Raw genomic sequence first — 103,022 nt, 5'->3', positions numbered from 1 at the left:
ATCTCAACAGCCGCATCGACGAGCTTCTGCCTCACAACTGGCGACCGGCCTGATCCAGGCGTCCACACACGCCTCACGTCCGCCTTCAAGGTGGGACGGCGAGCCGCTTACCATCTTTATGCAAGATGGCCGCTTCTCGTCACCATATATCGGGAAAGGCGACGAGACTGCTCAACGAGTTATTGAAAGGGCGCTTCTCACCCGCCCGACAGCCAGCCCCAGATCTTCCGCCTCGACTGCGGGCGCAATGAACGCATGCAGGCTCGCATAGCGTCTGTGCACGGCAACGCGCGAGGCACGTGCGTTGAGCGCTTGGCTGAGAGCTAGCTTCTCGGCGACATCGAACCCTCCTCGGACACAGGCACTGAGCGTGGAGAGCCCCAGTCCTGGAAGCGTTTGCTCTTGCTCGGTGCCCTTCTTCATGGCGCGTACAATTTGAAGCGGCAGCCCAAAAGCGAATGCAAGTTCCGGGATGATCCGCAAGACGAAGTCCCGCGCTAAATCGCACTTGCCGAGCTTGGCGGCTTTCGTTCCGAACGCGAGTTCGATCTCCGCAAGCGTTGAGCCGGCCATCCAGCGCTTCAGCGGCTCCGCCGCATAGTTGAGGATATGCTGACCGCGCTCTGCGTCACTGGCCAGTGCCTTGTATGCCTTTCCCAGAACTGCATCGAGCGTCGACGGGCGGATGAGGTGAGGAACGAGGTGAGGGACGACTTTCAGCCACTCAAGGAACCAGTCTCGCCACTGCTCCATGGGACCGGCGTTAGGAAGCTGTATGGCGCTCACTGCTTGGCTGAACTGCGCGATGAAGTCCACCGACACCCCTGTGGCAGCCGCAAGTCGATCGACCCAAGTTGGATTTGCCGGGGCAACGTCGATTCTTCGTGCGGCGAGCGCTGCGCTCACGCGACGGTCGATCCATGCGAGATCATTGGCCACTCTCTTCCTATAGGCTGCGAAGGAATTCTGCAGAAGAGCATTTGCTGCACTGTCCTTGTCGCCATCCTCCCCGACCGGAAGGCGGCTCAGGAGATACTTGAGTGATGCCGACTGGTTCTCCTTCGAGAGCTCCAACTGGTCGAGAAGAGCCGTCATCGGGTCGTCAATCGTGATGCATTGATCGCTTTGCGCGAATATGGTCTGCAGATCGGCCCAGTGCTTGCTTATCTCGTTCTTACCATCCCGGAAGTGAACCACCTTGCTCGGAACTATCAGCACGAATCCGTAGGACGACTCACCCGCACGGCCCGCTCTGCCGGCAGCATTGAGGAGTTCATGCGCTTCAAGCCGTTGAACCCTATCGGCTTCTCGATCAAAGCGGCTATCTCCGCCGATGATGACAACCTCGCTAGGAAGGTTCATCCCCTGTGCGAGCGTCGACGTCGCAACCATGACATTCACGCCGTCGGGGCGTCTGAACAGCGATTCGTGGAGTTGTCGTTCGGCAGGAAGAAGAAGACTGTGATGACAAACGCTTGCAGACTCAATGCGGCCGGAGCCATTCGTCGAAATGTACGAATGGGACACGTCTCCGAGCTCCTCTATAGCTTCAGCAAGCAACGCGCTCTCTGCAGGGGTCAATGCAGTTTCAGAGGCGTTCGCGCCAACGTTGACCGCCTTCGTCGCCGCGTTTGCCAATGGGATGGTTTGAACGAAGACGAGCGTCTTCAAGTTCTGTGCGGCAGTTGCCACAGCTACGGTGCTGGCGAGCTTGTTTCCGTTTGGCGTTAGGTACCAGGTCTTCCCGCTGGGCGTCTTGCCAGTTCCCAGGGCTATCTTTTCGTCCAGTAAGGGCAGTAGCCGGTAGTGCGCTCTGGCGGTCGAGAGCCAAGTCTGCTTTAGTGAGAACAGACCTAAGGGTTGCGCGGTCAAGGTTCGTGCAACCTGGGCCGGCACTCCCTTTGTCGTCGCGATGGCACGAGCCGCACCGAGCTTCTTGTTCAGCGTGTCGATATGGCCCGCTTCGTACACCACACATCCACGCACCTGGCGAGTCGGTTTCCACGTCAGGTCAAGCGCCATGCAGCGCCTGCCCGTCATCGATGTGACCCAGGCAGCAATCTCGTCCGTGTTCTTCATCATGGCGGACAGCAACAGCAAGTCCGCCGTTGGCGCGATGGCCACGAAGTTGAGGACGCAGAGCATGGCATCGACCGCTCTGCGACTAGCTTCAGTCTCACCGGCATGCAGCAGGTGGCACTCGTCGAAGACAAGTAAGCCGACATCTGAGAACGCTTCAGGCTCGTAGCCAAGCAACGCGAGGCATCGTTCGGTCGTCATGACCGAGACCGACGGAAGGTTGCCCACAAAATCGTCGAGAGCGAAGGCGTCCCCCCGCTCTTGCTGGACCGTTGCCTCGGGAAACGTTACTTTCAGCGCCCTAGCAGTCTGCTCGACCAACGCCAAGGTGGGAGCCAGAAAGACTACCTTCCTCCCTTGCAACAGTATCGCCGCGATTTTTAACTCCGAAAGCGTCGACTTGCCCGCACCAGTTGGAAAACTCACGGCCGAGGAAGTGCCGGTCTCAAGATAGCACGCGTCCACGGCTGTCCGGTGATTGCGCCAGAGGTATGGTCGGCGCCTGGCGATCTTTCGCATCATGGTGGCCCATCGATCCTTTTCGACTCCTCCGGGAGGTTCGATGTTGACGATCGCTGCCGGCGCTAAATTGTCAGCGACGGACATCAGGAGGGACGCCAGATGGTGCGGGCCGGGGAATGTGCTGAATGCGGCGGTCGCCTGCTCGCTAAATTCGATCTGCTCGACGCACAAGTTCTTGATGCTTCTGAACATGGAGGCGGCGCTCTCCAGCGAGTCGTCGCTTTGTGCAATGCCAAGAAGCTCCTGAGCAAGCTTGCGTACTCCCCGGAGAAGAAGATAGAGGAGCCCTGCGAGACCCCGATCGCCCGGGTCGCCAGACCGAAGCGACTCGACGCTCGGCAAATCAAGGCCGGATACGCTGATCAACTCGCCTTTTGAAAGGTTGACGATTGCATTGAGGAGACGGCCTTCAATGACGCTGTCCGTCGGTATGACAATCTCTTTAGCCATTTCGGCAGAGTCAGCTGTCGCTTCTGCAATCATAAAAAGCAAGGTGGCGGAGACCTCCGGGGCAACCGCGTCGAACGTCAATCTCGTTTGTGGCTTCTCGGCTCGCCCAATCCGAGCGGCCATCAGCGAAACGTGATGAGCGGCGCCGGCAACAAACGCGGCGGATGCCCGGTTGTCTCTAGTCGGATGCGCAGAAACAAAGGCTTCATTCGTGAAAGCAATCCTTCGCATCTGCGTGGCAACTGCTCCGATTTCGTCCGGAAGCGGTGTACCGGCCGCAAGTTCCCGCAGGCGCACGCGTGCGGTCACGATCGATGCATAGGCCTCCGTCAGTGCTTCGGGCAACATGGGAAGGTCCAACCCCTCGAGTTCGGGTGCACTTGCAATCAAGGCAGACGTGTCGGCATCAAACATGGGCGGCTTTCAATGCTGCGATGTGCGACAGTACTTTGCCCGCGATGCTGTCCATCCACGCACGCAGGTCATTGACATAAAACGTCTCGCCACGCCGGCGCTTGACATCGCCTGGGACCTTTGTGTCGTAGTCCTTGAAGAGACGACCACGTCCTGAGTCTGTCGTGTGGGTGTCGCCCACGGTAATGCTGACTCTGAAATGGCGAGCATCCTTCCAAATGACCCTGCGAACTACATCGTCCACGTCGATACCCTGTCGCTTCTCAAGCAGACCAGTAACCTCTGCTACCAGAACGTTGGCGTCGCCCCCGCTTTCGTACTCCTCGAACTCCGGCCAAACGTCATCGCGAATGGTTGCGCGAGGGTTATCGGTTGCCTTGTCCTCGAATATGACCACGGCGCTAATGTTGCCCATAGCGTCGAAGTCCAACTGAATCCCGTCGAACCCCTTCTGCGCAAAGATCATTTGGGGCGTGTTGATCAGCGAGTCTGGTCCCGCTTTGTACGCCGACAACCAGGACATGACCTGAAACATCCATCCGTCCCGATGCCAAGGATCTGTGCCCGGCGGAACTGTCAGCATCTTCACTGCGGCAGCCCATGCGTCATCGATCGGAACAGGAAGAGCTGCCCCTATGTTTAGCAGAATCTTTGCCACATGACGTGCCTGACCAAGTGCCACGCGGGCGATGTGTTCCGCCAGAAGCTGTTCGTCTATTACCTCCCAGGTGTATCCGTGTACCAGAGACTTGTGGATGATTGGCGTGAGTTGAATCGGCATGCACTCTTACAGAAAACAGAGAGGTGACCCGTCCGCACTGCGTGCCGCAAGACGAACATAGAGGCCGGGTCAAAGTCGTGCCTGCCCTTGCCTCTCCAGTTGATTCAGATCATAGCTTTGGGGGGCTGTTGCCCCTCGCAAGGTGAACGGTGCGAGGGGCTGGCCAGGGATTCGGCGATCGTGCGGGTCGTGGGTGTCGTCGGCGGGAGAGCAGGTCTTGGCATTCCTCTCCGGGCTGATGGACGGACATACCTGGCGATCACCCTAACCGATCCGCGCTTCATTCTTGTCGACTAGGGGCTGATCTGGGGCCTTAAGCAGGCGCAGATCAATGCAATCTCCGGCGAAACCGGGTTGCTGCTCGGAAGTATCCAGATCGAGGAGGGTGCCACCCAGCGGCTGATCCGCAACGTCTGTAAGAAGTCGGTCGCCCCGTTCAAGAACAAGGCACGCGACGCGATGGAAGCTCAAGGCGGGTTCAGCAAATTGGGCGCAATGCCCCCCTGGTCGGCACTTTCGATCACAGCGCACTCTTAGCGTGACTCACGTCGACGGCCGCTGCATCGAGTGGCCCCGTCGGCAACCCAACGCAAAGCGGTCTCGAACGTAGGGCAGCTCGACTGACCGCAACCAGTCTTGAGCACGCCTTCGTGATGCCATCTTGCCTCCCACTTGTGTCGGTCTACGACAGAGCCATCCGCCTTGTGCCAATCAAGGCTTCGGTTGTGAACCCGCCTGTGCAAGAAATTGCGCCAGCGCCGCATTGAACGCCTCAGGCTGCTGTGCGATTGCCAAATGGCGGCCAGGTATGGTTACGAACTCGACGGCAGGAATGCAACCGGCCGCTCCCTCCGCCGCGATGTGATAGTAAGAGCGCGTGTCTCTGCCAACCGTGATCAACACCGGCATCTTGATCTGATGAAGCATGTCGCATGTGATCGGAGGTTGCGGCGGCGCCGCAAGGGCGAGCCTCCAGGTGCGAGCATTGTCGAGGAACATTGTGCGAGTTTCCGGCGTCGTGGTCTCCCAGAAATCAGGCTGATGGTTGACCTCGGTCGGCGTAAGTCGAGCCGCACCTGCGAAATCACCGGCCCTCACTGCCGCGATCGCGGGCCCCAACATGGCCGCGCGATCCTCCCCCGCAATCTTGGCGATGGCGGGGTCGGTAACGTAGGTTAAGGAAGCGGGCTCGTGCATGGTCAGGCTATGCACGAGCTCCGGATGCTGCAACACCACCAACATGACGATTGGACCACTGTATGACCAGCCGACGAGGTCCACCGGGCCGGCGTTCAAACCGCGAATGAAGGCGGCAATATCGTCCGCGTCCGTCTGTTGCGAATATTTCGTTTCATCGTCGGGCCAGGGGGCTGTCCCAAAATAGCGCATGTTGAGACCGATGAAGCGATAGTGCGGCGCGATGGCTTGACGTTGCGCATCCCAGGCGCGGTAGTCTGTGCAGCAGCCGTGAATGAAAACCACGGGCGCGCCATCCCCCTGTTCCTGGTAGACGAGCGTGACACCGTTGACGCTCGCCTGTTTGAGTTGCGGAGAATCACGTGCTCCCGCCGACCAAGTCTGGCCGTTTGGCGCCATCTCAGCTGACTGGCATCCCCACAGGAGGCCGATCGAAGAGACCAGGAACCACTTCAGACGGCAAAGTCTCGTGTTCATAAGGCGCTCCGGATGTTGGCGCTCCATCGCGCCCTCTTTGGATTGCGAATTCTTATCGGCGGTCGCCGGCCCTGGGCGGTCAACCATACGCTTCGCGAGCTGACTGCAGGATGACCTTCCCCAGCGGTCGCTTGCGAGCGAAGACTCCTGGCCGATCTGAGCCATTGATGAGCACGCCGCGCGAGAGACAGGACCGGGCCCTTCTTGAACTTGCGACTTTGCAAACTGAACTCGGCTTCGCAGCGTGAGCCGTCCTTTGCTGCAGCTTGGCCAACTCACGCTGTGAACCCGCGACCTGTCTTCCAGGTGGCACGGAGACCCCGGCATCGACGACCGGTTCGAAGGTTAGTGCCGACATAGCCTGCCGCCGTGGCCCAAGCGGCCGCGCAATCCTGGCGTCCGAGTCTGATCGATCGGCAGCAATCAGATGGGCCGGAATGGAACTCGGGGCCCATTGCTGTACTTCGCCATCGTCAAGCCGACAACAGGTATGAGGCTGCGGTCATTCGCAGGGCATTCATGAGCGATCGTCAATTGCCTGGAGTTGGGGCGTCGAGCGAGCAACTACCGGCCCCCCGAAATTCGTCCGACCGTCAGTTCCAGCGCTGATCGCTTCATAGCCGTTGCGCTGTCAGTGAGCGCAGTTCCTCCAGAAGCTTGATCGAAGGACCTGGCAGCATGCCTGCCCTTCGACGAAAAGCGGTCAGCGTTCTCTTGTCACTGGCGCCAGGTATCTCCAAGGCGTCGATGAGCCCTGCCTTGCGCTCGGCGTCGTACATGGGCTCAGGCATCCACCCAAGAAAACCCGATCGGCCAATCAGGCTCTTGAGTGCGGTGACGGAGCGAGTCTCGACCACGACGTTGGGCAAGGTCAGGTTCTCTCGCGCGAACACCTTCTTCATGTGCTCGAAAGGCCCCGTTCCCTTTGGCAGGATGGCCCAACGCTCTTGCAGCGTATCTGCAAGCTTGAGCTTCGCCTTTTTGCGCAGCGGATGGCGCCGGCCGGCTACTACGTAGCTGGTGTCCTCCCAACGACAGTCCTTGACCGCCACGATCTCGTCGGTGTCCTCGATGTCGACCCCGAGCGCCAGATCGATTTCGTGCGAGACAAGCGCATCGGCAAGACGATCCCACACCCCTTCGATGATCTGGACCTGAAGATTTGGCCATTTCTTGCAGGCGCTCCCAATGGCCAGCGGCAGCACCAGGCAGGCAATGCTGCCGACCGCGCCAACACGAATGGTGCCTTTCGCCAGTCCCAGCATCGCCTTGATGTCTTCCTTTGCATGCTCCGACTCGCGTTGCAAGAGGAGCGCGTGCGGCTGCAACGCTCGGCCCACATCCGTCAACTGCATCCCCTTCGAGTGACGCTCGAACAAGGGCGCGCCCGCCTGCTCCTCGAGCCTGCGAATCGTGCGACTCAGCGCCGGTTGCGTCACGTTCAGAGCATCGGCCGCTCGACCAAGACTTCCTGACGAGACGATGGCGTTGAAGGCGACGAGGTATTGGAGATCGAAAGTCATGCGCCACGCTAATGACTTTCTCTCCAAAAAGCAATTTTCAGGAAGGCCTCGAAATCCCACACTTGCGCCATCGAGACAAGCGCTGCGGTTCCCCGGGCGCGTAACAGAACAGAAGGAAAGCACGGAATGACCGGACCTGTACCGCTCGCCGTCGTCGAAACGGCCAGGCAACCCGCCACCATCACCGTTCGCGATGCCGTCGTCGACCTCATGCGCCGCTTCGGCATGACGTCCGTGTTCGCCAATCCAGGTTCGACGGAGCTCCCGATGTTCCGCGACTTCCCCGCGGACTTCCGGTATGTGCTGGGCTTGCAGGAAGCCACCGTGGTCGGCATGGCCGATGGCTACGCACAGGCGACGCGCAACGCCGCCTTCGTGAACCTGCATTCGGCAGCGGGCGTGGGCAACGCGATGGGCAACATCTTTACCGCTCACAAGAATCGCACGCCCATGGTCATCACCGCCGGCCAGCAGGCGCGCTCGATCCTCCCTTTCGACCCGTTCCTGTCTTCGGCGCAGGCCACCGAGCTTCCCAAGCCCTATGTGAAATGGAGCATCGAGCCAGCGCGTGCGCAAGACGTGCCCCTGGCCATTGCCCGGGCGTACTACATCGCGATGATGCCGCCGTGCGGCCCTGTGCTGGTGTCGGTGCCCGTCGACGACTGGGACCAACCGGCCGAACTCGTGCCGGCAAGGGTTGTCAGCACAGAGCTTCGTCCGCAGCCTGCCGTTCTCGCGCAGATCGGGGACGCGCTGGATGCAAGCGATCGTCCGGCGATCGTCGTGGGTGCAGCGGTCGACCGGGACAACGCGTGGAACGAGGTTGTTGCGCTGGCCGAGGCGCACAACGCCCGTGTGTGGGCGGCGCCGATGTCGGGCCGGTGCAGCTTCCCGGAAGACCACCGGCTGTTCGCCGGCTTCCTGCCTGCCATGCGCGAGCGGATCGTTGCACTGCTCGGCGAGCATGACCTGATCCTGGCCATTGGCGCCCCCGCATTCGCTTACCACGTCGAAGGCGCGGGACCTCACATCCCGGCGGGCGCCACCTTGTGCCAGTTGACCGAGGACCCGGATACAGCGGCCTGGACACCGGTCGGGATTTCGGCGGTCGGCAGCATCCGCCTGGGAGTTCTTGATCTGCTCGCTCGCCCGGCCCCGAATGTCCGGGCCATGCCGCCGGCCAAGGTCGAAGCGCCGAAGGCAGAGCCTTCGCCGTTGATGTCGGTCGCCTATGTGCTCCAGACCCTGGCGGAAGTCAAAGCGGCCGAGGACATCGTGGTGGAGGAAGCACCCAGCGCGCGCCCGGTGATGCAGGCTTACCTGCCGATCACCCGCAGCGAGACCTTCTACACGATGGAGAGCGGCGGGCTCGGGTACGGAATGCCCGCAGCAGTCGGTGTCGCGCTCGGCAAGCCGGGCAGCCGCGTCATCTGCCTGATGGGCGACGGCTCCAGCATGTATTCAATCCAGGCGCTGTGGAGTGCAGCGCAACTCAAGCTGCCGATCACCTTCGTGATCCTGAACAACCGCCGCTACGCCGCATTACAGGATTTCGCGCCCGTGTTCGGTTTCTCTGCGACCGATGTCGTGCAGGGAACCGAACTGCCCGACATCGACTTCCTGTCGCTGGCAAAGGGCATGGGATGCGCTGCCACCCTCGTCAGCGATTCCGGCGATTTGCGGGCAGTGCTTGACCGCGCGCTTGCCAGCAGTTCGCCCAACGTCGTGGAGGTTCAGGTCGCCTGATCACACCGCGCCTTCCGATTTTCCGATTCCATTCAAAACCTTCCAGAGACAAACCCAATGAAGATTTCAATGTTGATCAATGGCGAGCAAGTCCAGGCTCGCAACGGCGCCACCTTCGAGCGGCGCAACCCGCTCGACGGCAGCGTGGCCACGATCGCACCCGCAGCCACCGCGGAAGACGCCGTCGCGGCCGTAGAGGCTGCCGCTGAAGCTTTCAAGACCTGGTCGCGCACCGGCCCGAGTGAACGCCGCATGATGCTGATGAAGGCGTCTCAAGCGCTAGAAGCGAAAGGCGAGGCATTCGCGGCTGCCGTGGCATCAGAAACGGGTGCGTCGGCGATCTGGGCGGGTTTCAACGTTCACCTCGCGGCGGGCATGCTGCTCGAGGCCGCATCGCTGACCACGCAGATCAGCGGCGAGATCATTCCCTCCGACGTGCCGGGCAACCTCGCGATGGGTGTGCGACAGCCTGCGGGCGTCGTTCTGGGGATTGCACCCTGGAACGCGCCCGTGATCCTGGCGGAGGCGCTGCAAGAGGCCGGACTGCCCAAGGGCGTGGTGAATTTCGTCACCAATGCGCCTGCCGATGCGGCAGCTGTGGTCGAAGCCATGATTGCGCATCCCGCCGTGCGACGGGTGAACTTCACGGGGTCGACTCATGTCGGCAAGCTCATTGCCGCGACCTGTGCCAAGTACCTGAAACCCGTGGTGCTCGAACTCGGTGGCAAGGCGCCCCTGGTCGTCCTCGACGACGCCGATGTCGATGCCGCCGTCAACGCGGCCGTGTTCGGAGCGTTCGCCAATTCGGGACAGATCTGCATGTCGACAGAGCGGATCGTCGTGGATTCGGCCATCGCCGATGATTTCGTTGCCAAGCTGAGTGCACGTGCATCGAGTCTTCCGCTCGGCGACCCGCGCCTGGGCCCGGTGGTCCTCGGCTCCGTCGTCGACATGAGCTCGGCGAAACGCTGCAACGAACTGATCGACGATGCGCTCGCCAAAGGCGCGAAGCTCGTGGCGGGTGGCAAGGCGAACGACACGCTGATGCCTGCGACCCTGCTCGACCACGTGACGTCGGACATGCGCATCTTCCGCGAGGAGGCGTTTGGCCCCGTGAAGGGCATCGTGCGGGTCAGTGGCGTCGAAGAGGCCGTGGCTTGCGCCAACGACAACGAGTACGGCCTCGCGGCCGCGGTCTTCGGCCGCGACGTGGCGCGCGCCATCCAGGTGGCGGGACGCATCGAGTCCGGCATCTGCCACGTGAACGGGCCCACGGTGCACGACGAAGCGCAGATGCCGTTTGGCGGCGTCAAGGGCAGCGGCATCGGGCACTTCGGCGGCAAGGCCGGCGTAGACGCATTCACCGAACTGAGGTGGATGACCGTTCAAACGACGCCGCGTCACTACCCCTTCTAAGAGAGACATCACCATGAAAACTCAAGTAGCCATCATCGGTGCTGGCCCGGCCGGGCTGATGCTGTCCCACATCCTGCATCTGCAAGGAATCGAGTCGATCGTTCTCGAGACCCGCAGCCGCGAGGCCATCGAGGCCACGATCCGCGCCGGTGTGCTCGAACAGGGCACGGTCGATCTGATGAAGGAGATCGGCGTCGGCGCGCGAATGGAGCGCGAAGGCTTTCGTCACGAAGGAACGATCCTGCGTTTCGATGGCATTGACCGCCGCATCGATTTTCCTGAACTCACTGGCGGCAAAGCCGTGATGGTCTACGCGCAGCATGAGGTCATCAAGGACTTGGTGGAAGCGCGCTTGGCCACGGGCGGCGACATCCGGTTTGAAGTGACCGATGTCAGCGTCCATGACCTCGACTCGACGGCGCCCAGGGTGCGGTGTCTGCCCTGCCCGGCGCGCTTGAGAGCGCAAGCCGGTCCCTGGCCTGGCACCTAGCCACTCACGTCACCCGAACAGCGCCGCCTTCGACACGATAGGCGCGCGGCGACATTTCGAACCTTTGGCGAAATGCGCGGCTGAAGTGACTCAGGTCATTGAAGCCGTGGACGCGTGTGCGCGACGTCGCACCTGGTGGACAGGCGCTCCGTCGTGCAATAGATTCGCCACTTGCAAACGTCCCTGATGCCGGGGCTCGACTTGTTCGATGGCTCGACCGCGATGCAGTGCCGCGCGAAGGGTCTGGAGTCGCATCGAAGAGGGATGCGAGCGAACGACTTTGGGGTGCCGTGCGAACATGGAGATCATCGTGCCGACGACCGTGGAAGATCATCCATACCGTGAATTCGAACGTGTCGGATGGGAGCGCGCGGCGTCATCCTATGCGGCCTCGTTCGAGGCCATCACGAACCTCTTTGCCAAGCAGCTTCTGGCGGCCGTCGGTGCCGGGCCGCGGATCAAGCTGCTCGACGTGGCATGTGGAAGTGGATACATGGCGGCAATGGCTGCGGATTCTGGCGCGCAGGTGGAGGCAGTCGATTTCTCACCGAACATGGTCGAAGTGGCGACGAGGCGTTATCCGAGGTTGCCCTTCCGGATGGCTGACGCGGAAGCGCTCCCGTTCGCGGACAACACATTCGACGCCGTAGTCATCGGCTTCGGCGTTCACCATTTTCCGTTTCCCCTGCGGGCGCTGGCAGCGGCTCGCAGGGTGTTGCGGATCGGAGGTCGCGTGGCGTTCACCGTGTGGGCACCTGTTGAGGAGCACCTGTTTCAGAAAGTGGTGGTCGATGCCGTTCGAGAGATCGGCAATCCGACGGCCTCCCTTCCGACGGCGCCCGCGGGCGCCATCTGCGAAATCGAGACGTGCCTGGGTCTGCTCCGCGACTCGGGGTTTGTCTTGCCCCCGCCTCGCGCGGAGACGCTCACCGCGTTCGTGCCGATTGAATCAGCACTCCAGTTGATCCAGCTACTGACCGATGGCACGGTACGGATGTCTTCCCTTATCCGCTCGCTGCCGCAGGAAAAGAGGGCCTTGCTTCCCATGGCGGTCGAGCGCGAAATGGAACGTTTCCGGCAGGGTGACGTGTTCAAGGTCCCGGCCGCAGCGATATTGGCCGTTGGCGTGAAGGCATGACGCGCATGCTGTCCGCGTTGCGCTCGGCACCCTGATCGGGGATAGGCACATAGGCGCCCCGGGCATCGGTCTTCAGCGTAGCCATCAACGCTCGTGAAAGACAAAATAGGGGCCGAGCGGACGGTGAGTGCCACCGGGCTGTCATCGAAGGCTTGATCGCAGTAAGCGGTAAGCAGGCGGCGTTACTGCCTGTTTGTCTGGGTTGATGCATGAGTGCCCTGCGGGCCGTGACGGTACACGCCGGCGCCGCCGCTGACGGACCCACCGAGCGATCATGGCGCCTCCAAAAGGAAGACAACGGTGAACCGGGCAAGATACCCCGCCTGAACCGGCTGTCAAGCCGCCGCTCTGCGCGAAGTGAACGACAGAAGTGCAGCGCTTGTTGTCTTGTTGGCCGGCCGGCGAACTCACGCAGGTGAAGCCGATCGCAGGCCAGATCGAATGGCTGCTTGGCGAACTGCCGGAGTGGAAGTGCGGGCCCACTGCTGCCCTTCTGCTCGGAGCGACCCAACAGCGGCTTCCAAAGTAGACAAGCCGGTCGCGAAGGAAAGCGCGAAAGTCAGGTATCCGCGGCCTCCGCCATTCGCCAGCGAAATTCGACAGGCTGCAACCAGTCTTCTTGCCACGATCGAGGCGTTCTACGCACAGCACAGGCCGCCCGCGGGCGTGCCTGGCTTGTGTTCCAGAGCCGACCCCCGCGGCGCGGAGCAGAATGGGGAGGTCTCGTCGAAACCAAGGGGGCTCAAGGCGCCGTTGGCGGGCCGGCGGGTCTTCTTGATCGAACCGGGGGACCACCATGCATGACAGCGACCCTGAGGGCAAGCGCCTTCCCATCAAGCTCGACAGCACCTCGAATGGCGAGTTCGCACCGGTGTCGCTGTGGCCGGCGAACATCGAAGCCAACCGCCTCGCACACGAGGCCGCGGCAATCAACGCGAAGCGGCTGGGATGCTCGAAGCGAGCGTTCCTGACCTCGTCATGTGGCGCAGCCAGCACGCTGCTGGCCTTCAACGCGGCCAACGCCGCGGCCGGAAGGACCGGCGGCTTCTTCGAACTGCCCCGCGACGCCGTGCTGGATATGCAGCTCGCGCGCGCGCAGGTCGGCCCCGCCAGGCAGGAGTTCATCCTCGACGTCCAGGGTCACTTCATCGACACTCCGAAAGGCAATTCGAAGAGTGCGGAGGTCTTCCTCAAGGACGTGTTCATGGACAGCGACACCGACGTGATGGTGCTGTCCTTCGTGCCCTCCGCCCGGGACGCCGAACCGGTCACGATCCAGGCCGCCGACGAGGTCCGCAGGCTGGTCGACAAGCTCGAGGGAACGCACCGGCTGCTGCTGCATGGACGCGTCAACCCGAACCAGCCCGGAGACCTCGAGGGCATGGACGAGTTGCACGAGAAGTGGGGCATCAGCGCCTGGAAGACCTACACGCAGTATGGACCGGACGGCAAGGGCTACTTCCTGCACGACGACGTCGGCATCCGGTTCATCGAGAGGGCTCGCGCACTGGGCGTCAAGAACATCTGCATCCACAAGGGGCTGCCGTTCGGAGCACGCTCCTACGAGCACAGCCAGTGCAGCGACATCGGCGTCGTCGCCAGGCGTTACCCGGACGTGAACTTCCTGATCTATCACTCGGGCTTCGTCAGCACGGTGACCGAAAAGGCCTACGACGCGAGCGGCACGAGCGACGGCATCGACACGCTGATCACGTCCTTGCGCAAACACCAGGTCAAGCCGAACAGCAACGTCTATGCGGAGCTGGGCAGCACGTGGCGCTTCCTGATGCGTGACCCCGAACAGGCGGCTCACGCCCTGGGGAAACTGATCGTCGCGTGCGGCGAGAACAACGTGCTGTGGGGCACGGATTCGATCTGGTACGGCTCACCGCAGGACCAGATCCAAGCCTTCCGCACGTTCCAGATCTCGGCGGAGCTGCGCGAACGGCATGGCTATCCCGAGATGACGCCTACGCTGCGGGCCAAGATATTCGGTCTCAACGCCGCGAACGTGTACGGCTTGACGCCGGCGGAAGTGAAGCGACACACCGCCCGCGACTCGGTCGCCCGAAAGCGCATGGCCTACCTGGAGAAACCCGATCCTCACTTCAGGACCTACGGGCCGAAGACGCGACGCGAGTTCCTCAGGGTGGTCGATCCCACTGGCTGAGCAACGCAGGGGAGACTGTTGGCGGAAGACACTCTCACCCGGTACGTCTCAACGACTGGTTTCCGCACCGAACCGTCGTTCGACCCGCGCGAGTGGCCGCAATCAGTCTGATCCGTACCTGGATCGGCTGACGACGTCCTGGGCCGATTCGGACTGGCTGTTGATGTGAGCGCCGAAACGCGATGACGAAGTTCGCGGTAAGGGTCTTCTCGCGAAACGCGAAGTCATGGCGAGAGCGGCGGCTTGTTCGCTGGGTAAACCCCTGCACGCCAAACCTGCAGAAATGGCGTCATGACCCTACTGACCTCAGTCTGTTTCCTTCAGGATCTAATTGATAACCGCCTTGGAGGAACGAATATGTCCGGATCGAGCACGCCCAGCGCGCTTGGCATATCGAGCGGCTTTGCTGGGCTGGGCCTGGCCCCGCTGACTGTCTTGGGGGTGGTTTTCTGGGCTTTGTCAGGCGGCGACTTTCGCCGTCGGGTAGGTGCTGTATTGATGGGCGCGGGCGTGGCGTGCTCGATGGGCTGCACCGTGGCGAATGGCCTGTATGCCCTTTCAGCCGTGAGTGCCATCGAGTTGCGACAAAGGGTCTCCAATTCCCAGCAGCGCGTCGCAGATGACCTGAAAAAAGCCAATGAGGACAATGTCGAGCTTCGTCGCAGCATGCTCGATCTTTCCAACCAGATGGAGGAGTTGCGCAACGAAGTGGCGATCGTGCGCGGACAAAACGAGGGGCTGCCCCATGGCATGGCCGATATGCAGCGAAGCCAGACGGGCACGGAACAGAGCGCTGGCGAGCGCAATGCTGAATCGACCATGGTCTTGGTGGATGGCCAGCGGTTTGTCGTCGGGCCAGCCGAGAAGCATGAGTTTGAAGCGGCGCTTGCCACCCTTCGCGAAGGCGACATTGCTCAAGCACAAGATGGCCTTGTGGCTTTCGTCAAGCATTACCCGCAAAGCAGATACAAGCCTTCTGCGCTGTTTTGGCTGGGTAGTGTCCAGTACGCCCTGCACAACTACCTGGATGCTGAAGTCAATTTCCGGGCGCTGGTGACGACCGAGCCCAGCCATCTGCGCGCACCCGACGCGCTGTTGTCCGTGGCCGATTGCCAAGTAGAACTCATGAATGTCAAAGCGGCCCGCCGGACGCTTCAAGACGTCGTAAAGGCGTATCCAGAATCCGAAGCGGCGGACGTGGCCGAGGAGCGCCTTACCAAGCTCCAATGAGCCGGGTATGGGAAGAGCCAAGGGCGAACGAGCGCCCGGGGCGGGCATCGCAAGGCAGCTATCGTGAAGACGTCCGGCCGTGATGGAACTCCGCTGTGCGCCTTGGCCTTCTGTACGTGGATGTCCGACTGGCGTTTCGCGACGTTCCCCAAGGACATTGATCGCGAACAACGGGCGCGAGTTACGGCGGGCCTGCAGCGGTTGCTGCCGGTCAGCACGCCTGCGCCAAACTTCGCCCCGATGGACGCCGCTTTCTGCATCTATTGATGGCGCTGAGTGCCGGCCTGCCGGGCGGATTTTCTTTGCCACACAAGCCTTGTCGTGAATTGCGCCGACCTGGTTAAGCAACAGTCGGCGGAGTTATGCGGCACAACGTGCTGGATAAACTAGCAGTTAGGCGACACAGGGTGAGCACCTCGCCAATTGGGCTCGTGCTCTTTGAGCCAGACGGCGAGCGGCTCGTCGCGTATCTCGATCGGAGGACACCATGGGTCTCTTGACCTTCAGTATCAACGTCACCCTGGACGGCTGCGTCGACCACCAGGAAGGAATCGCCGACGACGAGACGCACGCCTTCTTCACCCGCCTCATGGACGAGGGTGGGGCGATGCTGTGGGGCCGCGTCACCTACGAGATGATGGAGAGCTACTGGCCAGCGGTCGCCCGCGGCGACGCGGAGGCACCGCCGGCGATGCGCGAGTGGGCGGTCAAGCTGGAGGCCAAGCCGAAGTACGTGGTGTCCTCGACGCGAAAGGACTTCCCGTGGACCAACAGCCACCACATCGCCGGCGACCTGCGCACGGGCGTACAGAAGCTCAAGGACGCGACCCCGGACGGCGTGCTCCTCGGTAGTGGCAAGCTCGCGACCGAGCTGGACCGGCTGGATCTGATCGACGAGTACAAGTTACTCGTCCACCCCAGGATTGCCGGCCACGGCCCGACCCTGTACGAGAGCGGGCTGTCCAGCACTCGACGGCTCGAGTTGATCTCGGCGAAGGCGCTCCGCAGCGGCGCGGTCGCCATGCACTACCGGCGCGCGCGCTGACTCGGAGGTGGGTCACTTCGCCTGACAACGCGCTGCACTCGGAAGAGTCTCGCGTTGCTCGGCCCGCCGGCGAGTAGTCCTCCTCGGTGTTCAAACGAGTCAGGTCTTCAATCCCCATACGGTCACTTTCGCCTCGATGTGCTCGCCGCGCAGACGAAGTTGTCGGCACTGTTCGCATCACCCCGACCCGAGTACTTCGCGATGGCTGGATACGGGCACAGTGGCCGCGTGAACTCCACGGGCTGGTCGGGCTTGTTATTCACATGCTTGGTCGCAAGGATCCGTTCTGGAGCTCTCCCGGTCTCCACCCAATCGACCATCGGCCAGAACATGTCGACCACGTTGGCGCCGTCTCCGCCGCCGCAGTGGTCCATACCCGGCGCCATGTAGAGCCGTGCGAAGAGGGTTCCCTCCGCGGCACCCGCGCGGGCGTCCGATCTGCCTGTTCGCGAACCCCCCGAGATCTGCTTGTAGTACAGGACGGCATTCTCCTGGGACCACAGAGGATCGTTCCAGCCGGCCCAGAGCAGGAGCTTGCCTCCATGCCGCTTGAACTTGGAGATATTCGTTTCTGTGACCTGCGCGCCATAGCGACGCGTCATTTCCAGCGCCTTGGTCACGTCACGCTCGAAGTCGAAGGTCGCTAGATCGAAGGTCAAGGAGTTGTGCAGCAGCATCCCGTACCACGGTTGAGATGTTCCATTCGCCTGTGATTGAGAGACCGGCCAGACGAGTTCGCTCCCGCGGGGCATGCCGGGTGCGTATTGTTCTCCGGTCTTTTTCCCCGTGCGTGGATTCACCGGGCCTTCGTAGATCCGTCGCACAGCTTCCACCTGGTCTTGCGTCAGGCAAGCTGCCTGGTCGCCCGACTTGCACGTCAACACGACCGGATCGAACCGGCAGTGCTCCGGGTCACCGATCACCCCGTCCTTGACGCCGTCCGCTGTCGCGTCGCACGCAGCCAGCGCCGCATCATGGATGAGCTTGAGCATGCCTGAGACTTTCTGGTAGTTCTGATAGGTCCAGATGGCCTGTGTGAAGAGAGCGGCCGAATTGTTCGCCGGGCAGCCGGCCAGGACCCCATCGAACTGGTCCCCGGTTCGCTGCACGACTGCCAGGGCCTCAAACCCTCCGGTGGAGTAGCCGACAAAATACGAGTGCACAGGGGTGCTGCCGTAGAAGCTGCTGTAGAGCGACTTGGCAACCGGTGTTGTCAGCGTCACCGCACGCCCCTTGAAGTCGTGGAGGCGTTCCATGTCGCGCAGCAGTTTGAGACGTTCTTCTTGCGGCACGCCGGGAGGAGCGCTCGTACCGTCGTCCGTACTCGCGGTTGCGTAGCCTTCGCGAAGACGCGTCGCCATTTGCTCGTACTGGATCACGCCCGCGTATCCGGTGTTCCCGACCTGTACGAAGCGGTGATTCGAAGTGCGCGTCGGCAACCAGACTTCGAACATGATCCTCGAGGTCGGATGGTTCTCGATCCGACCGGTCACGCGACAGAACTCGGGCAGGTTTTCGAGGGTAGGTTCCGTTGGCGGCTGAAAGGAGCCCGCCGGAACCAGTTGCGCCGACTGGGCGACGACGCCCCTGGGCAGCGCTGACGATGCGAGCGCCTCGCACGACATCGCCGCACGGGCCGCTGGCCCGGAAAGAAAAGCAAGGCCTGCTGCGGCTGAAAGCGCCGCCTTCAGAGTGGTCTGTCTCACGTTTCTTCTTCCTTCTTCTGTGTGAATGATACTGACGTCAGGCCATGCTCGAGAGGCGGTGCTCGACAGCGAAACCGGGAGCAGAAGCACCTCGATGCGCCGTACCACTTGCACAGCACCATGAACAAGGCGCTGGGACGGGCCGAGCGTTCGGCGACGATCGACGAGGTGCCGCTGGAGTGGTGCTTCCAGCCCGGCGTGAAGTTGGACTTTCGAGGCGTCGAAGACGGCTACGTGGTGACGGCGATGGATGTCGAGCAGGAACTCGCGCGCATCGGTCACCAACTGCAGCCGTTGGAGACCGTGGTGGTGAACACCCGCGCCGGCGCGCGCTATGGGCACGACGACTTCGTCTCGGCCGGATGCGGCATGGGCTACGAGGCCACCATGTACCTGCTCGAGCGCGGCGTGCGCCTGACGGGCACTGACGCCTGGAGCTGGGACGCGCCCTTCGTCCATACGGCCACCAAGTACGCCCAGACCCGGGAGGCTTCGCTGATCTGGGAGGGGCACAAGGCCGGCCGCGACATCGGCTACTGCCACCTGGAGAAGCTGCACAACCTGGAGGCGCTCCCGCCGACCGGCTTCTACATCAGCTGCTTTCCGCACAAGATCCGTGGCGCCTCAGCAGGGTGGACGCGCGCGGTGGCGATCTTCGATGACACGCTTTGGCAGTCAAGGGACTGATGCCCGCCGAAGTGCATCGGTATCGAAGTGGGAGTCCGGGCCCGGTCCCGCCTGTCGTCTTTCGAGCCTCGTCATCGACGCGGTGGCCGAGAAACCGATGCCGAAGCGATGGACAGGCGAGACAGCGACCGGCGCAGCAACTGCGGTCGCAGGGTCCGCGCAACCTCAGCCTTGTCCCGGTTCAAGCGATGCTTCGCCCCTGGCCTTCCCAGTAGGGCTTGCGCAACTCGTTCTTGAGGATCTTGCCGGCCGCCGACAGCGGCAGCGGGTCCTTGCGGAAGTTGAACGAGCGCGGCCGCTTGTAGCCCGCGATCAGCTCGCCGCAATGGGCCAAGAGCGCTTCTTCGTCAACCTCGAACCCATCGCGCAGGCGCAGTTCAGCGTGCACGGCTTCGCCCCATTTCTCGTGCGGAACGCCGATCACCGCGCATTCGAGCACAGCAGGGTGGCGCGACAGCGCGTTCTCGACCTCGGCCGAGTACACGTTCTCGCCGCCCGAGACGATCATGTCCTTCATGCGGTCGACGATGAAGACGAAGCCGTCTTCGTCCATGTAGCCCGCGTCGCCGCTGCGCAGCCAGCCGTCGACGATGGCCGCGCGGGTCTGCTCCGGCTTGTTCCAGTAGCCCAGCATCACTGTCGAGCCGCGAGCCGCGATCTCGCCGACGGTGCCGCGCGGCACCTCGTTCATCTCCTCATCGACGATGCGGACGTCGACGCCAATGCCGGCACGGCCGGCGGAGCGCAGCAGGCGCGCATCGGGGCCTTCGACGGCATGGAATTCCGGGCGCAGGACAACCACGCCGCCGGACATCTCGGTCTGGCCGTAGCCCTGGTAGAACTGGACGTTCGGCAGGCTCTTCATCACGCGGCGCAGCAAGCCTTCGGAGATCGGCGCGGCGCCGTAGATCAGCTTGCGCAGCGAGCTCACGTCGGTCGGCACGGCCTGCAGGTAGCGGTCGATGAAGTCGATCATCGTCGGCACCATCAACGTCATGTTGATCTTTTCCTCGGCGATCATGTTGCAGATGAGCGCCGGGTCGAAGCGCGGCGCGACGATCTGCGTGGCGCCGGCCGAGGTGTAGCTGAACATCGAGCTCAGCGCGGCCAGGTGGAACATCGGCGCGACGTGCAGGAACACAGTGTCCTGCTCGTAGGGGCATTCGAGCGCGAAGCTCATCGGCGCCAGCGCCAGGTTGTCGTGCGACAGCATCACGCCCTTGGGGAAGCCGGTGGTGCCGCCGGTATACATGATGCAGGCCATGACGTCGCCCTCGCTGGCGCGGTCGGGCAGGGGCGCGTTGTCGGCGATCAGCGCTTCGTAGGACACGAGCTCGGCCTGAGCGTCATCGCCCATGTAGATGGTGCGGCGCGCGTCCACGCCGGGCAGCTTGCGCGCCATGTCGACGAAGTCCTGGTCGACCATGAAGAGTGCCGGAACGCTGTCCTGCAAAGCATAGGCGTGCTCGGCAGGCGCCCAGCGGGTGTTGGCGGGCACCACCACGCAGCCAGCCCAGAGCACGGCGTAGACGGTCTCGATGTAGCGGTCGCTGTTCGAGGCAAGCACCATGACGCGTTCGCCGGGCTGCACGCCCATCGCGGCGATGCCGCCGGCCAGGCGCGCGACACGATTGGCGGTCTCGGACCAGGTGCGGCGGCGTTCGCCGTTCACGGTGGAGGTGCGGCGTGGGAAGAGTTGCGCCGACCGGCGCAGGGATTGAGTGAGTTGCATGATTTGTCTCCGTTGTGCTTTCTCGAGAAGGCTCAGGGCTCGATCCGCTTCATCTTCGAGGTGTCCATGCGGACCATGCCAAAGGCCATGCCATAGAGCAGGTGCCCTTCGGAATCGACCTTGACCGGCGCATACATGCCGTTGAAGATCGGATTCGTGCCACCGCGGATGCTCATCACTGTCTTGCCGGTGTCCAGGTCCATGCCGATGTGGTGGCGGTCGCCCCAGCGGCCTGCGAAGTAGCCGTCGACGATGGCCATGTTGCTGCCGCCGCTGATCATCGGCACCACCGAGATGGACGACACGTCATTGCGCGCCCATTGCTGGCTCCACGCGTGCTTGCCGTTGTCCCACTTGAACCCGGCCGCGCCGAGGGGGCCGGGGCGCATGGCACCGTTGACCAGGTTGACGTAGTAGCTGTCGCGGCTGAGCATCGGCTCTTCCTTGGTCAGGATGTTGTTGACCACGAAGGCCTTGTCGCCATGGATGGATACCGATTGCTCCGACTGCACGATGTCCTGGCCGGGGCCCATGTCGACCTCGATCTGGTCGGCGACGCGCGGCGACAGCGTGCCGGGCTTCTGCTTCCAGCCCGCGGGAATGCCGTCGCGCCAGAACGACACCAGCCGCATCTTCTTCGCGCCGTCGGTGATCACGACCAGCTTGTCTTCATTGGGCCCGAAGCCCATCAGTGTCGGCGTGGAGCCGGTGCCGTCGCCGATCTTCGGAGGCGGCATCTGGACGCCACGGTCGTATTTCGCGGCCCAGGCGCCGCTGGCCTCGTCGTCGTGGATCTTGCCCTTGGCATCGACCACCAGGCGGTACATGGTGGTGTTGGAGGCCACATACACCGCGCCGCCGTTGGCCTCGGGGCCGGTAGCGAAACTGTTCATGAACGACTCGTCGGCGCCTGCGGTGGTGTAGACGTCGACGATCTCGAGCGTGTCGCGGTTAAGGGTGATGACCTTGCCGCCCAGCGTGTTGATGACGATGTAGCCGTTGAAACTCATGCCCATGCCGAAGGACATGTCGCCGGGCAGGTGGGTCTTGGCGCGGGCGCGTTCGTTGTCGAACAGCGACGCTGGAAGGGTCACGGCGCGCGCCGGCTTCATCCCGGACGCGGGGTCCTTCGGGTCTTGCTGGTCGATGCGGAACACCTGGCGGCCATTGCAGCCGATGAAGGCATCGTCACGCGTCAGCACCGCGTATACGGCGCCGTTGGCGACCTGGTCGGCCGATGCGGTCGAAACGCGGTTGGGCTGCGACTTCACGTAGTCGAGCAGGCCCTTTTCGTCCTTTGCCTCGATGAACTTCTGCACCGCCGCGGCCTGGGCGCGGCGCTCCTCGGCGCTCACGGGCGCAAAGTTGGGCAGCTTCACCGGGATGTCGCTGCGCGTGATCTCGACCAGCTTTCCACCTTCGGTCTTCATCTTGCGAAGGCCAAAGCCCGACCACCAGAACTGGATCTCCTGGCCGGCGACGGTGTCGCTCATCGAGGGCAGGCCGACCGATTCGTTCGGAATCAGCTGCACCGACTCGGGCGTGACCTCGAAGAAGCCGCGCGGCACGGCGATGTCGGTGCTGTCGGAGGCAGCGTCGTCCCAGTGCGTCTGGTTGTTGTACGACTGCGCCAGGTAGGGGTTGTGCTGCTGAGCGAGCGGCTTGGCGGCGTAGGCCGACACGGCGGCAAGTGCTGCGACGGCAACGGCCGATGCAAGACGGAAATGCTTGTTCACGTGGAATCCTTGGTTCATGGATGGTTTGCGGTTTGGGGTTACGCAACCACGTCTCGATGCCGTTTGTCTCCAGCCCGGCGAAGTCTGCGTATGGGGATCGATGGTCGGGCAAGGCGCGCCGCGACCGCCCACCCTGCTCGGGTGGCGGGGGCGGCAGGGGCATAAGTCTTTCCCCCGTCCCCAAGCAAGGCAGGCGGCTGCGTTGGCCTTCCTGTTGCACGGCGCCCCAACGCGCGCCTCCAGCGTCCGAATTCCGCTGGGGGAGACCACCCCACCAGCCAACTACCCGGCCCGGCACTCACGCAAATCCAGCGACGACCCGGACGGCCTGCCTTGAGGGTTCATGTCTCTTGTGGGCCCCAAAACACTTTTTCGGCTTCGTCAATAACGCACAGGCGCGGGAGACTGCTTCGATCGGCCGGCAAACCCGCAGCCGACCTTGTTGAAGACGAGGAGTGGTGCGGCCGCACCATCAAGAACCAGCGCGACGCGCCTCCTCACGCTCGGGTCACGTCAGGCAACCGCAAAGCAAATTCGAGGCGGTCTGGACCGCCCTGCGGTGGCCGAGGGCGGATGCTGCGGCATGACCAAGCTCCGGTGAACTATCCGGCAAGAACTCCAGGATCGCGCATATCAGATTCGACGGCTTGCATTGCGTGCCGGCGAGCACCATTTCCGGCAGCAGCGTGCCGACCTCGCGTTGGACCTACCTGAAACGCGCCAGCGGGAGCACTACGCCAGCGAACAGCGACGTTGCAGCAGGTCGCGGCCGTAGCGTGCGAGAAAGTCCCATGTCGAAGGTCAAGACCTTGCTCGGACTGAAGGTCAAGGCGCAAAGCAACTGAGTGGCGCTATCGGCGCCAGCGCGGTGCGTGCCGGAGAGTTCACCAATCATGCCCCAGCGACCGGGCAAGTTCACCGTAAACGCGCTCGCCCAGCCGAGCTGCGTGCGTGAGGTGCCGGTATCGACCAGGCCCAATCGCGTGAGATTCAGGTTGGCGTCCATGTGAACCGGACCGAGGTCCTGGCTGTAGATCGTGTTGACATCGTAGTCGGCCTTGCCGCTACCGAGAGAATCCTTGGCCGTCGGGAGCTTGACGTTGACCTCCACGCCGAAAGCAGTGGCGTCGTCGACGACCCAGGCACGCTTGAGCGTGACATTCGTGTCGCCGACGCCTTCGAATCGACCATCCTCGCCTCGCGACCAGACGTGAGCATCCCCGCCGACGAGCAGGCCCCATTCGCTGCTGAACGCAAACTTGAAAAGGTATGGCAGGCTGCCGCGTCGCGACGCGCCGCTCATGCCTAGACCCCCCAACTCGAACTCCAGCTGGCCCGGGAACGGCAACTGCGCCGGGGTCGAGACCGAGGGCCGGTACGGGGTGATCGGCTCGTATTCGACGCTTTCGGCTGCGTGCCCGGTGCCGGAGAGCGTCGTCACCGAGAACGCGATCAGCATGAAGCCGGCAACCGAACGTGGGCGTGGGATGTCGCGTGTCATGGATGGCAGCACAGGGTTAGCTCACCGTCACTCCGCCGCGCATTCCAAAGCAAACACTTGCGCGTCTGAGCGTCGGCTGATCCATACGCCGCCACCAAGCTCCCTGAACTGCCGAGACAACCCGCGACGGTACACCTCGGCGCGGTGGCGAAAGAGGTGCGGGTCGGTCCGGTCTTCATCCACCATGTCGCGTTCGTAGTCCTCGCGCGCCACGACCTCCATGTAGAGGGCCCCTTCGCTCAGGGTTCCGAGATTGGCCAACGCGCGTTTCAAGTCTGGCGGGCTGAGGTAGGCCAGCACGCCTTGGCAAATCACGAAATCGAACGGCCTGCTGGCCTGGTAGTCCACCACCGAACCGCGCTCCCATCCGTAGCGCTCGCACAGGTATTCGCTGAACTCGACACCGAGATAGCTGGCCTGCGGGAAATGCTGCGCCACGATGTTGCGCCATACCCCGACCCCGCAGCCTACGTCCAGCACCCGACGCACTGGTACGCGCAGGTATTTGAGATAGGAGCACACAAAGTTGCCCAGGCGTTCGACGTGCCGCGGATCCAGCACCTTGGTCTTCTTGTCGAAGTAATAGCGCTGATAGTAGGACTGGTCGAAAGTGTCGGCGCTGACTGATTCCATGCAAGGATCCCTTTAGCAACCACGGTGCTGAAGATTATGTGGCGACATGCAGGAGCGGCCGGAACCAGCGTGCGCAAGGCTTTTCAACGGGCCTTCAGGCGCGAGATGGCGAGCACGATTCCCGCGGCGGCAAGGTTGCCAAGAATGCTCGCGGCAATTACCAGTGTGTAGCTGTGCGTGAAGTCGAACACGAAGCCGGCCGCGCTGGGCCCCACGAGCGTGCCGAGCGCCACGGCGGTGTAGAGCACGCCGATGATGGCGCCGATGCTCCTGCCGCCAAAGTAGTCCGCCACGAGCGCGGGCAGCAATGCCACGTAGCCGCCATAGAACACGCCGAAGGCCAACGCGAACACGGCGAGCCCTGCCGCGCCGCTCGACATTACCCAGACCAGCATCGAGGCCGCCATGCCGGCATACATGAGCAGCAGGGCCGGCTGGCGCCCCATGCGGTCGGCGAGGTTGCCGAGCATGAAGCGCCCGGCGGTGCTGCCAACCCCGATCGCCCCGAGCAGCAGCCCCGCCGACGCCTGCGCCACGCCATGGTCGAGTGCATAGGGCATCAGGTGTACGAACGGCACGAACAAGCCGAACGATGAGACCAGGCACGCCGCATACAGGCCGGCGAAGCGCGGCGTCTTCAGCGCCTGCATCACCGAGTAGCCCTCCGAGGCAGGCAGCGCGGCATTACCCGACGATGAAGTGGGTGAGAGGTCGCCGTCCGGAAGCAGGCCGCGTGCGCGCGGATCGTCGGCGATCAGCACCGCCATGCCGACGCCGACCACCAGGGCCAGCGCGCCGAGTAGCAGGTAGGCCGTGCGCCAGCCCCATTCCGCGATGAGGAACGAGGCGAGCGGCGGCATCACCAGCGTGCCGACGCCGATGCCGCTCACTGCCAGGCCGGATGCGAAGCCGCGCCGCCGTGCGAACCAGCGCTGGATGGTGCCCAGCGCCGGCACGTAGGCCAACCCGACCCCGAGGCCGACGCCGAGCGCATACGCCGCGTAGACCTGGCCGAGCGTGCGCGCCAGGCCGGCCAGCGCGAGCCCGGCCCCGGTGAGGACCATGCCGGCCATCACCAGGCGGCGCGCGCCCCACCGGTCGGCCAGCGGGCCGCTCAGCACGCCGAGGCCGAAGTACAGGAAACCCGCCAGCGAGAACACCAGCGACACCGAGCCGCGCGACGCGGCGAACTCGGTCTGCAGCGACCCGACGAAAGCGCTGAAGGTGTAGGCGCTTCCGAAGCCGACGAAGGTGGTGGCGAACGCCGCCGCGACGACGACCCACCCGTAGAAGAAGGCCGGCTGCCTGCCCTGCAGGTCCGGCGTTGTCGTGTGTGGGGGCATGCGAGTCCTTTCTGGACATGAACACGCATTGTGCTCACCATTGGCACCTGCACACTTCATCTTCAGGTGAAATATGAATGACGCGCCCGAGATCCCCCGCATTGCCGCGCTGCTGGCCGATCCGGCGCGTGCCAGCATGGTCTGGACGCTGATCGACGGCACCACGCGTCCCGCCGGTGAACTCGCGTTCGCGGCCAACGTGTCGGCCCAGTCGGCGAGCGCCCATCTCGCGAAGCTGGTCGAGGGCGGCCTGCTGGTCGCCGAGTCGCAGGGGCGGCATCGCTACTTCCGCATCGCCGGCGCCGATGCGGCGCACCTGATCGAAAGCCTGGCGTCGTTCAGCGCCAAGGCCGCACGGCGTGTGCCGCCGCAGCCGGCCCTCGTGCGCGCGATGCCAAGCCACTTCCTGCATGCACGTACCTGCTACGACCATCTCGCGGGCGAAGTCGCGGTCGAGATCCTGGAAGCGATGCGCCAGGCCCGTTGGCTGGTCGAGGACGGCCCGCAGTACAAGCTCACCCGTCTCGGCAAGGGCCAACTCGCTGCGTTGGGCGTCGACGCCGGCAGCGAGGGCCGCGGCCGGCGCGCATTCGCGCGAAGCTGTGTCGACCTGACCCAGCGACGCCCGCATTTGGCCGGCGCGCTGGGGGCGGCCTTGCTTGACCTCTACACGCGCGAGGGCTGGATCGTGCGGGCGCCGCGCTCGCGCGTGGTGAGCGTTTCACCAAAAGGCGCAGCTGCGTTCTCGAGAGTTTTTGGTCTCGCCGTTTGATGACCAAGGCGACTCGATGCACCGGTGGTTCGAGCAACAGCGCGCCGACTCACGCAGGGGTCACCGTACTGGCGCTTGCGACAAGTCCCTGAACCAGCCGCAACCTTGCTGACGACCGCAACCACAGAATGCCGAACCGCCGGGCCTCCGAACGAAGCGGCAGCGCGATCTTCGCGATGCGCTGGCCGTCCAGCAGCGGCGACGCGATGTCCGGCACGATCGACACGCCCAGCCCCCGGTCCACCATCATCGCGATGGCCAGCAGCGAACTCAGTTCGAAGCGTTCCTGCGGCACGATGCCGGCGGCGCGCAGGTAGCGATCGGCCTGCTTGCCGCCGCCCAGGTTGCGGTCGTAGCGGATCAGGGGAGAGGTTCGCAGCAGCTCGTGCGGATCGCGCCGCGCGAGCCGGTTCGGGGCCAGCAGGACGAGCGGCTCTTCCCGCAGCAGCGACCAGTCGAAGGTCTTGGGGAGCGCGAAGTGGGGATACAGGCACACCGCCGCATCCAGTTCACCCTGTTGCACTGCCTTGTGCAGCGTCGCGGTGGTGCCCGACTGCAGGAACACCTTGACGCCCGGATGCGTCTTCACGAAGTGCGCCAGGATGTCCGGCAGCACACTGTGCAGCGCAGTGTTGATGGTGCCGATCTGCAGTTCGCCGCCAACCGCGTCGCTGCCCAGCAACGCCTTGATGTCGCTCACCTCGCGCAGCACGCCACGCGCGCGCTGCACAAGTTGGTGACCGCCTTCCGTCGGCTGCACCGTGCGTCCGGCGCGTGCCAGCAGGGGAGCGTTGAGTTCGCGTTCGAGCGTGCGGATCTGCTGCGCCACCGCGGCCGGGGTGAGGTCGAGCCGGCGGGCCGCCTCGGACATCGAGCCGCACTCCACCACCAGAAGGAAGCTCTGCAGGTAGGCTGTTTCCATGAAGATAGATTTTCTATGATCTGATCGTACGAAGCATGTGTTTTTCTTTCTTCATTGGTGGCAGACACTGCCTCCATGAGAAGCAAGCTGTTTGTACCGGGCACCCGCCCCGAGCTGTTCAACAAGGCGCTGGCGAGCGCCGCCGACGGCATCTGCCTCGACCTGGAGGACGCCGTATCCGAGTCGCGCAAGGACGAGGCTCGCGACATGGTGCGGGAACTGCTGCAGGGCATCGCCACCGACACCGGCAAGACCGTGATCGTTCGCGTCAACGCCATGGACACGCCGCACTTCGAGCAGGACGTGATAGCCGTCGTGCAATCCGGCGTGCACCTGCTCAACCTGCCCAAGCCCGAGAGCGCCGCGCATGTACGCACGGCCGTCGCGGCGATCGAACGTGCCGAGAGGGCCAACGGCGTCGACAAGCCGGTGGGCCTGCTGCTCAACATCGAGACCCCTGTGGCGCTGCGCATGGCCGCGGCGCTGGCGCTGGCCGACGCACGCGTGGTCGGCCTGCAACTCGGACTCGGCGACCTGTTCGAGCCGCTGGGCATCGCCCGCCGCGAGCCGGCTGCGATCCAGCAGGCGATGTTCGCGACCCGCATCGCGGCAGGCGAAGCCGGCATCTATGCGTATGACAGCGCGTTTGCGGACATTCGCGACGCCGAGGGCTTCCGCGCCGAGGCGATGCTGTCGCGGCGCATGGGCTTCCTCGGCAAGACCTGCATCCACCCCAGCCAGGTCGCCATCGCCAACGAGGTGTTCCGCCCCACCGACGAAGAGATCGCGCATGCGGTCAAGGTGATCGAGGCCACGCGCGACGCCGACGCCAAGGGCGTGGGGGCCTACGTGGTCGACGGAAAGATGATCGACATCCCCTTCGTTCGCCGCGCACACGCCATCGTCGCCAGCGCGCGCACCCTTGGCCTGCTGGCCGCCTGATCACCTTCTTCACTACTTCAGAGACAAGAATGCCGAAGCTCATTTCATCGCCCCTGCGCAGGATCGCGCTCGCGTGCTGCCTCCTCCCCACGCTTTGCTTCGCGCAGGGCGCCTGGCCGACGAAGCCGATCACCATCGTCGTGCCGTACCCCGCCGGTGGATCGAACGACACCTTCGCCCGCCAGATCGCCAGGGAACTGGGCGAAGAGATGAAGCAGCCGGTGATCATCGACAACCGCCCGGGCGCCAGCGGCAACACCGGCACCGGCCAGGTTGCCAAGGCCGCGCCGGACGGCTACACGCTGGTGGCCGTGTCGTCCAGCATGACGACGAACGCGGCGGTGCAGCCCAGGATTCCCTACGATCCCAGCAAGAGCTTCGCCCCGGTCGCGATGTTCGCCAAGGGCCCGTTCATCGTGGCGGTGAACAACGACTTCCCCGCGAAGACGCCGACCGAGCTGATCGCAGCCATCAAGGCCAAGCCCAACCAGTACAACTACGCCTCGTCGGGTTCCGGCAGCGTGAACCAGTTCGGCACCGAACTGCTGAAGGCGCAGGTCGGCAAGCTCGAGATCACGCACATCCCCTACAAAGGCATGGGTCCGGCCGTGACCGACCTGGTTGGCGGGCAGACGCAGTTGCTGATCTCGAGCGGCCCGTCGCTGCTGCCGATGGTGCGCGCCGGCAAGCTGCGCGCGGTCGGCATCACGAGCCTGAGGCCCAGCGCGATCGCGCCCGACCTCACGCCGATGGCCACGGCCGTGCCGGGCTACGAGTTCGAACTGTGGTGGGGCCTTCTCGCGCCCGCGGGCACCCCGGCCGAGATCGTCGGCAAGCTCAACGGCGCCGTGAACAAGGCGCTGGCCACGCCGGCGCTTGCGGCCAACTTCCTCAAGGAGGGCGCGATCGCCACGCCGCTTTCGCCCGACCAGTTCGGCAAGGTGATCGCCGACGACGTGGTGCGCTGGAAGAAGCTGGCCTTGCAGCAGAACATCACCGCAGATTGAGGACCACATGAACGCCAACGCCAACGCCAACGCCAACGACCTGGTCCTGCCCTCACGCACCGGACCGAAGGGCCCGCTGTCCGGACTGCGAGTGCTCGACCTGAGCGCCTACATCGCGGGGCCCTATGGCTGCTCGCTGCTGGCCGACCAGGGCGCCGAAGTCATCAAGATCGAGCCTCCCACGGGCGACAACCTGCGCAAATACCCGTCGACGCTGGAGGCCGAGAGCCGTGCCTTCATCGGCGTCAATCGCAGCAAGCTGGGCGTGGTGCTCGACCTGAAGGCCCCGGACGACCATGCGGCACTGATGGCCCTGGTGCGCACCGCCGACGTGCTGGTTCACAACTTCCGGCCCACCGTGCCGCCCCGGCTGGGCATCGCCTACGAGCAGCTCAAGGTCGTCAACCCGCGGCTGATCTATTGCAGCGTGACTGGCTACGGCGAGACCGGCCCGATGAAGGACAAGGCTGGCTACGACCAGGTGTTGCAGACCATGACCGGCATGTGCGCCTTGCAGGGCAAGCGCGGCGAACCACCCGAGATCCTCTATGGCTCGGTGGTCGACTACTACGCCGCAGCGCTGGTGGCGGGTGGCGTGGCCTCCGCGCTGTACGAGCGCGAGAAGAGCGGCCAGGGGCAGTTCGTCGGCGTGTCGCTGCTGCGTGCCGCTCTCACGATGCAGTCGGCCCGCATGGTGTGGGCCGAGGGTGAGCCCCGGGAAGTGGGGCGCGACATGCGATCCGGGGGCATCACCGGCATCCATCCGACGAAGGAAGGCCACATCTACATCTCCGCCAACACGCCGCACTTCTGGAAGGCGCTGTGCGACAGGGTGGGACTGCCCGAACTGGCCGTCGACGAGCGTTACGACAGCGTGCGCAAGCGGGCGCAGCACTTCACCGAGATTGTGCCGAAGCTGCACCGCGCGCTGGCCGCACGCACCGCGCTCGAATGGGAAGATCACTTCGGTGAAGCGGTGCCTTGCGCGGCGGCACGCACGGTCGAGGACATGTTCGACAACGAGCAGGTACTGGCGGAGGACATGGTGGCCAGCTTCGACCATCCGACGCTGGGCTCCTACCGTGGCTTCACGCGGCCGATCAAGTTCGGCCGCACCCCTGGGCCTCGGCCTTTCGCGGCTCCGACGCTGGGGCAGCACACGGCCATGGTGGCCGCTTCGCAAGGACAAGGCTGCGACGCGGACGCCTGATGAGCGCCCCATGCCCCTTCCCCAACAGCAGCGGCACCGGCAGTCCGCGCACCGCCGTGCCGTACGGCGCCTGCGATGCGCACATGCACGTCCATGACCGCCGCTTCGCTACCATCGGCGCACCGGACGCCCTCGTCGAGCACGCCACCGTCGACGACTACCGCGCGCTGCAACGACGCATCGGCACCCGGCGCGCGGTCATCGTGCAGCCCCGCGTGCATGGCACCGACAACACGGTCACGCTGGCGGCGATCGCAGCGCTCGGGCTGCAACAGGCGCGCGGCATCGCCGTGGTCCGGCCCGACGTAACGGACCACGAACTCCAACGCCTGCATGCCGGCGGCATCCGCGGCATCCGGTTCACGCTCTACACGGCCACCCATGCCGCCGTCGACTTCTCGATGGTCGAGCCGCTGGCCCAACGGGTGCATGCGCTCGGCTGGCATGTGCAGTTGCACTGGAGCGCGGACCAGATCGCCGAGCACGCGCCGCTGCTGGCGCGCCTGCCCGGCACGGTGGTGTTCGACCACCTGGCCCGCCTGCCGCAGCCCGAACCGCAAGCGCATCCCGCCTTCGCGGTCGTGAGCCGGCTGCTCGACAACGGGCGCACCTGGATCAAGCTGTCGGGCGCCTATCTCAACTCGGCGGTCGGTGCCGAAGCCGGCTATGCCGATACCGATGCGATCGCCCAACGCTGGGTCGATCAAGCTGCCGATCGCCTGGTCTGGGGCAGCGATTGGCCGCACTCGACCGAACCGACCGACAAGCCGGACGATGCCGCGCTGTTCGATCTGCTCGCGCGATGGGTTCCCGACGAATCCATGCGGCACCGCGTGCTGGTCGAGAACCCCGCACAGCTCTACCAATTTTTCTGAAACCAGAAACCGGGACATCCCATGACGAAAAACCTCCTGAAGTCCGTCGCGGCCCTTGCGGCCTGCGTTCCCTTGCTGGCCTCGGCAGCCTGGCCCGACAAGCCCATCCGCATGGTTGTGCCCTATGCGGCAGGCGGCGGCGCGGACAGCACCGCGCGCATCGTCGCGCAACAGATGAGCGTCGCGCTGGGCCAGCAGATCGTCATCGACAACAAGCCCGGCGCCGGTGGCGTGATCGGCGCGGACAATGTGGCCAAGGCGCCCGCCGACGGCTACACCGTGCTGTACGACGCCTCGGCCTTCTCGGTCAATCCGTCGCTGCGCAAGCTGCCCTTCGACGCGGCGAAGGATTTCATCCCCGTCTCGCTGGTGGCCACGGCGCCGCAGATTCTCGTGGTGCCCGCGAGCGCGCCCTACAAGAATGTTGCGGAGTTCCTCGACTTCGCGCGCAGGAATCCGGGCAAGCTGACCTTTGCGTCGGCAGGTGGCGGCACCGGCTCGCACCTCGCGGGCGAGGCGCTGAACGAGCAGGCGAAGATCGGCCTGCTGCATGTGCCGTACAAGGGCGGCGCGCCGGCCCTGACGGACCTCATGGGCCAGCAGGTGTCGACCTATTTCGGCAACGTCGCGTCGACCTTGAGCTACGTCAAGTCAGGCAAGCTGCGTGCGCTGGCCGTCAGCTCGGCCAAGCGCGTGCCCAGCCTGCCCGATACGCCGACCCTCGCGGAGTCGGGCCTGCCCGGCTACAACGTCGTCGAATGGAACGGCGTGTTCCTGCCCAAGGGCACGCCGCCGGACATCGTGCAGAAGCTGGGCAAGGCGGTGCAGGCGTCCGTGAGCGACCCGAAGGTCAACGACAAGCTGCTGCAGCTTGGGCTCGTGCCCGCTGGCACGTCGCCCGAATCGTTCGCGAAGTTCGTGCAGGACGAAAGCGCTCGAGTCAATGCGCTGGTCAAGGCACGAAACATCCAGGTGGATTAGGAGCCCGTTGCAGCCTGGCGTGGCGCCGAGGTCAAGCCGCCGATGAGTCCATTGGCACGACCATCCTGAAAATACTCGCATACTGCGGTACCCACCCATGGAGGTTGAAGATGGCCCAGCACGCAATCACGGCTGTTCACCACAGCGGCGGCAAGATCGATCTCGTCGCCATTCACACGGTGAAGGATCAGGAGTTCGGCTCGAAAGAACTGTCGCTTGGCGCGGCACGGCGCATCAGCGTCGGCGAATGTGCCAATCTTGTTGCTGCCGGCGAGGAAGTTTGCATATTGCGGCGCACCGAGAGCCACAGCTGGGAGATCGTTTGTGACGTCAAGGCCGTGCCGGGTCTGAACGAGATCGTGGGCGTCGATATTGTCGGGCGGCCCAACGATGCCCTGCAGGGCCTGCCAGGCTGGGACTAGTGGTCGCCGGCGATCGCCGTGCCGGGCCGAAGTACATCCACTTCACGGGTCGGGTTGCTCGTTGTCATACTTTGCGGATGTAGCGCATGCGTGTTCTCTCGAGGTCGGGCACCGAGGTGAACACGCCGCGCGCGACAAGGAAGTCGCTCGGCGATGCGATTGCGCGACGCGGTGATAAAGTTGATTCGGCAGCATCAGGAACCTTCTCGCTCGACTTCCAGATACTGGGATGAAGGGCTCGTTCGAGGAAGACCCACCATGCAGACATTCCATTCGAACGTCCTCGTCTCGGCGACGGCGTTGTTCGCGGTGGCCGGCTGTGCTATGAGCCCGGTCACGATCCCGGCAGATCTTCCCGCGCCGCTACGGGCGCCGGCAGGTCAGATCGCATTCGTCGAGGCACTGGCCACGGGCGTGCAGATCTATGAATGCGCGCCCAGGCCCGGTGAATCGTCGGCCTTCGCGTGGACCTTCCGCGCGCCCGAGGCCACACTCAGCGATCGATCGGGCCGCGCGCTCGGCAAGCACTACGCCGGACCGACGTGGGAGTCTGTCGACGGAAGCAAGGTCGTCGGACAGGTGAAGGCGAGCGATCCGGGGCCGGACCCGGCGGCGATCCCCTGGCTGCTGCTGACAGCCAAATCGTCCAGTGGCACGGGGACCTTCGCTCAAGCGGCAAGCATCCAACGGGTGAGGACGGTCGGGGGTATCGCACCCACCGAGCGTTGCGAGGCGGCGAATGCCGCGAAGATCGCGCGCGTGCCCTACACGGCCACGTACTACTTCTATCGCGTGAGTCCGTAAGACGCCGGATTGTTCCGGCGTTGGCGGGCGACGAACTCTCGAGGCGACACCCGAACAAGACTTCAGCCTCGTGCGGGACGGAATCGAGTCTGAACCCGCGGGCCTTCGTGGCGCTGACGATGCGTCCTTGAATTCAGCTCAGGTTGCGCGCATAGGTCGCTGCAACCGGCACGACCAAGCCAAGGCCGGCCAGCACGAGCAGCGCACACACCAGCCCGCGCACGGTCCGCGATGACCAGTCGGGCGGGTGGCGCTTGATGAGCCAGGTCAACACCAGCACCACGGGCATCGCCAGCAGGCTGAGCCCTGCCGCATGGGTGCTGAACTGGCCCGTCGGCACCGTCATCGCCAGCCGCAGCAGTGCGTTGAAGGCGAAGATCATGACGAGCGTCTGCCGCACGGCGAGCGGATTCATGGGCTGCCGATAGAACTGGTAGACCAGCGGGGGACCTGCACTTGAAAAAAGCCCGCTCATCAGCCCCGACGCCAGGCCGAACGCACAAAAACTGGTGCGCGACGAGCGTTCGCGCAAGGGCGCCGAGCGCGCCACAAGTGCTGTGGCGCAGGCGAGGATCGTGATACCGAGCAGCACGCGCAGCAGCAACACGACATTGCCGCTGAGCCAGCCGAGCAGGAAGACGCCGATCACCACGCCGACGCCGCTGCCCAGCGCCGTGTCGCGCAGCGTCGCCAGGTCGATGGACTTTCGCGATCCCCTGAGGACGACCGAAGCCTGCACCAGCGTCAGCACGCTGGCGACGTTGGCCGCGTCGGCCAGCGGCGCGAGGTGAAGCACCCCGACAAGTCCCAGCAGGATCAGCCCGAAGGCAAAGCCCGTGAGCGACTGCGCGCAGGTCGCTATGCCCACGCACGCCAGGAACAACACCACCTGCATCGCGTCCATGTTGCTGCTCCTGTGCGACCGGCTTGGGCCCTACACCTTGCCCTTCCAGGGCACCAGCACCTTTTCGAGATGACGCATCAGCGCGTCGAAGCTGAAGGCGAACAGGCCGATCACGATGATCCCCATGATGACCACATCGCTCGCCAGGAACTCCGCCGCGTTGAGCACCATGAAGCCCAACCCGCGGTTCGAGGCCACCATCTCACCCGCCACCAGCGTGGTCCAGCCCACGCCGATGCCGATGCGCATGCCCGTGAAGATCTCCGGCAGGGCCGACTTCAGGATCACATGCCAGATCACCTGTGAACGCGTCGCGCCCATCGAGTAGGCCGCGTGGATCTGCTCGGTGGACACCGAGCGTACGCCCGAGCGCGCGGCAATCGCCATGGGCGCGAAGATGGCCAGGAAGATCAGGTAGAGCTTGGAGAACTCGCCGATGCCGAACCAGATGATGACCATCGGCAGGTAGGCCAGCGGCGGCAGCGGCCGGTAGAACTCGATCAGTGGATCGAAGATGCCGCGCGCGACCCGGCTCACGCCCATCATCACGCCGATAGGGATCGCGGTGAGGCAGGCCAGCGAGAAGGCACCGAACACGCGGTACAGGCTCGTCCACGTGTGCTCGAACAGGGTGGCGCCCGCAAAGCCCTCGGTCGCTACCTGCATGAACTTCGCGAACACCGCCTGCGGCGACGGCAGGAAGAGCGGCTTGACCCAGCCCATGTTGGTGACGAGCACCCACAGGGCGAGCGTGACGATCACCGTGCCCGTGGCGATGGCGCCGGCCCGACCCTGGCCCGGTGCGCCGAACTGCTCGCCCGGGCGCACCGAGCGCTTGGCAAATGTGCGCGTGATGAAGCTGCCGCCGTGCGGCGCCTTGATGGCAATGTCAGACATGGCTCAACTCCTTTTGTGCTTCGCCGGCACGTTCGTCGCCGTAGATGATGCCGAGCACCGTCTCGCGCATCTGGATGAAATCGGGGCTGGACTTGACGGCTCGCGCGTCTCGCGTTTGCAGGAAGCGCTTGTTGAAGTCGAGTTCGTACCGGTGGGTGATGCGGCCGGGACGGGGCGACATCACGATCAGGTGGCTGGCGAGGAACAGCGCCTCTTCCACGCTGTGCGTGATGAAGAAGAACATCTTTTGCGTCTTCTGCCACACGTCCAGCAGAAGCTCCTGGATGGTCTCGCGTGTCAGCGCGTCGAGCGCAGCCATCGGCTCGTCCATCAGCAGCATGGCCGGATTGCAGGTCAAGGCGCGTGCAATGCCCACGCGTTGCTGCATGCCGCCCGAGAGCTGGTAGATCATGTGCTTGTGGAAGTCCTGCAACCCGACGAGCGCCAGATTTCGGGCCGCCCGGTCGCGCCGCTCGGCCTTGGGCACGCCCTGCAGCTTGAGCCCGAACTCGGTGTTCTCCATCACGCTGAGCCAGGGCAGCAGCGCATGCTTCTGGAAAACGACGCCGCGGTCGGAGCCCGGCCCCTGGATCGCCCGGCCGCCCAGCAGCAGATCGCCGCTCGATGCCGAGATGAAGCCCGCCATGAGGCTGAGCAGCGTGGTCTTGCCGCAGCCCGACGCGCCGAGCGCCACGACGAAATCGCCGCGGTTGATGGTCAGGTCGATGTGATCGAGTGCGTGGACCTGCTCGGTGCGCGTGCGCCCCGGATAGGTGACGCTCACGTCCTTGACCTGGAGTTGTTCCATTGCCATGGGATGTCTCCTTGAGGTGTCCGCTTACTTGAGCTGCAGCGCCGCTTCGGCGTACTTCGCGGTGACGAACTTGCTGTAGTCGCCCGACACCGCGTCGATGCGCTTTTGCTCGAGCAGGAAGTCCGCCGTCGCCTTCAGGGCTTTGGCGGCGCCGCCGGCCTGTCCGCCGCCGAGCCACGCGGGCGACGCCTGCTGTTCCGCGCTCGGATAGGCGTAGAGCTTGAGCGCGTCGGAACTGGCCTTGGCGTCGCCGCCGATCTTGCCGGCGATGGCCTTGGCGGGCGCCGACTCGGGGCCCCATGCGGCCGGATTGGCGCGGTAGGCGGCATCCGCATCGGCCACGGCCTTGACGAACTTCGCCATGAAGTCCGCATTCGCCTCGGCGAAGGGACGGCTCACGGCCATGCCGTCGAAGGTCGCCTTGCCCTTCTTGCTCAGCTCACCCGACGTGATGAGGACCTTGCCGGTCTGCTTGATGCGCGCGAGCGCCGGGTCCCACACGAATGCCGCATCGATGTCGCCGCGCTCCCAGGCCGCCGCGACCTGGTTGGGCTGCATGTTCAGCAACTGCACCTCGCTGGGCTTCAGTCCCCATTGCTCCAGCGCGAACATGGTGTGGAAATGCGTCGTCGATACGAAGGGCACACCCAGCTTCTTGCCCTTGAGGTCGGTGGGCTTGTCGATGCCCGAGCCATTGCGCACCACCAGTGCCTCGGCCTCGTTGATGTCGTCCAGGATCCAGAACAGCTGCAGGTCCAGTCCGCGGCTCACGGCCGCAGCCAGCGGGCTGGAACCGATGACGCCGATTTGCACGTCGCCCGACGCCATGGCGGTGGCCACCTTGGCGCCCGATTCGAATTGCCGCCAGTTGATCTTGTAGCCGGTCGATTTCTCGATCGTGCCGCTGGTCATGGCGACGATCATCGGGCCGGCGATCTGCTGGTAGGCGACGGTCACTTCGCGGGATTGCGCGAGCGCAGGGCCCGCGCCGCTCACGGCCGATACCATGCCGAATGCGAGGGCGCACCGGCTGAAAAGTTGCTTGAGGGTTCGCATCGATGTCTCCGTTGTGGTGAGGGGTCAACGGCAGTGTCTTCACGAGGGCTTGCGGCCAGTGGTGCCAGATGTGCTTAATCGCTGATACCAAGGCACCATGCTGGCTTGAACGAAATAGGGCGACGAATGGCACAACACCTGAAAGACGTGATGTGGAAGCAGCTGCTGCAGCGCTCGGCACGCGAGAACATGAGCCTGCAGGGGCAGATCCGAGAGATGCTGGTGGCGTCGATCCTCGACGGTCAACTGCCGGCCGGCGTGCCGATTCCATCGAGCCGCGAGATGGCCGAGCAGCTTGGCGTCGCGCGCAACACGGTGGTGCTGGCCTACCAGCAACTGGCGGACGAGGGCTACCTGGTGTCGCGCCAGCGCAGCGGCCATTTCGTGAACACCGACATGGTGGCCGCGCGGCTCGGCTTGCGCGCGCGGCCGGCGCAGGACGAGATCCAGGCGACGGACTGGGCTGGGCGCTTCCGGCTGCATCCCTCGCGCCAGCGCAGCATCGTCAAGCCCTCGGACTGGCAGAAGTACCCCCATCCCTTTCTGTACGGCCAGTTCGACGCCGCGCTGTTCCCTACGGCCGATTGGCGCGAGTGCTGCATCAAGAGCTTGAGCGTGCTCGACATTCGCGACTGGGCGCCCGATCAGATCTCGCGCGACGACGAATCGCTGGTGCAGCAGATTCGCACGCGAGTGCTGCCCCGGCGCGGCGTGTGGGCGTCGGCCGACGAGATCGTCATCACGGTCGGCGCGCAGCACGCGCTCTACATGATTGCCGACCTGCTGGTGCGCGAAGGCACGCGCGTGGGCATGGAGGAACCCGGCTACCCCGACGCACGCAACATTTTCGCGAGCCGCACGTCGCAGCTGAGGCCGCTGGCGGTCGATGCGGAAGGCCTGCCGGTGACGCAAGCGCTGCGCGATCTTGATTTCGTCTACGCCACGCCCAACCACCAGTGCCCCAGCACGGTGACGATGCCGCTCGCGCGCCGGGAGGCCTTGCTGAAGATGGCCGATGACGCCGACTTCATCGTCATCGAGGACGACTACGAGAGCGAGAACCGTTTCGACGGCGAGCCGATTCCCGCGCTCAAGAGCCTGGACCGCAGCAACCGCGTCATCTACGTGGGCAGCCTGTCCAAGACGCTGGCACCCGGACTGCGCATGGGCTACGTGGTCGGCCCGGCAGAACTGATCACCGAACTGCGCGCACTGCGCCGATTGATGCTGCGCCATCCTCCCGCCCTGATCCAGCGTGCATTTGCCTTGTTCCTGTCGCTGGGGCACTACGACGCGCTGCAGCGACGGCTTGCCACCGCGCAACGCGAGCGCTCGGACTTGCTGCGCGCGGCGCTGGCGCAGTACATGCCGCAATGCACGGTGATGCCGGCCTCGGGCGGCGGTTCATGCTGGGTTTCCTTGCCGGAGCGTTTCGATGCCAAGGAACTGGCCGCGCAGGCGCGCGACCGCGGGGTGCTGATCGAGCCGGGCGAGGTGTTCTTCATGACCGAGCCGCCGCCGCAGCAGCACTTTCGAATGGGTTACTCGTCCATCGTGCCGGCGGCCATCGAACCGGGGGTCAAGCTGCTCGCCGAGCTGGTGCGCGGCTTCGAGCACAGGCGCTGAAATTCAGCGCCGCGCGATCATGGCGACGATCTCGCTGAACACTTCGTTGCGCAGCGGGGCCACCGCGTCGATCACCCTGTTGCGGCGGTAGTAGGGGCTCAGGTCCAGGCCCACGCCCACACCATAGACCTCCACGCCGCCCTGCTGCGCATGCCGCGCGACCACTTCGCGCAGATGGTGGTCGAGGTAGTGCGCGTCGTTGGCCAACTGGGTCGCGCTGTCCATGGGGCTTCCGTCGGAGATCACGATCAGGAGGCGCCGTCCCTCGCTGCGGCCCCGCAGGCGCGCGCATGCCCAGTCGATCGCTTCACCGTCGACGCCTTCGCGGAAAAGGTCGGACTTCAGCAGCGCCGCGATGTCGGGCCGCGCACGGCGCCACGGTGTGTCCGCGTCCTTGAAGACCATGTGGCACGCCTCGTTGAGCCGGCCGGGATGCGCGGGTCGGCGTGCACGCTGCCAATCGCGCAGAGCCCGACCGCCGTTCCACGCCCCGGTCGTGAAGCCGAGCACTTCGCTGGCGACGCCCGCCTGTTCGAGGGCGCGCGCGAACACGTCGACGAGCATGGCCACCGTTTCGACGTGCTGCTTCATCGAACCCGAGCAGTCGACGAGGAAGCTGACCACGCCATCGGCCGCGGGTTCCTGTCGCTCGATGCGGAACAGGCGCCGCTCTGTCGGCGAGGCGATGAGTTGCGACAACCGACGTCCGTCGATGCTGCCTTCTTCCTGCGAGCCTTCCCATTCGTTGCGCGAGTCGACGGCAAACACTGCCTTGAGTTGGCGTGCCAGGCGCGCGACGTTGAGGCCCTGCCGGGCGATGCGGCGATCGAGTCGCTCGCGGTATTCAGTCAAGAGCGCGGCGCGCACCAGCGTCGCTGCCTTCACTTCGACGTCGTAGGCGGTGGTGAAGACGCGGTAGCCATCGTCGGCTTCGTCGAGCACGCGGCTGTGGCCGCTGCTCGCCGCGGTCACGCCATCGTCGGGTTCGCCTTCGAAGTCCATCCAGAGGCTGAAGAGTCCGCGCTCGTCCTGTTCATGATCGCGGCCGGACGCGTCGTCGTCTTCGTCGGCGGCGCGGGCTGCGTGGAAGGCCTGCGCGACTGCACGGGCGATGGCTAGCGCATGCCGCGCGTAGGCCGCCTGGTCGGCGCGATGACGACGCAGGCCCGCAAGGTCCTGGCCCAGCATCGGCGCCAGGGCCATGCGCGTGGCCTCGATCACGCCTTCGGTGGCGTCGACCACGGGTTGTGCCGTCACGCGTGCACGACAGACCTGCGCCACCGTGTACAGCAGAAGCCCCGTCGCCGTCTCGGTCAGGCCGCTATGGTGAAAGGCCAGCGACCACTGTTCGTGGCGATGCCGCAGGTTGCGCAACAGCCCCGGCATGTTCCCCGGCGCCATTGCCTCCACGCGAATCTGCTCCAGCAGTTCGAACACCGTGCGCGCGACCGCGTCAGCGGGACACAGGTGCTTGTGCAAGACGGCATCGGACGACGTGAGGCGCAGCGCCATGCCGTCCGCCGCGCCTCGGAAAGACCCGAAGTCGTCGTGTTCGGGCGAGGGATGCAGGTGCGCAGCATGCACCGGCAACGCCTCGTTCCCACGAAACAGCCGACGCCCGCGAAAGTGCAATGCCGCATCGCCGCTTTCTGCCCTCATCGAGGCCGCGCAGAGTTCATCGACCTTCTGCTGGTGGCGAGCGGAGGCCCGTGTCACGCTCACCGGATCACCCCGCCTGCATCGCAAGCTGGTGCGACTCGTCGAGCTCGCGATCGAAGCAGCGCTGGAAATACTCGGCCACGATGGCACGCTCGGCCTCATCGCACTTGTTGACGAACGAAAGCCGGAAGGCCAGCGCCGGGTCGCGGAAGATCTCCATGTTTTCCGCCCACGTGATGACGGTGCGCGGCGACATCAGCGTCGACAGGTCGCCCGCGGCAAAGCCGTTGCGCGTGAGCTCGGCGACGGCCACCATCGAATCGATGAGCTTGCGGCCGGCGGCGTCGGCAAACTGCGGCACGCGCGCCTGCACAATGGCGATCTCTTCGGGGCGCGGCAGGTAGTTCAGTGTCGCGACGATGTTCCAGCGATCGATCTGCGCGTGGTTGAGCCGTTGCGCGCCGTGGTAGAGGCCGCTCAGATTGCCCAGCCCCACCGTGTTGGCCGTGGCGAAGAGCCGAAAGCCCGGATGCGGACTGACGACGCGGTTCTGGTCCATCAGCGTCAGCTTGCCGTCGCGCTCCAGGATGCGCTGGATGACGAACATCACGTCGGGCCGGCCGGCGTCGTACTCGTCGAAGATGAGCGCCACCGGGCGTTGCAGTGCCCACGGCACGATGCCTTCCTGGAACTCGGTCACCTGCTTTCCTTCGCGCAGCACGACCGCGTCCTTGCCGACCAGATCCAGCCGGCTCACGTGGCCGTCGAGGTTGACGCGCACGCACGGCCAGTTCAGCCGCGCCGCCACCTGCTCGATGTGGCTGGACTTGCCCGTGCCATGCAGCCCCTGCACCATCACGCGCCGGCCGCGCGAAAAGCCGGCAAGCAGCGCCAGCGTGACGTCGGGGTTGAAGCGGTAGGCGTGGTCGATCTCGGGCACGTGCTCTTCGCCCTCGGCAAAGGCCGGCACGCGCAGGTCGGTGTCGATGCCGAACACCTCGCGCACGGAGATCATTCGGTCGGGTCGGGCGGCGCTCAGTTCGGTCATGGTGGGTTCCATGGTCATGCCGGACGCAACATGACCGCTGCCAGAACGAAGGCAGCCATCCAGACGGTCTCGACCGCCAGCAGCACGAAGGGCTTCCACCCTGCGCGGGCCAGTTGCGCGAAAGAGGTCTTGATGCCCAGGGCGGAGATGGCCAGCACCAGGCAGGCGCGCGACGCGTCGTTGATGCCGTTCAACACCATCGGGGACATCAGGTTCAACGAATTGACGGCCACCATTGCGACGAAGAGCCACAGGAACCAGGGCACGAGCGCCTGCCTGGCGGGCGCGCGGCCCGTGGCGTGCTGGGCCTGTGCCCGCTCGCGCTGCTTCTTGAAGGCGCTGGAGACCACGACCACGACCACCGTCAGCATCGCCACGCGGAACAGTTTGACGATGGTCGCGTAGTCCCCGGCTTCGTGGCCGAGCGTGTACCCCGCGCCGACCACCTGCGCCACGTCATGGATGGTGCCGCCGATGAAGAGGCCTGCCAGTGCAGGCGAGAGGTGCAGCAGCTGCGCGATCAGCGGGTAGATCACCATCGCCAGCGTCGACAGCACGGTGACTGTGACCACCACCATGAGCGTGAAGCGATCGCCTTCCTTCTCTCGCGGCAGTACTGCCGAGATGGCCAGGGCCGCCGACGCCCCGCAGATGGCGACCGCGCCACCGGACAGCACGCTCTGCGCGCGCGTCAGCCCCAGCTTCCTGCCCAGCAGCACGCCGCACATCAGCGTGGTGACGACCGCCGCGATGACGATGAGCGCCGTGCTCCAGCCGAGCCCCGCGATCTGCGCCGCCGTGATGCGCGCACCGAGCAAACCCACGCCCAGGCGCAGCACGCCGCGCGAGCAGAAGTCGATGCCCGGTTTGGCCTTCACGTCCTGGCTCAGATAGTGAAAGGCCACGCCGAAGAACAGCGCATAGAGAAACTGCGGGCCACCATGCATCGTGGAGACGAAGGTCGCTGCCATCGCCACCACGCCAGCGAGCGCAATGCCCGGCGTGAGGTGGGTCGCGCGGCGAAGGACGCCCTGGCGCTCCAGGGCAACGGATGCACTGGTCATGCGGCTTGCTCCATCGAGGCCAGCCGGCCGGGGGCCGACTCGCAGCTCATCAACACCGCCAGCGCGCATGAGGCGACGCGGCTGGCCACGGAATCCGAGCGGCTGGTGAGAACGATGGGCACGCGCATGCCCAGCACCAGGCCCGCGCATTCGGCGCCGGCCAGGTAGACGAGTTCCTTGTAGATCATGTTGCCGGCCTCGAGGCTTGGCATGAGCAGCACGTCGGGCCGGCCCGCCACCTGCGACACGATGCCCTTGTTGCGCGCCGACGCCAGCGAAATCGCGTTGTCGAACGCGAGGGGCCCGTCGACCAGTCCACCGCGGATCTGGCCGCGATCGGCCATCTTGCAAAGCGCCGCCGCGTCGATGGTGCCGGGGATGGCCGGGTTCACGGTCTCCACGGCCGACAGGATCGCCACGCGCGGTACCTCGATGCCCAGCGCGACCGCGAGGTCGATGGCGTTCTGCGCGATGTCGCGCTTGTCCATCAGCGCGGGCGCGATGTTGACCACGCAGTCCGTCATGAGCAGCGGACGCGCGAGGCCCGGCACGTCCATCACGAACACATGGCTTGCACGGCGGCCCGAGCGCAGTCCCGCATCGCGGCGGACGGCCGCGCCGAGGAGTTCGTCGCTGTGCAGCGCGCCCTTCATGAGCGCTGCCGCCTGGCCGTCGCGGCAAAGTTGCGCGGCCCGGGTGGCGGCCACGTTCGGATCGTCGCAGGTGTCCTGCAGCACGTAGCCGGCGATCGATACACCCGCCTTGGCTGCGGCGGCCTCGATGCGGCCACGCGGGCCGACCAGCACCGGCTCGATCAGCCCGGCCTGAGCGGCGGCATGCGCCGCTTCGATCGACGCCACGTCGCAGGGATACGCCACCGCCACCGCGATAGGGCCGCGGGCGCGTGCCTGCGCGACGAGCGCCGCAAGATGCGCATGCACGGGCGCCGCAGTCGGTGGTGCCGATGGCTCGGCTGCGCTGTCCAGAAGGTAGGAATTGAACATCTTGGGCTTTGTTGGGTCACGTAGAACACAGCGGGAAGGGCCGGGATGGGAAGCGGCAGGCCAGGCCCATCCCGGCCCTTTCCGGGTGGCGGAAAGGGTGGGCACCCCGCAGGGGCGTGTCTACGGTGTCAGACGTAGTCCTTGTACTTCTCGAGCAGGCGCACCGGCTTGGCCAGGGCATCGCGACGGAATGGGTCGCCCAGTTCGCGCGTGCACATGATCTCGACGATGCAGGTCTTGCCTTCATTCATCTGCATGTCGATGGCCTTCTTGAGCGCCGGACCCACGTCTTCCAGCTTGTCGACGGTGATGCCCTCGGCGCCCATGGCGCGTGCAATCTCCGCGAAGCTCTGGTTGTCGAGTTCGCCCGCCACGAAACGCCGGTTATAGAAGTCGACCTGGTTCTTCTTCTCCGCCCCCCATTGGCGGTTGTGAAACACGACGGCGGTCACCGGGATGTCGTGGCGCACGCAGGTCATGGTTTCCATCAGGCTCATGCCCCAGGCGCCGTCACCCGCATAGGACACCGCGGGCCTATGCGGCGCGGCCACCTTGGCGCCGATGATGGTCGGGAAGGCATATCCGCAGTTGCCGAAGCTCATCGCGGCGAAGAAGCTGCGCGGCTTTTCGAAGCGCAGGTAGCTGTTCGCCACGGAGTTGATGTTGCCGATGTCGGTGGAAACCATCACATCCGCGGGCATGGCTTTTTCCAGCTCGCGCAGGACCTGGCGCGGGTGGAGGTAGTGGCCGCCGAAAGGCGTCTTTTCTTTCTTCTGTTCCTCGATCATGTCGAGGCTGAAGGCGTCTTTCTCGTGGGTCCACTCGTCGAGTTCCTTTTCCCACGCGGCCTTCTCGCTGGCGATCCTGGCGGCGCGCTCGGCCTTGGTGGCGTCGCAGGCCAGGGTCTTGTCCGCGAGGCGTCCGGTCAGCGCAATGGCCGCGGCCTTGGCGTCGCCGCAGATACCCACGGAGATCTTCTTGACCAGACCGAGCATCTTGTTGTCCGCGTCGATCTGGATGATTTTCGCGGTCTTGGGCCAGTAGTCCATGCCGTGCTGCGGCAGCGTTCCGAAGGGGCCCAGGCGCGAGCCGAGCGCCACCACCACGTCAGCCTGCGCGATGAGCTTCATCGCGGCCTTGGAACCCTGGTAGCCCAGCGGGCCGCACCACAGCGGATGGCTCGCAGGGAAGGAGTCGTTGTGCAGGTAGCTGTTGACAACCGGCGCGCCCAGCCGTTCGGCCAGGGCCTTGCACTCTTCGACGGCATCGGCCATCACCACGCCGCCACCGGAAATGATGACCGGGAACTTCGCGGTGGCCAGCAGTTCGGCCGCTTCGTTAAGCGTCTTCTCGCCGCCGGGGCCGCGGTCCAGGCGCTGGGGCTTCGGGATCTCGGCGGTGATCTCGCCGTAGAAGTAGTCGCGCGGGATGTTGAGCTGCGTCGGACCCATTTCGGACATGGCGCGGTCGAAGCAACGGCCGGTGTACTCGGCCATGCGCGCCGGATGCGTGACGTGGCCCTGGTACTTGGTGAACTCCTGGAACATCGGCAGCTGGTTGCATTCCTGGAAGCCGCCGAGGCCCATGCCCATGGTGCCGGTTTCGGGCGTGACGATCACGACCGGACTGTGCGCCCAGTAGGCCGCCGCAATGGCCGTCACGCAATTGCTGATGCCAGGGCCGTTCTGCCCGATGACCATGCCGTGGCGGCCGCTCACGCGGGCGTAGCCGTCGGCCATGTGGCCGGCGCCCTGCTCGTGCACGACGGGAATCAGGCGGATGCCGGCTGGCGCGAAGATGTCCATCGCATCCATGAAGGCCGAGCCCATGATGCCGAACATGTCGGTCACGCCGTTGGCGACCATCGTCTCGACGAAGGCCTCGGAGGGCGTCATTTTCTGGGGGCCGACAGCAACGCTGCGGATGTCGACACGGGGTGCTTGCTTGGTCATGTTGAAGTCTCCAGTAGGTCTCGGGGTCGGTTGGGAAAAAGCGGCGCCTGACGCGCCAGGAACAGGAAGCGCGGGTTGGTTCTTGGATGCTAGGGAGGCCTCCCCTGACGCTGTGGAGCCAGGGCGCAACCTTCGATGGAGCCAAGGCCGGGGTCGGCCTTCGGCGTTTCAGCGCTCGAGCGCTCTGACGATCGGCACGGCCGGGGTGGCGCGGCGGCACAACACGGCTCGCACACCGTAGGCGACAAGGAGCACGCCCAGGCTGGCGACGCCCAGCAGCAAGGGCTGGCGCTGCTCGGGAATGAAGGCCATCGCCACCACGATGCCCACCATGCCGACGATGGCGACCCAGGTCAGATAGGGGTAGCACCACATCCGCACACGCAGGCGCTCCGGGCTCTCACGTTCCAGCCTTGCGCGCAGGCGCAGTTGCGAGACGGCGATCAGAACGTAGACGAAGATCGCCACGGTGCCGTAGGAGTCGACCAGGAACTGGAAGACGCGGTCGGGCGACACGTAGGACATGACGACGGAGGCGTAGCCGAACACCGTGCCCACCAGGATGGCGCGCACCGGCACGCCGTTGCGGCTCAGCTTGGTCAAGGCCTTGGGCGCATCGCCGCGCTTGGTCAGTGCGAACAGCATTCGCGAGGAGGCGTAGAGGCCGGAGTTCAGCGCCGAGAGCACGGCCGTGAGCACGATGGCGTTCATCACCGTCGCCGCGCCGGGGATGCCCATGGCGGCCAGTGCACTGACATACGGCGTGGTGATCGCTGGCGAGTTCCAGGGCACGATGGCCACCACCAGCAGGATGGAGCCGACGTAGAAGACGAGCACGCGGGTGATCACCGAATTGGTGGCCTTGGCAACGGCCTTCTCGGGCTCCGCGGCTTCAGCGGCCGCAATCGTCACGATCTCCGCGCCGAAATAGAAGCCGGTCGCCGCCACCGCACCGGTGAGGATCGGCACGATACCGTTCGGCGCAAATCCGCCGTGTGCCGTGAAGTTGAAGAAGCCGGGCGAGTGGGTGCCGGTCGCACTCGTGGGCCACATGCCCAGGACGAAGAGCGTCGCCAGGAAGAGGAACACGATGATGGCCGCGACCTTGATCGAGGCGAACCAGAACTCGAACTCGCCATAGGACTTCACCGAGACCAGGTTGGTCATGGTGAGCAACACGATCAGCCCCAGCCCCAGCACCCACTGCGGCACGTCCGGCAGCCAGAAGGAGACCAGCTTGGCGCCGGCCACGGTCTCGACCGCCACGACGATCACCCAGAAGTACCAGTACATCCATCCGGTGAGAAAGCCTGCCAGCGCACCGCCCGATGGCCGGTCGGAAAAGGCGAGCCGCGCGTACTCGTAGAAAGAGCCGACGGCCGGCATGGCGACCGCCATTTCACCCAGCATTCGCATGACCAGCACGACGAGTCCGCCGGTGAGCAGGAACGAGAGGATGGCGGCCGGGCCGGCCGACTGGATCACCACGGAACTGCCGACGAACAGTCCGGCCCCGATGACCCCGCCCAGGGCGATCATCGTCATGTGTCTTTGCTTGAGGCTGCACTGCAGCCCCGAGGAAGACTTCGAATCGTTTTGCGGTTGCATGAATGTCTCCTGCTTGCGTTCATGTCCGGGGCAGGGCGGCGCGTGTGCACCCGGCCTGGCCCGATGGGGGCTCAATCGGCCCCGCTGTCGCTGTCTCTCTCGCTGTCGATAGGGCTAGCGCCGCTCGTCGCGGGCGTGGTACCAGTGATAAAGCGCGCGCTGGCCAAGCCGGCGAAACGGTGCAAAAGCGCGCGACTCGACCAGGTTGAGCACATTGGGATAGGGCAGCGGCGAGCTGTATATCGGCAATTCGAATACTTTGCTCTTTTTGCCGGCAATCCGCTCGGCCATTCGACGGCCGGCGTGGGCAGAAAAACTCACGCCGTTGCCGCCATAGCCCAGTGCGTAGAACACGCTCTCCTTCGGGTCGGGCTGCATCACGCGCGGCATCATGTCGTGGCTCACGTCCACCCAGCCCCACCACGAGTAGTCGATGCCGATGCCCTTCAGGGCCGGGAACTTGCGATGCAGCCCGGACACGAGCATCTGCATGTGGCGTGGATCGGGCGCGTCGGCACCGGTGATGGCGCTGCGGCTGCCGATCTGGACACGGTTGTCGGGCAGCTTGCGGTAGTAGAAGCGCAGCGTGCGCGTGTCGGTGATGAAAGTCGTGGTGCGGAAGTTGGTCGCTTCCAGTTCCTCGGGCGTGAGCGGACGTGTCACCAGCGAGTTCGACAGGATCGGCATGATCTTCGAGTCCAGGCTCTTGTGCAGGCCGTTGCTCGTGTAGCCGCCGGTCGCCAGGCCGACGGCGCGGGCGCGCACGGTGCCAGTCGGCGTCTTCAGGTAGTGGACGCCGTTGCGCGTTTCCATGCCGATCACCGGACTGGACGGATGCACCTTGACGCCCAAGTCACGCGCCATGCGCAGGTAGCCGTGCGCGAGCTTGAGCGGATGCACGCCGACGCCGTCAGGTTCGAGCATGGCGCCGCAAGCCTCGGCCTCGTTGAAGTAGTTGGCGCGCAGGTCCTCTGCACTGAGCATGCGCGTGTCGTAGCCGAACACCTCGCGCATTGTTCTTGCCTCGTTGCGCAGGAACTCCATCTTGTGTTCGCGGTGCGCCACATAGAAGTGGCCGCCGGGCTGCGCGTCGCACGGCACCTGGGCCACCAGGCTCTTGAAGGTCTCGAAGCCTTCGCGGATTTCCGCGTCGAGCTTGAGCGCCGTCTGCTTGCCCCAGCGCTCGATCCATTGTGAGCGGTACAGCCGGCCGCTGGCGTTCTGGCCCTGGCCGCCGTTGCGGCTGGTGCAGCCCCAGATGCTCTGATTGGCTTCCAGCACGGTTGCACGAATACCGTGCTCGCGCGCCAGGAAGAGCGCGGTGGCGAGGCCGGTGAATCCCGAGCCGACGATGACCACGTCGGCGTCAGTGTCGCCCAGGATGGGGCCATCGTCCGGCGGCGGCGTGCCGGCCGTGCCGACCCAGTAGGTCGGAGCGTAGTTGCGCCCCCGGCCCGGGTTCGACGCCACCAGCGGGTCGTACTGCGGGTCGTAAGGGGTGAGGGGCGAAAAGTGCCGGGCGCTCATTTCCATGATGGACTCCAGCGATCACACGGCCGCTACGGCCGGGCGATCCTTGCGATAGGCGTTCTTCACAGCGATGCGGCCATCGCGGAACGTGAAGACGTCGACCATGCGCGCTTCGATGCGCGAGCCATCGGCCCGGGTGCCGCGGAAGGTCGACTCCGACACGCCGCGGTCGCCGCTGACGAAGTGGTCGCCGTCCAGCCAGGCGGCATCCGGGAAGTTCTTCCAGGCGAGTTCGAAGCCCTCGCGCACGGCCTGGCGGCCGATGAAACTGCGGCCGAGGAGTTCGGCGCCGCCCACGGCGTGGAACTCGCAGGTGTCTGCCATGAAGGACATCAGTGCGTCGATGTCGTGCGCGTTCCAGGCGTCTGCGAACGCTTGCAGGAATCGGGCGTCGGGCGGGGTGGTGTGATTGGTGCTCATGCGGTGGTCTCCATGCGGGCTTCGGTTCATGCGGTGTGCGATGTACGCAGCGTATGAGCCAAGGGCGCATGGCCGTGGCACCAGATCACGGCAATTGTTGGAGCCAGCAACCCCGTTCAGTCGCGCACGACCAACTTCAGCGAGCCAGCCGCCAGTTCGATCATCCGCTTGCAGAGGACCGAAGGCGCGAACCCTTCGTGCGTGAGCGCCGAGATGCCCTGACGGTGCAGACCTTTCCGAGCGCGCGGGCGTCGCGGTCAGCTCGACCTGCGAGTACTACCCGACGATGGAGGCGCTGATCGCGGCGATCTTCAACGACTACCGCAGCGAGGCCCGGCGCCGCTCCCAGGGCCAGGGCAGTCATCCCATCGAAGCTGCGACGCCTTGAATGCGGCTCAATTTGCCAAGGGTGCACGCGGCAATACGACGACCCCGTCGTGGTCGAGGCAGATGAAGTGTCCCGGGACGAATTCGATCTCGCCGAAGCTCACTTTGGCGCCGCATTCGCCCGCACCCGAGTTGCCGCCGCGCGCGGGCGCGGTACCCAGCGCGAAGATGGCGATGTCCATCGCTGCAAGACGATCCGCGTCACGCACCGCGCCGTTGATGACGACGCCGCGCCAGCCGTTGTCCGAGCCCAGGCGCGCCATCCGATCCCCGAGGACTGCCACTCGCAGCGATGCGCCGGCGTCGACGACCAGGATGCGCCCTTCTCCCGGCTGCTCCAACTGGTTTCGGACGAGGGCCGCATCCTCGAAGACGCGTACGCACGCCATGCTTCCCGAGGCCGCGTCGCGACCTCCGTAGGACGCCAGAGCCGACCTGCAAACCCGCGCCTCGTCCCCATGGCGGTCGCAAAGATCGGAGGTCCTGTGGCCCGGCACCGGTTTGCCTGATTGCATTGATCCAGCCTCTCTCGTATCAGTTTTCCATCACGCTATCGCGTAACCCGCGCGCATGAATCCATGGTTGGCACTGCGAAGTCTGTTCGTGGGCACCCGCGGAACCGGCTTTGCCGGGCCGCCGGGTGCGCCCCCTCGAGGGGGAGGCGCCGCAGGCGCTTCGGGGGTGTTTGATTTCCTCCGCGGAACCGGCTTTGCCGGCCGCCGGGTGCGCCCCCTGGAGGCCGTGGAGGGGGAGGCGCCGCAGGCGCATCGGGGGTGTTTGATTTCAATCCAGGGTCGCGCCCGATTGCTTGACCAGCTTCTGGTGCTTCGTCAGTTCGGCCTGGAAAAATGCCGGGGCCAGGTCGGGCCCCGTATCGAGGAGCGTCAGGCCCTGCGCAGAAAGCGCAGTCTTTGCCTCTGGCGAAGAGAGCGCAGTCTTCACCGCCAGGTAGTCCGCGTCGACGATCGGCTTCGGCAGCCCGGCGGGGCCGATCATCGCGATCCAGGCATCGAAGCTGTACTTGGGTGCCCCCGACTCGGCGATGGTTGGCACGTCGGGCAACGCGGCGGAGCGTGCGGGCGTCGAGACCGCGAGCGCACGCAGCGACCCGGCCTTCACCTGCGGCGCGACCTGGGAGATGGAGACAAAACCCAACTGCACCTGGCCGCCGATCAGATCGGTAATCAGCGGGCCTGTACCGCGATACGGCACGTGCTTCATGTCGATGCCGGTCTCACTGATGAGCAATTCACCCGCCAGATGCAGCGTGCTTCCGTTGCCCGCAGAGCCGTAATTGAGCCTGCCGGGATTGCCCTTCGCATACGCCAGCAACTCCTTCAGGTTCCGGGCGGGGAGCGTCGGATTCACGACCAGCACTAGCGGCACGGTGGCGAGCACCGCAATCGGCGTGATGTCCTTCAGACTGTCGTAGGGAACCGTCTTGTAGATGCCCGGGTTGATGACGTGGTTCGACGAGATCATGCCGAGCGTGAGGCCGTCCTTCGGTGCCTTGACGACCTGGCTGGTGCCCGGGATGCCGCCGGCGCCGACAACGTTCTCGACGACGATCGGGTGGCCTGTGGCTTTTCCGAAGCCTGGCGCGATGGCGCGCGCCAAGGTGTCGACGGTCGAGCCGGCCGCCAGCGGCACGATCATGCGCAAGGGCTTGTCGGACTGGGCGTTCGCGACGACGCTCAGGCATGTCATGGCAAGTGCGACGGCAAGGGCCGCACGGCGACTGACGGTCTTTGGGTTCACGTGATGTCTCCTGGAGTAGTTGTCGGATTCAGGCGTGCCGTCGTTGCAGCGCTTCGAAGGAAATCAGTTCTCCGGCGATCGCACTCGCCGCGACGGTGGGCGGGCTGGCAAGCCAGACCTGGCCGGGGCCGCCGCGCCCCGGGAAGTTGCGGTTGATCGCACTGACGGTGACTTGATCCCGGCTCGTCGACCCGCCGGGACCGCAATTTCCGCATGCGCCGCAAGACGGCTGGAGCATGCGCGCGCCGACCTTCTCGAAAGCATCCACGTATCCCGCAGCGACACAGTGGTCGCGTACAGCGGTCGTACCGAACTGCAGGAACAACTGAACGTTGGGCGCTACCTTCAATCCGCGATCCGCGGCCCAGCGCAGCACCGCGTGGTAGCGGTCGAAATCTTCGCGCTTGCCGGCCGTGCACGACCCGCCATAGGCAATGTCGATACGGACCGGCTCACCGACTTCCGACAGCGGGAGACCATTGCCGGGGTCGCCCGGCCGCGCCACCATCGGCGGAACCTCGGAGCAGTCGATGCGGATGGTTTCGGCGTACACGGCGCCCACATCGCTGTGCATCCAGGGCTCGACTTCGAAGTGAACCCCGCGCCGTTCGCGCAGGAAGCGCACCGTCTCCGCATCGGGCGCGACGATGCCGGTGAAGCCGCCCAGCTCGGCTGTCATGTTGGTGAGGGTGGCGCGCTCGTCGGTGCCGAGTCCCGTGACGGCCTCGCCCGAAAATTCAAAGACCTTGCCAACCCCACCGCCGCTTCGGATCAAAGGCAACGCCAGCAGATGCAGCACGATGTCCTTGGCCGTGACGCCGTCCGGCACGCGACCGTCGAGCACGATGCGCAGTGACTGCGGCACGGTGAGTCGAACCGCCCCGGTCACGAATGCGTTGGCCATGTCGGTGGTGCCGACGCCGAAGGCCACGCAGCCCAGCGCACCACTGTGCGGCGTGTGCGAATCGGTTCCCACGACGACCTGACCCGGCAGTGCGTAGCGTTCGGCCATCATGGCGTGAGAGATGCCGGCGACGTTGCTGCCATCGTCCGACCCGGCTTCCGCTTCGCTGAGCGTGCGGTGCGTGCGCAATGCATAGGTCGCCGCGAATTCGCGCTGTGCCTCGACCATCCGGTGCACGTTGGGCACCAGGCCGCCGCGCACGTGGGCAGGACTTTCCTCGACGTAGGAGGTGTGGTCTTCGAACACGATGATGGAGGCGGCATCGTGCAGGGCCAGTGGACGGCCGAAGGTGGCGTGAAGCATGTGGGCCGCCATGCCGGTGTAGTACTCGTGGATGAAGCGCCAATCCGCCCGCACGAAGGCCCCGTCACCGGGTGCCGGGTGCGCCGTGGTCAGCTCCGTGGCCAACGCGTGGCGGGCCACGATCTTCTCGAAAAGCGTTTGCGGGCGCGAGTCGGTCGTGTCAGCCTCGAGCGTGATGTCCCGCATGAACAATCGGCCGAAACGCAGCAGCCCGCCGCTTGCGAGGATGGAGGCAGCGAGCGCGTCGCGTCCGGCCACGAGGTCCTCGAGCGGGATCGCCTCGCCCCTCTGGATGCGCTCGACCAGGCCGAAGTCGGTCGAGGTGAACAGGCCGATGTTGTCGGCGTTCTGCCGGTAGATGCGCTCGAAGCTCTCCGCGATCACGAGTCGCACGCCGGCAAGCTTCTCTGCGGCGGGGCTGTGCTCGCGCGAAGAGCCCTTGCCGTAGCGCTTGCCTGCCACGACGACCTCGATGCCGTGCGTGCGGACTGCGTCGACCAGGACGGGTGTTGCGTCGCCGGCCCTGAAGCCGGTATAGGGATAGCGGCCGAGCTTCTCGTCGTAGTGCGTGAGGATCGTCAGCGGCGTGATCTCGTCGGTGGAGACGTCGTCGCGCAAGGGGACGGCCTCGTCCAGCCGCACTGCCGAGCCCTCGAGACTGCGAGCGACGATGTCGGCCGACTGGCTCAGGAAAAGGATCGACGAGGCGAACGAGACGGATGCTTTGCGCGAGGGCGTTGTGGCTGGCATGCCGAATCTTCGCCAACAGGGCGCGCGCCGAAAAGCGCTGATGCGGCAGACGGGGTCTCGCAAAACGCGAGATCCGGTTTACCCCTGAAGCTGCTCGATCAACGAAGCGACCGCGCGCGACCGCGGCGACTTGCGAAGTGCGTACATGCGCAGTTCGCGAGCGGCCCAGGGCTCGTCCAGTGGACGTCGCACGAAGCGCGGGTTGCCGGCATAGGCCGCTGCCGCACTCTGCGGGATGACGGCGATGCCGAGACCGGCCTCGACCATACGGCAGACTGCGTCGAAACTGCTGACCGAAACGGTGGGCGCGAAGTGCCGGTGCAAGGCGGAGGCGCGCTCGTGCAGTGCACGGTCGAGGGCGCCGCCCTGATGCACTCCGATCAGCGGCACGTCGAGCACCTGCACAAAGGTCAAGGCCTTGCGCTTGGCGAGCGCGTGGCCGGCAGGCAGCACCACCTGCAAGGGGTCGGTGGCAAATGGCCAGGCCTGCAGGCCTGGCGGGACTGGCATATCGACGCCGATACCCACGTCGGCGCGATCGTCCAGGCAGGCACGGATCACGTCTCGCGTATCGTTTTCCTGCAGGAAGACCTCGACTTGCGGGTAAGCCGCCATGAAGGCGCGCAGACGCTCCGGAAGAAATCCGATCACGGCCGACATGTTGGCGTACAGCCGAACGGTTCCGCGTACTTCACTGCCTTCGGTCTGGACTTCGCGCAGCAGCGCCTGCAAGTCCTCGTCGATCTTCTCGCCGCGCGTCAGCACCAGGCGACCTGCATCCGTCAGCACGACACCGCGCGGCGACCGAATCAGGAGCGGGGTGCCAAAAGCGTGCTCGAGATCGGCAAGCCGTCGGCTGAGCGCCGATGGCGCGATGTGCTCCTGCTCGGCAGCACGGACGATCGACCCTGCCCGCGCGGCAGAGACAAACAATCGAACGCTGTAGGGGTCGATTCGGCGGGTCAAGTTAGATCTGACTCATGGCTTGCCGCATTGTTGCAGCAATGCGTCGAGGCGAGCTGCAAGGCCGCGTCGGGCATGGCTCGCGGGATCAAGGGCCGAAGGTGAATGAGTATGCCTGCACGCCTGGGTCGCTCGCGATCAGCGTCACGCGCGCCTTCGCCTCCATGCACAACGCAACCTTCGCGCGCGTGCATCGACCCATTGGCTTCCAACACGATATTAGGGTTTACCCTATAATGGACCCGTCGCAACTCACAGGAGTAATCAATGCTCACCACTCTCATCTGCCTGGCCGCTGTTGCCGCCGTCGCAATGTCCGGCATCTTCACGTACAACTCTCTGAACGACCTGCACTGATTCTCGATCGCCTCTCTTTTCCACCGGTGCATTCGACGCTCCGGTGGAGATGGCCTCGGGTGTCAACTCATGCACCACCGACCGCACACGCTCGCCGCGACGATGGCAGTGGTCGCATCGCCAACAGCTTGTCGCCATCGAGCCGGTCGGTCTCGGCCCGCCTTCGGCTCGAGCTTGCAGCGCTCCCTTTTAGCCAAACGGGGCTCCCTGGAGTAGTCTCATCTGGCGTCTTTCATCGGCCGCCGTCATCCGAGCGACCACTTTCAACTTCAGCAACCCGTCAGTCCTGACACGACATTGCGGCAATGCTCGGGTCATCCAGGAACGGGCGCTCGCCGTTGCGGCAGAATTCGCTCCAATGCTTGCACCCGCGCTCCTGAGCCGGTTCAACTCACCCACCCTGCGCAGGCTGCGCGAAGATGCCTGGCCGAGAACGCTGCGTCCGATTTCGTGGAGTAACCGATGACTGTATTGCTGAGCGAAATCCAGTGGAGCGACCCGGTCCTGCCTGCGGCGCACGACGTGGCGTGGGAAGCCGAACTCAAGCGCCGCGGCGCGCAGGTTCTCGAGGTCGATCGCCGTGTTGCGCCGAGCCGCTGGCTGCGCGAGGCAGCCTACGAAGCGACGAACTACGTGCCGGCCGCCCTGCCGGAGCGGCTGTACCGAATGGGCAGCATGGTGACCGCACAGGAGAATTCGTGCCGCTACTGCTATGGCGCGAACCGCGCCTACATGAAGGTGCTCGGCTATTCCGAGTCTTTCATCCAGAAAGTCGAACGCGACGTGCAGACAGCCGAGCTGGATGACAAGGAGCGCGCATACATCGCCTTCTGCCGCAGCCTGGCTCGATCGAGGCCACGCCCGGCCGCGGCCGAGCGGGCCGCCCTGCTCAAGCTCGGCTATACCCCGGCGGAAATTGGCGAGATCGCCTACTTGATCTCGTTCGGGTGCTTCTACAACCGCGTCAGCACCCTGATGGCGTGTCCGCCGGAACAGAAGTTTGAACGCATGGCCAGCGGACCGTTTCGTTGGCTCCTCGCATTCGCGATGCCGTTGATGAAGAAGTTCGCGCCGACAAGGCCGATCCAGACGGTGCCGGATCGGGCTGCGTTGGCTGCCGGTCCGTTTGGCGTGGTGCTGGCGCCGCTTGCCGGTCTGCCCGCGAGCCGAGTCATGAAGGCGGCGCTCGACGGCTCCTTCGCGTCCGGGGTACTGAGCCGCACCGCAAAGCTGTTGATGTTCGCCGTTGTATCGCGTTCGTTGGGCTGCCCGCATTGCGAAGGCGCGGCCGCCCGATTGCTCATCGAAGAGGGCCTGAGCCCCACGGAAATCGAAAGTGCAATGACGACACTTCGCTGCGCCGGTCTGGCGCAACGCGAAGCCGGCCTGCTGGCCTGGGCCCGCGACACGGTGTACTACGAGCCTGCGTCCATCCAGCAGAAGTCGCGCGCCCTCGGTGCGCAACTGGGCGCCGACGCGCTGCTGGAAGCCATCGGCGTGGCGTCTCTGGCGAATGGGACCGTCCGGCTGGCCATGCTGCTGGAATGATGGCGCTGGGATGGGTCCTTGCCGCAGTTGGGGCCATCGTCTTTTCTGGCTTGTCGGTGCTCGTCCTGCGCGGCCGGCGACAGAACGCGCAGCTCGAGAAACTCCTGCTGGCCGCCGACGACAAGCTCGAGCAGTTGCAACTTCAGTTCGAGCGTTTCGTGCCGGCTGACGTCGTGGAGCGGCTCACCCGCCCCGGTGACGCCTTCGCGCCCGAGCGGCGGCAGGTGACGATGCTGTTTGCCGACTTGCGCGGCTTCACGGCCCTGTGCGATCGGCTCGACCCCGGTGTCACGGTGAACATCCTGAACGACTACTTCCGTCACATGACGGATGCCATTACCCATCATCACGGCCATGTCACCGAGTTTGTGGGCGACGGCTTGCTGGCGCTCTTCGGCGCCCTGGAGTCCGACCCATGGCAGGCGCGAGACGCCGTCCTGGCCGCCCTGGAAATGCGCGCCGAACTGGCTCGCTACAACCTCACCCTGCGGAAAAAGGGCCTGCCTGAACTGCGCTTCGGCATCGGCATTCACGGTGGGGAGGTCGTGACAGGCGTGATCGGAACCGCCGGCCTGTCGAAGTTCAGCGTGACGGGTGACCCGATCAACGTTGCCTCGCGGGTCGAAGGGCTGACAAGCAAGTACGAAGTCGATTTGCTGATCACGGAGGACGTTCGACGCAAGATCGATGATCAATTTCGCCTGCGGCCGATGCCACCGGCAATCGTCAAGGGCAAGGCGGAGCCGATCCAGACCTACCACGTGGAGGCCGAAAAGTGAGGCGCGCTCTTCACCTGCTGCGGTCCTGCCGACGTCGGGCACACACACCGCCTCGATGCGCAGGCGTCTAGCTGCCATCACTGGCGTGGTTCTCGTCCGTTGCGCCAATAGATCGGAGTCCAGCCTCGAAGGACGCGAACGCGAGCCTTTGCGGCAGCCCTCGAGCTACCCCACAACCGTCGCGGAATTCGGCCGGCGGCGCCACGGCTGCGCTTGCAGCACCTCCAGGAACGAGGCGGCGAGTGGCGACCAGTCCTTACGAGTAAATGCGACGAGCTGGCGCACCAATGGGGACTTGAGCTTGCGCACAGCGGCGCGCAATCCATCCGGGATGATGTTGTCCGGCACGATCGTGAGATCGGCAATGCGCTCGACCTCGCGGCGCGCCGCCTTCTTTCGCGTGCCCATGACACCCGCCGGCAGATCCACGCGACCCACGAGCCCCGTATGAACAAACCTCATGCCCGAACCTCGAAGCGGACGGCATGGCGTTCGCGATGACCCCGCCACGCGCCTTCGCCCCTGAGGAACGGTCGATGAGCTGCACGGCTCTTCCACCCAGGTAAGCCCTGCCCCGGACCACCGCGATGGCCTTCGCGACTGTGCCCCCGCTGCCGCCGACCGAGGCCGGCGCGCAGCTCATTGAACGGGTGGGTCTATCCCAACTGCGGACTGGTGCGCAAGGCAAGCCGCTCAATGACGAGAACGGGTACCTGCTCGATCAGCAGCGGGGTGCCCGAGCTCAAAGAGACGAGCAGAGGTGGCCGCCGTCGACCGGCACGCACGCGCCGGTCATCCACGACCCCGCATCGGTCGCCAGCAGCAGCATCAAGCCGTTGAGTTCCTCGGGCTTGCCAAGCCGGCGCATCGGGATGCGTTTGATCAAGGCCTTGCCGTAGTCGGTATCCCACATTGCGTCGGTCATCTCGGTTCCGATGTAGCCGGGCTCGATGGCGTTGACGCGGATGCCGTAGCGCGCCCATTCGAGCGCCAGGCTCTTGGTCATGTGCACCACCGCCGCCTTGGAGGCCGAATACGGCGTGATCCCCGGCATCACGCGCTCGCCCTGGATCGACGCGATGTTGATGATCGAGCCGCCGCGGCCCGCATCCTTCCAGCGCCGCGCGGCCCGCACAGCGACCAGCCAGACCCCTCTCACGTTGACCGCCATCAGATCGTCGAAGTCCTGTGTCGGCAATGTCAGGGCGGCGCCTTCGCCGGAAATCCCCGCGTTGTTGACGACGACGTCGAGGACGTCGCCCGAGGTGTCGATTGCGGCGAAGGCGTCGTCGATCGACTGCTCGGAGCCCACATCCATCTCCAGCACGGTCACTTGCGCTGCACCCAGTTTTTCGAGTTCAAGGGCCAGCGAGTCGAGTCTGCTCTTGCGTCGCGCGGCGATGACGACTTTGGCCTTGCAACTCGCGGCGAGACGCGCGAAATTTTCACCCAGGCCAGATGAGGCCCCGGTCACCAGAACCCGCTTGCCTGCGAGCATGTCACCCAGATTCATGTTTGTCTCCTTGTGTTTGGGCAGATGCGCCACTGGCGCTCCGCCTGTATACGAAAGCTCCGTCTCGAACGGCCCCTGACCCGCGCTCCGGGGCATCGCAGTGAGGCACGCCCGCGCTCGAGCAGCGCCGACGCTTCAGCCGTGAACCGCAGGCGAAGCGTCATGCGCCGGGAGCATACGACCGTTCCGGTCGTCAACCATGCAATGCCTTCGCAAGGCTGCAGGCGATGTCGCCAGCCACCAGCGGCTTGGCCAGCACCTCCTGGACACCGATCTCGCGGGCACGCGTTGTCAGCGCCGGCGTGACGTACCCGCTCATCAGCAGGATCGGGATGTCCGGCCGGATGCGCCGAAGTTCGCGGGCCAGTTCGGAGCCGGTCATCTCGGGCATGGCCTCGTCGGAGAGAACAGCCTGGAAGCGATCCGGCGTCGCCCTGAAACTCGCCAGCGCCGCCGTGCTGGACGCGAAGCCCACGGGTTCGTATCCGAGCCCGGCCATCATCTCCTCACCCAGGCGCACCAGCGGTTCCTCGTCGTCGACGAGCAGCACGGTCTCGCCCTCGCCGGAGGGAATCGTCCGGGCCGACCTGGCCGGCGCGGCCACCGTATGCTGCCGCGGCACGAAGACCGTCATCGTCGTGCCTTGCCCCGGCTGGCTCCGCACCTCGATGCCGCCGCCCAGGTCGGTCACGATGCCATGCACCAGCGACAGCCCGAGCCCGGTGCCGACGCCGACTTCCCGCGTCGTGAAGAAAGGATCGAAGATGCGTTCGAGCACGCCCGGGGCAATGCCCGCGCCGCTGTCCTCGACGCGCAGGCGCACGTACTCGCCGGCCGGCAGCGTACGGGTCGTGACGACGAGCGGCTGGTCCAGCGCGATCGTCTCGGCGTGCACCTGCAGCCGGCCCGACGATCTCATCGCCTGTACTGCGTTGGCGCAAAGATTCACGACGACCTGGTGAAGCTGTGTCGGGTCGCCCAGGATCGCTGCATCGCCCACGTCGATCCGCTGCTCGAGCACGATGCCGGCCGGCAGCGAGGCTGCGACCACATCGAGCCCCTCGGCAAGGATGGTGCGCACATGCACCGGCACCCGCTCGCCGACGCCGCTGCGGCTGAACGCGAGGATGCGCTCCACCAGTGACTTGGCGCGCATCGCGGCGCTCATGGCCGCGTCGATGTGGCGCTGCTGCGGCGTGCCGGGCATCGACTCCTTCTGCACCATCTCGCCATAGCCGAGGATCGCCGCGAGGATGTTGTTGAAGTCGTGCGCGATGCCGCCTGCCAGCGTCCCGATTGCCTCCAGCTTCTGCGCCTGGCGCAATTGCGATTCGAGCCGGTCGCGATCGGCCTCGGCGGTGCGGCGGTCCGTCACGTCCTCCATCGAGCCTGCCACGCGGTAGGCGCGTCCGCGCTTGTCGCGCACCGCGACTCCGCGCTGCCGGTACCAGTGCCATTCGCCCGACGCGTGGCGGATGCGGTACTCGCAGCTGAAGTGGGAGCTGAGTCCGCGCAGGTGTTCCGACAGCGCCAGCCGCATCGCTTCTTCGTCGTCCGGATGGAATTGGGCGCTGCCGATCCATTCGCGCCGCGGCCGCAGCGGCTCGCCGGGCTCGCGCCCCAGCAGGGTCTGGGCGCGCGCCGACAGGAAGAGCATGTCCTGGCGCAGGTCCCAGTCCCACAGGCCCTCGTTGGCGCCGGCCACTGCGAGCTGGTAGCGTTCCTCCGATTGGCGCAGCGCCTGTTCGACGCGCTTTTGCACGTCGATGTCGCTCACCGAACCGGCCCAGCGGATCGCCCGTCCGTCCTCGTCGCGCACCGACATGCCACGGATCCGCACCCAACGGTACTCGCCGTCAGGATGTCGCACGCGGTACTCGCCGTCGCGTACCTCGATCTCGCCCCGGATGTGGCGATCGAGGTCGTCGCTGTAGCGCTGCGCGTCGTCCGGATGGAGCTTGAGCAGCGCGAGCCATTCGGCGCGGGTCCGGACGGTCGTGTCCGACTCGACGCCGCAGATCTGCATCGCCCGCAGCGAAGTGAACATCCGGTCGTTGACCATGTCCCAGTCGCTGACGCCATCTTTCGACCCCGCCACCGCCAGCGCAAAACGTCCTTCGCTTTGGCGCAGCGCCTCTTCGGCGCGCCGGCGTGCATCGACGTCGCTCACCGAGCCCGCCATGCGAACCGCACCGCCTGCGCCATCGCGCACGCAGACGCCCCGCACCCGCACCCAGCGGTAGACGCCGTCGGGATGCCGCACGCGGTATTCCTCTTCGTAGGCGGGCGTCTTGCCGGCCAGGTGGTCGTCCAGCGCGGACCAGCGGATCGCCTCGTCGTCCGGGTGGCAATGAATCGCACTGAACCAGTCCCGCGACGGCTCCGAAGCCGGCCCGGGTCCCATGCCGAGCAGTTCGCGTGCGCGTGGCGAGCCGAACATGCGGTCCCCGGCCCGGTCCCAATCCCAGATGCCGACGTCCGATCCGCTCACCGCCAGCGAGAAGCGCTCGCGCGCCGTTTCGAGGGACTGGCGCGTTGTGTCGAGCCGCGCCAGTTGGCGGGTCGCCAGCGCCAGCAAGGCCGCAGCCAGCCCGGCGAGCGCCAGGGTGCGCACCGCGGAGCTGATGGCCTCCTCGCGCCACTGGGCGAGCGCCGCGGAGACATCGCGCGTGATGGCCACGACCAGGGGATAGTCCGGCACGGCCTGGAGCGCGCCGAAGCGCTCGACGCCGTCGATCGGACTCACCGTGCGAATCGGTCCGCCGCGCCCGACCTGGGCGGCCAGCAATTCGTCGGACAGCGGCAGGCGCTTGCCGAGCGATGCATCGGCACGCGGCTGGCGCGCGATCAACATGCCGTCGCGGCGCAGCAGCGTGATCTTGGTGCTCGGCTCGCCCTGGACGTCGCGATAGAACTGCTGGAAGTAGTCGACGCGCCCGCGTGCGCCGACGGCGCCGGCGAACTGGCCGCCGGCGGTCTCGAGACGACGCGCCAGCGGAAACACCACCGCATGGTCGACCGGACTGGCCGCGACGTTGCCGATCAGCATCCGTCCGCTCTTGTCTTCGCGTGCGGCCTGGAACACGTCGATGGTCGAAACGTTTGGAACCCCGTAGGGCAGCGGGTAGCTAAGCGAGTTGGCGAGGGGCGACCCATCGGCACGCACCACCACAAGGCCGTCGATCTGCACCAGCCCGACGGCCTGGTCGCGCAGGTAGGCGTGCAATGAGGGTGGGGCCATGGCGTCGACGACGCCCTGGCGGTACTGCTCCTGAATGTGGCGCAGCACCACGTCGACCGCCTGCATGGTGCGCGCTGTCTGCTCGGCGATGGTGCGGGCCTGGGTGTCGAGCTCGCTGCCGGTCTGCGCGACCGTGGCGCGATAGCTGCGCACGATGTCCAGCGCGGCGAACCCCACGATCGTCGCGATGAACAGCGCGCCGATCCACGGCACGCTGCGCCTCAGCGAGCGCTGCGCCGGCCAGTCGTCGAACGACGTGGACTTGTTCATGGCAGCGGAGGCCTTGACAAGCGGCGAACGACAGCCGTCAGCGCCTCACGCCGCACCGGCTTGGGCAGGACACCGGCCACGCCCAGCGAGCGCGCCAACTCGCCGCACGCCTCGATGCTGGCGTGGAACATGGCCGACAGCATGATCACGGGCGTGCCGGCATGCTCGGCCGAGACACGTTGCAATGTCGCCGCGCCGTCGCGGCGAGGAAACGCCACATCCACCAGCACCAGGTGGAACGGCGCCCACGTGTCGCGCGTGCTCTCGTCGGCAACCCGCCATCCCGCCTCGGTCAGCCACTCGTGCAGCAGCTCGAAGGTGTGGCGTTCGGCGCCGACGACGAGCACCGTCGGGGCTGTCGGTTTCATGGTCGCGCTGGCGCGTCGCAGGGACGCGTGGCTGGCGTTCGGGGGCACATCGTGATCTCCGGAGCGTCGTTCGATGCTTCATTGAGTCCTCGATCCATTGCGCCTGCGTTGCAGGCCCGCAGCGCGAAGATTACATCTGCAATCGGGCGCCTGGCGGGGCCCGCGCCGAAGCTCGCCCAAACCGTTTCGGCGGGTCTAGGATATTGGTGGCGCGGCCAGACGAGGGCCTGCGGCCTATCGTGAGGGGTCATCATGGAAGTTGTATCGAGCCTGCTACCGCACGTGCTGGCGCTGGACGACGATCCCGCCGTGCGCGACCTGATTGCCGAATACCTTGCCGACAACGAACTGCGGGTGACCGCGGTGGCATCGGGCCGGGAGCTGGCCGACACGATGGCGCGCGAGGCAGTCGACGTCGTGATCCTGGACGTGCGGCTTCCCGGGGAAGACGGCATGCAGATCGCGCGTCGCCTGCGCGAGGAGTCGCAGATTCCCATCCTGATGCTGACCGGGCGCGTGGACGAGGCCGACCGCGTCATGGGGCTCGAACTGGGCGCCGACGACTACCTCACCAAACCCTTCAGCCCGCGTGAGTTGCTGGCGCGCGTTCGTGCGCTGTTGCGCCGGTCCAGGGCCCGGGCCACCGTCGCGGACGAGATTGCCAAGGTGCGTGCCTATCGGTTCGGCGGGTGGGAGTTGAACGTCGGCTTGCGGCGGCTGAGGTCGGCGCAGGGCGAACCCGTCGAGCTCACGAACGGCGAGTTCAGCTTGCTCACGGCTTTCCTGTCGGCCCCGCGGAGGGTGTTGACCCGCGACCAGTTGCTCGAACTCTCGCGCATGCACAACGCCGAGGTCTACGACCGCTCGATCGACGTGCAGATCCTGCGACTGCGCCGCAAGATCGAAGTGGACCCGGCGCACCCCCAATACATCCGCACCGAGCGCGGCGCCGGCTACCTGTTCGATGCGCCGGTGGACGCGCTGCGGTAGGCACGGCACGCCGGCCATCATCAATGACCTGCCTGCGTCATGTCGACGCTGCGGGTGGGCCGGGGCGCTATCCAGATCACGGCCGCGGAGAGCAGGAACGCCGCGGCGACGAGCCACATGATCTGGTTCGTCGCGAGCATCACGCTCTGGCCCTGCAACAGGTTGTCCAGCATGCTGCGGACCTGGTCGCCCGACATGCCCGATTCGGCGAGCGTCTTCGCGGTCGCGCCCATCGGATCGATCGTGCCCACCAGTTCGGCGTGCAGTGCGCTGGTGCGGTTTTCCCACATCGTCGTGACCGCCGAGGTCGCGACCGCGCCGGACAGCGTGCGCAGGAAGTTCTGCAGGCCGGCGCCCGCCGCGGTTTCGTGTTCCTCCACGCAGCCGAGCGTGAGGGCGGTGAGCGGCACGAAGAAGAACGGCAGGCCGATGCCCATCAGGATCAGCGGGATCGCGATCTGCCAATACGTCATGTCGGTGGTGGCGACCGTTCGAACCACCATCACCATTGCGAGCAGCAGCAGCCCGCCGAAGATCAGCCGGCGCGGGTCGACCTTCGCGATCAGCTTGCCGGCCAGCGGTGCACAGACCACGGCGAGCACGCCTGACCACGCCGTCGTCAGTCCGGCCCAGGTGGCGGTGTAGCCCATGTACGACTGCAGCCACAGCGGCGTCAGCACGTTGGCGCCGAACATCGCGCCGAAACCGAGCGAGATGGTGATCACGCCGGCCGCAAAGCCGCGGTGCCGGAACACGCGCAGGTCGACGATCGGATGCTTCTCGGTGAACTCCCAGATCAGGAAGGCCGCGAAGCCGATTGCCGCCACCACCGCCAGCGCGCAGATCCCGGTCGAGGCGAACCAGTCGTGTTCCTTGCCGAGATCCAGCATCAGCTGCAGCGCGGAGACGAAGACGATCAGCAGCGCCAACCCGACCGTATCGATCGGCGCCCGCAGCAGGGGCGCCTCGTAGCGCTTGAGCATGCGCCAGGCGATCGGGGCGACGAGCAGCGCGATCGGCACGTTGATGAAGAAGATCAGGGGCCAGGCAAAGCTGTCGCACAGCCACCCGCCCAGGATGGGCCCGAGGACCGGCGCGACCAGTGTCGTCATCGCCCACAAGGCCATCGCGGCCGGCGCCTTCTCCTTCGGAAAGATACGCAGCAGCAGCGTCTGCGAAAGCGGCATCAGCGAGCCGCCCGACAGGCCTTGCAGCACGCGGCCCAGCACGAGCAGGCCCAGCGAATCGGAGACGCCGCACAGCGCCGAACAGGCACCGAACAGCATCATGGCGGTGGCGAACACGCGCACCGCGCCGAAGCGTCCCGCGACCCAACCGGTCAGCGGCACGATGATCGCCTCGGCCACCGAATAGGAGGTGATCACCCAGGTGCCCTGGCTGCTGCTGATGCCCAGGCTGCCGGCGATGCTGGGCACCGAGACGTTGGCGATCGTCATGTCGAGCACCGCGATGAAGTTCGCGGCTGCGAGCACGATGGCGGCCAGCCACAGCATGCCGCCTTGCAACGGCTGTTCGGCGCGCGGCGCCGGATGCGGAGCGTGCGACATGGCGGCCCCTCAATGCGCGCCGCGCGTGTCGATCGAGGCCCGCATCGACAGGCCCACCTGTAGCGGACGCTGCGCCAACTCCTCTGCATCGAGGCTGACGCGCACCGGCAGCCGCTGCACCACCTTGATCCAGTTGCCGGTGGCGTTCTGCGCCGGAATGGTCGCGAACGCGGCGCCGGTGCCGCCCGCCAGACCCTCGACGACCCCGTGGTAGGTCACCTTCTTGCCGTAGCGATCCGATTCCAGCGTGACCGGCTGGCCGACGCGTACGCGGTCGAGTTGCACTTCCTTGAAATTCGCATCGACATGCATGTCGCCCACCGGAACGACCGACAACAGTGCGGCGCCGGCCTGCACCTGCTGGCCCAGTTGCACCGTGCGCTTGGCGACCACGCCGTCGACCGGCGCACGCACGACGGTGCGCTCCAGGTTGACGCGTGCCTGGTCCCGGCGTGCGCGCGCGAGCATGACCTCGGGATTGGTCTCCTCGGTGGCGTCGGCGATCAGCACCGCATTCGCCTCGCGCGAGCCGATCGCCGCCCGGAAGTTGGCGCGGGACTGGAGTGCCGACGCTTGCGCCGCAGCCAGGTTCGCCTGTGCGCTGTCGAAGGCGTTGCGCGCCCTCGTGAGTTCGTCGCCCGACACCGAGCCCGAACTGGCGAGCGCTTGACGCCGCGCCAGGTCGACCCGTGCGCGTTCGAGGTCGGCCTGCGCGGAAGCCACTTGCGCCGCGGCGCGCTGCTGGTCGGAGGCGCGCGCGGCGATCTGCGCGGCAAGGCTGGTGTCGCTCGCGACATAGCCGCGCACCCGCCGCACCGCGCGGCCGAGTTCGGCCTCGGCCTGGTCGAGCGCCAGGCGCGCATCGGTGTCGTCGAGCACGACCACCACGTCGCCGCGCTTGACCGCCTGCGTGTCGCCGACGCGCACTTCGCGCACGATGCCGCCGATCGCCGGCGTGACTTGCGCCGTCTCGGTGGCCGCGTAGGCGTTGTCGGTGGTGACGAAGCGCGACGCGTGGATGTAATCGTAGGCGCCATAGCCTGTGGCGGCGGCCAGCACCGTCGCGCCCAGCATGGCGAAGAGGCGCTTGCGGCGGGGGCCGGCGGGCGCTTCTTCATGCGCGACGATAGCTTCGCTTGCTGCGTACAGCAATTCGGGTTCCATTCTTGACATGGTGATCTCCTGAAGGGGGGTTCGACGGGGAAGGGGACGAGGCTCAGTTCTGCACGGCGCCATAGCCGCCGCCGAGCGCGCGGGTCAGCGCAACATCCAGCGTGAATGCGCGCGATTGCAGGTCGCTTTGCGTGCGCAGGTTCGACAGCAGCGTGTCTTCCGCCGACAGCACTTCGAGGTAGTTCGAGAGGCCGCCCTCGTACCGGTTGTTCTGCAGGCGCCAGGCCTCGCGTGCGGCGTCGACGGCCTCGTTGGTGCGCACCAGTTGCGGGCGGAGCGCCTTCTGGCTCACCGCAGCATCGGCCACGTCCTGCAGCGCCTGCACGACGGTGCTGTCGTAGCTGGCCACCGCCAGCGCATGGTCGGCGTTGACGCCGCCCAACTGGGCGCGCAAGCGGCCGCCGTCGAAGATCGGCAGGGACAGGGCAGGGCCGACGCCGCCGATGGACGAGCCGCTCTTGCCCAACATGTCCAGCCCGAGGGACTGCACGCCGATGAAGGCAACGAGGTTGACGTTCGGGTAGAAGGCGGCACGGGCCTGGTCGATGCGCCTGGCGGAGGCTTCCGCGCGCAGGCGCGCGGCCACCACGTCGGGCCGGCGACCGATCAACTCGACGGGCAGTTGCGGCGGCAGGCCGAAGGCGCGTTGCAGGCGGACGGTTGGCCGCGCGATGGCCAGCGCGCGATCCGGGCCGGCACCGAGCAGCGCCGCGATGCGGTTGCGCTGCAGCGCGATCTGCTCTTCGATGGCGAGTACGTCGGCCTGTGCGGAAGCGCGCCGCGCGTCGACCTGCTTCACGCTGGCCAGGGTTTCGAGGCCGTTGTCGAACCGGCGCGCGAACAGTTCGGCGGTCTTGCTGCGGACCGTGAGTGCCGCATTCGCCGTGTCGAGCGCGGCATGCTCGCGCGACAGTTCCGCATAGGCCGAGGCGATGGACGTGGCCAGGATGATGCGGGCTTGCGCCGCATCGGCTTGCGCCGCGTCGGCATCCGATGTTGCAGCGGCCAGCGCTGCGCGGTTCTTGCCCCAGAAGTCGATCTCCCAGGAGAAGTCCAGGGTGGCGCGGCCATAGTCGTTCCAGCCCTGGGGCGTCGCATTGCGCGGACTCAGGTAGTTGTAGCTCTGCTTCTGCTCGGAGACCGAGGCGTTGCCACTGACTTGCGGCAAGAGTGCAGCGTCGGCCGACTGGACGAGGGATTGCGCGTGGCGCAAACGGCCGTCCGCAGCCGCGACGCTCGGCGAGTCGGCGAGCGCTTCGGCGATCAACCGGTCGAGTTGCGCGTCTTCGTAGGCCTTCCACCAGGCATCGGCCGGCCAGGGGGCCGGCGCTGCCGCGAAGCTTTGCACGGTGGCGTATTGTGCGATCGGCTTGACCTGCGGACCTGCTTCGCGCGGCGGCAACTGTGCGCAGCCGGATATCACGGCGGCTGCGAGGGCCGCGAGCAGCGCAGCACGGCGCGATGCATTGGCACCGTGATTGGCACCGTGCCGGGCGGGAATCGATGGGTTGTCTGTCATGGCCAGTCGCACCTCCGTGCGGGTTGGGTTGTCGATGGCTGCGTATCGTGGGGATGCCACGTTGGCGGCACATTTCGCGGCGGCGCGCGGCATGTGTCAGTTGAAATCGACGAGGCGGTGTTTCATTTGCAATCGAGCGGCCGCGTGCCCGACATGTGCGCTGCGCGGGCGCCGAATAGATTGAGCGCTCCCGCAGACAAACCGAATGGAGCACGGCGATGCAACAACTCACCTACCGCGGCACTGTCTATCCATGGCAGTGCGACCACATGGGCCACATGAACGTCATGTGGTACACGGGCAAGTTCGACGAGGCGGGCTGGCAGTTCTTCGGTCGGCTCGGGCTCACGCCTGCCTGGCTGAAGGAGGCGAACCGCGGCATGGCCGCGGTCGAGCAACTGGTGCAGTACCGGCGCGAACTACATCCGGGTGACCTGGTTTCGATTCATTCCGAACTGGTCGAGATCCAGGAGAAGGTGGTCCGCATTCGCCACGCGATGTGGCGCGGGGACCGGGCGGACGACGTCGTCGCGGTGAGCACGCTGACGGCAGTGTTCATGGATGCATTGGCGCGCAGGGCCTGTGCGTTTCCACCGGCGATGGCCGATCGTTGGCGGGAAGCGATGGCGCAGGCGCAACCGCAACCGCAACCGCACTAGAAGGAGTCGAGCATGAAGACCGAATTGGATCCGAACGAGCCAAGCCCGAGTGCCGGTTCGGCCGCCCTCGCCAGGCTCGCGGAGAGTTGGAGGGCGATGGCCACGGCGCTGTTCGAGAAGGATGGACTGACCACCTTCTTCCAGCATGCAAGGAATGTGCTGACTGGCGCCGCGGTCGTCGGTGCGGGCCTGTATGCGATCAATCATGTCGGCGCGACGCACCTGCACGGGATGTGGGCGATTCACGTCGCAGGGTATGCGATTGCGGCGTTGGGCGGGCTGTTGCTGGCGTTGAACCTCTTCGACGGCTTGCGCCGGTTGGCGAAGCTCGAGCACCCCAGGTTCCTGAAGATCGGCGCGATCCTTCTCTACGTGGCGTTGTCGGTTCGGCTGACGCAGGTCATCATTTATTTCCGGTCGCCGATATGAGCCTGCTCGGAAGGCCCTGCTGGCATGGCAGCGCCAACTGCCGCACATGATCCGGGGCATCCACGGAATCAGGGACGGCGGATCAAAGTGACAGGCTGCGATTGACTGACAACTCGCTGTGCGCGCGCAGGGACGTGCAGTTCGATGACGCAGAGGCGGCAATGCATGGCGACGGCAATGTCAGGGCACCTGGTCAGCGACCTTCGACAGCCTCGTCGCCGCCGCCTTGGCGATCGTCGACCACCTGCATGTTTTCCAGGAGCTTGAGCAGGTAGTGCAACGTGTGGGTGATGTCGTTCACCGAAAAACCCTCCAGCACTTGCCCGTAGTAGCCGTGAATCTTCGGCAACGCCTCGTCCTGCCACACGCGCTGCCCTGCTGCCGTCATCGACACCAGCCGCGACCGGCGGTCGCGCTCGTCTGCCGCAGTCTGGATTCGCCCGTCTCTTTCCATGCGGCTGAGCAGACCCGAGAGGTTCTGCCTGCTGACCTTGAGGTAGCGCGCCAGGTCGCCCACGCTCATGCCGCCGGTCGCGGCGGGCCTGGACAGCGCACCGAGCACCGCCCACTGCTGTGTCGTCAAACCTTCAGCCTCAACCGCCCTGGTGCCTGTTTTGTGCAACATATTTGCACATTGATACAGGCGAAAGAACACCCGGTTGGCCAGTTCTATCCGCGCTGACTCATCTGTATTGTCGGGGTAAACCATGTGTAGCTTCTCTTCGGTAAAGTTCTTGCAAGCCGGACGCCATGGCCGCATAATACGACAACACATTGACGTAACTGCAGAAAGCACCCAAGCTGCAACACGTCGACGATAGCAAGCTTCAAACCTGATGGAGAACCTGATGCAGAGATTCGAAAGCAAGACAGTGGTGGTCACGGGCGGCGGCGGCGGTATCGGCGGGGCCACCTGTCGGCGCTTCGCTCGCGAAGGCGCCAAGGTCGCGGTGTACGACATGAACCTGGAGGCGGCCGAGAAGGTCGCCTCCGGTATTCGGGAAGAGGGCGGGCAGGCGCAGGCGTTCTGCTGCGACATCACCGACCGCGCCAGCGTCGACAAGGCGGTGGAGGCCACGCAGCAGAGCCTGGGCTCGGTCGATGTGCTCGTCAACAACGCCGGCTGGGACGTGTTCAAGCCGTTCACCAGGACCGAGTCGGCGCAGTGGGACAAGCTGATCGCGATCAACCTGACCGGCGCGCTGCACATGCATCACGCGGTGCTGCCGGGCATGGCGGCGCGCAAGGCGGGGCGCATCGTCAACATTGCGTCGGATGCGGCGCGTGTCGGCTCCTCGGGCGAGGCGGTGTACGCGGCATGCAAGGGCGGCCTGGTGGCGTTTTCCAAGACCATCGCCCGCGAACATGCGCGTCACGGCATCACCGTCAACGTGGTGTGCCCCGGACCGACCGACACCGCGTTGTTCGCCGACTACAAGGAAGGCGCGGGCAATCCCGAGAAGCTGATGGAAGCGTTCACGCGCTCGATTCCGCTGGGTCGCATCGGCCAGCCGGACGACCTGCCTGGCGCCATCCTCTACTTTGCGAGCGACGACGCCAGCTTTGTCACCGGGCAGGTGCTGAGCGTCTCCGGCGGCCTGACCATGAACGGCTGATCGCCCGATCGCCCGATCGCGCAATAGCCTCCCCGCACAGCATCCCCCAAGGAGAACACCATGGAATTCGAAGACATCCTTTACGAAGTACGCAACGGCGTGGCCTGGATCACGATCAACCGGCCCGACAAGATGAACTCTTTTCGCGGCCAGACCTGCGACGAGATCATCCGGGCGATGAACCGCGCCGGCTATGACCGCGGCGTTGGTGCCATCGTGCTGGCCGGTGCCGGCGACCGTGCCTTCTGCACGGGCGGCGACCAGTCCGCCCACGACGGCAACTACGACGGCCGCGGAACCATCGGCCTGCCGATGGAGGAGTTGCACGACGCGATCCGCAACGTGCCCAAGCCGGTGATCGCCCGCGTGCAGGGCTTCGCGATCGGCGGGGGCAACGTGCTGTGCACGATCTGCGACCTGACCATCGCCTCCGAGAAAGCCATCTTCGGCCAGGTCGGCCCCAAGATGGGCTCGGTCGATCCGGGCTATGGCACCGCCTTCCTGGCGCGCGTCGTCGGCGAGAAGAAGGCGCGCGAGATCTGGTACCTGAACAGACGTTATAGCGGCGCCGAGGCGGTGGCCATGGGCCTGGCCAACGCCGTGGTTCCGCACGACCAGCTCGACGCCGAGGTGCAGAAGTGGGCCGAGGAAATCTGCGAGCGCAGTCCCACGGCGCTGGCCATCGCCAAGCGCAGCTTCAATGCCGACACCGCGCACCAGGCCGGCATCGCGGGCCTCGGCATGTACGCGCTCAAGCTCTACTACGACACCGAAGAATCGCGCGAGGGCGTCAATGCGCTGAAGGAAAAGCGCAAGCCCGACTTCCGCCAGTACGCGAAGTAGAGACCCACCCGACCCCCTGAAACTTTGCACGCACGGCGCCATCGGTATGGCGCCGTGGCGCAGCGCACCCCCGGAGAAATGTGATGACCCCGTATCTCGACGACGACCTGACCGCGCTGGGCGACCACGCGCGCCGCTTCGCAACCGAGCGCATCGCGCCCGGCTTCATGGAACGCGACAAGACCCGCGTGCTCGATCGGCAACTGATGCGCGAAATGGGCGAGATGGGATTCATCGCGCCCGAGCTGCCCGAAGCGCATGGCGGCCAGGGCATGGGCTGCCTGGCGGCCGGCGTGATCCACGAGGAGATTGCGCGGGCCGACCTCAGCATGTCGTACGTCAACCTGCTCGCTTCGCTCAATGGACAGATCCTCTCGCAGCACGGCAAGCCCGAGGTCGTGCAGCCGTGGCTGCACAAGCTGACACGCGGCGAGGCGTTGTTCGCCATTGCACTGACCGAGCCGCGCGGTGGCTCCGACGCGGCCAGCCTGCGCCTGCGCATGGAGCGCGTCGGCGACGAGTACGTCGTCAATGGCGAGAAGACTTCCATCTCCGCGGCCGACCAGGCCGACGCGGCGGTGGTGTTCGGCCGCACCGGCACCGTCGAGGCTGGCGCCCATGGCGTGACCGCGCTGCTGGTTCCGATGGATCTGCCGGGCGTCACCCGCAACCGCTTCGATTGCCACGGCCAGCGCGCGATCGGTCGCGGCTCGCTGTTCTTCGAGAACGTGCGCGTGCCTGTGAGCCATCGACTCGGGGCCGAGAACAAGGGCTTCGTGCAGGTGATGCAGGGCTTCGACTTCTCGCGGGCGCTGATCGGGCTGCAGGTCCTGGCGGTGGCCCGCACTGCGCTCGAGGAGACCTGGGAGTACGTGGCACAGCGCGAAGCCTTCGGCAAGCCGCTGTCCGCGTTCCAGGGCGTTTCGCACCCGCTGGCCGATTTCGATACGCAGGTGAGCGCCGCGCGCCTGCTGTGCCTGCAGACCCTGTGGCTCAAGGACAAGGGCGCGCCCCACACGGCTGAAGCCGCGATGTGCAAGTGGTGGGCGCCCAAGCTGGCCTACGACACCATCCACCAGTGCCTGCTGATGTTCGGCCATGGCGGCTACGACCGCGGCGTGATGGAGCAGCGTCTGCGCGACGTGCTCGGCTTCCAGATCGGCGACGGCACCGCGCAGATCATGAAGACCATCGTGGCGCGCACCCGCGCCGGGCGCGAGGCCGTGCCGGCCTGAGCTTCCACCTGCAACGACGGAAACACGAGGAGACAAGACCATGGAATTCGATGCCGTATTGCTGCCGCCGCGCCGCGCCCGAATGGTCGCGCAGGGCCTGTGGCACGACCGCACCATCAACGACGACCTCGACGCCTGCGTTGCGGAGTGTCCCGACAAGCTCGCGCTGACCGCCTTGCAAGTGGAGCAGGGCGCCACCACCCGCTTCACCTACCGGGAGATGGCGCGCATGGCCGATCGCATCGCGGTGGGACTGTCGCGCCTGGGCGTGGGCAACAACGACGTGGTGGCCTGCCAGTTGCCCAACTGGTGGCAATTCACGCTGGTCTACCTGGCCTGTTCGCGCATCGGCGCCGTGATGAACCCGCTGATGCACATCTTCCGCGAGCGCGAACTGTCCTTCATGCTCAAGCACGGCGAAACCCGCGTCGTGATCGTGCCGAAGACCTTTCGCGGATTCGACTTCGAGCACATGGTGAGCGAACTGCAACCGTCCTTGCCCGACCTGAAGCACATCGTGGTGGTCGGCGGCGAGGGTCCCGACAGCTTCGAGGCGCTGCTCAGCGGCCCGGCCTGGGAGAACGAGCACGACGCGCACGACATCCTCACGCGCAGCCGTCCCGGCCCGGATGACGTGACGCAGCTCATCTACACCTCCGGCACCACCGGCGAGCCCAAGGGCGTGATGCACTCGGCCAACACCACCATGGCCAACATCATTCCCTTTGCGCAGCGCCTGCGCCTGGGCGCTGACGACGTGGTGCTGATGGCCTCGCCCATGGCGCACCAGACCGGCTTCATGTACGGGCTGATGATGCCGGTCATGCTCAAGGCGAGCGCAGTGCTGCAGGACATCTGGGAGCCGAAGCAGGCCATCGAACTGATCCGGGCCGCGGGAGCCAGCTTCACGATGGCCTCCACGCCGTTCCTCACGGACCTCGCGCGGACCGTTGCAGAAACGGGCCAGCAGGTCCCGAGCCTGCGGACCTTCCTGTGTGCGGGCGCGCCGATTCCGGGTCCGCTGGTGGAGCAGGCGCGCCAGGTCCTGGGCACCAAGATCGTTTCGGCCTGGGGCATGACGGAGAACGGCGCCGTCACCATGATCCAGCTCGACGACGAAGACGTGCGCGCGTTCACCACCGATGGGCTGGCGCTGCCTGGCGTCGAACTCAAGGTGGTCGGCGAGGGCGACCAGGCGCTGCCAGCCGACCAGCCAGGAAGCCTGCTGGTGCGCTCGTGCTCGAACTTCGGCGGCTATTTGCGGCGCTCGCAACTCAACGGCACCGACGCCGAAGGCTGGTTCGACACCGGCGATGTGGCACGCATCGACGCCCAAGGCTACGTCCGCATCACCGGCCGCAGCAAGGACGTGATCATTCGCGGTGGCGAAAACATTCCGGTGGTCGAGATCGAGTCGCTGCTGTACCGGCACCCCGACGTCGCCATGGCCGCCATCGTGGCCTACCCCGACGAGCGCCTGGGCGAACGGGCCTGTGCGGTGGTGGTGCCCAAGCCGGGCCGCAGCGTCGACCTGCCTTCGATCGTTCAATTCCTGAAGGGGCAGAAGGTGGCGATCCAGTACATCCCGGAACGTCTGGTGGTGCGCGAAGCGATGCCTTCCACGCCGACCGGGAAGATCCAGAAATTCAAGCTGCGCGACCTGTTGCGCGAGAGCGCGGCATGAACGAACAGGCCATGGCTGCGATGCAGGAGCAACCCATCCTGGTGGAGACGCACGGCCGCGCCGGCGTCATCACGCTGAACAGGCCGCAGCAGATGAACGCGCTCGACGATGCGCTGATGGACGCGCTGGGCGCAGCGCTGCTTGCGTCCGACGCCAATGCGGACATCGGCGCCATCGTCATCACCGGCAATGACAAGGCCTTCGCGGCCGGGGCCGACATCGCGGCGATGGCGGAGTGGACCTACATGGATGTCCACTAGGCCGACTTCATCACGCGCAACTGGGAAACCATCCGGCGCGTGCGCAAGCCGGTGATCGCGGCGGTGGCGGGCTTCGCCATGGGTGGAGGCTGCGAACTGGCGATGGCCTGCGACATGATCGTCGCCGCCGAGTCCGCCCGCTTTGCGCTGCCGGAGGTCAGGCTCGCCATGCTGCCTGGCGCCGGTGGAACCCAGCGCCTGCCGCGCGCCATCGGCAAGGCAAAGGCGATGGACATGTGCCTGTCGGGCCGCATGCTGGACGCATCGGAAGCCGACCGCTACGGACTGGTCTCGCGGGTCGTTTCGGACCAACGGCTGCTGGCCGAAACCATCGACCTGGCCGCGCGCATCGCAGCCTTCTCGCTGCCGGCAGTGATGGCGATCAAGGAGTCCGTGAACCGTGCCTGGGAATCCTCGCTTTCGGAGGGCATCGGCTTCGAGCGGCGCCAACTCCATGCGCGCTTTGCCAGCGAAGATGCACATGAAGGGATGCGGGCCTTCCTGTCCAAGCGCAAGGCTGTGTTCAGGCATCGCTGACTTTTTCCACCACGCTCTCGTACCTCGCGGTGCATGAAACCAGGACGAGCACGGCGAGGTCTGTTCGTTGGCACCCGCGGAACCGGCTTTGCCGGGCCGAGATGCAGGCCTTCCTGTCCAAGCGCAAGGCTGTGTTCAGGCATCGCTGACATTTTCCACCACGCTCTCGTACCTCGCGGTGCATGAAACCAGGACGAGCACGGCGAGGTCTGTTCGTGGGCACCCGCGGAACCGGCTTTGCCGGGCCGCCGGGTGCGCCCCCTAGAGGGGGAGGCGCCGCAGGCGCTTCGGGGGTGGTTTCACTTCACCAGCTCACGCCGCGCGTTGCCGCGGAATTCCGTCGGCCGCACGCCAGTCTGCTTCTTGAAGAACCGGCCGAAGTAGGCCTCGTCCTCGAAGCCCAGCTCCGCCGCGATCTGCTTGATGCTGAGCGATGAATAGACCAGCTCGCGCTGCGCCTCGTGCACCACGCGCGCATTGATCGCATCGAGCGTCGACATGCCCATCACCTCGCGGCACATGCGCGTGAGTTGGCCCGCCGTCACGCCGAGTTCGCGCGCATAGCGCTCCACGGGCATGCGCTCTCGACAGTGCTCGTCGAGCAGGGTGCGAAAGCGTTCGACTTGTCTGGCCTTTCGGGTCCGCGGCACGTCGTCATCGCTTCGTGCGGTCTGGCTGATGCGCGCGATCTGCACGAACAGCGCGACCAGCAGCGACATGCCTGCCGCGACCTGGCCCTGCGTGTGCGTAGCTGCTTCGCGAGCGATGGCGTCGAACAACGGCATCAGTGACTCGGCATGGCGGCTGTTCGGGTCGACGTGCAGGACGGCCGGCTTGCGGATGTGCTGCAACAGCTCCGGCGATGCGGTGGCCGCGAGCGATTCGAGCGGACGTTGCGCGGCCGTGACCACCGGCCCGTCGACATCGCTGATCGTCCAGCGAAAGCCATGCACCGAGCGCGCCGGCGCGACGATGAGGCAGGGCGTCTGCAGCGTCCACTTGCGCCCGTCGATGAAGGTCTCGCCGCCGCCACTGATCGGGTAGAGCACCTGGATCAGCGCGTCATGGAAGTGCGGCTCGATTTCCCAGTTGTGCAGGCCGGATCGCTCCGGAATGCGCTCGAAATGCACGAGGTCCATCCACGAAGGCTGCGCCTCGGTGCCGTACAGCGCGAAGTTGGGAACGCTTGTCATGCCCGACGTCATGCACGAATTGTCCTGTTCTTGGCCGAGTTTGTCGATTGAGGGAAAGCCGCGTCGGGAGGACCATTCAGGCACCAAATCACAGGAGACAACACATGAGTTCAACGAACGGCATCCAGCTGGATCGCCACGGCGGTAACAACCCCCTCCCCCCGATGCAGGTCGAATCGTCCGGCCACTGGCTGGGCCTCGACGGCAAGGTCTGCGTCGTCACCGGCGCGGGCAGCGGCATCGGGGCGGCGATCGCAAGAGGCCTCGCGGATGTCGGCGCGAAGGTCGCGTTGCTCGACCGCGATGTCGATGCGGCCGAACGCGTGGCCGCCTCGCTGCGCGAACAGGGCGCGACCGCGCTGGCCGTGCGGTGCGACGTCGGCGACGAGGCGGCGGTGGTCGCCGCGGCTGCGCAAGTGCGGCACGAACTCGGCGTCTGCGCAGCGCTCGTCAACAACGCCGGCATGCTGCGCGCCGGCAGCCTCGACACCGTGTCGGTCGCCGACTGGAACGCGGTCCTTGCGATCAACCTCACCGGCTATCTGCTTTGCTCGCGCGAATTCGGCCGCGACATGATCGAGGCGGGCGAGGGCAGCATCGTCCATGTCGCTTCTGTCTCGGCCCTGCACCCGCAGACGCGCAGCGGTGCCTACAGCCCGAGCAAGGCGGCGGTGCTGTTGCTGTCGAAGCAGATGGCGGCAGAGTGGGGCCCGCAAGGGGTTCGCAGCAACGCCGTCTGCCCCGGAATGATCCGCACCGCGCTGTCCGCGAAGTTCTACGAGGAACCCGGATTCGAGGCGAAGCGCGCCGCGGTCACCGCAAGCCGCCGTGTCGGCGAACCCGTCGACATCGCCAACCCGGCGATCTTCCTGGCGAGCCAGCGCTCCGCCTATCTCAACGGCGCCGAACTGGTCGTCGACGGCGGTCTCGGCTGCATGTTGATGGACATGGTGCCACGCCCCGGCTTCAACAGGACGGCGACGGCATGACCACGACGAAGGAAAAAGACATGTCCAACGATTTCGAATGCGATGTCCTGGTGATCGGCTCCGGCGCGGCCGGCCTCGCCACCGCCATCACGGCGCGCAAGCGCGGCCTCGACGTGGTGGTGATCGAGAAGGAGCCGGTGTTCGGCGGCACCACGGCGCTTTCGGGCGGCGTGCTGTGGATCCCGATGACCCATCACGGCCGCAAGCAGAACCCCACCGACAGCCGCGAGGCGGTTCGCAACTACATGGTCCAGCAGACGGGCAAGCATTACGACGCCGAGGCCGTCGAGTCCTTCCTCGACAACGGCCCGCGCATGGTCGAGTTCTTCGAGCGCGAGACCGAGGTGAAGTTCGTGCCGACGATGTACCCCGACTACCACCCGGATGCACCTGGCGGCGTCGACGTCGGCCGCTCGATCCTCGCCGCGCCCTACGACATCCGCGGCCTCGGCAAGGATATGGCGCGCCTGAAGCCGCCGCTCAGGACCATCACCTTCATCGGGATGATGTTCAACTCGTCGAATGCCGACCTCAAGCATTTCTTTCGCGCGACCCAATCGCTGGCCTCGTTCGCATACGTGGCCAGGCGGTTGGCAACGCACCTGAAGGAACTGGCGCTCTACAAACGCGGCATCAACGTGACCAGCGGCAATGCGCTCGCCGCGCGGCTCGCGAAGTCGGCCCTGGACCTGGGGATTCCGATCCTCACCAGCCACCCGGCAAGAGAGATCCTGATCGAGAACGGCAAGGTCGCCGGTGCGCGCGTCGATGGAGAGCAAGGCGAGCGGCGCATCACCGCACGCAAGGCCGTGGTGCTGGCATGCGGTGGTTTTCCGCACGACATCCGGCGCATCGCCAAGGCTTACCCGCATGTGGCGCGCGGCGGCGAGCACGTGTCGCCAACGCCGGTCGGCAATACCGGCGATGGTGTGAACATGGCCGAGGCCCTCGGCGCGGTGGTCGACATCCGCTTCGAAGACAGCTCGGCCTGGATGCCCGTGTCGCGCGTGCCGTATGGCAAGGGCGAGGTGGGAGTGTTCCCGCACCTGCTCGACCGCTACAAGCCCGGCGTGATCGGCGTGCTGCAGAACGGCCAGCGCTTTACCAACGAGTCCAACTCGTACCACGATGTCGGCGCGGCCATGATCCGTGCATGCAAGGGCCGGAAGGACACGGCGATGTGGCTGGTCTGCGACAAGACGACGCTCGCGAAGTACGGACTCGGCTTCGTCAAGCCCGCGCCCATGCCGATCGGCCCGCTGGTGCGCAACGGCTATCTCATCAAGGGCAACACGCTGGCCGAACTCGCGCAGAACGCGGGAATCGACCCTGCCGGCCTGCAGCGCACGGTGAGCGAATACAACGTCGGCGCAGTCGATGGCAACGATGCGCAATTCGGCCGCGGCACCACGTCGTTCAACCGCTACCTCGCCGACGCCGACAACAAGCCCAATCCCTGTGTCGCACCCGTCGCGACCGGTCCGTTCTACGCGGTCAAGGTCGTGATGGGTGACCTCGGCACCTTCGACGGCATCCGCACCAGCGTGGTCGGCGAAGTGCTCAGGCGCGACGGCTGCGCCATTCCCGGCCTCTACGCCGTCGGCAACGACCGCGAAAGCATCATGGGCGGCAACTACCCCGGCGCCGGCATCACGCACGGGCCGAACATGACGCACGGCTTCGTGACCGGCAACCACATCGCAGACAAGGCCGCGGCGCAGGACGAGGTGACACGGCCAGCAGCTGTCGCATCGCGCGTCTCGAGCCGCGTCGAAGAACTCAGCGAGGCACTGTGATGCGGATCCTCGCCAAGCCCCTTGTCGACCACCGCGTCTACACGATCGCCTTGCGCAAGATGGGCGAATTCATCGAGGTGTTCGACCGGCTCGCGATGCCGGTCCTGCTGGAGACGCTGGGCCATCCGCTCGGCTTTCATACCAGCCTGGTCGGGCCGCAGAACCAGTTCGTCCACCTCTGGGGCTACGACAGCCTCGCCGACTACGAACAGCGCTGCAGGGCGCGCGATGCGCATCCCGATTTCCCCGCCTACCTGGCCGCATCCGAACACCTGATCGTCGCGCAGGAAACGCGGCTGATTCGCAGCGTCGCCTTGCCACGCATGCAACGAACGAGCACCTGACCCACCCTGGCAAATGACCACAGACAACGGAGACAAACATGAAACAACTCATCGACGTCGCGGACTTCATCAACAGCCGCCGCATCTCGCCCTACCAATGGGTCATCCTCGTCATCGCGACGCTCATCGCGGCGGTGGACGGCCTCGACGTGGCGATCATCTCGTACCTCATACCGAGCCTGTCGCATGACTGGGGATTGCCCAAGGCGGCCTTCGGCCAGGTGATCGGCGCCGGCCTCTTCGGTGTCGCCATCGGCGCGCTGACCGTGGGGCCGCTGTCCGATCGCAAGGGCCGCAAGACGGTGATCCTGCTGGCGCTGGCGTTGTGCGCCATCGGCACTTTCGGTTGCGCCTGGTCCGGTTCGATCACCGAGATGACCTTGTGGCGCTTCATCACCGGCCTCGGTCTCGGAGCCGCGCTGCCCAACGCCACGACGATCCTGGCCGAGTACAGCCCCGAGCGTCACCGAGCCCGGCTGATCGCGGTGATGTTCGTCGGCTTCTCGCTCGGTGCCGCGAGCGCGGGCTTCACGGCCGGCTGGTTGCTGCCGCTGATCGGCTGGCACGGCATGCTGGTGCTGGGTGGTGTGTTGCCCACCTTGTGCGCCGCGCTGGTGTGGCTGGTGCTGCCTGAATCCGCACGCTTCCTGGTGGTCAAGGGCGCACCGGCCGCGCAGGTCGCCCGCATCCTCTCGCGCATCGGCACGCTGCACAGCGGACACGACATCGGCTTCACGCTGCCCGAGCTCAGGGGCGCGCAGCATTCGTCCATCGCCGGCCTGTTCAAGGGCGGCCTCGGCCTGGGCTCCGCGCTGCTGTGGGTCGCGTACTTCATGGGCCTGCTGGTGTACTACATGCTGACGAGCTGGCTGCCGTCGCTGATCGTGCAGACCGGCCAGCCGATCGGCATGGCGGCGGTGGTCTCGGCCATGCTGCTGGTCGGCGCCTCGACCGGCACGCTGCTCATGGGCTGGCTCATGGACAAAGTCCGGCCGACCCTCATCGTCGCCGCGGGCTTCGTGTTCGGCTCGCTCCTGCTGCTCCATGTCGGCCGCGGGCTCGATTCGTTCCTCGAACTCGAGGTGTGCGTGTTCTTCGCGGGCTTTTTCGTGAGTGGCGCGCTGTCTTCCATGAACACGCTGGCCGCGGTTTTCTATCCGACGCAAAGCCGTGCCAGCGGCGTGAGCTGGATGCTCGGCATCGGCCGCTTCGGCGGCATCCTGGGAGCCATGGGCGGCGGCTGGCTCCTTGGCGCGGGCTGGGACATCAGCCGCATCTTCATGGCCCTGGCCGTGCCCACGCTGCTGGCCGGCCTGGCACTCGCCTTCAAGTGCATGCGCTATCGCGAAGGGCATGACGTATCCGCGGGCGACGTTGTCGCCGCGCATTGAACCCATCCATCACATCCGGAGACTTCAAATGATCAAGACCAGAACCCAAGTCGGCATCGTCGGTGCCGGTCCCGCAGGCCTGCTGCTCTCGCACATCTTGCATCTCAACGGCATCGAGTCGATCGTCCTCGAACGCCAGGGCCGCGACGACGTCGAAGCCATCATCAAGGCCGGCGTGCTCGAACAGGGAACGGTGGACCTGATGAACGAGATCGGCGCCGGCGAACGCATGATGAAGGAAGGCCTGCGCCACGAAGGCATCGTGCTGCGCTTCGACGGTCGCGACGAGCGCATCGACCTTGCCGATCTCACCGGCGGCAAGGCCGTGAAGATCTACGCGCAGCACGACGTCATCAAGGACCTGATCCAGGTCCGCCTCGCGACCGGTGGCGACATCCGCTTCAACGCGAAGGACGTGAGCGTCCACGAGCTGGAGGGCGCGCAGCCGAAGATCCGCTACCGCGAAGCCGACGGCACCATGCACGAGATCAACTGCGACTTCGTCGCCGGCTGCGACGGCACCCAGGGCATCAGCCGGCCGTCGGTTCCCGCGGGCAAGCTGGAGGTGTCCGAGCGGCTCTATCCCTTCGGCTGGTTCGGCATCCTCTGCCAGGCGCCACCGTCGTCGGACGAACTGATCTACTCGATGCACGAACGCGGCTTCGTGCTCGTCAGTACGCGATCGCCCGATGTGCAGCGCATGTACTTCCAGTGCTCGCCGACGGAAAAGGTGGCGGACTGGTCCGACGACCGCATCTGGGCCGAATTCCGCGCGCGCCTGAGGACGCGCGACGGATGGGAGCCGAAGGAAGGCAAGATCTTCGGCAAGACGGTGATCGGCATGCGCAGCATGGTGGTCGAGCCCATGCGCTACGGCAAGCTGTTCCTGGCCGGCGACTCCGCGCACGTCGTGCCGCCGACCGGCGCCAAGGGGCTGAACCTGGCCGCGTCCGATGCGCAGATCCTGGCCCGTGCGCTCACCTCCTTCTACCAGCAGCGAAACAGCGACCTGCTCGACCAGTATTCCGACATCGCGCTGCGCCGTATCTGGAAGGCCACGCGCTTCTCGTGGTGGATGACGTCGATGATGCACAGCTTCCCGGGTGCCGACGCCTTCCAGCACAAGCTGCAAGTCGCCGAGCTCGACTATGTGACGCGTTCGCGCGCCGCGGCGACGGCCTTGGCGGAGAACTACGTCGGCCTGCCGATCGAGTGGCCGGCATCCGGCGCGAAGCGCAGCCGGCAGGCAGCCGTCAAGCCTGTGCCGTTGGCGGCCTGATCACCCGCGGCCTCACCTCTCAAGAGGCCGTCTGCAATTGGTCGAGATCCAACAGGAGATAGCTGGCGGCTCGTCGGGTCTTCCGATCGCCGTCGTCGCTGACGATGAGGATCCGCCCCCTTCCATTGAGGACCGCCGAACACACGCCTTCCGCGCGCTTCAGGCTCTTCAGGCCCGGGACGACGACACGGCGGGCCGGACTGCCTTTCCGACCGTCCCAGCGCCAGAGACCGAAGGGCTCCTTCTTGCGCGAGACGGGTCCGCTGATGATCAGGTACTCGGTGAGCGTACGCACGTAAGTCAGGCCGCGGATCCCGTGGCCGCCCAGGTCCAGTTCATCGAGTTCTGCGGCCACCCGGGGGTCCTCGTCTGCTTCGAACATGCCACGGGGATTCTCGATGCGCGCAATGATGGCGCGCCCGTCGCGCAACGGGCTGCGAAAGCCGATCAGCAATTGCTGCTGGTCCTGGGTGATCTCCAGCCCTTCGATATTGAGTCCCGCATCGGTCTTGACGTCCCTCACCTCGGCTGCCGCTGCCAGCTCGGGATGCCCTGTCGCCAAGGCGCTCTTCAATCCCTTGACGACCTTCGGGTCCTCGACCCGATTCCCCTCGACGCGAAACCTGACCAGTCGTTCACGGGCGCTCTTCTCGTTGCCATCGTCGTCCCGGGAATGCGACGTGACGGCATAGACGAAGCCGTCCCGATCCAGGGCAAGGCCTTCGAGGTCGTCGAGGTTCCAGAAGTCGCTGAAGATCTGAAGCAGACCGGGCCCGAGCCCGGTGCTGTCGACCTGCCCATCGGCACCGATCGTGATCAGGCTGAAGGGATGTTCCTTCTCGTCCTCCACGACAAGAAACCGGCCGTCTGGCAGCTGCTGGATCCCCGACGGCTCATAGATGCCGGTCAGTGATTGAAAAGCGGGAGATGCGTTGTTCGCCACCGGTGCATTGTCTACCCCCGGACCGCGAAATGGAAAAAGTCGAAGCGTTCAGGTGGCCGCCAGGCGCTGTGCCACGTAGCCACCAAATACAGCGCGGGGTCGATGGCCAGGTTCGACGCCTGGCCCATGCCGATGGCGCAGCCGTCCGGGGCCGCCTTGGCGCCCCGTAGAAGCGCGCTGTGGCGAGATGCCACGGTCAGGCGCGCCGCATTGTTCAACCCTGTAGCACTGCAACGGGAAAACCCGCACGCGAAGGCGCCGGAAACGTCCGCGATGCAACACCTGCATCGCCTCCAGGAGCGTGGACGGCTGGCACGGCGTTTGCCCTTGAATCTCCGCAGGACGTGCTCGCCGAGCGTGTCCGCGACCCACGATCCACTCAAGGAGACACCATGCAATTGAAGCTGTTGACCGCACTCATCGCGGTCGGTCTGGCCGCTACTGCCGCCCGCGCGCAGGTCACGGACAAGATGATCCAGTCCGAGGCCACCGCGACGGGGAACATCCTGACCTGGGGCATCAACACCCAGGGGCAACGTTACTCGCCGCTCAGGCAGGTGAACTCGACCAATGCCGCGAAGCTCCTGCCGGTATGGGCCTTCTCGTTCGGCGGCGAGAAGCAACGCGGGCAGGAATCGCAGCCGGTGATCATGAATGGCAGGATGTTCGTCACTGCGTCGTACTCGCGCATCTTTGCCCTCGACGCGACCACCGGCAAGAAGCTGTGGAAGTATGAGCATCGGCTGCCCGACGGCATCATGCCCTGCTGCGATGTGGTCAACCGCGGTGCCGCGCTCTACGACAACCTGGTGATCTTCGCGACGCTCGACGCGCAACTCGTGGCGCTCGACCAGAAAACCGGCGACGTGATCTGGAAGGAGAAGATCGACGACTACGCCGCCGGCTACTCGGCCACGGCCGCACCGATCATTGCCGATGGCGTGATGTTGACTGGCGTGTCGGGCGGCGAGTTCGGCGTCGTCGGCCGCGTCGAGGCGCGCGACCCGAAGACCGGCAAGCTGCTGTGGATGCGGCCCACCGTCGAGGGCCACATGGGCTACACCTACGACAAGGACGGCAACAAGAAAGAGAACGGCATCTCCGGCACCGTCAACAAGAGCTGGCCCGGCGACCTGTGGAAGACCGGAGGTGCGGCCACCTGGCTCGGCGGCACCTACGACGCCAAGACCGGCCTGGCCTATTTCGGCACTGGCAACCCGGCGCCATGGAACAGCCACCTGCGCCAGGGCGACAACCTTTTCTCGTGCTCCACGGTGGCCATCGACGTGAAGACCGGCCAGATCAAATGGAGCTACCAGAGCACGCCCAACGACAGCTGGGACTTCGACGGCGTCAACGAATTCGTCACCTTCGACATGGACGGCAAGCGCGTCGGCGGCAAGGCGGATCGCAACGGCTTCTTCTATGTGAACGACGCCAGCACGGGCCAGCTCATCAATGCCTTTCCGTTCGTCAAGAAGATCACCTGGGCCAGCGGCATCGACCTGAAGACCGGGCGGCCCGATTTCATCCCGGAGAACCGGCCCGGAGACCCGATCGAGGGGCCCGATGGCAAGAAGGGCGGCGCCGTGTTCGCCGCACCGGGCTTCCTGGGCGGCAAGAACCAGATGCCGATGGCCTACAGCCCCGACACGAAGATGTTCTATGTGCCGTCCAACGAATGGGGCATGGACATCTGGAACGAGCCGGTCGCCTACAAGAAGGGCGCGGCCTACCTGGGCGCGGGCTTCACGATCAAGCCGCTCAACGAGGACTACATTGGTTCGCTGCGCGCCATCGACCCCAAGACCGGCAAGATGGCCTGGGAAGTGAAGAACGGCGCGCCGCTCTGGGGTGGCGTGCTGACCACCGGCGGCAATCTTGTGTTTTGGGGCACGCCCGAGGGCTACCTGAAGGCGGCCGATGCGAAGACCGGCAAGGTGGTCTGGGAGTTCCAGACCGGCTCCGGGGTCGTCGCGCCGCCGGTCACCTGGATGCAGGGCGGCGAGCAGTACGTCAGCGTCGTCTCGGGCTGGGGCGGTGCGGTGCCGCTGTGGGGCGGCGAGGTGGCCAAGAAGGTCAACCTTCTGGAGCAGGGCGGCATGGTGTGGGTCTTCAAGATCCCTGGCGCGGGCGGTTCACCGCGCCCGGTGCAGGCGGGCAGCGCGGCCAAGGTCGCTTCCAACTGAGGGCAGGCGCATGAACGACATCGACAAGGGCGTGGCCGCAGGGGTCACGAGAAGGGCGTTTGCCGGTCGCATCGTGGCGGGCAGCTGCATTGGCATTGTGCCGCTCGCCGCGTGGGCCGCCGTGCACGCCGAGGAGTCCGACGAGACCTCGATCACGCTCGGCTACAAGCACGACACGAAGACCGTCGACGCAAAGAAATATCCGAAGCACGCGGCGACGCAGCGCTGCGTGAACTGCGCGATGTGGCAAGGCGCGGCAACCGACCCGTGGGCGGGCTGCGCCATGTTCGGCCGCAAGCAGATCGCGGCCGAAGGCTGGTGCATGGCGTGGGCACAAAAGCCGGGAGGAGCCTGACTCCGAAGCGCCGGCCAGTCGCCTGCCCCGAGCCGCTGTGGCTCGGGTGGCTCGCACCGGCCGGCGTGCCGGGCTTCGCGACCCGGCTGCCTGGCGTGCGGGCGCGGGCGCTGCAGGCGCAGCACGATTCGCCGGGTGCCGATGCGGAGGTTACCTGGCGAGCGATGGGCGGCCGACAACCAGGCTGCCCTGTCGGCCCTCCGCCCAGCCGCTCGTGGCAAACCGGCGCCGCGTGTTCATGCAGGGCCCTGCGGCGTCGTGCCGAGGGCGCGCGAGTTCTCGTCACTGCGAAACACCAGGCCCTCACCCCGTCGTGCACCCGGCACGAAACGCAACGGTTGCGTGGGCACGCCGTTGGCGCGCTCCCTGACCGCGGCACCCAGCATGTCGTCGATGCGTCCGCGATGCTCGCTCTTCATGCACACGGGGTCCGTTGCTGCCGCGTCGCCCGTGACCAGAAAGGCCTGGCAACGGCAGCCGCCGAAATCGTGATGGCGCTCCTCGCACCCTCCACAAGTCGGGTTCATCCAGGCTTGGCCGCGGTAGCGGTTGAAAGCTTCGCTTTCGTGCCAAGCTTCGCGCACGGACACTTCCCGGAGGTTCGGCAACGCGGGACCGGGCAGCATGCGGGCGCTGTGGCAGGGCATGGCCAGGCCATCCGGCGCGACCACCATGAAGACGGTGCCCCATCCGGCCATGCACGGCTTGGGCTTGGCATCTGCATAGTCGGGCGAGACCCAGAGGATCTTCATCCTGCCGGCCAGCCTTGCGCGGTGCATGTCGACGATGGCTTCCGCATCGCGCAGTTGTGCCGCCGTCGGCATCAGCGCAACGCGGTTGAGCCACGCCCAGCCGTAGTACTGCGTGTTGGCCAGTTCGAGGAAGTCCGCCCCCATGCGCTCGGCCATGTCGATGATGCGATCGACATGCTGCAGGTTGAAGCGGTGCATCACGCAGTTCAGCACCATCGGATAGCCCTCGGCCTTGATGATGCCTGCGACTTTCGATTTCAGTTCGAAAGTCTTCGAGGAGCTGAGGAAGTCGTTGAGCTCGCGCGTCGAGTCCTGGAACGAGAGCTGGACGTGGTCGAGCCCGGCCGCCTTCAGCGCTCGGGCGCGCGTGCCCGTGAGGCCGACGCCCGATGTGATGAGGTTGGTGTAGAAGCCGAGCCCGCGTGCGTGCGCCACGAGTTCCTCGAGGTCGTCTCGCAGCAGCGGCTCGCCGCCCGAAAAGCCCAGCTGCACGGCCCCGAGTGAGCGTGCCTCGGCCAGCACACGCTTCCAGCTCGCGGTGTCGAGCTCCTGGTCGTGTTGCGCATAGTCGACCGGGTTCGAGCAGAACACGCAGTGCAGTGGGCAGCGATACGTCAGCTCCGCGAGCAGCCAGAACGGCGGCTTGACCGTGCCGTGGGTGTGCGAGGCCTTGGTTGTGCCCATGTTCGTTCCCATGTTCGTTCCCATGTTCGTGCCCATGTCTGTGCCTATTGCAGCCAGCCGCGTTGCAGCGCCTGGCTCAGGAAGAGGACCACGTCGCCATGCAGGGAGGCCTGCGAAAAGGCGATTTCGAGCTCGGCGACGATCTCGTCCACGGTGCGCCGGCCGTCGCAGCGCTGCAGGATCTCGGCAGCCGGGGTGTTGAGGCGCACCATGCCCTCGGGGTAGAGCAGGACCCAGCTGTCCTGCGTCGGCTCGAACTGCATCCGGTACAGGGCCGACATGCGGGGGCGGCCATCGGGCGTGATCATGGTCGTTGCGCCAGCGGCATGTCGTCGGGAAAGCCGCGCTCGATGGCATCGAGCATCGCCCAGAGGATGTCGAGCTTGAAATGCAGGATCGCGATGGCCCGCTCCTGCCGGGCGCGCGTGGTGCACCAGCGTCGCGCAACCTCGAGTCCGTGCTCGACGTCGCGCGTGGCGAGCGGAATGCGGCTGCGGAAATATGCGAGGCCCTCGACGTCGATCCACGGGTACAGCGTCGGCCAGCCGGCGAGCCGGTCGGCATGGATCCTGGGCGCAAACATCTCGGTCAGGGAAGAGATGGCCGCTTCTTCCCACGGACGTTGCCGTGCGAAGTTGACATAGGCATCGACGGCAAAGCGCACGCCTGGCTGCACATGTCGATGCGACCAGAGGTCGAGCGGATCGAGGGCCACGGCTTGCGCCAGACGGCTCCAGGATTCGATGCCCCCGGCATCGTCGCCGACGTGGCTGCCGTGGCCGTCGTGATCGAGCATGCGCAGGATCCAGCGTCGGCGCTCGGCGCGATCGTCGCAGTTGGACATCACCGCCGCGTCCTTGCGCGGAATGTTGACCTGGTAGTAGAAGCGGTTGGCCACCCAGGCGCGCACCTGAAAGGGCTGCAGTTCGCCGTGATTGAGTCGCTGGTTGAACCGGTGGTGGATGTGGTAGCGCGATTCGCAGGCGCGCAGGCGGGCCTCGAACTCGTCGAAGTCCCACAAGCGCTGGAGTTCGTCGCGAGCCGCTTCGCGCGGACGCGCGCGGTTGGCCAGTGAGGCAGTCATGGCGTGATCTCCAGGCCGTCGTACGCCACCTCGAGGCCATGGCCTTCGAGCACGCCGCGCTGCTCGCTCGCCTTGTCCAGGATCGGCTTGCTGTTGTCGATGTGAATCAGCATCGGGCGCCGCGCGGTGGTTGCCCACGATTCGCCGCCGGCGCCGGAATCGGGCACGAGTGTTTTCATGATGAAAAAGGAATGGGGGCCGGCGGCGGGGCAACGCGGAGCTGCACCGCCGCCGGCTTGCAATTGCTCAGCGGTGCGAGATGTACATCGTGATCTCGAAGCCGAAACGCATGTCTTCAAACGCGGGTTGTGACCATTGCATGGAAGTCTCCTTGGAAGCAGAACGGGCCCGGCGGGATTGCCGTGTGGGCAAGGACAGTTCCGCAAATCGCGTGCCCGCGCCGGCATGGCGCAGCGCTTGAGAAAAGACTCGGGATTGCCCCTATGCCAAGGGCTTCGGAGGGCCGGCAACGGCAAGCGTTGCCTGGCAGTGTTCCAGGCAGGTACAGCGCCGTTCCACGGCGGTACAGGGAAGTCCCCAGGAGAGACGCAGGTTCGCGCGCTTCACTTGGCCCGGCGAAGCTTGCGATAGATCGTGTTGCGGCTGATGCCAAGCCGCTTCGACGCGACCGAGATGTTCCCGTTGGCCGCAGCGAGAGCGTTGCGGATCAACTCCACTTCGCTTTCGCCCAGCGTGCGGGGTGCGGCCGATTCGGCCATCGCCTGCGCAGGGGCGGGCTCGACCGCGGGCTCGACGGCGCGCTCGTCGGAGACCTCCGGAAAGCGGACGGGCACGGCGTCGGCAACCGGTGGCGCCACGCGCATGGCCGCCGGAACCTGCGGCGCTTGCACCGGGCGCCCGCTGCGCGCATCTTCCAGGAAGTCGTCTGAAAGATGGTGCTCGGCGATCTCGACTTCGCCCGCGGCCATGACGGACGCCGTGCGCAGGACATTCGCCAGCTGGCGCACATTGCCGGGCCACGCACAGGCCTTGAACAACGACATCACCGCAGCGCTGATCTCGGGAGTGGCGTGCGGGCATTCGGTGAGCAGGATGCGGCGCGCCACGACTTCGAGGTCGCGGCGCTCGCGCAGCGCAGGCAGCTTCACCACGAGGCCGTTCAGCCGGTAGTACAGATCCTCGCGGAACGTGCCCGACTCGATCATGTCGCGCAGCTTGCGGTGCGTCGCGCCGATCACGGCGATGTCCACCGGAATCGATTTCAGGCTGCCCAACGGCGTCACCTGACGCTCCTGCAGCACGCGCAGCAGGCGCGCCTGCAGGGCCAGCGGCATGTCGCCGATCTCGTCGAGGAACAAGGTGCCGCCATTGGCCTGAACGATACGTCCCACCGATCCCTTGCGGCGCGCGCCGGTAAAAGCACCGTCTTCGTAGCCGAACAGTTCGGCTTCGATCAGCGACTCGGGAATCGATGCGCAGTTGACCGCCACGAAGGGCTGCCTGGCGCGGTTCGAATCCTGGTGCACGGCCCGCGCAAGCAACTCCTTGCCGGTGCCGGTCTCACCGAGGATCAGCAGCGGGATGTCGCGGTTGATGACACGTTGCACTTTGTGGATGAGTGCCTCGATCTGCGGGTCGCCGGTGTTCAGGTAGTGCAGGCCAGAGAACAGCGTGCCGTCCGCCGAATTGGCCGTGTCGCCCGCCAGCGCGCCGAGCGGCTTTCGGCTCTCGGTGACAGCCGGGCGGGCGTTGACCGCCGCATCGGTTGGGACTTGCGCAACGTGCGGCTCCAGCACCATCGATCGCTGCGGCCCGTTGAACCGTGCGGCCACATGGAACCGTCGACCGTCGGCCAGGCACAGCATCATCGGCGCGGGCAGCGGCACGCGGAAGTGGTCGAACACCGCCGGGGCGGTCGTGCCGAACAGGCTGGTGAGACTGTGCATGCGCAGCGCAGCGCTGCTCATGGCGAGCTGGTCGAGCGCGCTGCGATTGGCGCCGAGGACCTTGCCGTCCATGCCCACCACGATGATCCCCTCCAGCAACGTGCCGATGAACTCCACCCGGCTATGGAAGTGCAGGCGCAGGCGGTTGCTGTAGTCGTCCGACAGCCACTGGTTCTCGATCATGCGCGCCGACATGCGGACCAGGCCCATCGTGTGCTGATGGTAGGAACGCTGGTCGCCAGTGACGTCGAGAACGCCGAGCATGTTGCCGCGCGGGTCGAAGATGGGCGCTGCCGAGCAGGTGAGGAAATTGTTGGCGTGGATGAAATGCTCGCCGCCGTGGACGACCGTGGGCGCCTCTTCGAACAGCGCGGTGCCGATCGCATTGGTGCCCTTGGAATGCTCCGCCCAGTTCACGCCCGGCATCAGCGCGACCTTGTCGGCTCGCTGCAGGAACTTGTCGTCACCGACCGAGTGGAGGATGGTGCCCGACACGTCGGCCAGCACGATCATGCTTTCGGTGTCGACGATCTGCTCGAACAGCATCTCCATGACGGGCGCGGCATGAGTGAACAGGCGCTGGTTGCGTTCGCGGGCGACGGCAAGGTCGCCGCGCATCAGGGGTTCGAAGTCGGGCCGTTCGACGCGGGTCAGCCCGAGCGCGGAGCAGCGTCGATGCCACTGCTCGATCAGCTCTGTGCGCGCTGGCTGCTGCGGAAAGGGTAGCGCCGCGGGCGTGGTCCAGGTCCTGGCTGTCGTGGTCAGCGCTCGGTGGGATTCAACCATTCCATTGTCTCCTCTGCCTCTGGGCGGGCAGGTCGTCTCGTTTGAACACGCTTCGTGCTGTCGCGTCGCCGTGTTCCGTTTTGGCACACCGTGCGCCGACCCTCTTCATACATGCCGGCTGGCAGTCTCACAGGATGCCACACAGAGCGTGATTCACGCAATTTGTGTTCCCGCTTGCAACACCTTCACCGTGGCACGGCGTTTGCGGATTTGTCAGCGTTTTTACTTCCACACGATCGGAGATGACATGACGAATCTCAAACCACAGGCCCGCGGCTCGTACCAGCGGACCCACGGGGTTTCCCCGCGTGCCCGGACGGCCCGCAACGCGTCGATGCTGCTGGCGGCCGCGCTCGGCATGGCCTGCGCGACCTTGGCCTGGTCGCATGGCGATGTGACACCGCAAGCCGTCGATACCGCCGGACTGCCGGAACTCGGCAAGGAGTGGCGCGCGGAGAACCCTTATCGGGGCAATGCGTCGGCGGTCAAGATTGGAACTTCCGCCTACAACCAGAATTGCGCGCGTTGCCACGGCATCGAGGCGATCTCGGGCGGCATCGCACCCGACCTGCGCAAGATCGACAACGACTGCGCGTCGCTGAAGGATGCGCCGAAGAAGGCGGCCTGCCTGAAGGAGATCGATGACTATTTCCTGACCACCGTGCGACATGGCCGCACCCGCAACGGCGCCGTGTACATGCCGCCGTTCGAGGGCGTGATGAACCAGGAGGCGATCTGGTCGATCAAGGCCTACCTCGAGACCCGCCGCGACAAGCCGATGTAGGAGCCGGCGATGCATGCTTCACACCTCTCGCGCCGCACGTGCCTTCGGTGGATCGGCGCCGCAAGTCTCGGGGCGTCGTCGCTCGTGTCGCGCGCGGCGCCGCTGGACCGCATCCGCGAGCGTGGGGTGCTCACGGTGGCGCTCTACAAGGACATGCCGCCGTTCCACGTGGACGGCAAGGGCATCGACGCAGAACTGGCGCAGGCGCTGGCGGACTCGCTCGGCGTCAAGCTGTCGATGCTGCCGTTCGGTGCCGGCGAAAACATGGGCGACGACCTGCGCAACATGGTCTGGCGCGGACACTACCTGGGCTTTGGACCGGCGGACCTGTTGATGCACGTGCCGGTCGACAAGCCGCTCATCGACGACACGCCGCAGGCCAGCATCCTGGCACCGTACTACCGCGAGCGCGTCGTGCTGGCGCGGCAAGTCGACCGCCTGCCGCAACTCGACAGCCTGTCGGCGCTGGGCGACGCCAAGGTGGCGGTGCCGGGGCAGACGCTGGCTGGCTGGCTCATGATCGGCGCCGATGGCGGTGCCTACCGCAACCAGCTCGACACGCAATGGAAGGACGGCGTCGAAGCAGCGCGCGCACTGCAGCGCGGCGAGGTGGCGGCCGCCGCAGGTCTGGCGTCGGAAATGGAGTCCGTGCTGCGCGGCGACGCGCGCTTCGTGATCGCACCGCTGCCCTCGCCGCGCGCCCAGCGCAATGGCTGGGCGGTGGGCATGGCAGTCAGGAAGGACGCGACGGATCTGGCGCAGGCACTGCAGGCCGGTGTCAACGAGGTGGCGCGCAGCGGGCGCCTGCGCAAGATGTTCGAAAGCGCCAACGTCGCCTGGCAGGCGGCCTGAAGCGCCGGGGTCGGCTACGGCCGGCCCTGCGCCTCGAGCACTTTCCACTCCGCGTCTTCGTACAGCCGGGACCGCGTGAGGAAGCGCAACCCGGTCGGGCGCTCCAGCGAGAACATCCCGCCGTTGCCCGGCACCGCATCGATGATGAGGTGCGTGTGCTCCCAGTATTCGAACTGCGATCGGCTCATGTAGAACGGCGTTGCCGCGATCTCGCCGAGGCAGACGTCGGCATCGCCCGTGATGAATTCGCCCAGCGCAAAGCACATCGGCGCACTGCCGTCGCAGCAGCCGCCCGACTGGTGGAACATCAGCGGGCCATGCTCCGCGCGCAGGCGCTCGATCAGCGCCTGCGCGGCCGGCGTCACCGACACGCGAGGGACGGCCGCCGCGGGGGCGGGGTCGACGGCTCGCGTGTCGGACATGGCCGGCTCGCTCAGAAAAAGCCCAGCTTGTTGGGGCTGTAGCTCACCAGCAGGTTCTTGGTCTGCTGATAGTGGTCGAGCATCATCTTGTGGTTCTCGCGGCCGATGCCCGACTGCTTGTAGCCACCGAACGCGGCATGCGCCGGATACTGGTGGTAGCAGTTGGTCCACACGCGGCCGGCCTGGATGCCGCGGCCCATGCGGAAGGCGCGCGCGCCATCGCGGCTCCACACGCCGGCGCCGAGCCCGTAGAGCGTGTCGTTGGCGATCTCCAGCGCCTCGTCCTCGGTCTTGAAGGTCGTCACCGACAGCACCGGCCCGAAGATCTCTTCCTGGAAGATGCGCATCTTGTTGTGGCCCTTGAACACGGTCGGCTTGACGTAGTAGCCGGACGCGAGTTCGCCGCTCTTCACGTTGCGCTCGCCGCCGGTCAGGCACTGCGCACCTTCCTGCTTGCCGAGGTCGATGTAGGAAAGGATCTTTTCCATCTGCTCCTGCGAAGCCTGCGCGCCGAGCATGGTGGCGGTGTCGAGCGGGTGGCCTTGCGTGATGGCTTCGACACGCTTGATCGCGCGTTCCATGAACCGGTCGTAGATCGACTCCTGGATCAGCGCGCGGCTGGGGCACGTGCAGACCTCGCCCTGGTTCAGCGCGAACATCGCGAATCCTTCCAGCGCCTTGTCGAAGAAGGCGTCGTCGGCCGAGAGCACGTCCTCGAAGAAGATGTTGGGCGACTTGCCCCCGAGCTCCAGCGTGACCGGGATCAGGTTCTGGCTCGCGTACTGCGAGATCAAGCGGCCGGTAGTGGTCTCGCCGGTGAAGGCGATCTTGGCAATGCGCGGGCTGGAGGCCAGCGGCTTGCCTGCTTCCACGCCAAAGCCGTTGACGATGTTGAGCACGCCCGCCGGCAGCAGGTCACCAATGATCTCCGCCAACACCAGGATCGAGGCGGGCGTCTGCTCGGCCGGCTTCAGCACGACGCAATTGCCCGCGGCCAGGGCCGGTGCCAGCTTCCATACCGCCATGAGGATCGGGAAGTTCCATGGAATGATCTGGCCCACCACGCCGAGCGGTTCGTGGAAGTGGTACGCATAGGTCTCGTGGTCGATCTCGCTGATGCCGCCTTCCTGCGCGCGGATGCACGAGGCGAAGTAGCGGAAGTGGTCGATGGCCAGCGGCATGTCGGCCGCCATCGTCTCGCGCAGTGGCTTGCCGTTGTCGAGCGTCTCGGCTACCGCCAGCGTCTGCAGGTTCTGCTCCATGCGGTCGGCGATCTTCAGCAGGATGTTGGCGCGCTCCGTCGGCGATGTGCGGCCCCATGCGGCCTTCGCCTTGTGCGCGGCATCGAGGGCGGCCTCGATGTCCTTCGCGTTCGAGCGCGGAATGCTCGTGAAGGCCTGGCCCGTGACCGGCGTGAGGTTGTCGAAGTACTGCCCGTCGATCGGCGCCACCCACTGGCCTCCGATGTAGTTGCCGTATTGCTTCTTGAATGGGTTCGCGATACCCAGATTGCGCATTTCTGCCATGTCCATGAATCATCTCCGTTGAAAGTTGAGGAAGGAACGCATGGACGACACCGCAAGCGACGGGCCAGCGCATGCCAGCGCATGCAAGTACTTGTCGGGCAAAGGATTTCGCAACGGGCAGGCAGGTCTGCAGTGAGACTGTGGCAGGGCATACGCTGTGCCGAAGCGGAGCAATTGCTGCAGATTGAACCAACGCGATTGCTTCAACACACACCTGCGCCGGCTACGCCGCCTGCTGGAAGAGAACCTGATGCACCTGACCCGCGCCATCGAGGCGAGTTTCCCGGCCGAGATGCGCGTCAGCCGGCCCGCCGGCGGATTCGCGCTTTGGGTCGAGCTGCCCAGGGGGTTCGACTCCCGAGCCCTGCTTGACGAAGCGCTTGAACATGGCATCTGCTTCGCGCCAGGGGACGTCTTCTCCGCAAGCCGTCGCTTTCGGAACTGCCTGCGCCTGAGCGCCGGCAGCACCTGGAGCGAGCGAATCGAAAAGGGGGTTCGGCGTCTCGGCGAGCTCGCTCGCTCGCATTCAGCTCCTCGACCTAGAACCGCGGCTTGCGGCACCTGTGCCAACGGAGCCCAGCGCGCGGCAATGCGTGTCGCCTGGGACAGCGACTGAACGCATCCGATCAATACCTCTCCTGCCTCAAGCCAATTCGGCCATGCGCTTGGCACTTGGCTTTTATGCGCCAAACCATAGGGATACTCCCTATCTCCCTCCTCGAAAATGAAATGAAAATCTGCAATGTACTAAACGGTACATAAGCAATCTTGACACTCGATTGAGAGCGGCCACTGTGAGTCTCGGTTGAGTATTTCGCAATTCCTTGCATAAGGCATTCGTGCTCAGACTCATCGCCCGTCGCCTCCTCTGGTCCGTGCCGCTGGTGTTCCTGGCGACCTTCCTGACCTTCCTGCTCAACAGCCTGGCACCGGGCGACCTGGCGCGAACCCTGATGCAGGGCGAAGGCACGCAGGAGCAATACCAGGAACTTCGGCATGAACTGGGCCTGGACCAGTCGCTGGTCGTGCGCTATGGCCAGTGGCTGGGGCATGCCGCCAAAGGGGACCTGGGTCAGTCCTACTTCACCAAGGAGAGCGTTGTCTCGCTCCTGAACGACCGCATCGGCGTCACGCTCTCGCTCATGGTTGGCGTGCTGGTCATTTGCATGGCCGCGGGACTGGCATTGGGCGTCACCAGCGCGCTGCGCGGTGGCTGGGTGGGACGGGCCATCGATACGCTGTCCCTGGTCGGCCTGACGCTTCCGTCCTTCTGGGTTGCGCTGGTGCTCATTGCGGTCTTCGCGGTCGCGCTGCAATGGTTGCCGGCGACGGGATACACGCCCCTCAAGCAGGACCCGAGGGCCTGGTTCCTGGGCCTGCTCCTGCCGGTGCTGTCGGTGTCGCTGATCTCGATCACGACGATCGCCAAGCAGACCCGCGATTCGATGAACGAGGTGATGGGGCGTGACTTCATTCGCAGCCTTCGCGCCTGTGGCCTGCCGGAGCGCTCGGTGATCTGGAAGCACGCGCTGCGCAACGCCTCGCTGCCAGTGGTGACGGTCCTGGGCCTGGTCATGGTCAATGCGATCAGCGGTACGGTCTTCGTCGAGCGCGCCTTCGTGCTGCCCGGCCTCGGCAGCCTGGCGGTGAGTGCGGCACAGAACAACGATCTCGCGCTGATGCAGGGCGCGACGCTCTATTTCACGCTGCTGACCGTCGCCATCAACCTGCTCGTCGACCTGAGCTACGGCTGGCTCAATCCGAAAGTGAGGGTCGCGTGAGTTCCGCTTCCGACGCACTCTCCGCGCGCAGCTTCGTTTCGCGGCTGCTCGGAAGGCCGATGGTCTGGGTGGCGCTCGCGTGGCTGCTGGCGATCGTCCTGCTCGGCGCGTTTTCCGACCAGATCGCGCCGTTCGATCCGCTGGATCAGGACCTGCTCGCGGTGAAGCAGTGGCCTTCCGCCGAGCACTGGCTGGGCACCGACGACCTGGGTCGCGATGTCTTCAGCCGCGTGGTTCATGGGGCGCTCCCGACCTTCGCCGGCGTGCTGCAGGCGCTCTGTGTCGCAGCAGTCCTGGGTGTGGGCATGGGCCTGTCGGCCGGGTATTTCAGTGGCCGCATTGATGCGCTGGTCAGCCAGGTCACGGATCTGTTTCAGGCACTGCCCCTGATCGTGATCGCGCTCGCGGTGCTGACCGTGTTCAATCGCTCGATGCTGGCCGCCATGGTGACCTTTGGCGTGCTGGGCTCGGCGGGGGTCGCGCGGGTCGTGCGAAGTGCGACGCTCAGCGTGCGTCACGAGCTGTTCATCGAGGCCGCCCGCATCTCGGGCCTGTCGGACCTGGCGATCATCCTGCGCCATGTATTGCCGCGCATCATGGGGCCGGTGATCGTCCAGTTGTCCCTGATCTCGGCGGTCGCGGTCATCGTGCAGACGGGCGTGAGCTTCCTGGGGCTGGGGGTGCCGCCGCCGGCACCGACCTGGGGCGGCGGCATCTTCGAGGCGGCGGCGAGCCTGAATGACTTTCCCTGGTTGCTGGTTCCCAGCGGCGCGGTGGTGGCCTTGACCATCCTTTCCTTCGGCCTGCTGGGCGATGCGCTGCGGGACACCACGGTGGAGACCTGGGCGCGTCCGACCCACCGCAGCGCAACTCGCAGGCAGGTCGATCCAACGGCGCTCGCTTCGATGTTTGCCGACGCTCCCTCCGATGCCGTGTTGTCGCTGCGCGGCCTGCATATCGTGGCAGGCGAGGGCGCGCACAGGCGCACATTGGTGCAAGGCATGGGCTTTGACCTGATGCCCGGCGAGACGCTGGGGCTGGTCGGCGAATCGGGCAGCGGCAAGACGCTCACCATCCTCGCGCTCATGGGGCTGTTGAGCCCCGGCCTGCGCGTCGTCGAGGGCGCGCTGCGGCTCTATGGCCAGGTCATCGACCTCCAGGACGAGGACACGCTGCGCGCGTTGCGCGGCAAGAGGCTGTCGATGATCTTCCAGGAGCCGATGGCGGCGCTCGACCCCTGCTTCACGATCGGCCATCAGCTCTCGGAGGTGATCCGCCGCCACGACCCGATGAGTCGGGCACGCGCCAGGGCGCGGGCGATCGAATTGCTGCAGCAGGTCAAGATCCCGAATCCGGAGGATGTCGCACGGCGCTACCCGCACCAGATCTCCGGCGGCATGGCGCAACGCGTGGGCATCGCACGCGCGCTGGCGCCGAACCCCAAGCTGCTCTTCGCCGACGAGCCGACCACCGCCCTGGACGTGACGGTGCAGGCGGACATCCTGGAGTTGCTCCGCTCGCTGCAGCAGAGCCATGGCATGGCGGTCGTCTTCGTCACGCACGACTGGGGTGTCGTCGCGGACATCTGCGACCGCGCGATGGTGCTGTTCCGCGGCAAGGTGCTCGAGACCGCCGGAGTACTGGACATCTTCGATCACCCGCGGCATCCCTACACCGCCGCGCTGCTCAAGGCCAATCCCCACAATGCGCCGCCTGGCCAGGTCTTGCCCACGGTCTCGGAGACGCTGGCACGCATGACGCAGGAGGAAGCGATCGCATGAACGAGTCGGACACGCCATTGCTGACTGTCGAAGGACTGCGGGTCGAATATCCGCAGGGCCGCGGGAAGGTGTTCAAGGCCCTGAAGGGCGTGAATCTGACGATCGGCCGCGGCGAGACCGTCGGATTGGTCGGCGAGTCGGGTTCCGGCAAGACCACCATCGGGCGCGTGATCCTGGGCCAGACACCCGCGACGGCGGGCCGGTTGATCTTCGATGGCGAGGACATCACCCACGCCTCGCGAGAACGACGCCGCATGCTGGGGCGCGAGATCCAGGTCGTGTTCCAGGATCCGGTAGGTTCGCTGAACCCGGCGCGCACCATCGGCGACACACTCGCGGAACCGCTGATGGCCGCGGGCAATCGCAACCGCACCGAGATCCGCGATCGCGTCGCCGACATCCTGCTGCGTGTCGGCATGCCAGTGGATACCGCGTTGCGCTTCCCGACGCAGTTTTCGGGCGGACAACGCCAGCGCATCGCGATTGCACGGGCGGTCATCAACCGCCCGCGGCTGGTGGTCTGCGATGAGCCCGTGAGCGCGCTCGACCTGTCGGTGCAGGCCCAGGTGCTGAACTTGCTCAACGAATTGCAGCGCAGCATGCACCTGAGCCTGCTCTTCATCTCGCACGACCTCACCGTCGTCAGGCACGTGTCGCGCCGCACCGTGGTGCTGCTGCACGGCGAGATCGTGGAGCAGGGCGACTCGGCTCAAATCCACGAGCATCCCCGGCACGCCTATACGCGTGCGCTGCTGGCGGCCGCACCGATTCCGCATCCCACCCTGCAACGTCAGCGCCGTGAAGAGTGGCGCGTGGCGCGGCAGGCGGCCGCGGCGATCTGAGCGGCCGCGTTCGAAACAGACAAGCTACCCGGCCCAGCCACAAAGGAGACCCGATGTCACGCACCTTGCTTCCGACCCGCACGGCGATCACGCAATTCGCCGCGGCCTTGACCTTGGCCGTCTGCGCGATGCATGGCAGCACCGCACTGGCCCAGGACAAGGTGCTGACAGTGGGCAATCCGTTCGCGCCCTTGAGCATGGACCCGTCGCTGTCAGGCAATGGGCGGGCCGGGACGCATCTGCTGCCGGCCTACGAGCCGCTGGTCCGCGTGCGGGCCGACGGGAGTTTCGAGCCCGCGCTGGCCACCAAGTGGGAGTTGAGCCCCGACAGCCGGCAGGCCACCTTCACCTTGCGCCAGGGCGCCAGATTCAGCGATGGCGAGGCGGTCGATGCCGCGGCGGTGAAGAAGTCGGTCGAATACTGGCGTGGCAAGAAGGGCAGTCCCTTCGCGGTGAACCTGGCCGCGGTCACGTCGATCGACGTGCTGGATCCGTCGCGCGTTCGCTTCACGCTCAGCGCGCCCAACCCGGCCTTCGTGAACCTTTTCGAAGCCTACTGGCTGAGTGGCGACATCATCAGCCCCAAGGCGCTGGCCAATCCCGATTCGCTGGCCAAGGAGACCTTCGGCGCCGGACCCTACAAGCTGGACCCGGCTGCCACGGTGACCGGCAAGACCTACACCTATGTCCCGAACCCGCACTACTACGACAAGTCGCGGATCAAGTGGGACAAGATCGTCCTGAGCGTCTTCGAAGACCAGAACTCGGCGATCCAGGCGATGAAGGCCGGCCAACTCAAGTTGCTGGTCAGCGATCCCGTCACCGGCTTCGCGAACCGCGACAAGCTCGCGAAGAACATGCGCATGGTCACCGACCCGGTGCAGTGGACCGGACTGATCATCGCGGATCGCGCAGGCGTCGTGAACCCGGCGTTGAAGGACGTGCGCGTGCGGCAGGCGATCAACTACGCGATCGACCGCAAGCTCATCTCGAAGGCCTTGCTCGGTGATTTCGCGCAGCCGACGGACCAGTTGCAAGGCAAGGGCTTCCTCGGACACGACCCCGCCAACGAAGCGAAGTACCCCTTCGATCCGGCCAAGGCGAAGGCGCTGCTGGCCGAGGCCGGCTACGGCAACGGCCTCGACCTCAAGCTGGCCTACGTCAACAACACATTGAGTCGCACGATGGCGCAGGTGCTGGCGAGCCAGTTCAAGAAAGTGGGCATCAACGCGACCCTCAACGAACTGCAGGGCTTCGGCGCCATGCTGGCCGCGGCGGCCAACAAGCAGTTCGACACCTTGCTGTTCAACAGCAATTCCGGCGTACCGAACCTGGCGCGCTTCCAGACCCTTGCGCCCAAGGGCAGCCTCAACTTCTACGGCAGCGAAGACCCGACGCTGAGCAAGCTGATGGATGAAGCGGCGAACGTGCCGCTGCCGCAGTCGGAGGAGGCGTGGAAGAAGGTGTATGCCCGCGTGGTCGACCTCGCCTGGTTCGCGCCGATCGCCGCGACCGATACCGTCTACTTTGCCACCGACGATGTGAAGACGCCCAAGATCGGGCAGTCCGTGATCATCGATCTGATCAATGTCGTTCCTTCGAAATGAGCCTGATGCCATGACCACTGCCCAGCCCCTCGACCCCGCCATCGCCGACATGGAGCGCCGCTGGAAGGAATCGGGCATTCCCGGACTCTACGAGGGCAGCGGACCCGAGATGCGTGAGCGCGGCCGCAACGTCCGCGCCCTGCTGTACCCCAAGCCGCGCCTGGAAACCGGTGGCCTCGAGGACATCGAGATACCGGGGCCCGAAGGCGTCGTGCCGGCGCGCGTGGTGCGGCCCGTCGGCGCGGCGGTCCCGACAGCGACACTCGTCTACTTCCATGGCGGGGGCTGGATCCTCGGCGACATCGATTCGCATGAGGCTCACTGCATCCGCATCGCCAACCGGACCGGTGCCGTCGTGCTGACGGTGGGCTACCGGCTGGCGCCCGAGGACCCGTTCCCGGCGGGCGTGGAGGATGCGCTTGCCGCCGTGCGCTGGGCGCATGCGCATCGCGAGCGCCTGGGCGGCGTGGACAAGCCCATGGCCGTCGGGGGCGACAGCGCGGGGGGCAATCTTGCCGCAGTGGCTGCCGTGGTCTGCCGTGACGAGGGCATCCCGCTGAAGGTGCAATTCCTTCTCTACCCGGCCACCGACCTGACGCGCGATCATGGCCCGGTGTCGAAGATGTACCTGGGCACGGGGCCCGAGGCCGTGCAACGGGCGCGCGATCCACGCGCGTCGCCGGTCTTTGCGCCGACACTGGCTGGCGTCGCGCCGGCCATCATCGGTGTCGGCCCCTACGATTTCCTTTACCAGGACAACCTGGCCTACGCGGCCGCCCTGCGCTCCGCCGGCGTGCCGACGACGCTGTGCGAGTTCCCGACGCTCAACCACGGATTCTTCAGCTACGTGACGATATCGGCCGACGCCGCCGCCGCGGCCGATGGGCTTTGCGACACCTTGCGCAACGCCCTGGCGGACTGAGGCGCGTGGACTGCCAAACCAAGACGATGGACCCGGTTGTTCGCGACATCCTGACGGTCGGCCTGGCTGAATTCGCTGCCCGTGGCCTGGCCGGCGCGCGCGTGGATGCCATCGCGGCACGCACGCACACCAGCAAGCGCATGATCTACTACCACTTCGAGAGCAAGGAGGGGCTCTACACCGCGGTGCTCGACCATGCATATCGCCTGGTGCGCGGCGATGCCTTCAACGCGTCGCAGCTTCGCGCCAGGCCACCCCTCGAGGGCCTGATCGAACTTGTGGGACATGCCTTCGACAGCCATTGCGAACACCCGGAGTTCGTTCGCCTGGTGATGTACGAGAACCTGCAGGGCGCGCACGTGATTTCGCAACTGCCAGACATCGCACGCCTGAACCAGCAGGGACTGGACATGGTGGCCGATCTGCTCGCCAGGGGACAGGCCGAGGGCAGCATGCGCAAGGGCATCCTCGCGCGTGACGTCTACATGCTCTACATCGGCCAATGCTTCCACTTCGTGTCCAACCGCTCCAGTGTCCAGGCGGTGCTCGGCAGCGGCCAGGACCCCGATGCCGAACGCGCCGCGCGCCGTGCAGGCGTGATCGAATCCGTGCGGCGTTTCGTCGAAACACGAGATGAATGAAACACCCCCGATGCGCCTGCGGCGCCTCCCCCTCGAGGGGGCGTACCCGGCGGCCCGGCAAAGCCGGTTCCGCGGGGGATGGAACACCCCCGATGCGCCTGCGGCGCTTCCCCCTCGAGGGGGCGCACCCTGCGGCCCGGCAAAGCCGGTTCCGCGGGTGCCCACGAACAGACTTCGCGGTGCTCGTCCTGGCTTCTTGGGTCGCGGGTCACGCGATAGCGTGATGGAAAGTCAAATGACAGATCAACCTATCGCTCCGACGCTCGAATGGATCTACACGGCCGAAGTCGATGTCGGCCCGGTCCGCGACCTCGGGCCCGCGCGTGGCGGGCATCGATTCATCGTCGACATTCTTGGGGGACGCTTCGAAGGACCGGCGCTGCGCGGGGTGGTGTTGTCCGGCGGCGCCGACCGCCAGTGGTTGCGGGCAGACGGCGTGAAGGAACTCGACGCCTTGTACGAGATGCAGTGCGACGACGGCGCGGTGCTCACGATCCGCAATCGGGTCATTGTCGACAACGGCGCTCCGGGCGGCCGCTATGCACGCTCGGTGGTGGAGATCCACGCACCCGACGGGCCGCACGCCTGGGTCAATCGACGGGCGTTCGTGGGCACGCTCGACTCCTTGGCGCCAGCACGAGCCGCAGTGCGCATCCGCGTATTCCAGGTGGGATGAAACACCCCCGGGCCGCCGGGTGCGCCCCCTCGAGGGGGAGGCGCAGCAGGCGCTTCGGGGGGTGTTCAATCTCAGTCGAAGTTCAGGATCACCTTCATCGCCTGCGTGCGGTCGGCCGCGAGCGCGAACGCACGCGCCGAATCGCGGTACGACAGCGTGGCCGAAATCAGCGGCTTCACGTCGACCAGCCCCTTGTTGAGCAGCTCCACCGCCACCGCAAACTCCTCATGAAAGCGGAAGGCACCGCGC

General features: G+C 65.7%; 88 protein-coding genes and 4 pseudogenes. 45 read left to right on the top strand and 47 right to left on the bottom strand.

Going from position 1 to position 103,022, the window contains the following annotated elements; translation table 11 throughout:
- Positions 1–171 precede the first annotated feature (171 nt).
- The 4 genes from WKW80_RS28245 to WKW80_RS28230 all read right to left on the bottom strand — a co-directional run bounded on the left by WKW80_RS28245 (position 172) and on the right by WKW80_RS28230 (position 7,443).
- Positions 172–3,465 carry a DEAD/DEAH box helicase gene (locus WKW80_RS28245; protein ID WP_340366907.1) on the bottom strand — a complete coding sequence of 1,098 codons (3,294 nt, stop codon included), beginning with the start codon at positions 3,463–3,465 and terminating at the stop codon, positions 172–174.
- On the bottom strand, positions 3,458–4,246 hold the full coding sequence (locus tag WKW80_RS28240; protein WP_340366906.1) for a hypothetical protein: 789 nt from the start codon (positions 4,244–4,246) through the stop codon (positions 3,458–3,460). The genes WKW80_RS28245 and WKW80_RS28240 overlap by 8 nt, the downstream gene beginning before the upstream one ends.
- A 711-nt stretch (positions 4,247–4,957) precedes the next feature.
- Complete coding sequence (locus tag WKW80_RS28235; protein ID WP_340366905.1) at positions 4,958–5,920, bottom strand: alpha/beta fold hydrolase; 963 nt, start codon at positions 5,918–5,920, stop codon at positions 4,958–4,960.
- Between the two features lie 614 nt (positions 5,921–6,534).
- A complete protein-coding gene (locus WKW80_RS28230) occupies positions 6,535–7,443 on the bottom strand; it encodes a LysR family transcriptional regulator (protein WP_340366914.1) in 909 nt (302 codons plus the stop codon).
- A gap of 126 nt (positions 7,444–7,569) precedes the next feature.
- Here WKW80_RS28230 and mdlC point away from each other — a divergent pair, with 126 nt between their 5' ends.
- The 3 genes and pseudogenes from mdlC to WKW80_RS28215 all read left to right on the top strand — a co-directional run.
- The gene (mdlC, locus tag WKW80_RS28225; protein WP_340366904.1) at positions 7,570–9,189 is read left to right on the top strand and encodes a benzoylformate decarboxylase; all 1,620 of its coding nucleotides are present in this window, start codon (positions 7,570–7,572) and stop codon (positions 9,187–9,189) included.
- A gap of 57 nt (positions 9,190–9,246) precedes the next feature.
- Positions 9,247–10,605, top strand: coding sequence for an aldehyde dehydrogenase family protein (locus WKW80_RS28220; protein WP_340366903.1), 1,359 nt, complete (start codon positions 9,247–9,249; stop codon positions 10,603–10,605).
- 13 nt (positions 10,606–10,618) lie between these two features.
- Positions 10,619–11,038 (top strand): annotated as a pseudogene (locus tag WKW80_RS28215) (FAD-dependent monooxygenase); the annotation flags it as partial.
- Between the two features lie 61 nt (positions 11,039–11,099).
- On the opposite strand, the gene WKW80_RS28210 reads toward WKW80_RS28215, so the two are convergent.
- Entirely contained in the window at positions 11,100–11,429 is a 330-nt protein-coding gene (locus WKW80_RS28210) for an AraC family transcriptional regulator (RefSeq protein WP_340366902.1), read from the bottom strand.
- On the opposite strand from WKW80_RS28210, the gene WKW80_RS28205 reads away from it, so the two are divergent.
- The 5 genes from WKW80_RS28205 to WKW80_RS28185 all read left to right on the top strand — a co-directional run bounded on the left by WKW80_RS28205 (position 11,394) and on the right by WKW80_RS28185 (position 16,678).
- Positions 11,394–12,233 (top strand): class I SAM-dependent methyltransferase, encoded by an 840-nt coding sequence (locus WKW80_RS28205; RefSeq protein WP_340366901.1) that lies wholly within the window; start codon positions 11,394–11,396, stop codon positions 12,231–12,233. The two genes, WKW80_RS28210 and WKW80_RS28205, sit on opposite strands and share 36 nt — an antisense overlap.
- A gap of 796 nt (positions 12,234–13,029) precedes the next feature.
- Positions 13,030–14,403 (top strand): amidohydrolase family protein, encoded by a 1,374-nt coding sequence (locus WKW80_RS28200; RefSeq protein WP_340366900.1) that lies wholly within the window; start codon positions 13,030–13,032, stop codon positions 14,401–14,403.
- Between the two features lie 291 nt (positions 14,404–14,694).
- A complete protein-coding gene (gene ybgF, locus WKW80_RS28195; RefSeq protein WP_340366898.1) occupies positions 14,695–15,633 on the top strand; it encodes a tol-pal system protein YbgF in 939 nt (312 codons plus the stop codon).
- 63 nt (positions 15,634–15,696) lie between these two features.
- Positions 15,697–15,900 (top strand): hypothetical protein, encoded by a 204-nt coding sequence (locus tag WKW80_RS28190; protein WP_340366896.1) that lies wholly within the window; start codon positions 15,697–15,699, stop codon positions 15,898–15,900.
- A gap of 220 nt (positions 15,901–16,120) precedes the next feature.
- Positions 16,121–16,678, top strand: coding sequence for a dihydrofolate reductase family protein (locus WKW80_RS28185; protein WP_340366895.1), 558 nt, complete (start codon positions 16,121–16,123; stop codon positions 16,676–16,678).
- Between the two features lie 122 nt (positions 16,679–16,800).
- Here WKW80_RS28185 and WKW80_RS28180 read toward each other — a convergent pair whose 3' ends face one another.
- A complete protein-coding gene (locus WKW80_RS28180) occupies positions 16,801–18,384 on the bottom strand; it encodes a tannase/feruloyl esterase family alpha/beta hydrolase (RefSeq protein ID WP_340366893.1) in 1,584 nt (527 codons plus the stop codon).
- Positions 18,385–18,471: 87 nt separating this feature from the next.
- Between WKW80_RS28180 and WKW80_RS28175 the strand changes: the two are divergent.
- Positions 18,472–19,071: pseudogene (locus WKW80_RS28175) on the top strand (cyclase family protein); the annotation flags it as partial.
- Between the two features lie 181 nt (positions 19,072–19,252).
- Here the strand turns inward: WKW80_RS28175 and WKW80_RS28170 are convergent.
- From WKW80_RS28170 to WKW80_RS28150, 5 genes are all read right to left on the bottom strand, one after another.
- A complete protein-coding gene (locus WKW80_RS28170) occupies positions 19,253–20,803 on the bottom strand; it encodes a long-chain-fatty-acid--CoA ligase (RefSeq protein WP_340366892.1) in 1,551 nt (516 codons plus the stop codon).
- A gap of 32 nt (positions 20,804–20,835) precedes the next feature.
- A complete protein-coding gene (locus WKW80_RS28165) occupies positions 20,836–22,557 on the bottom strand; it encodes a hypothetical protein (RefSeq protein WP_340366891.1) in 1,722 nt (573 codons plus the stop codon).
- Positions 22,558–23,245: 688 nt separating this feature from the next.
- The gene (locus WKW80_RS28160; RefSeq protein WP_340366890.1) at positions 23,246–24,040 is read right to left on the bottom strand and encodes a transporter; all 795 of its coding nucleotides are present in this window, start codon (positions 24,038–24,040) and stop codon (positions 23,246–23,248) included.
- 27 nt (positions 24,041–24,067) lie between these two features.
- Positions 24,068–24,673, bottom strand: coding sequence for a methyltransferase domain-containing protein (locus WKW80_RS28155; protein ID WP_340366889.1), 606 nt, complete (start codon positions 24,671–24,673; stop codon positions 24,068–24,070).
- A gap of 83 nt (positions 24,674–24,756) precedes the next feature.
- Positions 24,757–26,016 (bottom strand): MFS transporter, encoded by a 1,260-nt coding sequence (locus tag WKW80_RS28150; protein WP_340366888.1) that lies wholly within the window; start codon positions 26,014–26,016, stop codon positions 24,757–24,759.
- Between the two features lie 73 nt (positions 26,017–26,089).
- Between WKW80_RS28150 and WKW80_RS28145 the strand changes: the two genes are divergently transcribed.
- Positions 26,090–26,788 (top strand): ArsR/SmtB family transcription factor, encoded by a 699-nt coding sequence (locus WKW80_RS28145; protein ID WP_340366887.1) that lies wholly within the window; start codon positions 26,090–26,092, stop codon positions 26,786–26,788.
- 49 nt (positions 26,789–26,837) lie between these two features.
- On the opposite strand, the gene WKW80_RS28140 is transcribed toward WKW80_RS28145, so the two are convergent.
- Positions 26,838–27,710 (bottom strand): LysR family transcriptional regulator, encoded by an 873-nt coding sequence (locus WKW80_RS28140; RefSeq protein WP_340366886.1) that lies wholly within the window; start codon positions 27,708–27,710, stop codon positions 26,838–26,840.
- Positions 27,711–27,785: 75 nt separating this feature from the next.
- On the opposite strand from WKW80_RS28140, the gene WKW80_RS28135 reads away from it, so the two are divergent.
- The 7 genes from WKW80_RS28135 to WKW80_RS28105 all read left to right on the top strand — a co-directional run bounded on the left by WKW80_RS28135 (position 27,786) and on the right by WKW80_RS28105 (position 33,951).
- Positions 27,786–28,652 carry an HpcH/HpaI aldolase/citrate lyase family protein gene (locus WKW80_RS28135; protein ID WP_340366885.1) on the top strand — a complete coding sequence of 289 codons (867 nt, stop codon included), beginning with the start codon at positions 27,786–27,788 and terminating at the stop codon, positions 28,650–28,652.
- Between the two features lie 29 nt (positions 28,653–28,681).
- The gene (locus WKW80_RS28130) at positions 28,682–29,659 is read left to right on the top strand and encodes a tripartite tricarboxylate transporter substrate binding protein (protein ID WP_340366884.1); all 978 of its coding nucleotides are present in this window, start codon (positions 28,682–28,684) and stop codon (positions 29,657–29,659) included.
- A 7-nt stretch (positions 29,660–29,666) separates the two neighbouring features.
- On the top strand, positions 29,667–30,869 hold the full coding sequence (locus WKW80_RS28125; RefSeq protein ID WP_340366883.1) for a CoA transferase: 1,203 nt from the start codon (positions 29,667–29,669) through the stop codon (positions 30,867–30,869).
- Positions 30,869–31,744, top strand: a complete 876-nt coding sequence (locus WKW80_RS28120; protein WP_340366882.1) for an amidohydrolase family protein — start codon at positions 30,869–30,871, stop codon at positions 31,742–31,744. Before WKW80_RS28125 ends, WKW80_RS28120 begins: the two co-directional genes overlap by 1 nt.
- Before the next feature lie 21 nt (positions 31,745–31,765).
- Entirely contained in the window at positions 31,766–32,725 is a 960-nt protein-coding gene (locus WKW80_RS28115; RefSeq protein ID WP_340366881.1) for a Bug family tripartite tricarboxylate transporter substrate binding protein, read from the top strand.
- Positions 32,726–32,835: 110 nt separating this feature from the next.
- Positions 32,836–33,147 (top strand): hypothetical protein, encoded by a 312-nt coding sequence (locus tag WKW80_RS28110; protein ID WP_340366880.1) that lies wholly within the window; start codon positions 32,836–32,838, stop codon positions 33,145–33,147.
- Between the two features lie 258 nt (positions 33,148–33,405).
- On the top strand, positions 33,406–33,951 hold the full coding sequence (locus WKW80_RS28105) for a DUF3455 domain-containing protein (RefSeq protein WP_340366879.1): 546 nt from the start codon (positions 33,406–33,408) through the stop codon (positions 33,949–33,951).
- Positions 33,952–34,084: 133 nt separating this feature from the next.
- Here the strand turns inward: WKW80_RS28105 and WKW80_RS28100 are convergent, their stop codons facing one another.
- The 4 genes from WKW80_RS28100 to tauA are packed head-to-tail and all read right to left on the bottom strand — an operon-like array spanning position 34,085 to position 37,622.
- Entirely contained in the window at positions 34,085–34,855 is a 771-nt protein-coding gene (locus WKW80_RS28100) for a TSUP family transporter (protein ID WP_340366878.1), read from the bottom strand.
- 30 nt (positions 34,856–34,885) lie between these two features.
- Positions 34,886–35,752 (bottom strand): ABC transporter permease subunit, encoded by an 867-nt coding sequence (locus tag WKW80_RS28095; protein ID WP_340366877.1) that lies wholly within the window; start codon positions 35,750–35,752, stop codon positions 34,886–34,888.
- The gene (locus WKW80_RS28090; RefSeq protein ID WP_340366913.1) at positions 35,745–36,560 is read right to left on the bottom strand and encodes a taurine ABC transporter ATP-binding protein; all 816 of its coding nucleotides are present in this window, start codon (positions 36,558–36,560) and stop codon (positions 35,745–35,747) included. Before WKW80_RS28090 ends, WKW80_RS28095 begins: the two co-directional genes overlap by 8 nt.
- Before the next feature lie 30 nt (positions 36,561–36,590).
- Positions 36,591–37,622: a taurine ABC transporter substrate-binding protein gene (gene tauA / locus WKW80_RS28085; protein ID WP_340366876.1), complete on the bottom strand. Its 1,032-nt coding sequence runs from the start codon at positions 37,620–37,622 to the stop codon at positions 36,591–36,593.
- Between the two features lie 126 nt (positions 37,623–37,748).
- On the opposite strand from tauA, the gene pdxR reads away from it, so the two are divergent.
- Positions 37,749–39,248 carry a MocR-like pyridoxine biosynthesis transcription factor PdxR gene (pdxR, locus tag WKW80_RS28080; protein WP_340366875.1) on the top strand — a complete coding sequence of 500 codons (1,500 nt, stop codon included), beginning with the start codon at positions 37,749–37,751 and terminating at the stop codon, positions 39,246–39,248.
- Positions 39,249–39,251: 3 nt separating this feature from the next.
- Here pdxR and WKW80_RS28075 read toward each other — a convergent pair whose 3' ends face one another.
- From WKW80_RS28075 to WKW80_RS28020, 12 genes are all read right to left on the bottom strand, one after another.
- Positions 39,252–40,907, bottom strand: a complete 1,656-nt coding sequence (locus WKW80_RS28075; RefSeq protein WP_340366874.1) for a cobaltochelatase CobT-related protein — start codon at positions 40,905–40,907, stop codon at positions 39,252–39,254.
- A 67-nt stretch (positions 40,908–40,974) separates the two neighbouring features.
- Positions 40,975–41,955: an AAA family ATPase gene (locus tag WKW80_RS28070; RefSeq protein ID WP_340366873.1), complete on the bottom strand. Its 981-nt coding sequence runs from the start codon at positions 41,953–41,955 to the stop codon at positions 40,975–40,977.
- A 14-nt stretch (positions 41,956–41,969) separates the two neighbouring features.
- Positions 41,970–43,019, bottom strand: coding sequence for a YeiH family protein (locus WKW80_RS28065; protein ID WP_340366872.1), 1,050 nt, complete (start codon positions 43,017–43,019; stop codon positions 41,970–41,972).
- Positions 43,016–44,023, bottom strand: a complete 1,008-nt coding sequence (locus tag WKW80_RS28060) for a bifunctional enoyl-CoA hydratase/phosphate acetyltransferase (RefSeq protein ID WP_340366871.1) — start codon at positions 44,021–44,023, stop codon at positions 43,016–43,018. Before WKW80_RS28060 ends, WKW80_RS28065 begins: the two co-directional genes overlap by 4 nt.
- A 128-nt stretch (positions 44,024–44,151) precedes the next feature.
- Positions 44,152–45,975, bottom strand: coding sequence for a sulfoacetaldehyde acetyltransferase (gene xsc / locus WKW80_RS28055; protein WP_340366870.1), 1,824 nt, complete (start codon positions 45,973–45,975; stop codon positions 44,152–44,154).
- A 168-nt stretch (positions 45,976–46,143) separates the two neighbouring features.
- Positions 46,144–47,583, bottom strand: a complete 1,440-nt coding sequence (locus WKW80_RS28050) for an amino acid permease (protein ID WP_340366868.1) — start codon at positions 47,581–47,583, stop codon at positions 46,144–46,146.
- Between the two features lie 114 nt (positions 47,584–47,697).
- Positions 47,698–49,116, bottom strand: coding sequence for an NAD(P)/FAD-dependent oxidoreductase (locus WKW80_RS28045; RefSeq protein WP_340366867.1), 1,419 nt, complete (start codon positions 49,114–49,116; stop codon positions 47,698–47,700).
- Between the two features lie 15 nt (positions 49,117–49,131).
- Positions 49,132–49,533 (bottom strand): nuclear transport factor 2 family protein, encoded by a 402-nt coding sequence (locus WKW80_RS28040; RefSeq protein ID WP_340366866.1) that lies wholly within the window; start codon positions 49,531–49,533, stop codon positions 49,132–49,134.
- A 395-nt stretch (positions 49,534–49,928) separates the two neighbouring features.
- Complete coding sequence (gene rraA / locus WKW80_RS28035) at positions 49,929–50,435, bottom strand: ribonuclease E activity regulator RraA (RefSeq protein WP_340366865.1); 507 nt, start codon at positions 50,433–50,435, stop codon at positions 49,929–49,931.
- A gap of 268 nt (positions 50,436–50,703) precedes the next feature.
- On the bottom strand, positions 50,704–51,627 hold the full coding sequence (locus WKW80_RS28030; RefSeq protein WP_340366912.1) for a tripartite tricarboxylate transporter substrate binding protein: 924 nt from the start codon (positions 51,625–51,627) through the stop codon (positions 50,704–50,706).
- A 79-nt stretch (positions 51,628–51,706) separates the two neighbouring features.
- Positions 51,707–53,695, bottom strand: coding sequence for an aconitase family protein (locus WKW80_RS28025; RefSeq protein WP_340366864.1), 1,989 nt, complete (start codon positions 53,693–53,695; stop codon positions 51,707–51,709).
- A 78-nt stretch (positions 53,696–53,773) separates the two neighbouring features.
- Positions 53,774–54,661, bottom strand: coding sequence for a LysR family transcriptional regulator (locus tag WKW80_RS28020; protein ID WP_340366863.1), 888 nt, complete (start codon positions 54,659–54,661; stop codon positions 53,774–53,776).
- Between the two features lie 816 nt (positions 54,662–55,477).
- Here WKW80_RS28020 and WKW80_RS28015 point away from each other — a divergent pair.
- Both WKW80_RS28015 and WKW80_RS28010 read left to right on the top strand, forming a co-directional pair.
- Positions 55,478–56,563, top strand: a complete 1,086-nt coding sequence (locus WKW80_RS28015) for a carboxymuconolactone decarboxylase family protein (RefSeq protein WP_340366862.1) — start codon at positions 55,478–55,480, stop codon at positions 56,561–56,563.
- The gene (locus tag WKW80_RS28010; protein ID WP_340366861.1) at positions 56,560–57,342 is read left to right on the top strand and encodes an adenylate/guanylate cyclase domain-containing protein; all 783 of its coding nucleotides are present in this window, start codon (positions 56,560–56,562) and stop codon (positions 57,340–57,342) included. The genes WKW80_RS28015 and WKW80_RS28010 overlap by 4 nt, the downstream gene beginning before the upstream one ends.
- A gap of 165 nt (positions 57,343–57,507) precedes the next feature.
- Here WKW80_RS28010 and WKW80_RS28005 read toward each other — a convergent pair whose 3' ends face one another.
- The 4 genes from WKW80_RS28005 to WKW80_RS27990 form a co-directional block, all read right to left on the bottom strand.
- Positions 57,508–57,750, bottom strand: coding sequence for a hypothetical protein (locus WKW80_RS28005; protein ID WP_340366860.1), 243 nt, complete (start codon positions 57,748–57,750; stop codon positions 57,508–57,510).
- 334 nt (positions 57,751–58,084) lie between these two features.
- On the bottom strand, positions 58,085–58,855 hold the full coding sequence (locus tag WKW80_RS28000) for an SDR family NAD(P)-dependent oxidoreductase (protein WP_340366859.1): 771 nt from the start codon (positions 58,853–58,855) through the stop codon (positions 58,085–58,087).
- A gap of 193 nt (positions 58,856–59,048) precedes the next feature.
- Entirely contained in the window at positions 59,049–62,366 is a 3,318-nt protein-coding gene (locus WKW80_RS27995) for a PAS domain-containing protein (protein ID WP_340366858.1), read from the bottom strand.
- The gene (locus WKW80_RS27990) at positions 62,363–62,734 is read right to left on the bottom strand and encodes a response regulator (protein WP_340366857.1); all 372 of its coding nucleotides are present in this window, start codon (positions 62,732–62,734) and stop codon (positions 62,363–62,365) included. Before WKW80_RS27990 ends, WKW80_RS27995 begins: the two co-directional genes overlap by 4 nt.
- 252 nt (positions 62,735–62,986) lie before the next feature.
- On the opposite strand from WKW80_RS27990, the gene WKW80_RS27985 reads away from it, so the two are divergent.
- Positions 62,987–63,724: a response regulator gene (locus WKW80_RS27985; protein ID WP_340366856.1), complete on the top strand. Its 738-nt coding sequence runs from the start codon at positions 62,987–62,989 to the stop codon at positions 63,722–63,724.
- A 20-nt stretch (positions 63,725–63,744) separates the two neighbouring features.
- On the opposite strand, the gene WKW80_RS27980 is transcribed toward WKW80_RS27985, so the two are convergent.
- From WKW80_RS27980 to WKW80_RS27970, 3 genes are read right to left on the bottom strand one after another with little or no spacing between them, the layout of a single operon-like run.
- Entirely contained in the window at positions 63,745–65,292 is a 1,548-nt protein-coding gene (locus WKW80_RS27980; protein ID WP_340366855.1) for a DHA2 family efflux MFS transporter permease subunit, read from the bottom strand.
- A 9-nt stretch (positions 65,293–65,301) separates the two neighbouring features.
- A complete protein-coding gene (locus tag WKW80_RS27975; protein ID WP_340366911.1) occupies positions 65,302–66,456 on the bottom strand; it encodes an HlyD family secretion protein in 1,155 nt (384 codons plus the stop codon).
- A 52-nt stretch (positions 66,457–66,508) separates the two neighbouring features.
- A complete protein-coding gene (locus WKW80_RS27970; RefSeq protein ID WP_340366854.1) occupies positions 66,509–67,984 on the bottom strand; it encodes an efflux transporter outer membrane subunit in 1,476 nt (491 codons plus the stop codon).
- 218 nt (positions 67,985–68,202) lie between these two features.
- Between WKW80_RS27970 and WKW80_RS27965 the strand changes: the two genes are divergently transcribed.
- Together WKW80_RS27965 and WKW80_RS27960 are read left to right on the top strand one after the other, a co-directional pair.
- Positions 68,203–68,643: an acyl-CoA thioesterase gene (locus WKW80_RS27965; RefSeq protein WP_340366853.1), complete on the top strand. Its 441-nt coding sequence runs from the start codon at positions 68,203–68,205 to the stop codon at positions 68,641–68,643.
- A gap of 12 nt (positions 68,644–68,655) precedes the next feature.
- Positions 68,656–69,072: a hypothetical protein gene (locus WKW80_RS27960; protein ID WP_340366852.1), complete on the top strand. Its 417-nt coding sequence runs from the start codon at positions 68,656–68,658 to the stop codon at positions 69,070–69,072.
- Positions 69,073–69,265: 193 nt separating this feature from the next.
- Here WKW80_RS27960 and WKW80_RS27955 read toward each other — a convergent pair whose 3' ends face one another.
- Positions 69,266–69,781 (bottom strand): MarR family winged helix-turn-helix transcriptional regulator, encoded by a 516-nt coding sequence (locus WKW80_RS27955; protein WP_340366851.1) that lies wholly within the window; start codon positions 69,779–69,781, stop codon positions 69,266–69,268.
- A gap of 139 nt (positions 69,782–69,920) precedes the next feature.
- Between WKW80_RS27955 and badH the strand changes: the two genes are divergently transcribed.
- The 5 genes and pseudogenes from badH (at position 69,921) to WKW80_RS27930 (ending at position 75,247) form a co-directional block, all read left to right on the top strand.
- The gene (badH, locus tag WKW80_RS27950; RefSeq protein WP_340366850.1) at positions 69,921–70,688 is read left to right on the top strand and encodes a 2-hydroxycyclohexanecarboxyl-CoA dehydrogenase; all 768 of its coding nucleotides are present in this window, start codon (positions 69,921–69,923) and stop codon (positions 70,686–70,688) included.
- A 60-nt stretch (positions 70,689–70,748) separates the two neighbouring features.
- Positions 70,749–71,531 carry a 2-ketocyclohexanecarboxyl-CoA hydrolase gene (gene badI / locus WKW80_RS27945; protein ID WP_340366849.1) on the top strand — a complete coding sequence of 261 codons (783 nt, stop codon included), beginning with the start codon at positions 70,749–70,751 and terminating at the stop codon, positions 71,529–71,531.
- 83 nt (positions 71,532–71,614) lie between these two features.
- Positions 71,615–72,766 carry a cyclohexanecarboxyl-CoA dehydrogenase gene (gene aliB, locus WKW80_RS27940; protein ID WP_340366848.1) on the top strand — a complete coding sequence of 384 codons (1,152 nt, stop codon included), beginning with the start codon at positions 71,615–71,617 and terminating at the stop codon, positions 72,764–72,766.
- Positions 72,767–72,806: 40 nt separating this feature from the next.
- Complete coding sequence (gene aliA, locus WKW80_RS27935) at positions 72,807–74,450, top strand: cyclohexanecarboxylate-CoA ligase (protein WP_340366847.1); 1,644 nt, start codon at positions 72,807–72,809, stop codon at positions 74,448–74,450.
- A 20-nt stretch (positions 74,451–74,470) separates the two neighbouring features.
- A pseudogene (locus WKW80_RS27930) lies at positions 74,471–75,247 on the top strand (enoyl-CoA hydratase).
- A 299-nt stretch (positions 75,248–75,546) separates the two neighbouring features.
- Here the strand turns inward: WKW80_RS27930 and WKW80_RS27925 are convergent.
- A complete protein-coding gene (locus WKW80_RS27925; protein ID WP_340366846.1) occupies positions 75,547–76,440 on the bottom strand; it encodes a helix-turn-helix domain-containing protein in 894 nt (297 codons plus the stop codon).
- Between the two features lie 164 nt (positions 76,441–76,604).
- Between WKW80_RS27925 and WKW80_RS27920 the strand changes: the two genes are divergently transcribed.
- The 5 genes from WKW80_RS27920 to WKW80_RS27900 are packed head-to-tail and all read left to right on the top strand — an operon-like array spanning position 76,605 to position 82,239.
- Positions 76,605–77,429, top strand: a complete 825-nt coding sequence (locus tag WKW80_RS27920) for an SDR family NAD(P)-dependent oxidoreductase (RefSeq protein WP_340366910.1) — start codon at positions 76,605–76,607, stop codon at positions 77,427–77,429.
- A 20-nt stretch (positions 77,430–77,449) separates the two neighbouring features.
- A complete protein-coding gene (locus WKW80_RS27915) occupies positions 77,450–79,225 on the top strand; it encodes an FAD-dependent oxidoreductase (RefSeq protein WP_340366909.1) in 1,776 nt (591 codons plus the stop codon).
- The gene (locus WKW80_RS27910; RefSeq protein ID WP_340366845.1) at positions 79,225–79,569 is read left to right on the top strand and encodes an NIPSNAP family protein; all 345 of its coding nucleotides are present in this window, start codon (positions 79,225–79,227) and stop codon (positions 79,567–79,569) included. The genes WKW80_RS27915 and WKW80_RS27910 overlap by 1 nt, the downstream gene beginning before the upstream one ends.
- A 38-nt stretch (positions 79,570–79,607) precedes the next feature.
- Positions 79,608–80,960: an MFS transporter gene (locus WKW80_RS27905; protein WP_340366844.1), complete on the top strand. Its 1,353-nt coding sequence runs from the start codon at positions 79,608–79,610 to the stop codon at positions 80,958–80,960.
- Positions 80,961–80,988: 28 nt separating this feature from the next.
- Entirely contained in the window at positions 80,989–82,239 is a 1,251-nt protein-coding gene (locus tag WKW80_RS27900; RefSeq protein WP_340366843.1) for a 4-hydroxybenzoate 3-monooxygenase, read from the top strand.
- 19 nt (positions 82,240–82,258) lie between these two features.
- Here WKW80_RS27900 and WKW80_RS27895 read toward each other — a convergent pair whose 3' ends face one another.
- On the bottom strand, positions 82,259–83,182 hold the full coding sequence (locus WKW80_RS27895; protein WP_340366842.1) for a DUF3616 domain-containing protein: 924 nt from the start codon (positions 83,180–83,182) through the stop codon (positions 82,259–82,261).
- Positions 83,183–83,574: 392 nt separating this feature from the next.
- Here WKW80_RS27895 and WKW80_RS27890 point away from each other — a divergent pair, with 392 nt between their 5' ends.
- Positions 83,575–85,371, top strand: coding sequence for a PQQ-dependent methanol/ethanol family dehydrogenase (locus tag WKW80_RS27890; RefSeq protein WP_340366841.1), 1,797 nt, complete (start codon positions 83,575–83,577; stop codon positions 85,369–85,371).
- Between the two features lie 10 nt (positions 85,372–85,381).
- Positions 85,382–85,726: a high-potential iron-sulfur protein gene (locus WKW80_RS27885; protein ID WP_340366840.1), complete on the top strand. Its 345-nt coding sequence runs from the start codon at positions 85,382–85,384 to the stop codon at positions 85,724–85,726.
- Between the two features lie 236 nt (positions 85,727–85,962).
- Here WKW80_RS27885 and pqqE read toward each other — a convergent pair whose 3' ends face one another.
- The 6 genes from pqqE to WKW80_RS27860 all read right to left on the bottom strand — a co-directional run bounded on the left by pqqE (position 85,963) and on the right by WKW80_RS27860 (position 90,939).
- On the bottom strand, positions 85,963–87,162 hold the full coding sequence (gene pqqE, locus WKW80_RS27880) for a pyrroloquinoline quinone biosynthesis protein PqqE (RefSeq protein ID WP_340366839.1): 1,200 nt from the start codon (positions 87,160–87,162) through the stop codon (positions 85,963–85,965).
- A gap of 44 nt (positions 87,163–87,206) precedes the next feature.
- A complete protein-coding gene (gene pqqD, locus WKW80_RS27875; RefSeq protein WP_340366838.1) occupies positions 87,207–87,470 on the bottom strand; it encodes a pyrroloquinoline quinone biosynthesis peptide chaperone PqqD in 264 nt (87 codons plus the stop codon).
- Positions 87,467–88,246 (bottom strand): pyrroloquinoline-quinone synthase PqqC, encoded by a 780-nt coding sequence (pqqC, locus tag WKW80_RS27870; protein ID WP_340366837.1) that lies wholly within the window; start codon positions 88,244–88,246, stop codon positions 87,467–87,469. Before pqqC ends, pqqD begins: the two co-directional genes overlap by 4 nt.
- Positions 88,243–88,425, bottom strand: a complete 183-nt coding sequence (locus WKW80_RS27865) for a hypothetical protein (protein ID WP_340366836.1) — start codon at positions 88,423–88,425, stop codon at positions 88,243–88,245. The genes pqqC and WKW80_RS27865 overlap by 4 nt, the downstream gene beginning before the upstream one ends.
- 67 nt (positions 88,426–88,492) lie before the next feature.
- The gene (gene pqqA, locus WKW80_RS37450; protein WP_081781751.1) at positions 88,493–88,567 is read right to left on the bottom strand and encodes a pyrroloquinoline quinone precursor peptide PqqA; all 75 of its coding nucleotides are present in this window, start codon (positions 88,565–88,567) and stop codon (positions 88,493–88,495) included.
- Positions 88,568–88,809: 242 nt separating this feature from the next.
- Positions 88,810–90,939, bottom strand: a complete 2,130-nt coding sequence (locus WKW80_RS27860; protein ID WP_340366835.1) for a sigma-54-dependent Fis family transcriptional regulator — start codon at positions 90,937–90,939, stop codon at positions 88,810–88,812.
- A 334-nt stretch (positions 90,940–91,273) separates the two neighbouring features.
- Here WKW80_RS27860 and pedF point away from each other — a divergent pair, with 334 nt between their 5' ends.
- Positions 91,274–91,723: a cytochrome c-550 PedF gene (gene pedF, locus WKW80_RS27855; RefSeq protein WP_340366908.1), complete on the top strand. Its 450-nt coding sequence runs from the start codon at positions 91,274–91,276 to the stop codon at positions 91,721–91,723.
- A 9-nt stretch (positions 91,724–91,732) separates the two neighbouring features.
- Positions 91,733–92,575 carry a transporter substrate-binding domain-containing protein gene (locus tag WKW80_RS27850; protein WP_340366834.1) on the top strand — a complete coding sequence of 281 codons (843 nt, stop codon included), beginning with the start codon at positions 91,733–91,735 and terminating at the stop codon, positions 92,573–92,575.
- A 14-nt stretch (positions 92,576–92,589) separates the two neighbouring features.
- Here the strand turns inward: WKW80_RS27850 and WKW80_RS27845 are convergent, their stop codons facing one another.
- Positions 92,590–92,997 carry a DUF779 domain-containing protein gene (locus WKW80_RS27845; protein WP_340366833.1) on the bottom strand — a complete coding sequence of 136 codons (408 nt, stop codon included), beginning with the start codon at positions 92,995–92,997 and terminating at the stop codon, positions 92,590–92,592.
- Positions 92,998–93,008: 11 nt separating this feature from the next.
- Positions 93,009–94,529 (bottom strand): aldehyde dehydrogenase, encoded by a 1,521-nt coding sequence (gene adh, locus WKW80_RS27840; protein WP_340366832.1) that lies wholly within the window; start codon positions 94,527–94,529, stop codon positions 93,009–93,011.
- A gap of 178 nt (positions 94,530–94,707) precedes the next feature.
- Between adh and WKW80_RS27835 the strand changes: the two genes are divergently transcribed.
- The 8 genes from WKW80_RS27835 (at position 94,708) to WKW80_RS27800 (ending at position 102,773) form a co-directional block, all read left to right on the top strand.
- Entirely contained in the window at positions 94,708–95,139 is a 432-nt protein-coding gene (locus WKW80_RS27835) for a hypothetical protein (RefSeq protein WP_340366831.1), read from the top strand.
- Positions 95,140–95,362: 223 nt separating this feature from the next.
- The gene (locus tag WKW80_RS27830; RefSeq protein ID WP_340366830.1) at positions 95,363–96,304 is read left to right on the top strand and encodes an ABC transporter permease; all 942 of its coding nucleotides are present in this window, start codon (positions 95,363–95,365) and stop codon (positions 96,302–96,304) included.
- Entirely contained in the window at positions 96,301–98,085 is a 1,785-nt protein-coding gene (locus WKW80_RS27825) for a dipeptide/oligopeptide/nickel ABC transporter permease/ATP-binding protein (RefSeq protein ID WP_340366829.1), read from the top strand. Before WKW80_RS27830 ends, WKW80_RS27825 begins: the two co-directional genes overlap by 4 nt.
- Complete coding sequence (locus tag WKW80_RS27820) at positions 98,082–98,927, top strand: ATP-binding cassette domain-containing protein (RefSeq protein ID WP_340366828.1); 846 nt, start codon at positions 98,082–98,084, stop codon at positions 98,925–98,927. The genes WKW80_RS27825 and WKW80_RS27820 overlap by 4 nt, the downstream gene beginning before the upstream one ends.
- 53 nt (positions 98,928–98,980) lie before the next feature.
- Positions 98,981–100,534 carry an ABC transporter substrate-binding protein gene (locus WKW80_RS27815; protein WP_340366827.1) on the top strand — a complete coding sequence of 518 codons (1,554 nt, stop codon included), beginning with the start codon at positions 98,981–98,983 and terminating at the stop codon, positions 100,532–100,534.
- Positions 100,535–100,544: 10 nt separating this feature from the next.
- Positions 100,545–101,456 (top strand): alpha/beta hydrolase, encoded by a 912-nt coding sequence (locus tag WKW80_RS27810; protein ID WP_340366826.1) that lies wholly within the window; start codon positions 100,545–100,547, stop codon positions 101,454–101,456.
- A gap of 5 nt (positions 101,457–101,461) precedes the next feature.
- Positions 101,462–102,097, top strand: coding sequence for a TetR/AcrR family transcriptional regulator (locus tag WKW80_RS27805; RefSeq protein ID WP_340366825.1), 636 nt, complete (start codon positions 101,462–101,464; stop codon positions 102,095–102,097).
- A 235-nt stretch (positions 102,098–102,332) separates the two neighbouring features.
- On the top strand, positions 102,333–102,773 hold the full coding sequence (locus WKW80_RS27800) for a DUF3237 domain-containing protein (protein WP_340366824.1): 441 nt from the start codon (positions 102,333–102,335) through the stop codon (positions 102,771–102,773).
- 71 nt (positions 102,774–102,844) lie between these two features.
- On the opposite strand, the pseudogene WKW80_RS27795 reads toward WKW80_RS27800, so the two are convergent.
- A pseudogene (locus tag WKW80_RS27795) lies at positions 102,845–103,022 on the bottom strand (L-idonate 5-dehydrogenase); the annotation flags it as partial.

Origin of the sequence: Variovorax humicola, from assembly GCF_037889915.1 — a bacterium.
GTDB classification, from domain to species: domain Bacteria; phylum Pseudomonadota; class Gammaproteobacteria; order Burkholderiales; family Burkholderiaceae_C; genus Variovorax; species Variovorax humicola.
This window is presented reverse-complemented; position numbering and strand designations above follow the sequence as displayed.

What these genes read in the sequence shown, in the direction of transcription:
- WKW80_RS28240 (WP_340366906.1), bottom strand. Translation starts at nt 4,246, where the DNA reads ATGCCGATTCAACTCACGCCAATCATCCACAAGTCTCTGGTACACGGA.
- WKW80_RS27800 (WP_340366824.1), top strand. Translation starts at nt 102,333, where the DNA reads ATGACAGATCAACCTATCGCTCCGACGCTCGAATGGATCTACACGGCC.
- mdlC (WP_340366904.1), top strand. Translation starts at nt 7,570, where the DNA reads ATGACCGGACCTGTACCGCTCGCCGTCGTCGAAACGGCCAGGCAACCC.
- WKW80_RS28000 (WP_340366859.1), bottom strand. Translation starts at nt 58,855, where the DNA reads ATGAATCTGGGTGACATGCTCGCAGGCAAGCGGGTTCTGGTGACCGGG.
- WKW80_RS28100 (WP_340366878.1), bottom strand. Translation starts at nt 34,855, where the DNA reads ATGGACGCGATGCAGGTGGTGTTGTTCCTGGCGTGCGTGGGCATAGCG.
- WKW80_RS28010 (WP_340366861.1), top strand. Translation starts at nt 56,560, where the DNA reads ATGATGGCGCTGGGATGGGTCCTTGCCGCAGTTGGGGCCATCGTCTTT.
- WKW80_RS28165 (WP_340366891.1), bottom strand. Translation starts at nt 22,557, where the DNA reads ATGAACCAAGGATTCCACGTGAACAAGCATTTCCGTCTTGCATCGGCC.
- WKW80_RS28025 (WP_340366864.1), bottom strand. Translation starts at nt 53,695, where the DNA reads ATGCCAGCCACAACGCCCTCGCGCAAAGCATCCGTCTCGTTCGCCTCG.
- WKW80_RS27955 (WP_340366851.1), bottom strand. Translation starts at nt 69,781, where the DNA reads ATGGTTTACCCCGACAATACAGATGAGTCAGCGCGGATAGAACTGGCC.
- WKW80_RS28015 (WP_340366862.1), top strand. Translation starts at nt 55,478, where the DNA reads ATGACTGTATTGCTGAGCGAAATCCAGTGGAGCGACCCGGTCCTGCCT.
- WKW80_RS27990 (WP_340366857.1), bottom strand. Translation starts at nt 62,734, where the DNA reads ATGAAACCGACAGCCCCGACGGTGCTCGTCGTCGGCGCCGAACGCCAC.
- pqqC (WP_340366837.1), bottom strand. Translation starts at nt 88,246, where the DNA reads ATGACTGCCTCACTGGCCAACCGCGCGCGTCCGCGCGAAGCGGCTCGC.
- pdxR (WP_340366875.1), top strand. Translation starts at nt 37,749, where the DNA reads ATGGCACAACACCTGAAAGACGTGATGTGGAAGCAGCTGCTGCAGCGC.
- WKW80_RS28070 (WP_340366873.1), bottom strand. Translation starts at nt 41,955, where the DNA reads ATGACCGAACTGAGCGCCGCCCGACCCGACCGAATGATCTCCGTGCGC.
- WKW80_RS27960 (WP_340366852.1), top strand. Translation starts at nt 68,656, where the DNA reads ATGAAGACCGAATTGGATCCGAACGAGCCAAGCCCGAGTGCCGGTTCG.
- WKW80_RS28205 (WP_340366901.1), top strand. Translation starts at nt 11,394, where the DNA reads ATGGAGATCATCGTGCCGACGACCGTGGAAGATCATCCATACCGTGAA.
- WKW80_RS28140 (WP_340366886.1), bottom strand. Translation starts at nt 27,710, where the DNA reads ATGGAAACAGCCTACCTGCAGAGCTTCCTTCTGGTGGTGGAGTGCGGC.
- WKW80_RS27995 (WP_340366858.1), bottom strand. Translation starts at nt 62,366, where the DNA reads ATGAACAAGTCCACGTCGTTCGACGACTGGCCGGCGCAGCGCTCGCTG.
- rraA (WP_340366865.1), bottom strand. Translation starts at nt 50,435, where the DNA reads ATGCAATCAGGCAAACCGGTGCCGGGCCACAGGACCTCCGATCTTTGC.
- WKW80_RS28135 (WP_340366885.1), top strand. Translation starts at nt 27,786, where the DNA reads ATGAGAAGCAAGCTGTTTGTACCGGGCACCCGCCCCGAGCTGTTCAAC.
- WKW80_RS28090 (WP_340366913.1), bottom strand. Translation starts at nt 36,560, where the DNA reads ATGGAACAACTCCAGGTCAAGGACGTGAGCGTCACCTATCCGGGGCGC.
- WKW80_RS28245 (WP_340366907.1), bottom strand. Translation starts at nt 3,465, where the DNA reads ATGTTTGATGCCGACACGTCTGCCTTGATTGCAAGTGCACCCGAACTC.
- WKW80_RS28045 (WP_340366867.1), bottom strand. Translation starts at nt 49,116, where the DNA reads ATGGAAATGAGCGCCCGGCACTTTTCGCCCCTCACCCCTTACGACCCG.
- WKW80_RS28050 (WP_340366868.1), bottom strand. Translation starts at nt 47,583, where the DNA reads ATGCAACCGCAAAACGATTCGAAGTCTTCCTCGGGGCTGCAGTGCAGC.
- WKW80_RS28185 (WP_340366895.1), top strand. Translation starts at nt 16,121, where the DNA reads ATGGGTCTCTTGACCTTCAGTATCAACGTCACCCTGGACGGCTGCGTC.
- WKW80_RS28030 (WP_340366912.1), bottom strand. Translation starts at nt 51,627, where the DNA reads ATGACATGCCTGAGCGTCGTCGCGAACGCCCAGTCCGACAAGCCCTTG.
- tauA (WP_340366876.1), bottom strand. Translation starts at nt 37,622, where the DNA reads ATGCGAACCCTCAAGCAACTTTTCAGCCGGTGCGCCCTCGCATTCGGC.
- WKW80_RS27815 (WP_340366827.1), top strand. Translation starts at nt 98,981, where the DNA reads ATGTCACGCACCTTGCTTCCGACCCGCACGGCGATCACGCAATTCGCC.
- WKW80_RS28155 (WP_340366889.1), bottom strand. Translation starts at nt 24,673, where the DNA reads ATGGAATCAGTCAGCGCCGACACTTTCGACCAGTCCTACTATCAGCGC.
- WKW80_RS27920 (WP_340366910.1), top strand. Translation starts at nt 76,605, where the DNA reads ATGCAGGTCGAATCGTCCGGCCACTGGCTGGGCCTCGACGGCAAGGTC.
- WKW80_RS27820 (WP_340366828.1), top strand. Translation starts at nt 98,082, where the DNA reads ATGAACGAGTCGGACACGCCATTGCTGACTGTCGAAGGACTGCGGGTC.
- WKW80_RS27915 (WP_340366909.1), top strand. Translation starts at nt 77,450, where the DNA reads ATGTCCAACGATTTCGAATGCGATGTCCTGGTGATCGGCTCCGGCGCG.
- WKW80_RS27985 (WP_340366856.1), top strand. Translation starts at nt 62,987, where the DNA reads ATGGAAGTTGTATCGAGCCTGCTACCGCACGTGCTGGCGCTGGACGAC.
- ybgF (WP_340366898.1), top strand. Translation starts at nt 14,695, where the DNA reads ATGACCCTACTGACCTCAGTCTGTTTCCTTCAGGATCTAATTGATAAC.
- WKW80_RS28230 (WP_340366914.1), bottom strand. Translation starts at nt 7,443, where the DNA reads ATGACTTTCGATCTCCAATACCTCGTCGCCTTCAACGCCATCGTCTCG.
- WKW80_RS28105 (WP_340366879.1), top strand. Translation starts at nt 33,406, where the DNA reads ATGCAGACATTCCATTCGAACGTCCTCGTCTCGGCGACGGCGTTGTTC.
- WKW80_RS28145 (WP_340366887.1), top strand. Translation starts at nt 26,090, where the DNA reads ATGAATGACGCGCCCGAGATCCCCCGCATTGCCGCGCTGCTGGCCGAT.
- pqqD (WP_340366838.1), bottom strand. Translation starts at nt 87,470, where the DNA reads ATGATCACGCCCGATGGCCGCCCCCGCATGTCGGCCCTGTACCGGATG.
- WKW80_RS27890 (WP_340366841.1), top strand. Translation starts at nt 83,575, where the DNA reads ATGCAATTGAAGCTGTTGACCGCACTCATCGCGGTCGGTCTGGCCGCT.
- WKW80_RS27865 (WP_340366836.1), bottom strand. Translation starts at nt 88,425, where the DNA reads ATGAAAACACTCGTGCCCGATTCCGGCGCCGGCGGCGAATCGTGGGCA.
- WKW80_RS28160 (WP_340366890.1), bottom strand. Translation starts at nt 24,040, where the DNA reads ATGACACGCGACATCCCACGCCCACGTTCGGTTGCCGGCTTCATGCTG.
- WKW80_RS28170 (WP_340366892.1), bottom strand. Translation starts at nt 20,803, where the DNA reads ATGCAACTCACTCAATCCCTGCGCCGGTCGGCGCAACTCTTCCCACGC.
- WKW80_RS28125 (WP_340366883.1), top strand. Translation starts at nt 29,667, where the DNA reads ATGAACGCCAACGCCAACGCCAACGCCAACGACCTGGTCCTGCCCTCA.
- WKW80_RS28095 (WP_340366877.1), bottom strand. Translation starts at nt 35,752, where the DNA reads ATGTCTGACATTGCCATCAAGGCGCCGCACGGCGGCAGCTTCATCACG.
- WKW80_RS28075 (WP_340366874.1), bottom strand. Translation starts at nt 40,907, where the DNA reads ATGAGGGCAGAAAGCGGCGATGCGGCATTGCACTTTCGCGGGCGTCGG.
- adh (WP_340366832.1), bottom strand. Translation starts at nt 94,529, where the DNA reads ATGGACATGGCAGAAATGCGCAATCTGGGTATCGCGAACCCATTCAAG.
- WKW80_RS28005 (WP_340366860.1), bottom strand. Translation starts at nt 57,750, where the DNA reads ATGGGCACGCGAAAGAAGGCGGCGCGCCGCGAGGTCGAGCGCATTGCC.
- WKW80_RS27965 (WP_340366853.1), top strand. Translation starts at nt 68,203, where the DNA reads ATGCAACAACTCACCTACCGCGGCACTGTCTATCCATGGCAGTGCGAC.
- WKW80_RS27900 (WP_340366843.1), top strand. Translation starts at nt 80,989, where the DNA reads ATGATCAAGACCAGAACCCAAGTCGGCATCGTCGGTGCCGGTCCCGCA.
- WKW80_RS27975 (WP_340366911.1), bottom strand. Translation starts at nt 66,456, where the DNA reads ATGGAACCCGAATTGCTGTACGCAGCAAGCGAAGCTATCGTCGCGCAT.
- badH (WP_340366850.1), top strand. Translation starts at nt 69,921, where the DNA reads ATGCAGAGATTCGAAAGCAAGACAGTGGTGGTCACGGGCGGCGGCGGC.
- aliB (WP_340366848.1), top strand. Translation starts at nt 71,615, where the DNA reads ATGACCCCGTATCTCGACGACGACCTGACCGCGCTGGGCGACCACGCG.
- WKW80_RS27860 (WP_340366835.1), bottom strand. Translation starts at nt 90,939, where the DNA reads ATGGTTGAATCCCACCGAGCGCTGACCACGACAGCCAGGACCTGGACC.
- aliA (WP_340366847.1), top strand. Translation starts at nt 72,807, where the DNA reads ATGGAATTCGATGCCGTATTGCTGCCGCCGCGCCGCGCCCGAATGGTC.
- WKW80_RS27910 (WP_340366845.1), top strand. Translation starts at nt 79,225, where the DNA reads ATGCGGATCCTCGCCAAGCCCCTTGTCGACCACCGCGTCTACACGATC.
- WKW80_RS28060 (WP_340366871.1), bottom strand. Translation starts at nt 44,023, where the DNA reads ATGTTCAATTCCTACCTTCTGGACAGCGCAGCCGAGCCATCGGCACCA.
- WKW80_RS27980 (WP_340366855.1), bottom strand. Translation starts at nt 65,292, where the DNA reads ATGTCGCACGCTCCGCATCCGGCGCCGCGCGCCGAACAGCCGTTGCAA.
- WKW80_RS28040 (WP_340366866.1), bottom strand. Translation starts at nt 49,533, where the DNA reads ATGAGCACCAATCACACCACCCCGCCCGACGCCCGATTCCTGCAAGCG.
- WKW80_RS28065 (WP_340366872.1), bottom strand. Translation starts at nt 43,019, where the DNA reads ATGACCAGTGCATCCGTTGCCCTGGAGCGCCAGGGCGTCCTTCGCCGC.
- WKW80_RS28110 (WP_340366880.1), top strand. Translation starts at nt 32,836, where the DNA reads ATGGCCCAGCACGCAATCACGGCTGTTCACCACAGCGGCGGCAAGATC.
- pqqE (WP_340366839.1), bottom strand. Translation starts at nt 87,162, where the DNA reads ATGGGCACAACCAAGGCCTCGCACACCCACGGCACGGTCAAGCCGCCG.
- WKW80_RS28150 (WP_340366888.1), bottom strand. Translation starts at nt 26,016, where the DNA reads ATGCCCCCACACACGACAACGCCGGACCTGCAGGGCAGGCAGCCGGCC.
- WKW80_RS28130 (WP_340366884.1), top strand. Translation starts at nt 28,682, where the DNA reads ATGCCGAAGCTCATTTCATCGCCCCTGCGCAGGATCGCGCTCGCGTGC.
- badI (WP_340366849.1), top strand. Translation starts at nt 70,749, where the DNA reads ATGGAATTCGAAGACATCCTTTACGAAGTACGCAACGGCGTGGCCTGG.
- WKW80_RS27925 (WP_340366846.1), bottom strand. Translation starts at nt 76,440, where the DNA reads ATGACAAGCGTTCCCAACTTCGCGCTGTACGGCACCGAGGCGCAGCCT.
- WKW80_RS28120 (WP_340366882.1), top strand. Translation starts at nt 30,869, where the DNA reads ATGAGCGCCCCATGCCCCTTCCCCAACAGCAGCGGCACCGGCAGTCCG.
- WKW80_RS27845 (WP_340366833.1), bottom strand. Translation starts at nt 92,997, where the DNA reads ATGTCCGACACGCGAGCCGTCGACCCCGCCCCCGCGGCGGCCGTCCCT.
- pedF (WP_340366908.1), top strand. Translation starts at nt 91,274, where the DNA reads ATGCTGCTGGCGGCCGCGCTCGGCATGGCCTGCGCGACCTTGGCCTGG.
- WKW80_RS28235 (WP_340366905.1), bottom strand. Translation starts at nt 5,920, where the DNA reads ATGAACACGAGACTTTGCCGTCTGAAGTGGTTCCTGGTCTCTTCGATC.
- WKW80_RS28115 (WP_340366881.1), top strand. Translation starts at nt 31,766, where the DNA reads ATGACGAAAAACCTCCTGAAGTCCGTCGCGGCCCTTGCGGCCTGCGTT.
- xsc (WP_340366870.1), bottom strand. Translation starts at nt 45,975, where the DNA reads ATGACCAAGCAAGCACCCCGTGTCGACATCCGCAGCGTTGCTGTCGGC.
- WKW80_RS27885 (WP_340366840.1), top strand. Translation starts at nt 85,382, where the DNA reads ATGAACGACATCGACAAGGGCGTGGCCGCAGGGGTCACGAGAAGGGCG.
- WKW80_RS28210 (WP_340366902.1), bottom strand. Translation starts at nt 11,429, where the DNA reads ATGATCTTCCACGGTCGTCGGCACGATGATCTCCATGTTCGCACGGCA.
- WKW80_RS27850 (WP_340366834.1), top strand. Translation starts at nt 91,733, where the DNA reads ATGCATGCTTCACACCTCTCGCGCCGCACGTGCCTTCGGTGGATCGGC.
- WKW80_RS27970 (WP_340366854.1), bottom strand. Translation starts at nt 67,984, where the DNA reads ATGACAGACAACCCATCGATTCCCGCCCGGCACGGTGCCAATCACGGT.
- WKW80_RS28220 (WP_340366903.1), top strand. Translation starts at nt 9,247, where the DNA reads ATGAAGATTTCAATGTTGATCAATGGCGAGCAAGTCCAGGCTCGCAAC.
- WKW80_RS27810 (WP_340366826.1), top strand. Translation starts at nt 100,545, where the DNA reads ATGACCACTGCCCAGCCCCTCGACCCCGCCATCGCCGACATGGAGCGC.
- WKW80_RS28200 (WP_340366900.1), top strand. Translation starts at nt 13,030, where the DNA reads ATGCATGACAGCGACCCTGAGGGCAAGCGCCTTCCCATCAAGCTCGAC.
- WKW80_RS27905 (WP_340366844.1), top strand. Translation starts at nt 79,608, where the DNA reads ATGAAACAACTCATCGACGTCGCGGACTTCATCAACAGCCGCCGCATC.